61 protein-coding genes and 1 tRNA gene (1 of these 62 running past the window's edge) are annotated in these 87,996 nt (G+C 70.9%); 31 read left to right on the forward strand and 31 right to left on the reverse strand.

Translation table 11 applies throughout. The annotated features are described in order from the left end of the window. Nucleotides 1-371, reverse strand: the 5' portion of a protein-coding gene (locus NBY69_RS22450) for a GNAT family N-acetyltransferase (protein WP_250303067.1). 148 nt of this gene lie to the left of the window's left edge; only the first 371 of its 519 coding nucleotides appear in the window; it begins with the start codon at nt 369-371; its stop codon lies beyond the left edge, outside the window. Between the two features lie 125 nt (nt 372-496). On the opposite strand from NBY69_RS22450, the gene NBY69_RS22455 reads away from it, so the two are divergent. Continuing rightward, nucleotides 497-811: a hypothetical protein gene (locus NBY69_RS22455; protein WP_250303069.1), complete on the forward strand. Its 315-nt coding sequence runs from the start codon at nt 497-499 to the stop codon at nt 809-811. A gap of 36 nt (nt 812-847) precedes the next feature. Here the strand turns inward: NBY69_RS22455 and NBY69_RS22460 are convergent, their stop codons facing one another. The 3 genes from NBY69_RS22460 to NBY69_RS22470 form a co-directional block, all read right to left on the reverse strand. After that, the gene (locus tag NBY69_RS22460; protein ID WP_250303071.1) at nt 848-1,783 is read right to left on the reverse strand and encodes a DUF2510 domain-containing protein; all 936 of its coding nucleotides are present in this window, start codon (nt 1,781-1,783) and stop codon (nt 848-850) included. A 94-nt stretch (nt 1,784-1,877) separates the two neighbouring features. Beyond that, entirely contained in the window at nt 1,878-2,408 is a 531-nt protein-coding gene (locus NBY69_RS22465; RefSeq protein ID WP_250303072.1) for a PadR family transcriptional regulator, read from the reverse strand. Nucleotides 2,409-2,452: 44 nt separating this feature from the next. Next, nucleotides 2,453-4,474, reverse strand: a complete 2,022-nt coding sequence (locus NBY69_RS22470; RefSeq protein WP_250303075.1) for an FAD-dependent oxidoreductase — start codon at nt 4,472-4,474, stop codon at nt 2,453-2,455. Between the two features lie 184 nt (nt 4,475-4,658). On the opposite strand from NBY69_RS22470, the gene NBY69_RS22475 reads away from it, so the two are divergent. Next, nucleotides 4,659-5,426 carry a cobalt-precorrin-6A reductase gene (locus NBY69_RS22475; protein ID WP_250303077.1) on the forward strand — a complete coding sequence of 256 codons (768 nt, stop codon included), beginning with the start codon at nt 4,659-4,661 and terminating at the stop codon, nt 5,424-5,426. On the opposite strand, the gene cobF is transcribed toward NBY69_RS22475, so the two are convergent. After that, nucleotides 5,380-6,159, reverse strand: coding sequence for a precorrin-6A synthase (deacetylating) (cobF, locus tag NBY69_RS22480; RefSeq protein WP_250303080.1), 780 nt, complete (start codon nt 6,157-6,159; stop codon nt 5,380-5,382). The genes NBY69_RS22475 and cobF overlap by 47 nt on opposite strands. Nucleotides 6,160-6,253: 94 nt before the next feature. Then, nucleotides 6,254-6,727: a DUF309 domain-containing protein gene (locus tag NBY69_RS22485; protein ID WP_250303082.1), complete on the reverse strand. Its 474-nt coding sequence runs from the start codon at nt 6,725-6,727 to the stop codon at nt 6,254-6,256. Between the two features lie 113 nt (nt 6,728-6,840). Between NBY69_RS22485 and NBY69_RS22490 the strand changes: the two genes are divergently transcribed. After that, nucleotides 6,841-6,914: transfer RNA gene (locus NBY69_RS22490), tRNA-Pro, on the forward strand. 410 nt (nt 6,915-7,324) lie between these two features. Here NBY69_RS22490 and NBY69_RS22495 read toward each other — a convergent pair. After that, nucleotides 7,325-7,828 (reverse strand): NUDIX domain-containing protein, encoded by a 504-nt coding sequence (locus tag NBY69_RS22495; protein WP_250303084.1) that lies wholly within the window; start codon nt 7,826-7,828, stop codon nt 7,325-7,327. Nucleotides 7,829-8,274: 446 nt separating this feature from the next. Next, nucleotides 8,275-9,219: a glycosyltransferase family 4 protein gene (locus tag NBY69_RS22500; RefSeq protein WP_250303086.1), complete on the reverse strand. Its 945-nt coding sequence runs from the start codon at nt 9,217-9,219 to the stop codon at nt 8,275-8,277. A 1,731-nt stretch (nt 9,220-10,950) separates the two neighbouring features. Here NBY69_RS22500 and NBY69_RS22505 point away from each other — a divergent pair. The 7 genes from NBY69_RS22505 to NBY69_RS22535 all read left to right on the forward strand — a co-directional run bounded on the left by NBY69_RS22505 (nt 10,951) and on the right by NBY69_RS22535 (nt 17,372). Next, complete coding sequence (locus tag NBY69_RS22505; protein WP_250303087.1) at nt 10,951-11,466, forward strand: aKG-HExxH-type peptide beta-hydroxylase; 516 nt, start codon at nt 10,951-10,953, stop codon at nt 11,464-11,466. Beyond that, nucleotides 11,466-12,701, forward strand: a complete 1,236-nt coding sequence (locus NBY69_RS22510; protein ID WP_250303089.1) for a YcaO-like family protein — start codon at nt 11,466-11,468, stop codon at nt 12,699-12,701. The genes NBY69_RS22505 and NBY69_RS22510 overlap by 1 nt, the downstream gene beginning before the upstream one ends. 95 nt (nt 12,702-12,796) lie before the next feature. Next, nucleotides 12,797-13,612, forward strand: a complete 816-nt coding sequence (locus tag NBY69_RS22515) for a class I SAM-dependent methyltransferase (protein WP_250303090.1) — start codon at nt 12,797-12,799, stop codon at nt 13,610-13,612. 98 nt (nt 13,613-13,710) lie between these two features. After that, nucleotides 13,711-14,913: a cytochrome P450 gene (locus NBY69_RS22520; protein WP_250303091.1), complete on the forward strand. Its 1,203-nt coding sequence runs from the start codon at nt 13,711-13,713 to the stop codon at nt 14,911-14,913. 7 nt (nt 14,914-14,920) lie between these two features. Further along, entirely contained in the window at nt 14,921-15,202 is a 282-nt protein-coding gene (locus tag NBY69_RS22525; protein WP_250303092.1) for a ferredoxin, read from the forward strand. 199 nt (nt 15,203-15,401) lie between these two features. Further along, nucleotides 15,402-16,166 (forward strand): hypothetical protein, encoded by a 765-nt coding sequence (locus NBY69_RS22530; protein WP_250303093.1) that lies wholly within the window; start codon nt 15,402-15,404, stop codon nt 16,164-16,166. Nucleotides 16,167-16,328: 162 nt separating this feature from the next. Further along, nucleotides 16,329-17,372: an enoyl-CoA hydratase/isomerase family protein gene (locus NBY69_RS22535; RefSeq protein ID WP_250303094.1), complete on the forward strand. Its 1,044-nt coding sequence runs from the start codon at nt 16,329-16,331 to the stop codon at nt 17,370-17,372. Between the two features lie 114 nt (nt 17,373-17,486). On the opposite strand, the gene NBY69_RS22540 is transcribed toward NBY69_RS22535, so the two are convergent. After that, on the reverse strand, nt 17,487-17,753 hold the full coding sequence (locus NBY69_RS22540; protein WP_250303095.1) for a DUF6295 family protein: 267 nt from the start codon (nt 17,751-17,753) through the stop codon (nt 17,487-17,489). A 2-nt stretch (nt 17,754-17,755) separates the two neighbouring features. Then, entirely contained in the window at nt 17,756-18,499 is a 744-nt protein-coding gene (locus tag NBY69_RS22545) for a dienelactone hydrolase family protein (RefSeq protein ID WP_250303096.1), read from the reverse strand. Between the two features lie 48 nt (nt 18,500-18,547). Here NBY69_RS22545 and NBY69_RS22550 point away from each other — a divergent pair, with 48 nt between their 5' ends. Beyond that, a complete protein-coding gene (locus NBY69_RS22550; protein WP_250303097.1) occupies nt 18,548-19,030 on the forward strand; it encodes a MarR family winged helix-turn-helix transcriptional regulator in 483 nt (160 codons plus the stop codon). A 51-nt stretch (nt 19,031-19,081) separates the two neighbouring features. Here NBY69_RS22550 and NBY69_RS22555 read toward each other — a convergent pair whose 3' ends face one another. The 8 genes from NBY69_RS22555 to NBY69_RS22590 all read right to left on the reverse strand — a co-directional run bounded on the left by NBY69_RS22555 (nt 19,082) and on the right by NBY69_RS22590 (nt 29,812). Continuing rightward, entirely contained in the window at nt 19,082-20,995 is a 1,914-nt protein-coding gene (locus NBY69_RS22555) for a DUF2264 domain-containing protein (RefSeq protein ID WP_250303098.1), read from the reverse strand. A gap of 41 nt (nt 20,996-21,036) precedes the next feature. Beyond that, nucleotides 21,037-22,068, reverse strand: a complete 1,032-nt coding sequence (locus tag NBY69_RS22560) for a hydroxyacid dehydrogenase (protein ID WP_250303099.1) — start codon at nt 22,066-22,068, stop codon at nt 21,037-21,039. Between the two features lie 76 nt (nt 22,069-22,144). After that, nucleotides 22,145-23,020, reverse strand: coding sequence for a carbohydrate ABC transporter permease (locus NBY69_RS22565; RefSeq protein WP_250303100.1), 876 nt, complete (start codon nt 23,018-23,020; stop codon nt 22,145-22,147). After that, a complete protein-coding gene (locus NBY69_RS22570) occupies nt 23,017-24,021 on the reverse strand; it encodes a carbohydrate ABC transporter permease (RefSeq protein WP_250303101.1) in 1,005 nt (334 codons plus the stop codon). The genes NBY69_RS22565 and NBY69_RS22570 overlap by 4 nt, the downstream gene beginning before the upstream one ends. A gap of 117 nt (nt 24,022-24,138) precedes the next feature. Further along, nucleotides 24,139-25,485, reverse strand: a complete 1,347-nt coding sequence (locus tag NBY69_RS22575; protein WP_250303102.1) for an ABC transporter substrate-binding protein — start codon at nt 25,483-25,485, stop codon at nt 24,139-24,141. 103 nt (nt 25,486-25,588) lie between these two features. Further along, nucleotides 25,589-26,770 (reverse strand): substrate-binding domain-containing protein, encoded by a 1,182-nt coding sequence (locus NBY69_RS22580; RefSeq protein ID WP_250303103.1) that lies wholly within the window; start codon nt 26,768-26,770, stop codon nt 25,589-25,591. Nucleotides 26,771-26,986: 216 nt separating this feature from the next. Next, entirely contained in the window at nt 26,987-28,564 is a 1,578-nt protein-coding gene (locus NBY69_RS22585; protein ID WP_250303104.1) for a M81 family metallopeptidase, read from the reverse strand. Between the two features lie 102 nt (nt 28,565-28,666). After that, nucleotides 28,667-29,812 carry an ROK family transcriptional regulator gene (locus NBY69_RS22590; protein WP_250303105.1) on the reverse strand — a complete coding sequence of 382 codons (1,146 nt, stop codon included), beginning with the start codon at nt 29,810-29,812 and terminating at the stop codon, nt 28,667-28,669. Between the two features lie 298 nt (nt 29,813-30,110). Between NBY69_RS22590 and NBY69_RS22595 the strand changes: the two genes are divergently transcribed. From NBY69_RS22595 to NBY69_RS22610, 4 genes are read left to right on the forward strand one after another with little or no spacing between them, the layout of a single operon-like run. Further along, entirely contained in the window at nt 30,111-31,961 is a 1,851-nt protein-coding gene (locus NBY69_RS22595; protein WP_250303106.1) for a peptide ABC transporter substrate-binding protein, read from the forward strand. Further along, on the forward strand, nt 31,958-32,908 hold the full coding sequence (locus NBY69_RS22600; RefSeq protein WP_250303107.1) for an ABC transporter permease: 951 nt from the start codon (nt 31,958-31,960) through the stop codon (nt 32,906-32,908). The genes NBY69_RS22595 and NBY69_RS22600 overlap by 4 nt, the downstream gene beginning before the upstream one ends. Continuing rightward, nucleotides 32,905-33,804 carry an ABC transporter permease gene (locus NBY69_RS22605; protein ID WP_250303108.1) on the forward strand — a complete coding sequence of 300 codons (900 nt, stop codon included), beginning with the start codon at nt 32,905-32,907 and terminating at the stop codon, nt 33,802-33,804. The genes NBY69_RS22600 and NBY69_RS22605 overlap by 4 nt, the downstream gene beginning before the upstream one ends. Nucleotides 33,805-33,855: 51 nt before the next feature. Next, nucleotides 33,856-35,877, forward strand: coding sequence for an ABC transporter ATP-binding protein (locus NBY69_RS22610; protein ID WP_250303109.1), 2,022 nt, complete (start codon nt 33,856-33,858; stop codon nt 35,875-35,877). Between the two features lie 22 nt (nt 35,878-35,899). On the opposite strand, the gene NBY69_RS22615 is transcribed toward NBY69_RS22610, so the two are convergent. Beyond that, nucleotides 35,900-36,574 carry an endonuclease V gene (locus NBY69_RS22615; RefSeq protein ID WP_250303110.1) on the reverse strand — a complete coding sequence of 225 codons (675 nt, stop codon included), beginning with the start codon at nt 36,572-36,574 and terminating at the stop codon, nt 35,900-35,902. A 246-nt stretch (nt 36,575-36,820) separates the two neighbouring features. Between NBY69_RS22615 and NBY69_RS22620 the strand changes: the two genes are divergently transcribed. From NBY69_RS22620 to acs, 3 genes are all read left to right on the forward strand, one after another. Further along, the gene (locus NBY69_RS22620; protein ID WP_250303111.1) at nt 36,821-37,390 is read left to right on the forward strand and encodes a DoxX family protein; all 570 of its coding nucleotides are present in this window, start codon (nt 36,821-36,823) and stop codon (nt 37,388-37,390) included. Nucleotides 37,391-37,599: 209 nt separating this feature from the next. Further along, nucleotides 37,600-38,247 (forward strand): acetate uptake transporter, encoded by a 648-nt coding sequence (locus tag NBY69_RS22625; RefSeq protein WP_250303112.1) that lies wholly within the window; start codon nt 37,600-37,602, stop codon nt 38,245-38,247. A gap of 115 nt (nt 38,248-38,362) precedes the next feature. Further along, nucleotides 38,363-40,324: an acetate--CoA ligase gene (gene acs / locus NBY69_RS22630; RefSeq protein WP_250303113.1), complete on the forward strand. Its 1,962-nt coding sequence runs from the start codon at nt 38,363-38,365 to the stop codon at nt 40,322-40,324. 26 nt (nt 40,325-40,350) lie between these two features. Here acs and NBY69_RS22635 read toward each other — a convergent pair whose 3' ends face one another. The 4 genes from NBY69_RS22635 to NBY69_RS22650 are packed head-to-tail and all read right to left on the reverse strand — an operon-like array spanning nt 40,351 to nt 44,769. Beyond that, on the reverse strand, nt 40,351-41,667 hold the full coding sequence (locus NBY69_RS22635) for a Gfo/Idh/MocA family protein (RefSeq protein ID WP_250303114.1): 1,317 nt from the start codon (nt 41,665-41,667) through the stop codon (nt 40,351-40,353). Then, nucleotides 41,664-42,482, reverse strand: a complete 819-nt coding sequence (locus tag NBY69_RS22640; RefSeq protein WP_250303152.1) for a carbohydrate ABC transporter permease — start codon at nt 42,480-42,482, stop codon at nt 41,664-41,666. Before NBY69_RS22640 ends, NBY69_RS22635 begins: the two co-directional genes overlap by 4 nt. Nucleotides 42,483-42,538: 56 nt before the next feature. Next, nucleotides 42,539-43,474, reverse strand: a complete 936-nt coding sequence (locus NBY69_RS22645) for a carbohydrate ABC transporter permease (RefSeq protein ID WP_250303115.1) — start codon at nt 43,472-43,474, stop codon at nt 42,539-42,541. Beyond that, the gene (locus NBY69_RS22650) at nt 43,471-44,769 is read right to left on the reverse strand and encodes an ABC transporter substrate-binding protein (protein ID WP_250303116.1); all 1,299 of its coding nucleotides are present in this window, start codon (nt 44,767-44,769) and stop codon (nt 43,471-43,473) included. Before NBY69_RS22650 ends, NBY69_RS22645 begins: the two co-directional genes overlap by 4 nt. A gap of 129 nt (nt 44,770-44,898) precedes the next feature. Here NBY69_RS22650 and NBY69_RS22655 point away from each other — a divergent pair, with 129 nt between their 5' ends. Next, on the forward strand, nt 44,899-46,089 hold the full coding sequence (locus NBY69_RS22655; RefSeq protein ID WP_250303117.1) for an ROK family protein: 1,191 nt from the start codon (nt 44,899-44,901) through the stop codon (nt 46,087-46,089). Nucleotides 46,090-46,335: 246 nt separating this feature from the next. Beyond that, a complete protein-coding gene (locus NBY69_RS22660) occupies nt 46,336-48,585 on the forward strand; it encodes a serine/threonine-protein kinase (RefSeq protein WP_250303118.1) in 2,250 nt (749 codons plus the stop codon). 131 nt (nt 48,586-48,716) lie between these two features. Here NBY69_RS22660 and NBY69_RS22665 read toward each other — a convergent pair whose 3' ends face one another. After that, complete coding sequence (locus tag NBY69_RS22665; RefSeq protein WP_250303119.1) at nt 48,717-50,891, reverse strand: alpha-galactosidase; 2,175 nt, start codon at nt 50,889-50,891, stop codon at nt 48,717-48,719. Nucleotides 50,892-51,192: 301 nt separating this feature from the next. Then, a complete protein-coding gene (locus NBY69_RS22670; RefSeq protein ID WP_250303120.1) occupies nt 51,193-53,148 on the reverse strand; it encodes a hypothetical protein in 1,956 nt (651 codons plus the stop codon). A gap of 216 nt (nt 53,149-53,364) precedes the next feature. Between NBY69_RS22670 and NBY69_RS22675 the strand changes: the two genes are divergently transcribed. The 7 genes from NBY69_RS22675 (at nt 53,365) to NBY69_RS22705 (ending at nt 62,011) form a co-directional block, all read left to right on the forward strand. Beyond that, on the forward strand, nt 53,365-54,702 hold the full coding sequence (locus NBY69_RS22675; RefSeq protein WP_250303121.1) for an ABC transporter substrate-binding protein: 1,338 nt from the start codon (nt 53,365-53,367) through the stop codon (nt 54,700-54,702). Then, nucleotides 54,699-55,628 (forward strand): carbohydrate ABC transporter permease, encoded by a 930-nt coding sequence (locus tag NBY69_RS22680; RefSeq protein WP_250303122.1) that lies wholly within the window; start codon nt 54,699-54,701, stop codon nt 55,626-55,628. Before NBY69_RS22675 ends, NBY69_RS22680 begins: the two co-directional genes overlap by 4 nt. Further along, nucleotides 55,625-56,497, forward strand: coding sequence for a carbohydrate ABC transporter permease (locus tag NBY69_RS22685; protein ID WP_250303123.1), 873 nt, complete (start codon nt 55,625-55,627; stop codon nt 56,495-56,497). Before NBY69_RS22680 ends, NBY69_RS22685 begins: the two co-directional genes overlap by 4 nt. A gap of 2 nt (nt 56,498-56,499) precedes the next feature. After that, nucleotides 56,500-58,257, forward strand: coding sequence for a glycoside hydrolase family 36 protein (locus NBY69_RS22690; protein WP_250303124.1), 1,758 nt, complete (start codon nt 56,500-56,502; stop codon nt 58,255-58,257). A gap of 22 nt (nt 58,258-58,279) precedes the next feature. Further along, the gene (locus NBY69_RS22695; RefSeq protein WP_250303125.1) at nt 58,280-59,320 is read left to right on the forward strand and encodes a LacI family DNA-binding transcriptional regulator; all 1,041 of its coding nucleotides are present in this window, start codon (nt 58,280-58,282) and stop codon (nt 59,318-59,320) included. A gap of 931 nt (nt 59,321-60,251) precedes the next feature. Beyond that, nucleotides 60,252-61,469, forward strand: coding sequence for a type III PLP-dependent enzyme (locus tag NBY69_RS22700; protein WP_374211322.1), 1,218 nt, complete (start codon nt 60,252-60,254; stop codon nt 61,467-61,469). Then, entirely contained in the window at nt 61,466-62,011 is a 546-nt protein-coding gene (locus NBY69_RS22705) for a GNAT family N-acetyltransferase (protein ID WP_250303126.1), read from the forward strand. Before NBY69_RS22700 ends, NBY69_RS22705 begins: the two co-directional genes overlap by 4 nt. A gap of 362 nt (nt 62,012-62,373) precedes the next feature. Here NBY69_RS22705 and NBY69_RS22710 read toward each other — a convergent pair whose 3' ends face one another. Continuing rightward, nucleotides 62,374-63,714, reverse strand: a complete 1,341-nt coding sequence (locus NBY69_RS22710; protein WP_250303127.1) for a glutamine synthetase family protein — start codon at nt 63,712-63,714, stop codon at nt 62,374-62,376. A 219-nt stretch (nt 63,715-63,933) separates the two neighbouring features. Next, entirely contained in the window at nt 63,934-64,968 is a 1,035-nt protein-coding gene (locus tag NBY69_RS22715) for a 3-oxoacyl-ACP synthase III family protein (RefSeq protein WP_250303128.1), read from the reverse strand. 327 nt (nt 64,969-65,295) lie between these two features. On the opposite strand from NBY69_RS22715, the gene NBY69_RS22720 reads away from it, so the two are divergent. Next, nucleotides 65,296-65,490: a hypothetical protein gene (locus NBY69_RS22720; protein WP_250303129.1), complete on the forward strand. Its 195-nt coding sequence runs from the start codon at nt 65,296-65,298 to the stop codon at nt 65,488-65,490. 326 nt (nt 65,491-65,816) lie between these two features. Here NBY69_RS22720 and NBY69_RS22725 read toward each other — a convergent pair whose 3' ends face one another. Genes NBY69_RS22725 through NBY69_RS22740 form a run of 4 tightly spaced genes read right to left on the reverse strand, consistent with a single transcriptional unit; the run spans nt 65,817 to nt 71,038 of the window. Then, nucleotides 65,817-66,608 carry an ABC transporter ATP-binding protein gene (locus NBY69_RS22725; protein WP_250303130.1) on the reverse strand — a complete coding sequence of 264 codons (792 nt, stop codon included), beginning with the start codon at nt 66,606-66,608 and terminating at the stop codon, nt 65,817-65,819. Beyond that, entirely contained in the window at nt 66,605-68,470 is a 1,866-nt protein-coding gene (locus tag NBY69_RS22730) for a dipeptide/oligopeptide/nickel ABC transporter permease/ATP-binding protein (protein WP_250303131.1), read from the reverse strand. Before NBY69_RS22730 ends, NBY69_RS22725 begins: the two co-directional genes overlap by 4 nt. A gap of 2 nt (nt 68,471-68,472) precedes the next feature. Next, nucleotides 68,473-69,441, reverse strand: a complete 969-nt coding sequence (locus NBY69_RS22735) for an ABC transporter permease (RefSeq protein WP_250303132.1) — start codon at nt 69,439-69,441, stop codon at nt 68,473-68,475. A 13-nt stretch (nt 69,442-69,454) separates the two neighbouring features. Continuing rightward, a complete protein-coding gene (locus NBY69_RS22740) occupies nt 69,455-71,038 on the reverse strand; it encodes an ABC transporter substrate-binding protein (RefSeq protein ID WP_250303133.1) in 1,584 nt (527 codons plus the stop codon). A gap of 580 nt (nt 71,039-71,618) precedes the next feature. On the opposite strand from NBY69_RS22740, the gene NBY69_RS22745 reads away from it, so the two are divergent. From NBY69_RS22745 to NBY69_RS22755, 3 genes are all read left to right on the forward strand, one after another. Next, nucleotides 71,619-71,945, forward strand: coding sequence for a DUF5132 domain-containing protein (locus tag NBY69_RS22745; protein ID WP_250303134.1), 327 nt, complete (start codon nt 71,619-71,621; stop codon nt 71,943-71,945). Nucleotides 71,946-72,136: 191 nt separating this feature from the next. Next, entirely contained in the window at nt 72,137-74,431 is a 2,295-nt protein-coding gene (locus NBY69_RS22750; protein WP_250303135.1) for an ABC transporter ATP-binding protein/permease, read from the forward strand. Nucleotides 74,432-74,535: 104 nt separating this feature from the next. Beyond that, on the forward strand, nt 74,536-87,996 hold a 13,461-nt coding region (locus tag NBY69_RS22755; protein WP_250303136.1), incomplete at its 3' end, for a non-ribosomal peptide synthetase.

Here is an 87,996-nt window from a genome sequence, read left to right on the forward strand (position 1 = left end):
TGCGCGAGGGCGACCACCGCGTCCGTGGCCCAGCCGGCGCCCCGGGCCGACTCCGTCAGGTCGTAGCCGATCTCCACCGAACCGTCGGAGGGCGGCCCGTGGAAGCCGATGCCGCCGAGCGCCGCACCGTCCGTGGTCCGCTCGATCACGTACAGGCCCCAGCCGGGCAGGAAGGCCCCCGCCTCGGTGGCCATGGCGACCATCTTCGCGGCGATCTGGGTACCGCTGCCGGGGGAGCCGTCGAGCCAGTCCAGGCCCGCCGTGCCGCCCTCGGCGAGCACGGCGGCTGCGGCGGGTGACTGCTCACGCAGCCTCAGCCGTCCGGCGTCCAGGACCAGCAGACCGTCTTCGCGGAAGTAGTTCAGGGTCATGACGTCGGGCCACCTCGGTGCGGGAGGGTGGAGACCAGCGGCTCCAGGAACACAACGGGTTCAGTATCCCCCGGGCGGTCGAACGGAGGCCCCCGGCCGCGATTCCCACGTTACGATTCGCGCTCATGAGCACTCCTGACCAGAGCGAAGCCGTGGACACGGACCTGACCGAACCGGGGACGCCGGGCCTGACACCGCGTCAGGCCCGGCGGATACGGATAGTGGTGGCATCCGTGATGATGGCCGCCGTCGCCGTGGTGCTCGTGGAGCGGATCACGAGCCGTTCGTCCCTGCTGGTCGTCGCGGACTACGGGACGGCCCTGATCCTCTGCGGGGTGGTGATCGAACTCAGCCGCAGCGGGCGCACCAGGATCGCGAGCTGGGTCCTGGGTGTGGGGCTGGTGGCCGCGGTGGCCGCGGACTGGCTCGTACTGCCCTGACTCCGGCTCCGTGCCCCCGATCCCGCTGCCCGGGTGCTACGCGCCCTCGCCCGAGCCGCTTCCCGACGTCGAGGCCGCCTTGATGCCCTTCGTGATCTCGTCCATCACGGAGAGCTCGGGCGCCTTGGCGTTGATGTCGAACCCGGAGCGGACGACGATGAGCATGTTCTTGGCCTGGGGCGAGGGGAAGGCCAGCGACTGGACGTAGCCGTCGTCGCCCTTCTTCGTCACGACCTTCCAGCGCACCAGATAGCCCTGCTGTCCGGCGACCGTGACCGCCTGGGATTCGAGCTGCTGGTGCGAGGTGATGCCCGACGAGGAGTCGCCGTACGACTCCTTGGCGTTGGTGGAGATGTCCTTCTCCGCCGCGCCCTTGGCCGTGGTGGCCGAGAGCTTCAGGGCGACCGCAGGCGCGGAGAACACCCCGCCGCGCACGCACTCGGCAGGGGCCCCCTTGGAGTCGGTGCCGCTGGCGCAGGTGTACTTGCCGATGGTCACCCCGGCCCCGACGGTCCCCGATTGGCCGGTCCAGCCGTCGGGTACCGGGATGCTGATCCCGCTCGCCGCGTCCGTGGCGTAACCGTCCTCGGTCGGCGGCGTCTGCTGCTGGGGGTCCTGGTTGCCGCCCCCGTCACTGCTCCCGCCGCCGCTTCCGTCGCCGCCTCCGGTCCCGCCCGGTACACCGGGGCGGCCAGGTGCCTTGGACGGGGCGGTGGACGGAGCCGTCGCCACGTTCCCCGATCCGTGGCCCGAGCCGTCCGTCAGCAGGTAGATGCCGCCGCCGACCGCGGCAAGCACCACCACGCCCGCCGTGACGGCGGCGCCGATCCGGACCCTCCGGCGCCGGACCGCCGTGGGCGGCACGCGGAGCAGGTCGGTCCACTGGCTGCCGTCCCACCAGCGTTCCTGGGCAGGGCCTATTCCTGTATACCCGGGGTCTCTGTGCCAGCCGGGCGGGCTTGTCTGGGTCACAGGGGTCACCGTAGTTGGGCTGAGTGAAAATCGCATGAAACCAGGTCGTGGCCGAGCCCCCGCCGACGGTGCCCGCCGACGCCCGTCGGCGGTGTCAGCGGTCCGGGAATTCCGGCAGCGCCGCGGTCAGCCAGCCGATCCAGTACCGTTCCAGGTCGATGCCGCCCCGCAGCACCAGATGCTGAAGCCGGGCCTCGGCCGACAACGCAGGTTGCGCGAAGTCCCGCTCCTCGATCGCCAGGTACTCCGCCAACTGCCGTTCGTGCAGCCGGAGATGACGCTCCATCTCGGCGCCCAGGCCCTGCTGCCCCACCACGGCTGACGCGCGCAGCCGCAGCAACAGGGGATCGCGCACCGGCCGGGGGTCCTCGCTCCTGCCCACCCAGGCGACGAGTTCGGCGCGGCCCGCGGGCAGGACCTCGTACTCCCGTTTCCGTCCCCGGGACGGCTGCTGCGGCAGGGCCCGGATGAAGCCGGACTCCTCCAGCTTCGCCAGCTCCCGGTAGATCTGCTGGTGCGTGGCCGACCAGAAGTATCCGATCGACTTGTCGAACCTGCGGGTCAGCTCCAGCCCCGACGACGGCTTTTCGAGCAGGGCGGTGAGGATCGCGTGCGGGAGTGACATGCGGGCATCCTAAGGAGTTGTCCCGGACAGGCCCTGACCACGGCTCAGAGCCACGCGGCCAGTTCGGTGCCCTGGCGTACGGCGCGCTTCGCGTCGAGTTCGGCGGCGACGTCCGCGCCGCCGATCACGTGCACGGGATGCCCCCCGGCCCGCAGCGCCTCGTACAGCTCCCGCCGGGGCTCCTGGCCCGCGCACAGCACGACCGTGTCGACAGCGATGACCTTGCTGACGCCGTCGACCGTCACATGCAGTCCCTCGTCGTCGATCCGGTCGTAGGCCGCGCCCGCGACCGTCGTCACCCCTCGGTGCTTGAGCTCGGCGCGGTGGATCCAGCCCGTCGTCCTCCCCAGCTCCGCCCCGACCTTGGTGGGCTTGCGCTGGAGCAGATACACGGTACGGGGCGACGGGGCCCGCACCGGCTCGCGCAGACCGCCGCGTGTCCGGTGTGCGGTGTCGACGCCCCACTGCCGGAAGAAGACCTCCGGGTTCCGGCTCGCCGACTCGCCGCTGTCGGTGAGGAACTCCGCGACGTCGAAGCCGATGCCGCCCGCCCCGATGACCGCCACGCGCGGGCCGGCCTGTGCGCCGTCCCGCAGGACGTCGAGATAGCTGAGGACGCTCGGGTGGCCGAGGCCGGGGATGTCAGGGGTGCGCGGGGTGACGCCGGTGGCGAGGACGATCTCGTCGAAGCCCTCCGAGGTGAGCGTCCCTGCGGTGACCAGGGTATTCAGCCGGACGTCCACGCCGTGCAGTTCGAGCTGGACCCGGAAGTAGCGCAGGGTCTCGGCGAACTCCTCCTTGCCCGGGATCCGCCGTGCCACGTCGAGCTGGCCGCCGATCTCCGCGGCGGCGTCGTAGAGCGTCACCGTGTGGCCGCGCTCGGCCGCCGACACGGCGAAGGCGAGTCCGGCGGGACCGGCGCCGACCACGCCGATGCGCTTGCGCCGACGGGTCGGCGACAGCACGAGTTCGGTCTCGCGGCAGGCGCGCGGGTTGACCAGGCAGGAGGTGATCAGCCCACTGAAGGTGTGGTCGAGGCACGCCTGGTTGCAGCCGATGCAGGTGTTGATGGTGTCGGAACGTCCCTGCCCGGCCTTGGCCACGAACTCCGGGTCGGCCAGGAAGGGGCGGGCGAGCGAGACCATGTCCGCACAGCCGTCGGCGAGCAACTCCTCGGCCAACTCAGGGGTGTTGATCCGGTTGCTGGTCACCACGGGAATGGTCACCGCCCCCATGACCTGCTTCGTCACCCAGGTGTACGCGCCACGCGGCACCGACGTCACGATGGTCGGGATCCGGGCCTCGTGCCAGCCCACCCCGGTGTTGATGAGGGTGGCGCCCGCCGTCTCGATCCGCTGGGCGAGCGCGATCACCTCCGCCTGCGAGGAGCCGCCGGGGACGAGGTCGAGCATCGAGAGCCGGTAGACGATGATGAAATCCGGCCCGACCCGCTCCCGCACCCGGCGGACGATCTCCAGCGGGAAGCGGGTGCGGTTCTCGAACGACCCGCCCCAGCGGTCCTCGCGGTGGTTGGTCCCCGGCGCGAGGAACTCGTTGATCAGATAGCCCTCGGACCCCATGATCTCGACGCCGTCGTACCCCGCGCCGCGGGCCAGTTCCGCTGCCCGTACGAAGTCCTCGACGGTCTGCTCGACCTCGGCGTCGGTCAGGGCGTGCGGCGTGAAGGGGCTGATGGGTGCCTGGATCGCGCTCGGGGCCACCAGGCCGGGGTGGTACGCGTACCGCCCGAAGTGCAGGATCTGCATCGCGATCCGGCCGCCCGCCCGGTGTACGGCCGCGGTGACGACCGCGTGCTGGGCGGCCTCCTCCTCGGTGGTGAGTTTGGCGCCGCCGTCCAGCGGCCTGCCCTGCTCGTTGGGGGAGATCCCGCCGGTCACGATCAGCCCCGCACCGGCGCGGGCGCGGGCCGCGTAGAACTCGGCCATCCGCTCGAAGCCGCCCGGGGTCTCTTCGAGGCCGAGGTGCATCGAGCCCATCAGGACACGGTTGGGGAGCGTCGTGAATCCGAGATCGAGGGGGCTCAGCAGGTGGGGGTACGGGCTCATCCGGTGCCTCCGTGCGCAGGGGTGGTCAGCCATTTCTAGACCACCCGGAACTCTTTATGCAACAAGTTGCAGAATGGGCTGCGTCACTGCGTCGCTGCGGTCGCTGCGGTCGCTGTGTCACGTCGGGGCTCCGGGCCCGGGGCCCCGAGAGCCTGGCCCGGTTCGGCGGACGTAATCTCGGACCATGCATGTGCTCATCCTCGGCGGCACTACGGAGGCCGGACAGCTGGCCGCCGAACTGACCGCCCGTCCGGGGCTACGGGTGACGACATCCCTGGCCGGACGTGTCGCGCGGCCCAGGCTCCCCGCGGGGGAGGTCAGGATCGGCGGCTTCGGTGGCGTCGAGGCCATGACCGACTGGCTGTCCGGACAGCGTGTCGACGCGGTGGTCGATGCCACCCACCCCTTCGCCGCCGCCATCAGCGCGAACGCGGTGCGGGCGGCGCGGGCCGCCGGGGTCCCGCTCACCGTGCTGCGCCGACCGGGCTGGCAGGCCGTACCGGGCGACCGCTGGCACAGCGTCGCCACCCTCGCCGAGGCCGCGGCCCTGCTGCCCTCCCTCGGCCGGCGGGTCTTCCTCACCACCGGCCGGCTCGGCCTCGCCGCCTTCGCGGACCTCGGCCAACTCCACTTCCTCGTACGGTCGGTGGAGCCCCCCGGTCCGCCGCTGCCGGCCGACGCCGAGGTGCTCCTCGACCGGGGCCCGTACACCGTCGACGGCGAGACGGCCCTGCTGCGCGCGCACGCCATCGACGTCCTCGTCACCAAGGACAGTGGGGGACGGGCGACCGCCGCCAAGCTCACCGCTGCCCGTGCACTGGGCCTGCCGGTGGTCGTGGTGCGGCGGCCACCGGCGCCCCGGGACGTGACCGTCGCCGAGGACGTCGCGGGAGTCCTGCACGTACTCAGTCCGACTGGTCCCGGTCCCGGCGCAGCAGATAGGTGTCCATGATCCAGCCCTTGCGGTTCCGGGCCTCGGACCGCAACTCCTCGATCTGCCCCGCGACTTCGGACAGCCGTCCGGACACCAGGATCTCGTCCTCGGTACCCACGTAGGCGCCCCAGTGGATCACCGGATCCTTGTCCATGTGGTGACGGAACGACTGGTGCGCGTCGAGCATCACCACGACATCGTCCACCCCCTCCGGCCATCCCTCGGCCAGACGGCGCCCGGTGGTGATCTGCACGGGTCCGGCAACCCGGTTGAGCCCGGTGCGGTGCCGGGCCACCAGCGCCGACACGCTGCTGATCCCAGGAATCACCTCGTACGTGAAGGCGACCGAGCCCCGCTCCAGGATCTCCTCCAGGATGCCGAGCGTGGAGTCGTACAGCGCGGGGTCCCCCCACACCAGGAAAGCGCCGCACTCGTCGTCGCCCAGGTCTTCGGTGAGCATCCGCTCGTAGATGTCGGCGCGCGCCCGCCGCCAGTCGTCGACGGCCGGCGAGTAGTCCGCGCCCCCGGCCCGGCGGTCCCGTTCCGGATCGCGCGCCTCGACGAGCCGGTAGCCACGGTCGTGCCGGATGTGTTCGTGCAGGATGTCGTGGCGCAGCCGGATCAGATCCGACTTCTCCGCTCCCTTGTCGAGGAGGAAGAAGACGTCCGTCCTGTTGAGCGCCTTGACCGCTTGAATCGTCAGATGGTCGGGGTCACCCGCCCCGATGCCGATCACATAGATCTTTCTCACCCCGTCGAGTCTGCCTCATGGGCCTCGGGTCTCTTACGGGGCCGTCGACGGCGCCTGTCCGGGGCGAGGAGTACGGCACTACGGCGGCGGTCGGTCAGGCGCGGGTCAGCAGGGGCGCGCAGGCCTTGGCGTCGACCGGCCCGCGCAGCCGTCCCGCGAGCTGTTCCGCCCAGGCGGTCAGCCCGGTGATGTCGATTCCGTACGGCCCGCTCTCCCGGTAGGCAGTGAGTCCGTCCGCACCCCTGCGCAACAGGCGTGCCCCGCCTGCGGTGTTCCCGCGGGCGGCGTGCGTCAGCCCCACGGCGAGCTGCGCGAGCCCCCGCCACAGTGCTCGTTCCGTCTCGGGCCCTGCCTTCCAGGCGTCCTCGAAGACCTCGTGGGCGTGGAAGGGCATCCCGGCGTCGAGCAGCCGCTGGGCCTCCCGCACGGTCTCCGCCGGACGGCGCACCACGCCTTCCGGCTGACGCTCCACACCCGCGGCCCCATAGGGAAGAGGCCGCCCGAGTCCGTCCCGGGGCCGCGCACTGCGCGCGCGTCCCTCTGCGTCGCGATCTCTCATGTCGTTCATCCGCTGATTGTCGCCCGGCTGCCGTCCGACCAGGCGGAGTCGGACCTTCGCTCGGAGTGAGGTATGGTTCTCATGCAGGTCAGGCCAGGGGAAACCCCAGGTCAGACGGGCATCGGGACGTGGCGCAGCTTGGTAGCGCACTTGACTGGGGGTCAAGGGGTCGCAGGTTCAAATCCTGTCGTCCCGACTTGAGAGAGTCGAGGTCAGGGCCGGTTTCGGAGAAATCCGAAACCGGCCCTTGACTATTTCTGGAGATCCGTTGGGGCCCGGCGTGCCTTGACCGGTGCCAGCGGGCGAGAGCGTGCCGGCTCGGCGGGGTGCGCAGCATGCCGAGGTCCGCGATCCGCCTTCCTGGAGGAGTGCGGGATCTCCTACCTGATGGCGATCCCGAAGAACACCGATCGCATCGATGCCGCCGATGCCACCGAACACCCGGGAAGACAGCGAAGTTGACGGCACGCCTGCCGGAACGCGCCTTCACCCGCCGGGCCTGTGGAATCGGCGTCAGGGGCTTCCTCGCCTACGACTGGACCGTGATCGAAACCCCCGACGACCGTCGCCCTTGCTGCCGAATAAACCACCAGTGCCGCGCCCCCCCTAGTTTCCCCAGTCCCATGAGCCGAAGTACGCAGCGGCCCCGGTGCGACGGGCCTCCAACACCGCCTCCAGCCGGGCGAAGTCCCGTCGTGGCATGAGCGCCTGCCATTCCGCCAGCGGCAGCACACGTACCTCGTCGTGTTCGGCCGGGTCCAGGGTGAGGGTCTGGATCTGGCCGGTGGTGAGCCGGCCACCGTCGAAGACGAAGCCGATCGTGGCATAGGGCCACTCCGCTCCTGGCTGACCGAAGATCGACGCGAGGAGCTTCACGGGACCCTCGAAGCGGATCCCGGTCTCCTCCCGGCACTCCCGCAGGGCCGTCTCCCACGGGCGCTCGCCCGGATCCATCGTTCCGCCGGGCAGTTGCCACGGATGCGTACGGGAGTACACCGCCCTCAGTTGCAACGGGTGGTCGTGCTCGTCGGTGAAGAGCAGGCACGCGAACGCCGTCGCCTTCAGCACCGTTTCGGCGTATTCCTCAGGTGGCATCCACGCCGGGCTCACGCCGTGCTCCTCGAAACCTGCGGGTGGTTCTTCGCCACCCGCAGGAGAGAGGGGCTGCTCGTGGATCGGATGTGTGGTCAAGGTTCTCTGACCTTCCTGAGGACGTGTCCGAGGTGCTGGGGGGGGGCGAGGACGGGCCGGGCGGCGGGCGTGGCGCGTGTGCGTCTTCGGGGGTGCGCGAGGGATCGGGCAACAGCCCGGCCGGTGTGCCGCAGAGACACGGGATCTCCTCGTCGCCGGGCGACGTCGCCCCGGCGGCACGGGGAGCGGATCGCCCGCAGGCAGGTCGTCCCACGTCGTCCCCCTCCGACGGTCGCGGCTGTGTCGTCGGGCTCAACGACACAGCCAGGGTTTCGAACGCATGTTTTTCGGTCGCTTCGAGAGCCCGGCACTCAGCGGATCGTGACGGGCGCATCGGGGGCGGCCCCTTGTCTCGCAAGAGCTCATCAGCGCGGGGGAGTTGGCTGAAACTCTGAGGTCCTGCCGACGGTGGAACGATGGATTGTGCCGGGGAGGCCGAGTCCGGCGAGGACCCGGTCGGCCCGGTGGCGCCAGGTGTGCTGGTGGAGGACTTGACGCCGGGCTTCCTCACCGAGCGTCCGTCGCAGGGTTTCGTCGGCGAGGAGTTCGGTGACGGCGTCGGCCCAGGCGTCCGCCTCGGCGGGTGGACACAGAAGGCAGTTGACACGGTCCTGGAGGATCTCGCGCAGGACGGGCAGATCGGAAGCGACGAGGGCACGGCCGTGGGCCATGTACTCGAAGAGCTTCATCGGGGAGGCCCAACGGCCGGTCTCGCAATGGCCGTCGGCGGTGTAGATCTTCGACTGATAGGGGGCCAGAACGACGTCGAAGAGCGGGTAGTACGCGCTGACGGCGCCCGGTGGGCGGTGCCCGTGGAAGTGGGCGTTGGCGGGGCGGCGGGAGCTGCTCCAGCGTGCGAGGTCCTCGTCGGTGCCCCCGATCAGATGGAAGTCGAGGTCGGGGAGCCGGTCCGCAAGGTCCAGGACGAGGCCGATGCCGCGCCCTTCGTAGAGGTGCCCGATGTAGCCGATGCGGGGTGCGTCCGGGCGCCCCGGCAACTCCGGCGGGGCCGTTGGGCGGGCGGATGCGTCCGGTGGGTCGGAGCCTTCCGGTGCGACGAGGATCGGTGCGGTGTCCAGGTGGCCGTAGGCGCGCTCGTAGTCGCGCGCGAGTGCGTGGGTGATGACGACGATCCGCGCGAGCGAATCCCGCTGGAGCAGGCGGTGTTCGATGCGCAGGGTGTTCGGATCGTCCCGCAGGCGGTGGCTCTCGTACACGAGGGGTGCGACGTCGGCGGCGGCGGTGAGGCCGTACAGGTCGTGGCCGTAGATCAGGTCCGGGGCGGCGTCACGGGTCAGCTGGGCGCGCACCCGTTCGGCGCGTACCCGGTATCCGGCCGGGGTGTAATCAGGGCTCGGGACCGTGTGGACGGGGAAGCGGTGGCGGACGCCGTAGTAGGCGTACGCGTCGTCGACCGTGTACGTGCCGGGCGCGGTGTAGAGCGAGACCCTCGTGACCGGCTTCGGCGAATGCGTCGCACATGCGCATACGGCCTACTCCTGTGTCGCTGTCAGCGCGGGCGGCCGGTGGTGGTCGGTGGCGGACGCCCGGCGGGGCGTGCGGTCCGTCGGGTCCACGGGCGTCTCCTTGGGGTGGGGCGCTGTGAGGCGGCAGTGGCACGTGAGCAGTACGGAAGCGGGCCGGTCGCCCGGAGCGTTGCCGGGGCGAGTTGCGCGGGTGGACCGGGTCGGCTCCGCGCGGGGGGTGATCCGGGAGGGGTGATCCGGGCGCGGGCAAAGGGAGTTCTGCCCCCTGACGAGTACGCGGTTGCCCGTCATCCCCGGCAGGGTGACGGCTCATCATCGCGGGTGGTCGTGAGCTTTCCAAGAGCGGCATTTCGGCCTGTTTCACGGTTGGTTGCCCACCCGTGGCCGCGTGTGACGGAAGCGGTCGGAGCTGATCCGGCCAGGAAGCGCAGGGCGCCGGGGCAGGTGCCGGAGCTGCGGAGGTGCGGCCGAAAACAGAAGTCCGGTCCCAGAGCGGTACCCCCGCGGCCGACGGGGTCGTGGGTCCCGGTCGGGTGCTCGGCCGCGGTCGCGTGGGCCGTACGGACGGGGGCGGGTCCGCAGCCGTGGGACGGGCCGAAGCCGCCTTCCGGACAAGTCGTGGCTGGACAGTACTGGTTGCCATGTGCGGCAGAGGGTCTTCCCGCCCCCGCCCGACTGCGGCGGACAGCGCAGTCGCGCAGGAGCGCGGGGTGCGGGCGGCCGGTCGGAAACACCAGGTCGGAGCGTCCATCCGGACATCCGGGCCGGTCCGGATGCGAAGGGCCGACGCTGTCCGGGCGAGGTGAACCCCCGCTGGTTCCGCCCTTCATGACCCCGCAGTGTGATCGTCCGACCGCATCTTGTGATCACGTCGGGCCCGTGCGTACCGTGGCGCCGCCGTGACTCCCCGTCGCCAACGGTGGAGCCGGTCGCCGAAGGGAGACTGCCATGAACGAGGAGATCGAGCAGGTACGCGAAGAGGAACTGCCCGAGCTGGCACTGATGGTCGACGTGCCCAGCTGACGGCACGCCACCCCGGACGGCGGGCCGCAGCGGCCCGCCGTCCGTCCCGACCCGGCGACACGGAGGTACGCACGGTGCGAGTACAGCCCGACGCACGCCAGAGCGCCGAGGAGCGCTCCACTCTGGCGCGCACCACCCGGTCCGTCCTGGGATCCGCCGGGCTGACCGTCTCCGCCGGGGAAGCCGCGCACCCCGCGGTCGTCGAGACCGCGCACGTCGCCCAGCACGCCCTGCGGACCGGGCCACTCGATCCGGACCGCCTCGACCGCCTCACCTCGATGCTCAGCCGTGCACGGTCGGGCATCGCGGCCACGCCACCGTCCGGGCTTCCCTGGCCGGCCGAACTCGCCGCTCCCCAGCCTCATCTCGAACGCAGTGTCGCCCGCGCGCTCAAGTCCGTCCCGGACCAGGCCGGGAACAGCGACCGGCCGCACGGCTCCACTGTCGTCGCGTGGCGGGAGGCGGAGACGGCGACGATCCGCGTCGACGACCGCCCTGCTCGCCGTCACCTGGCCGGGCGCCTATGCCGAGTTGAGCGAGATCCTCCGGCAGATGGTCCTGCTGGACGGGCCGTCGATCGACGGCTTCACCGACTTCACCGTCCACGGCGCCGTGTTCATCCGGCGCGACCGGCTGCGACCGGGCCCCGGTGGACTTCCCGGAACTGTCCGGCTCGCGGAGGCGCTCGTCCACGAGGGCACCCACACCCGCTGCAACGCGGCGTCCGTGGCGGCACATCCGTTCCTGCGGCCGGTGGAGGACGGTGGCCCGCTGGTCGCGACGCCGCTGCGGCTCGACCCCCGGCCGCTCACCGGGCTCTTCCAGCAGACGGTGGTCCTGGCCCGGAGCGTGCTGCTGTACCGGCGCCTGCTCGCGGGGCCCACGGCGGACTCCGGCGCCGCCGCGGCCGTACGCGCGCGCCACGATCGCCTCGCCCGTTCCGCGGCCGATGCCGTGCGCACGATGACCGGACACCGTGACGCGCTCACCGACCACGGCAGAGCCGTCCTGGAGGACGCGGCCGGGGTGGCCGAGGTGCACGCCTGATGGCCGGGACCCCGTGGGAACCCCAGGTCTTCGCCCCCTACGCCCAGTGGCCGGAGGTCGTCTTCGCGCGCGTCGCGGCCCGCTCACCGCAGTTCGATCCCGTCTGCGCGGCCGGTGACCGGCCCGTCGTGGTGGGCAGCGCGGCCGGGCACCGCACGGAACGCGTCGTCGCGAGCGCGCGCGGCGAACTCCTCGAACGCGTGGGCAACATCCTCGCGGGCCGCGCCGCCGAGTCGGACGCCGCGGTCGTGGCGACCCACAGCGAACTGCGCCGCAGGGGGATACCCGCGGTGGACCCCGCCGAGTTCGTACCGGAAGGCGCGGACCGTACCCCGGACGAGTCACGCGGCACCCGGCGGCTCTGGGTGCTCGGGCGGTCCCTGCGCACCGGCGCCGACACGCACGTACCCGCCGGTGCCGTCTTCCTGCACCACCGGCCGCCGCCCGGCTGCGACCCCGGGCCCGGGGTCGGATCCACCGGGGTCGCCGCACATCCCGACCCCGACGCCGCCGCGCAGCACGCCGCATGGGAGGTCCTCGAACGTGACCTCATCCGCAGGAGCTGGTACGGACTCTCCCGCGCTCCCCGGGTGATCCCGGAGACCGGACTGCCCGATCCGCTGGCGGAACTCCTCGACGGAACCGGGGCGACGGCGACCGCACTCGCCCTCCCGGCACCCGCCGGTTCCCGGTGCGTGGCGGTCTGCCTCCACGCACCGGACGGGACCCGGCAGACCTTCGGGGCCCGCTGCGGTCCGGACGACGGCGAGATCGCCCCGCTGGTCGAGAAGGCCGCCTACGAAGCGCTGATGGTGCGGTGGAGCATGCACACCCCGGTGGCCGCCGACACCTGGGCGCGCTGGCAGGGTGGCGACGCCCCGGACTCCGCGGTCAAGCACGCGCTCTGGGCCTACCACCGCCAGGACAGCCTCCGGCTGTGGACCGCGGACACCCCGGTCGGTGCCGCGCGCCCCGCACCGACACCACCACCGGCACCGGGCGGGCCCGAGCGGTCGGGGAGCGGCCCGTCCTCCGTACCGCATCGCTCCGGCGCCGCCACGTTGTCCGAGCACACCGGCCGGGACCTCGTCCTCGTGGACACCACCTGCGGACCGGCACGCGCCCTGGGCTCGACGGTGGTCCGGGTCGTGGCCCCCGGCGCCCGCGCCCTGCCCACCGGCCCGGACGGCGAACGCGGCCTGCCCCGCGCCCCGGGCCCGCACCCCTTCGGCTGACCCGACGCCCGCAACGCACGCCCCCACCGCCCACGTCCACCCGGACCGTCCCGCACCGCGGCGACCGGACCGGCCGCAGGCCGAGGAGACCCGACATGTCCACGACGCACGACCACCGCGCCCCCACGGCTGCAGCGCCCGCCGATGCCCCGGAGAACGGGGGCGACCGCCACGCCTCCGCCGCGCACGGACCCGGATACGCCGACACCTTCGCCGCCGACTACGACCGGTGGTTCGGCAAACCGGGTGTCACCGGCGCCACCGTGGACACCCTCGCGGCGCTCGCCGGTGACGGGCCGCTGCTCGAACTCGGCATAGGTACCGGGCGAGTTGCTCTGCCGCTGGCGGGCCGCGGCTTCGATGTCCACGGCGTCGAGGCGTCGGACACGATGGCCGCGCGGCTGCGCTCCAAACCCGGCGGCGGCACGATCCAGGTCACGCCGGGCGATTTCAGCGAGGTCCCGGTCACCGGCACGTTCTCGCTCGTCTACGCAGTCGGCGGCACGTTCTTCGAACTCGCGGACCACGAGGCCCAGCAGCGCTGCCTCAGCGCGGTGGCCGCCCACCTCGAACCGGCCGGTGTGCTGGTCCTCGACGCGCATCTGCCCGAGGCCCTCGCCGTCGCGGCGGCTTCCGGGGTGCCCGAGGTCGTCTCGGAGACGGACGAACACCTCATCCTCTGCCACCGCAGGATCGACCCGTCCACCCGGACCTACCAGTCCCACTACCTCGTCCATGAGGCGGACCGTACCCGTCACCTGCGGGTCCACTTCCATTACGCGTCGCCGGGCGAACTGGACACCATGGCCGAGCGGGCCGGGCTCCGGCTGCGGCAGCGGCTGGGCTCCTGGGCGGGCGCGCCGTTCGCCCGCGACAGCGCCTACCACGTATCCGTCTACGAGCTCCGCTGACGCCACCCGCAGCAACATCCCCGCTCGCAGCAACCCCCGCTCGCAGCAACCCCCGTCCCTCTCGCGGTCGCCTCGCCGAACACCCTCCCGGAGCAGACGTGACAGACACCGACCCCGGCCCGCTCGTCCACACCGCGGACTTCCCCTTCCCGCACCACGACGGCCTCGGCCCCCTCGACGAGTTCGCCGCACTGCGCAGCGCCGCGCCGTGCGCCCGGATCCGGCTGCCCAGTGGCGACTCGGCCTGGCTGGTCACCCGGTACGCGGACGTGCGCACCGTGCTCGCGGATCCGCGCTTCAGCCGTACCCGTGCCACCCGGGGAGCAGGACCGCGCATCGCGCGCGTCCCCACGCTGCCGGACTCGATCCTGGCCGCGGACCCGCCGGAACACACCCGGCTGCGCAAGCTGGTCGCCCCGGCCTTCACCGGCCGCCGCGCCGAAGCCATGCGGCGCGACGTGGCCCGGTTGGTCGAGGAGCTCCTCGACCAACTCGCCGCGCACGACCGCCCGGCCGACCTGGTGCAGCTGTTCGCCCGCCCGCTGCCGCTGGCGGTCATCTGCGCCCTGCTCGGCGTACCGCGCCAGGACGGCGAGCAACTCGACGCCTGGTGCGACGCGCTGCGCAACCTCACCGCCCTCGCCGACACCGAGGTCACCGCCGTTGTCGGTGAGATGACCGGCTACCTCACCGCGCTGGTCGCGGCCAAACGCCGCCACCCCGGGGACGACGTCCTGAGCACCCTGATCGCCGCACGCGACGAGAGCGACCGGCTCAGCCAGGACGAACTGATCTCGTTCAGCCTGGTGCTGCTCGCCGGGGGGTACGGCACCACGGCCGACCGGCTCGGCGGCATGGTGCACCTGCTGCTCGACGAACCCGGACGGTACCGGCGGCTGCGACAGGAACCGGACACGATCCCCAGGGCCGTCGAGGAGCTGCTGCGTTATGCCCAGACCAACGTCCAGGCGAATCTCCGGATCGCCACCGAGCAGATCGAACTGGGCGGCGTCACGATCGCCGAGGGCGAAGCGGTGATGGCGGTCAACTCCTCGGCCAACCATGACGAGACCGTCTTCGACGATCCGGGCCTGCTCGACCTCGACCGCGACCACAACCCCCACATCGGTTTCGGGCACGGACCGCACCACTGCGTCGGGGCGCAAGTGGCCCGCGTCCAGCTCCAGGAGGCACTGGCCGGCCTGGTGCGCCGGTTCCCGGAACTGCGCGCCGCGGCGCCCCCGGAGTGGAAGACCGGTCTCAGCACCCGGGCACCCCGCACCCTGCCCGTGACCTGGTGAGGCGGCCGTGTCCCGGAACGTCGAACAGGACCCGCCCCCCGGAGAACCCCTCGGGGCGTCGTGGGCGCGCGTCGACCCCGACGCGTGCATCGGCTCCGGCGTCTGCCTCGCCACCGCCCCGCTCCACTTCGAACCTGCCGGGAACACCGGCTCACGCGCCCGGTCCGACGCACCCGCCGCCGACGGATCCGCGAGGGACGCGGCGGTCCTCTGCCCGGTGGAGGCGATCGGGTTCGTCCGGTCCCGTCCGCCGTCCACCCCGCTCCCGGCGCCACAGCCCGACCCCTGAGGGTTGTACCGGAATGCGTATCGATTGGGAGCCTCTCGGATTGCATGGCCGTCACAATCGCCCGAGCAGTGCCTTTTCATGATCGTTCGGTGCCCGCGGGTCGTAGATTTCACGGGTCGCAACAGATCCCGAGGGGCGTCGGAGGAGTGAACTCCGCCGCCCGGGGTCGTTGTTCACCGAGCCAGAGGAAAGCTGTTTCATGCGTCGCACCATCGTCCGCCGTACCGCCGTCGTCGCCTCCGGGCTCTCGCTGGCCCTGCTTGTCAGTGCCTGCGGGTCCGACAAGCCCGCCGCTGATTCCGCCGCCCCCAAGGACAAGGGGAGCGCTGCCGCCGAGCCGGCCGCGAAGGCGCTGTCCCAGGCCGAGCTGGACAAACTCGTCCTGGCCCAGAGCGACTTGAAGAACCACAAGGTGGCCGGGGCGACCAAGGCCGACCTCGCCGCCGTGAAGACGATGACCACCGACAAGGCCGAGTGCAAGCCGCTCGTCCAGGCCATGTCGCTGAGCGCCGTGGGCACACCCGCCGCGACGTCCACGCGCAAGATCGTCGCTGTGCCCAAGGCGCCGGCCAGGGACGCCTCGGCCGACGAGAAGGCCGCGGCCGGGATGAAGGCGCTCAGCGCGACGGTCACGGCCGACACGCTGGGTTCGTACGACGGCAAGGGAGCCCCGGACGCCTTCGCGTCGTTGAGTGCCGCGGGCAAGGCGTGCGCCGGTGGCTTCACCCTGGTCGTCGGCTCGGACAAGACGAAGTTCACCAAGGTGGCGCCCGCCACCTACTCCGGCGGTGACGAGGCGGTCGCCTTCGTCCTGACCGCCGACCTGGACGGCGAATCCGGCACCTCCCACCTGGTGGCGGTACGCAAGGGCAGCACGCTCGCCTCCTTCTACGCTCAGAGCCTCGGGGGCAAGGCGGAGCAGCCGAAGGACGTCATCGACACCCAGCTGGCGAAGCTCGGCTGAGCGCGCGCCCCGGCCTCCCGGTGTCCCGGCACCGGGAGGCGTACGGCATCGTGATGACCGGCAGGGGCCCTTCCGGGTCCACCGGGTCCCGGAAGGAACCGACGAGATGATGCGTAGCACTGCGGAGCGCGGACAGGCCCGAGGACTCACGGGAGCCCTCCGATGAGCGACGACTCCGTACGGGTACGCACCGAGGGCCGGATCGGTCACCTCACCCTCAACCGCCCGCAGGCGCTGAACGCGCTGACCCACCCGATGGTGCGGCGCATCGACGACGCGCTCACCGCCTGGGAACAGGACCCCGGCGTGGAGAGCGTCGTCCTCACCGGAGCCGGTGAACGCGGCCTCTGCGCGGGCGGCGACATCCGGAAGATCTACGAGGACGCGCGCGCGGGCGGCTCGGCCTCGACCGCCTTCTGGCGCGACGAGTACCGGCTCAACGCCCGTATCGCCCGCTACCCCAAGCCGTACGTCGCCCTCATGGACGGCATCGTGATGGGCGGCGGTGTCGGGGTGTCCGCCCACGGGAGCGTCCGGGTCGTCACCGAACGCTCCAGGGTCGCCATGCCCGAGACGGGCATCGGGTTCGTGCCCGACGTGGGAGGCACGTATCTGCTCGGGCGGGCACCCGGAGAGCTCGGCACCCACCTCGCCCTGACCGGTCTCCCGGTGGGCGCGGCGGACGCGCAACTCTGCGGGCTGGCGGACCATTTCGTGCGGTCGGAGCAACTGCCCGGACTCCTCGCGGACCTCGCGGAGGAACCGGTCGCGGATGTTCTGTCCCGCCGCGCCGAGCGGGCACCGGCCGGTGAGCTGGACGCCTGCCGGGAGTGGATCGACCACTGCTACGCGGCGGACACGGTCGAGGAGATCCTGGACCGGCTGCTCGACGTCGGCCTCCCCGCCGCCAAGGACGCCGCCGCGACGCTGTACAAGAGGTCGCCCACCGCGCTGAAGGTCACGCTCGCCGCCGTGCGCCGCGCCCGTGAACTCGGCACGCTGGAGGAGGTCCTGGAGCAGGAGTACCGCGTCTCGTGCGCGGCGTTCGCCGAACCGGACCTGGCCGAGGGGGTCCGGGCCCAGGTGATCGACAAGGACCGCGACCCGCAGTGGTCCCCCGCGAGCCTCGCGGAGATCACCGAGGACCGGGTGGCCCGGTTCTTCGCACCGCTCGGCGCGGGGGAACTCTCGCTGCGCACGCCGTGAGCGCGGTGGGCAACGGGCCCGGCGGCGGGCAGCCGGATTCCGGCCCGGCACAGTGGCGCCGGGGCATCGGCGTCGGGGCATCGGGTCCGGCCCGTTGCCCCGGCGCCGTCACGTTCAGGCGGTGAGCGCCGGAGGTACTGCTGCCAGGGCCTCCTGGACGGCGGCGACCAGCGTTCGCGCGGACTCCGCGGACAGCTCCAGCGCGACCCGGGCGGACGGCCCCTTCGCCGGATCGGTGAGATCGATGTTGAGCGTGTGCTCGGCCATCGCGTGCACCGGGTGGTCGAAGTACACCGTCACGTCCGAGACATGGAACCAGGAGCCGTTCGGCCCCTTGGCGCTGCCGTCGACCTCACCCTTGACCGTCGTGTAGGTGCACATGCTCAGGCCCCCAGGTGCTTGTCGAAGAAGGCGGCGATCCGCTCCCAGCCGTCGTTGGCCGCGGCCACGTTGTACGAGGGGCGGTCCGTCGAGAAGAACGCGTGACCGGCCCCCGCGTAGCTGTGGAACTCGAAGTCCTTGCCGTGGGCGGTCAGGATCTGCTCCAGTTCGGCCACCTGCTCGGGGCCGGGGAAACTGTCGTCCGCCCCGAACAGCCCGAGCAACGGCGCCCTCAGACCGGGGAGTTGGTCGACGATATTGCTGACCTTGAGGGGGAAGCCCTCCGGCGGAGTGCCGGTGACGAACGCGCCGTAGCAGTCCACCGCGGCGTCGAGATCGAGGTGGCAGGCCGCGAGCACACTCTGTCGGCCTCCCGAGCAGTGGCCGATCACGCCGGTCTTCCCGTTGGACGTGGGCAGCGCCCGCAACTGCGCCGCTGCGGCTGCGACGTCGCCGATGAGACGGGCATCCGGCACACCGCCCGCCGCGCGGCCTGCTGCTGCCGCGTCGTCCGGTGCGGCGCCGGGCGCCTCGCGGTAGAAGAGATTCGGGCAGATCGCGTCGTAACCCAGCTCGGCGAACCGGCGCACCATTTCCTTGCTGCCCCGGTCGTAGCCGGGCATGTGATGGATGACGACGACGCCACCGCGCCGCGTTTCGCCCTGCGGGCGGGCCAGGTAGGCCTCGATCTCGTCGCCGTCGTGACCGGTGAACCGAATGGTTTCCGCGGTAAGTGAGTCGTTCATGAGACAGCTATACCATAAGGCTGAACTGAACAGTTTATGCTGATGGGTATGGTGATTCCCCGTTCAGCGGCCTCCGGCGACGTGGCCTCCGGCGACGCCGTCCCCGGCGACGTGTCGCGCATGGCGGCGGATCTGCGTGCCTGCCTCGGCCCGCTGGTCCGACGCCTCAGACAGACGGGGCCGGGGCACGAACTCACCCTGTCCCAGACCTCCGTACTCGTACGGCTCGACCGCGAGGGCCCGGCGACACCCGGCACCCTCGCGGCGGGCGAGGGCATCCGTGCCCAGTCCGTCTGCACGATCGTCTCCGCACTCCAGGAGCGCGGACTGGTCGTCCGCGACCCGGACCCGGACGACGGCCGCCGGGTCGTCGTCTCGCTGACCGAAGCCGGTGCGGAGGCCCTGCACGGGGCTCGCCGCGATCAGGCGCGCCGGCTGACCCGGGCCCTCTCCGAGGAACTCACCCCTGCCGAGCGGAAGCAACTGGCCGCGGCTCTGCCCCTGTTGGAGAGGGTGGCACGCCAGGTCTGACCGGGGCCGGCCGGACGACCCTGAGGGCTGTCCGGCTTCGATCCGCGGCCCCTAACCGTGGTCGACGGTCAGCGGCTCGAACGCGATACGGGTCGAGGCCCCGTCCCCGGCCCAGGACACCTCGACGGTGCCGCTCTCCTCGTCCACCCGCACTCCGCTCACCGCGTCGGCGAGCGGCGCGGCGCCCGGTTCCGCGGTCAGCGTGGCGAGGCAGACCAGGAGTGCAGTGCCCTCCGCGACCGCGGTCAGCCGGGGCACGAGCGCCCAGCGGGTGAACGCGGTGCCCTGCGGGGCCCGCACCTCGTCCCGCGCCTGCCAGCCGTACAGCCCGTGGAGCTCGGACTGCACCTGGCCGCCGGTGCCGGTGCCGGTGTCGTCAGGTCCGGTCGCCCAGCCCGTCTGTTCCAGCCCGGTCGCGGCCGGGGCGCCGAGCACCCGGTGTACCCGCAGTTCGTACCGGCCACGGGCCACCGTGAGGCTCTCCACCCGCATCCCCGGCACCATCGGCGCACCGGAGGGGAAGACCGGCCGGTGCCAGGACGCCGCCCAGCCCCAGCCGTCGCCCTCACCGGCACCCAGCGGACGGATGGCGCGGCGGTCGCTGCGGACCCCGGACACGACCACGGCCAGGTGGTTGTCCGCGGTGTTCTCCTCGGACGTGGGGCCGGTCACCGTGGAGTAGGCGTGGCGGCTGTAGAGCGGGTCGTCCCGTACGCCCGACTCGCCCTCGTGCGGCCGGATATGGTCGCTGCCGTGGTTGTGCAGCCGGACGATTCCGTCCGCCCGTGTCGACTGCACCAGCAGTCCGGGCGCGGGCAGCGCCCGCACCCGGTCGGGCCCCTCGCTGGGTGCGTTCTCCTCGGTCGCCGTCCAGAGCGGGTGACCGTCGGGCGCCAGCAGTGACACGAACGCCTTGGATGCCCAGTAAGGGGACGCGGGGCCGGAGTAGCGCTGGAGCGTCGCGCGGTGCGGGCCGTGCCAGCCCAGGCTCAACAGCCCGTCGGAGCCGGTCGCGCCCCGGTCCAGGAAGTAGCGCAGCGCCCCGCTGACCAGCCGTCGTGAGGTACCGGGCGCCAGCGGGGTGTGCCCGGTGACCGCCCCCAGCGCGACCGCCGAGCCCGCGGCGAAGCGGTACGTCAGCGAGCGGCCGAAATAGATCGGCGCGCCGTCCCCGCCGAACAGCAGCGAGAAGCTTTCCAGGTGTTCGCGCAGCCGGGCGCCGTAGTGCGCGGACAGTTCGGAGTCGCCCGACAGGTGGCCGTCCAGCACCGGATAGAGGTGCAGGGCCCAGCCGTTGTAGTGGTCGAAGGCGCGGCCGTCGCCGTCCGTGTACCAGCCCTGCCCCTGGTACCAGCCCTCCAACAGCTCCCTCGCCCGCTGCTTCGCGCGGGCCGTCTCCGCGTCGCCGCGGCCCACGGACTCCAGGAAGGCGGCCACCGAATAGGGAAACAGGTACCAGTTGTTCGGGGCGGGGGTGTGGCGCAGTGCGCCGCGCAGCCACTCCTCCGTACGGTCCCGCACCCCGGAGTCCAGCTGGTCCCACAGCCAGGGCCGGGTCAGCCGCAGCCCGATGGCGACGGAAGCGGACTCGACCATGGGCTGCCCGAAGACCGTGTGGTCCTGGATCAGCGGCCAGGACTCGGTGTCGTCCCGGCCCGGTGTCCTGGTGCCCGCCGCGAGCCCGTCCGCGTACCGGCCGAGCCAGTCGTGCGGGTCCTTGCCCGCCGCGCCGGCGACGCGGAACGCGGCGGCGAGGAACGTACGCGCGTACCCTTCGAGGCCGTCCGACCGCACCCCGGAGACGGACGGCCGCCCCGGCAGGTCGAGGAGGGCGCGGCCGGGCGTGGCCCACTGCCATGCGGCGTGCAGCAGACCGTCCGCCGCTGCTTCCCAGTGCGCCCGGGTGTAGCCGGTGTGCGGGCTCAGCACCCGGTCGTCGGCGGGGAGCTCAAGGGGCGGCGTCATGCGCGGAGATGCCGTGCGCGGAGATGTGATGCGCGGAGATGTCATGCGAGGAAGGCCAGCCTCTCGTGTTCCACGGGGTGGGCGAAGCCGTCACCGGCCGCCCACCGGGCGACCTCGCCGACCGCGAGATCGGCCAGCCGCCGCCACTCGTTGCCCTGCGAACCCGCGAGATGCGGCGTGATCAGGGCGTTGTCGCACTCCCACAGGGGATGCCCGGACGGCAGCACCTCGGGGTCCGTGACATCGAGGATCGCCCGGATCCGGTTCTGCTGGAGCAGCGCGGTGAGCGCGTCCTGGTCCACGACCGCACCGCGCGAGGTGTTGATGAGGACGCTGTCCGGCCGCATGGCGGCGAGGAGTTCACCGCTGACGAGTCCGCGGGTGGCGGGCAGCAGGGGGGTGTGCACACTCACCACATCGCTCCGGGCGAACAGTTCGGCGAGGCCGACCGGCCGGACACCCAGCGCGTCGGCCTCGGCGTCGGACACGTACGGATCGTGCAGCAGCAGCGGCAGGTCGTAAGGCCGCAGCAGTTCGATGACGCGTCGGCCGATCATCGAGGCGGACAGAATGCCCACGGTGCGGCCGTAGTTGCCCACCTCCGTGGACGTACCGAGCCAGTTGCCGCGGACCTTGTCGGCCCGGAACGCACGGGACCGCTCCAGTACGTGCTTGCCGGACAGCAGGACCATCGCGACGGTGTACTCGGCCACCGGCAGGGCGTTCGCCGCCGCTGCCGACGACACCCGGATGCCGCGCTCCCAGCACGCCTCGGTGAGATGACCGCGGACGGTCCCCGCCGTGTGGACCACGGCGCGCAGCCGGGGCGCCGCCTTCAACACGGCCGCGTCGACGGGCGGGCAGCCCCACCCGGTGATCAGCAGCTCCACGTCCGCGAGGGTGGTGCGGGCCCGGCGGGTGGTGAAGTCGTCCAGGACGGGCAGCGGGGCGAGATCGCACAGCCCGGCGAGGGCGGCCAGGGACTCGGCGCCGAGCACGGAGGCCGCGGCGTCGGCGCTCATGGCGAGCGCGGCACGGGGAAGGGAGCGGGCGGGGGGAGGGGTGCTGGGCATCATTCTCCTGGTGCGGGCAAACGGGAATCGGAGAGAGTGAGGTTCGCCGGCAGGTCCAAGCAGCCCCGGAACAAGGCTACTTGACGGCGCCCGCGGTGAGGCCGGAGCGCCAGAAGCGTTGCAGCAGCGCGAAGGCGAGAATCAGCGGCAGCACCGCGAGCAGTGAGCCCATGATCACCACCGGGTAGTACTCGGGGGAGACGGTGGCCGAGCTGTTCCAGGTGTAGAGGCCGAGACTGACCGGGTACAGGTCCTGGTCGGAGAGCATCACCATGGGCAGGAAGAAGTTGTTCCAGATCGCGGTGAGCTGGAAGAGGAAGACGGTGACGAGGCCCGGCCCGAGCATCCGCAGCGCGACCCGGAAGTACGTGGTCAGCTCACCGGCGCCGTCGACCCGCGCCGCTTCGAGCACCTCGTCCGGCACGTAGCCCTGGCTGAAGATCCGGCCGAGGTACACACCGAACGGATTGAAGAGCACCGGGACGAAGACCGACCAGAACGTGTTGACCACACCGGTGGCCGAGGCCATCAGATAGAGCGGCAGGGCGAGCACGGTCTGCGGCACCATGACGGCGGCGAGGACGAGACCGAACAGCTTCTCCTTGTGGGCGAAGCGGTACTTGTCGAAGGCGTAGCCGCAGGCGATGCTCACCAGGGCCCCGAGCGCGGCGCCGATGACCGCGTACAGCAGGCTGTTGCCGTACCACCGCGCGTACTCCCCGCCGTCCATCGAGAACACGTTCCTGAGGTTCCGCAGGAACGAGAAGTGGTGCGGCGACAGCAGGCCGCTGCCGGACAGCGCGCTCCGGTCCTTGGCCGACGCGAGGACCAGCCACAGCACCGGCAGCACCGTGTACAGCACCGAGACGCCGACCACGAGATTGACGACGGAGCGGCCGAGCAGCCGTGGCCGCAGGGCCGCCGGGGTGCGGATGACGCCGTTCCCGCTCATCGGGTGTCCTCCTCGGGGGTGTTGGCGCGGTTGGTCCAGCGGGTGACTCCGTAGGAGAGCGCGATCGTGACGACCAGCAGGATCACCGAGGCGGCGGCGGCCAGCCCGTAGTTGTTCCTGGTGAACGCGGCGTCGTAGATGTACATGCTGGGCGAGAAACGGGAGTTGATCATCGGCGTCGCCTGGCTGATCAGCATCGGTTCGGTGAACAGCTGGAGCGCGAAGATCAGGGTGAACATCGTGACCATCACCACCGACGAACGCACCAGGGGCGTCTTGACCTGGAGTGCGGTACGGACCGGGCCCGCCCCGTCCACGCGGGCCGCCTCGACGACCTCGCGGGGTACGGCCTGCAGCGCGGCGTAGAAGACGACCACGTCGTAGCCGAGGTTGCTCCACAACGCGATGTTCACGATCGAAGGGATCACGGTGTGCAGGCCGAGGAAGTCGATGGTGATGTCCGCCTTGCCGAACAGATCGATCACCGGGCTCAGGCCGGGCGTGTAGAGGTACAGCCAGATCACGGCGGCGATGATGCCGGGCACCGCGTGCGGCAGGAACAGCCCGAGCTGGGCCCAGGACCGCAGCCGTACGACTCCGGAGTCCAGCAGCAGCGCCAGCGCCAGCGAGCCGATCACCAGCAGCGGGATGTAGAGCACGCTGTACAGGACGATCGTGCCCAGACTGCTGAGGAAGGTCGGGTCGGTGAGTACGGCGGTGTAGCTGCGCAGTCCGACGAAGACCTTGCGCTCGGGGCCGAAGCCGAGTCCGGGCTCGTCGTCGCCGAAGAAGCTCAGCCACACGGCCGTCCCGACCGGAATCAGGAATATCGTCACGAGGAGAATGAAGAAGGGTGTCATCAGCACGCCGCACGCGCCGAGTTCACGGCGGCGCGAGGACCTGCGGGCCGGGCGCTCGCGTGCGGGGCCCGACGGCGCCTGCGACGTGTGCCCGGCGGTGCCCGGGGTGGCCGGTACCGGGGTGGTGGCGGGGCTGGTCATGAGTGTCACCTGCCTCTCTGCTGCTCTCTGGTGCTGCGAGGGGACGTTGCTGCGAGGGGACTGCGCGGCAAGGGGGGACTGCGCGGCAAGGGGGACTGCGCGGCAAGGGGCCCGGGGTCAGCTGCTGTGCTCGGTGGTGGCCAGTCCCAGGGCCCTGAGGTCCGGCATGGTGCCCCGCTGGGCGGCGCGCACGGCGTCGAGCAGGGAGCCCTGACCGCCGCCGACCCGGGCGAATCCGTCCTGCATGACCTTGGCGGTCGCGGTCATCCGCGGCCCCCAGGTCCAGCCGTCGCGGACCTTGTGGGCCTCCTCGTCGAAGAGGGTGTAGATGTCCTGGCCGCTGTAGTACGAGCGGTCGAAGGCCTTGCGGTCGACGCCGACCAGCCCGGGGGCGGCCGGATACTGGCTGCTCGCGCCGCTGGAGAGCCGGGCGCGCAGGGCGTCCGGGTGGGTCACCTGCCACTCGATGAACTCCAGGGCCGCCTCCGGATGTCTGCTGCTGTGGGTGACGGCGAGGGTGGAGCCGCCATGGGTCCCGAGCGTGTGGTCGCCGTCGGACCACTGGGGCAGCGGCGCGATGGCCCACTTGCCTCTCTGGTCGGGGTGGGCCGACATCTGGGCCCCGGCATCCCAGGCGCCGCTGAGCCGGACGAGGACCTGACCGCTGTCGACCCGGGCGTCGTTCTGCTGGCCGTCCACGGTGTTCACGTGGACCAGATCCTGGTCGATGAGCCGCTGCCAGTACGCCGCGACCCGGCGGCTCGGCCGGTCGGCCAGCGAGACGTTCCAGGCACCGCCCGCGGTGTCGAACCACTGGGCACCGGCCTGACAGGCGAACGCGGCGAACTGCAGTGCGCCGTCGGTGGCGAAGGTGGTCAGCCTACGGTCGGCGTTCCTGCGGCGCACCGCCCTCGCCGCATCCTCGAACTCGGCCCAGGTGCGCGGCACATCGAATCCGTACTGCCGGAAGATGTCGCTGCGGTAGTGCATCACCATGGGCTCGAAGTCCAGCGGAACGCTGTAGACACGCTTCTCGAAGGTCGTCAGACCGAGTGCCTGGGGGAGCAGTTCGGCCCGCAGCCCGTCGCTGATGAGTCCGGTGATGTCGCGGGCCACGCCGTCGATGGCGAAGCCGGGCACCTGCGGGTACTCGATGGTGGCGACGTCCGGCGCGTTGCCCGCCCGTGCGGCGTTGCTGAGCTTGGCGTACCCGCCCTGGTTACCGGAGGGGATCTGCTGGAAGTCGACCTGAATGCGGTCGTGGGTACGGTTGAACTCGTCCACCACCTGCTGGCTGCCGCGCAGGGCGGACCAGAAGGTGAGGTGGGTGGCGCGCTTGCTGGTACTCCTGGTGCCACCTGACTGCGAGGATCCGCCACCGCTGCTACAGGCGCCGAGTGCGCCGGTCAGCGGCAGTGCGGCCATCGTGGCGAGTACGGATCGACGGCTCGGTCGACCAGGCATGGGCGCCTCCCGCGGCTCCTGATTCGAGACACGGGGAATCCTGATCGGCTGATCGCCCCGGGTCAATAGAGCGATCAGAAGGAAGATAAAGCGGTCAAACGATCTATTCTTCGGTCCGGCCCCGCACCTGCGCCGATCCGCGCACGACGAGCCTGGGCAGCAGCTCCGTCCTGCGCACCGGGCCGGGGCTTCCGGCGGGCTCGGACAGCCGGTGCAGCAGCAACTCCGCCGCCGCTCTGCCGATCTCGGCCTTCGGCGGGGCCACGGCGCTCAGCGGGGTGCTGCCCAGCGCGGCGACCACATCGTCGTACGCCACCACCGAACAGTCCTGCGGCACCCGCACCCCGCTCTCCGCCAGCTTCTCCACCAGCATCAGCGCGTCCACATCGCCGTGCAGCACCGCGCCCGTCGCGCCCCGCGCGCGCAGCAGCGCCGCGAGATCGAGCGGGGCGCCCCGGTGCGGCGCGGGCACGGCGCTGTACACGACCCCGTCCGGATCGCTCTGCTCCGCGGGGCCGGGTCCCGGCCCCGCGTCCGGCGTACTGAGCACCACCGACCAGTCGTCCACCTCGGGACTGGCCGCGGCGATCTCGGCGAACGCCGCCCGGATGGTGCGCGCGGTGGGACTGTCGTCGCGGGCCGCGAGCACCAGTCGGCGGTGGCCCAGCGACACCAGATGACCGACGGCCAGGAACACCCCGTACCAGTGGTCGGAGCAGACCGAGTCCAGCGCGTGCAGGGCGCTGCCCGCCCGGGGGCGCCGCTCCATCAGCACGGTCGGCACCGGCATGTCCGCGAGCCAGCCGTAGTCCGCCTCCTGGGACGCGGCGCTGCGCCAGTGCGGAGCGATCAGCAGCCCGCGTGCTCCGGCGGCCAGCGCCCGCTCCACCAGCGGCCGTTCGCCGCCCGGTGTCCGGGGCGCGATGTGCAGCGCGGTGCGGATGCCGGACTCCTCCAGCACGCTCCGTGCGCCGTGCAAGGTCTCGTAGAGGTACGAGTGCCGCTCCGGAACCACCAGGGCGACCGCGCCGCCGTCCACGGCCGGGTCCCCGGAGCGCGGTGCGGGCAGCCCGCCGGAAGGACCCGGCCCACCGACCTCTTCGGCGGGCCGGGCCACTCCGTGCCCGCGCCGCAGCTTCCCCGCGCGGGCCAGTTCCTCCACGTCGCGCCGGACTGTCACGACCGAGACGGCCAGCTCCGCGGCGAGTGTGCTGACCTTGACCGCGCCCCGGGACCGCACCACCGAGAGGATTCTCTGACGCCTGAGTTCGACCGGCTCCCGCATGCCTGGACCCCCTGGGGTGTCTGGTCAGCCGCCGCCCAGCTGTTCGTTTGAACGCTTGGCTGAGCGCTTGCGGTCGCAGCATAGCGATCACACCGTGATCGGTGGGTCGGCCCGCGGACCGACCCACCGACGGGGGCCGACCGGGCATGCAGAGCGGCCGGGGGCGGCGGACGATGTCCTCGTCCGCCGCCCCCGGCCGCCCGTCCGTCCGCTGTGTCAGAGCAGTACCGGAGTCAGGTCCGGGCCACCCTCGTTCTCGTACGCGTCCTCGTCGAACGGGTACAGCGGGCGCTCCACCCGGTGGTGGCCCAGGCGCAGCAGATCCTGGTCGACGCCGCCGGGGGTGAGGGCCAGCAGCCAGTCCGCCGCCATGTCGTGCAGTTCGGGCTCCAGGTAGCCGATCTTGACGACGACCAGATCGAAGGTGCGCGGGTCGATACCGAGGCCGCCCTGCGCGGGGCCGGTGAAGTCGGCGAGCGTGTGGAACGGCTTGCGCTGTCCGGTCACGACGACGGTGAGGCCGCCGACGGTGATGGCCGCGAGGTCGCAGCCGCGGTCGTAGGCGCCGCCCTCGGCGCGGTCTGCCTTGTCGGCCGCCCGCTGAAGTCCCGTGACGGTGCCGGTGATTTCGAGCGGCCCGCCCTGGCTGGTGTCGACCTTGCCGCCGACACCGACCGTGACGGTGGCGCCGATCCCGGCCTCGAAGCAGGCGCGCACCGCGGCCGGGTCGGTGATGCCGGGGTGTACGGCGGTGACCTTGCCGGAGGCGATCTGCTCGTTCTCCAGCAGCTTGCCGAGCATGTACGCGAGGTCGCCCGCGCCGCCCGCCGTCGGGTTGTCGCCCGAGTCGCTGATCAGGAACGGACGGCGGTCGGAGGCGACGGCCGTGGCGATGCACTCCTCCGCGGTACCCGTCGGGCCGACGAACTCGAAGTCGCGGCGCACCTCCCAGTACTGCTGGGCCAGCGACTCGGCCTCCGCGGCGGCGAGTGCGGCGTCGTCGCCGGTGACGACGATGGCGGCCTTGCAGCGCGGCTCGTCGGCCCAGGCGTAGCCGACCCAGATCGCGGCGTCGACGATGCCCGGCTTCGCCTCGATGCCCGCGAGCCGGCCGTAGAGGCCCTTGGCGGGTTCGAGTCGGGTGCTGGTCTTCTCACCGGGGAGCAGGACCGGCACCTGTACCCAGGCACGGTGCGGGCGGCGGGTCCCGGCGGGCAGCTGGAGCCGCTCGACGAGCTTGCGGGCCGCGCGCTCGCGGGTGTCCCAGGCGTCCTCGTGCGGGGCGAGCCGGTGCGCGGTGAGCAGTTCGATCGGCTCCGCGAAACGGCGCGAGACGTTGCCGTGCAGGTCCATCGCCGCCGACATCATCGGGCGGCCCGACGCCGGGTCCTCGGGGGTGCCGACCGCGTCCAGCGCCGCCCGTACGGCTTCGGTCAGATCACCTTCGGCATCGGTGAGACCGATGACGCTCATCGCCCCGTGCAGGTCGTAGACCATGCCGTCGAGGGGGCCCGCCGCGCGGATCCGGGAGATCAGCTCGTCCTTGAGCAGGAGGTAGGACTCCGCCTTGACCGGACCGCCGGGCAGAGCCGTGGCGTGCAGGAGGGGGACCCATTCGACGAGGGCGTCGAGATCCGAGGACGGCTGTGTCCAGCTGTAGCGGTTCAGCAGTTCCTGACCGCGGGTCTGGCGGAAGTCGTCCGTGGTGGAGCGGTGCGGGCAGAAGGTGGAGGACTCGATACCGATGCCGCCGATGGCGATGCGCAGACGGCGGGTGGGGGTGGAGGTGGTCATGAGGTGCTGCTCTCCGGTTGCGGGGTGTGGACGGTGGTGCGAGGCGCCGCGCCGATGGGGCTCGGGCGCGGCGGACCGGGTTCAGGGTCTGCGGGGCCGGGTTCAGGTTCTTTCGGCGTGCGGCCGGCTGTCGCGCAGGGCGGTCAGTCCCGCGCCCAGCAGGCCCGCGTCCCGGCCCGAGACCGTGGTGGTGATCTCCAGACCGGCCGTGGCCATCGGCAGGCAGCGTTCGTAGAGGACACCGCGGACCGCGGCCACCAGGGGCTCGGCCGCGGCCAGGGCGCCGCCGAGGACGACCGCCTGCGGGTTGAAGAAGTTGACGACGACGCCGAGCACGGTGCCGATGTGCCGGCCGGCCGCCCGTACCAGGGTCGTCGCCTGCGGGTCTCCGTCGGTGACCAGGCGCAGCAGTTCGGCGGTGCCGTCGACCGGGGTGCCGCGGCGGGCGAGTTCACGCAGTACGGCCGCGCCGCTGGCCACCGTCTCCAGGCAGCCGATGTTCCCGCAGCTGCACGGGCGTTCCTCCGCGGCGTCCACCCGGACATGGCTGATGTCGCCCGCGCAGCCGTTGGCGCCGCGGTGCGGGCGGCCCGCCGAGATCACTCCGCAGCCGATGCCGCGGCCGGCCTTGACGACCACCAGGTGATCGAGTTCCGGCCGTGCCGACTGGTGCTCGCCGACGGCCATCAGCGTCGCGTCGTTGTCGACGACGACGGGCAGTCCGAGCCGGTCGGCGAGGACGTCGCGGAGCGGGAAGTTGTGCCAGCCGGGCATCCGGGAAGGGGTGAGGACGCGGCCGGTGGCGACGTCGACCGGGCCGGGGAAGGCGATGCCGACGCTGCGTACCGTGCGTCCGGCCGCCCGCTGTTGGCCGGCGAGCGCGGCCAGCTGTTCCACCAGCCAGTCGACGGCCTGGTCCGGTCCGGCCGTGAGGTCGTGGCTGTGATCGGCGGCGTCCGACACGGTGCCGTCGACACCGACGGCGGCCAGCCTCCCGTGGTGGGAGCCGAGATCGGCGGTGAGGGCCACACCGCCCTGCTGCGGGATCCGCAGAAGCCGGGGGCGGCGTCCGCCGCGCGAGGCGCCCTCACCGGATTCGGTGAGCAGCCCGGCCGCGACCAGTTCCTGGACGCGCAGCGAGACGGTCGAGGCCGCCAGTCCCAACTCTCTTACGAGGTCGGCCCGTGAGGCGGCGGCACCGGACGTGACCATGCGCAGGATGTGCTGGTTCGTCACGCTGTCCGTCATTGCTCTCCCCGTCATCGCTGTCTCCGGTTACTTCGAAAGTTGCTTCGAGATTTCAAAGTAAGTCGGCGCTGTCTCGATGAAAGTTAGCGATCTGATGGCGACTTCCGCCAGGGGTAACGGAAAACTTTTCATCAATTCGCTATCCCAATAACGGACAAAGAGGATCAAAAGCTGCACTTGGGGCGCACTTGGTCACGTTTTCGCTCTTGACTTAGTTTCATCTGCCGTCCTAACTTTCAGACATTCTCCAGCCGATGTTCACGTCGGCTCGCAGCCGGAACTCGATGGAGGCCCACCCATGCGCCCAAGGCGCTCACCCGCGCGGCGCCGCGCACTAGCCGCAGCGGTCACCGGGACGGCGATCGTGATGGCCCTCTCGGGCTGTACGCAGGACGGCGGCCGGATAGCCATGGGACCCACCGGTGGTACCCCGGTCGAGGGCGGCACCGCCACGATGGCCCTGCCCCCGGCCGCCACCCCGAACTGGATCTTCCCCATCGGGGCTCCCGGCTACGGCGCCACGTACAACTTCGCGATCCAGTCGCTGCTCTTCATGCCCGTCTACGACGCGGTGAAGAAGGACGGCGCGCTGACCACCACCGGGCCGAACACGCTGGGCCAGAAGCCGGTCTACAGCGACGGCAACCGGACGGTCACCGTGCCGCTGCGCAAGGACATCACCTGGTCCGACGGCAAGCCGGTGACCGCACGCGACATCGAGTTCTGGTTCAACCTCGTCAAGGCCAACAAGGCCGACTGGGGCAGCTACTCCGTCGGCGCCATGCCCGACAACGTCAAGAGCTTCGAGACCGTCGACGCCCACACCGTGCGGCTGCACCTCAACCGGTCCTACAACCCCGACTGGTTCACCGCCAACCAGCTCACCCTGATGCGCGCGCTCCCGCAGGCCGCCTGGGACGCCGAGAAGGACGGCGGGCCCATCGGCGACCGGGACCGCACGACCGCGGGTGCCAAGGCGATCTTCGCCCGGCTGACCCAGCACTCCAAGAGCCTCGGCGCCTACTCCAAGGACCCGCTCTGGAAGACCGTCAACGGGCCCTGGAAGATAGACGAGTGGCAGAACACCGGCCAGGTCACCCTCGTACGGAACCCGAAGTACACCGGTTCCGACAAGGCCCATCTGGACAAGGTCGTCTTCAAGCCCTTCACCACCGCTGACTCCGAGTTCAACGTGCTGCGCTCCGGTGGCGTCGACTACGGCTACATAGCCCCGTCCGTCCTCGCCCAGAAGAAGACGTTCCAGGACCGCGGATACCGCGTCGACCCGTGGGAGGGCTGGGCGGCCACCTACATCGTCTACAACTTCAACTCCTCGCACGGCGGCCCCGCCCTGCGGCAGCTCTACATCCGCCAGGCCATGCAGCACCTCGTCGACCAGACGGCGATGAGCAAGGTCATCTGGCAGGGCAGCGCCACACCGACGCTCGGGCCCGTGCCCATCACGCCGAAGACGCAGTACCTGTCACCGGCGATGGAGAAGAACCAGTACCCGTACTCGGTGCAGGCCGCCCGTACGCTCCTCGTCGACCACGGCTGGACGATCCGCGACGGCCAGGCCCGCTGCACCCGCCCCGGCACCGGCGACAACCAGTGCGGCGCGGGCATCGCGAAGAACGCCCCGCTGAACCTCACACTGCTCTCGCAGTCCGGCTCCACCGAGTCGACGAACATGATGCAGGAGCTGAAGTCCTCGCTCAGCAAGGCCGGCATCGACCTCAAGGTGCGCCAGCAGCCGCTGAACTCGGTCCTCGGCAACTCCGTTCCCTGCAAGGCGGGTCAGCCCGGCTGCGACTGGGACATGTCCTTCTTCGGCACCGCGGGAAGCTGGTACTACCCGCTCAACCCCAGTGGTGAGCAGCTCTTCTCGACCGGCGCCTCCGCCAACTTCGGCAACTACTCGGACCCCGTGGCCGACAAGCTCATCCGCGCCGTCCAGTACTCCGCCGACCCGAACGCCATGCACGCGTACGGCGAGTACCTTGCCAAGCAGCTCCCGGTGATGTGGATGCCGAACCCCGCCTACCAGGTGTCGGTGATCCGCAACGATCTGCGCGGCGTCGACCAGAACCCCACCGTGACCCTCGCCCCGCAGGACTGGTACTACGTCAAGAAGGGGGCCGACCAGTGACCGGCTTTCTCCTCAAGCGCCTTCTCCAGGCGGTGGTCGTACTCTTCCTGGTGTCGGTCATCGTCTTCGTCCTGCTGCACCTGCTCCCCGGCGGACCGGCGCGCGCCATCCTCGGGCCCAAGGGCACACCGCAGCAGATCGAGCACTTCAACCACGTCCAGGGGTACGACCGGGCGCTGCCCATGCAGTACTGGGAGTACCTGAAGCGCCTGCTCTCCGGTGACCTGGGTGTGTCGTACAAGCTCAACCAGCCCGTCTCCGACCTGCTGATGCAGCGACTCCCCAAGACGCTGCTGCTGACGGCGCTCTCCACGGCGCTCGCGGTGATCATCGCGATCCCGCTCGGCCTGCTCCAGGCGGTGCGCCGCGGCAAGATCACCGACTACCTGCTGACGGGTGCGACCTTCCTCGCCTACGCGACGCCGGTCTTCTTCCTCGGTCTGATCCTCATCATCGTCTTCTGCCAGATGGTCCCGGTCTTCCCGGCCGAGGCACCGCAGGGCGAGTCCCTGTCGAGCATCTTCAGCGGGTTCTCCGGCATGGTGCTGCCCATCGTGACGATGGCGCTCGGCGTGATCGCGATGTTCAGCCGCTACATGCGCTCCGCCACCCTGGACAACCTCACCGAGGAGTACGTCCGTACGGCCATGGCCAAGGGGCAGTCCAGCCGGCGGATCCTCGCCAAGCACGTGATGCGCAATGCGCTGATCCCGCTCGCGACCCTTCTCGGCCTGTATCTGCCGACGCTGTTCGGCGGCGCCCTCGTCGTCGAGTCGATGTTCAACTACCCGGGTATGGGCCTGCTCTTCTGGAACGCCGCCCAGGGCTCCGACTTCCCCGTACTGCTCGGCGTGACGCTCGTCATCGGGGTCGCCACCGTGGTCGGATCGCTCCTCACCGACATCGTCTACGCCGTCCTCGACCCCCGGATCCGGAGCGTCTCATGAGCACTGCCGTCATAGCCCCCGGCCACGAGGACGCCGACCTCGCCACGCCCTCACTGGCCCGCCGTACCCTGCAGGTCTTCACCGGCAACAAGCTCGCCCTCACCGGCGTGATCGTGCTGGTCCTGCTCCTCGCGTTCTGCTACCTGGGCCCGCTGATCCACTCCACCGACCAGGTCCACACCGACCTGGCGCAGGCCAACCTGGCACCCGGCAGTTCCGGTCACCTCCTGGGCACCACCGACCTCGGCTACGACATGCTCGGCCGGCTGATGCTCGCCGGGCAGTCCTCCCTGGAGGTCGGCCTCGCCGCCGGTCTGCTCGCCACCCTCTTCGGTACCCTCTGGGGCGCCGTCTCCGGGTACTTCGGCGGCTGGGTCGACGCCGTGATGATGCGGGTCACGGACGCCGCGCTCGCCATCCCCGCGATGTTCCTGCTGGTCGTCGTCGCCGCGATCATCACGCCCAGTAAGGGCGTCCTCATCGTGATCATCGCGGCGGTGGCCTGGCTCTCCCCGGCCCGCCTGGTCCGCGGCGAGGCACTCTCGCTGCGCGACCGCGAGTACGTCCAGGCCATGCGGATGATGGGCGGCGGCGGAGCCCGCGCCGTGTTCCGGCACATCGTGCCGAACGCCATCGGCACGGTGATCGTGAACTGCACGTTCCAGATCGCCGACGCCATCCTGTACGTCAGCTACCTGGCCTTCCTCGGCCTCAGCATCCCGCCGCCCGCCGCCGACTGGGGCTCGATGCTGTCCTCGGGCATCACGTACACCCAGAACGGCTACTGGTGGCTGATCTTCCCGCCGGGCATCGCCATCGTGCTCGTCGTAGGCGCTTTCAACTTCGTGGGTGACGGCCTCCGGGACGCCTTCGAAGTACGGCTCCAGAAGAAGTAGCCACACCCCCCTGCTTTCGCTTCCTGCCTTCACTGCCCGGAGGACACTCCCATGACCGAGCCGCTGCTGCGGATCGACGATCTCCATGTCGACATAGCGTCCCGTAACCGCACCGTCCACGCGCTCGACGGCGTCAGCCTGGACCTGGCCCCCGGCGAGGCGCTCGGCGTGGTCGGCGAGTCCGGCTGCGGCAAGACCATGACCGCGCTCAGTGTTCTCGGGCTGCTCCCGCCCGGCGGCGCCGTGTCCTCCGGGCGGGTCCTCTTCGACGGCCACGACCTCGCGTCGGCCGGTGAACCCGTGCTGCGCGACGTACGGGGAAACACCATCGGCATGGTCTTCCAGGACCCGCTGACCTCGCTCAACCCCACCATGACCATCGGCGCCCAGGTCGCCGAACCCCTCCTGCTGCACCGCCCCATCAGCAAGCGCGAGGCATGGGAGCGGGCCGAGGAGATGCTCGGCCTGGTCGGTATGCCGCAGCCCTCCGAGCGGATGAAGGCCTATCCGCACCAGCTGTCCGGCGGTATGCGCCAGCGGGTCGCCATCGCCATGGCGCTCGTCTGCGAACCCAAGCTCCTCATCGCCGACGAGCCCACCACCGCACTCGACGTGACCACCCAGCACCAGATCCTGGAACTCATCGACGGGCTGCGCTCCCGCCTGGGCATGGCGATGATCCTGGTCACCCACGACCTCGGCGTCATCGCCAACCGCGTCGACCGGGTCGCCGTGATGTACGCGGGCAAGGTCGCCGAGACGTCCGGCGTACGGGACCTGTTCGCCCGCCCCCGGCACCGCTACACCCAGGCCCTCTTCGCGGCCCTGCCCGAGAAGGCCGTCGAGGGCGCCACCGAACTGCGCACCATCCCCGGTCTGCCGCCCAACCTCGCCACCGAGCAGCACGGCTGCCGGTTCGCGGCACGCTGTGCGTTCGCGACCGAGGTGTGCCGCACCGAAGAGCCGCAACTGACCGAGGGCGACCACCGGTTCGCCTGCTTCCATCCGGTGCCCGAGGACGGCGAGCGGAACGCCGGGGACGCGGCGGCCGGGAAGCGGGAGACCACTGCCGTCGTGCCCACGGGCGCCACGCTGCTGGAAGTCACCGACCTGCGCAAGGACTTCCCGCTCGCCGGCGGCCCGTTCTCCCGCAAGCACGGGACGGTCAGCGCCGTCGGCGGCGTCTCCCTGACCGTGCGCAAGGGGGAGACCTTCGGCATGGTCGGCGAGTCCGGCTGCGGCAAGACCACCATCGGCCGCATGATCGCCGGTCTTGAGGACCCCACCGCGGGATCGATCGTCTTCGAGGGCCAGGACCTGGCCACCATGGACCGGGGCCAGCGCCGCGCGCACCGCCGCCGTATCCAGCTGATGTTCCAGGACTCCGCGGCGGCCATGGACCCGCGTATGCGCATCGGCACCATCCTGCGCGAACCGCTCGTCATCCAGGGCGTCGGCGACCGCGCCGAACAGGACCGGATCGTCGGTGAACTCCTGGACGCCGTCGGGCTGCCGCGCGGCGCGGTCGACCGCTACCCGCACGAGTTCTCCGGCGGCCAGCGCCAGCGGCTCGGCCTCGCCCGTGCGCTGACGCTCTCCCCGGACCTGATCGTCGCCGACGAACCGGTCTCCGCGCTCGACGTCTCCGTCCAGGCACAGATCCTCAACCTGATGCGGGAGCTCCAGCGCGACCGCGAGCTGACGTACTTCTTCATCTCGCACGACCTGGCGGTGGTCCGCTACCTCGCCGACACGGTCGGTGTGATGTACCTCGGCAAGCTGGTCGAGTCGGGCCCGGCCGAGGAGGTGTACGCGAACCCGCTGCACCCCTACACCCGCGGTCTCCTCGACACGGTCAACGTCCCGGACCCCGAGACGGCCGGCTCCGGCCGGTCCCCGCTCGGCGGTGAGACCCCGTCCGCGGCGAACCCGCCCTCCGGCTGCCGGTTCCGTACGCGCTGCCCGATCGCCCAGGACATCTGCGCCGAGACCGAGCCCCCGGCGAGCACCCCGGACGGCGAGGGCCACCAAGTGGCCTGCCACTTCCCGCTGGTGCGCGCGCAGGCGGCCTGAGCCCGCCGACGGGAGGCGCCGGTCAGACGGCCGTCGCCTCCCGCAGCGCCCGGCGGCAGAGCGCGTCGGCGCGGCGGGTGGACTCGGGGAGCCGGAAGTCGGGGGAGAGCCGCAGGGTGTGGGCGCAGGCGTTCTCGATGCCGACCCGGTGTCCGACCGAGACGAAGACCGGTTTGACGCCCTCCCTGGTACGCAGCGCCCGGCCCACCTCCTCGCCGTCGTCGGCCAGGAGCGGCGTGAACTCCCCGCGCCGGGCGCCCGGTTGCTCGTACGAGAAGGTGAACGGGTTCTTCGCGACGCCGATCACCGGCAGACCCGTCAGCACACCGAGATGGCTGGCCAGGCCGAAGCGCCGTGGATGCGCCAGCCCGTAGCCGTCGCAGACGACCAGCCCGGGGTCCGAGGTCAGCGAATCGAGGGCGGCGAGCACGGTGGGGATCTCCCGGAACGCGAGCAGCCCCGGTACATAGGGGAACGCGACCGCCCCGACCGCGGTGGCCTCCTCGACGACCGCCAGCGTGGCGGCGTCGAGAACGACGGCCGCGGCGGCGACCACGTTCCGTTCGTCGTCGTACGCCACATCGACACCGGTGACGAGCCCGGTCCCCGGTGGGGGGCCGGGCTCGTCCCGTACGACGCGGGTGCGCAGCTCGTCCTGGACCGCGCGGGCGGCCGTCTCATCGGCGGGTGTCTCCATGGGCGTCAGCCTACGAGGGCCGCGACGGACCGTGTTCGCGCCCTTGCTCCCCGACCTCTGGTGCGGCAGCATCGGGCCGTCCGACCGACGGCCGCGTGCGCCGACGCGCTCGGGTCCGTGACGCGACGCGTGTCACCGCCTTCGCCCGGATGGACCACTCCCGGTGCGGACGGAGCGGGCCGGGGGCGAAGAGTGGAATCGCACGCCTCCGCGCCCCGACCGCCAACCGTTCACCTGGAGACCGCGATGACCTGTATCAACCGACGTGACGTGGGACTGCTCGCCCTGCGGGTCGGCACCGGCGCCGTGCTCGTGGCGCACGGGTCGCAGAAGCTGTTCGGCTGGTTCGGCGGCGGCGGCCTGTCGGGGACCGCGGCGGGCATGGAGCACATGGGATTCCTGCCGGGGCACCGCAACGCCGTCGCCGCCGGTCTGGGTGAGGCGGGCGGCGGAGCGATGCTGGCCCTGGGGCTCGCCACCCCCACCGCGGGCGCCGCGGTCGCGGGCACGATGGCGGGGGCCGTGGCCGTGCACGCGCCCGCCGGGTTCTTCGCCCAGTCGGGCGGCTACGAGTACCCCGCGTTCCTCGGCTTCACCGCAGCCGCGATCGGACTCGCGGGAGCGGGCCGCTACTCCGTCGACCACGCCACCGGCCGCCGGTTCGACCGGCCCTGGATGCTGGCGCTGGCCTTCGCGGGCAGCGCGCTCGCGAGCGCCGCGGTGGTCGGCAAGCGGCGAAGGGACCAGGCCGACGCCACGCTCCGAGCCGAAACCGAGGCCGGGACGGCCCCCGGGAACGCCGCGGAAACCGCCTGACCCGGCTGTTCCGATGCGCTTTACGGCGGGTGGCGGTTCGAGGCGCCACTCATGGGCCTCAGGCGTAGCCTGATAAATGCCGTATAAGTGCTTGATGCGCATATGCGCACAGCAGGATGCCGGACCGCCGTCGCTCGTGATCGCCCCCCGTGCGCCTCACATGTTCACCGCGGGACCTCACCGGCCGGCACCGGCTGGAGGGAGCAGTCGTGGTAGCCACCAAGGAAGAGCTCGGTTCGCAGTCTCCGCCCGGTGCGACACCGGCGGCCGGCACGCGCGTGGCCGACTCGCCGCACATCGCCGACCCGGGAGCCCTGGGCCTGGGCGCGTTCGCCATGACGACATTCGTCCTGAGCGTGTTCAACGCAGGACTGATCAACGTCTCCGTCGAGGCGGTCGTCCTCCCCATCGCTTTCTTCTACGGCGGGATCGTGCAACTGCTCGCCGGTATGTGGGAGTTCCGGCGGGGCAACACCTTCGCGGCCACCGCGTTCGCCTCGTACGGCGCCTTCTGGCTCACGTTCGCCGGGTTCATCACACGGATCGCGCCGCACCTGTCCCCGACCCACGCCTACCAGGCGCTCGGCGTGTACCTCCTGGCCTGGGCGATCTTCACCGCGTACATGATGCTTGCCGCGCTGCGCGTCAACGTGGCCGTTCTCGGTGTCTTCGTCGCCCTGACCGTCACCTTCGTCCTGCTGACGATCGGCGCGTTCGGGCAGTCGAGCTCGATGGACAAGGCAGGCGGATGGGCGGGGCTGGTCACCGCGGCGATCGCCTGGTACGCCTCATTCGCCTACGTCACCAACAACACCTGGAAGAAGACGCTGCTCCCGGTGGGTTCCCTGCGCCGATGAGGCGCCCCACCGGTCCGTGACGTTCCCGCCCTGTGCCGTACTTCCCCGGAAGTACGGCACAGGGCGGGAACGTCACGGCGAACAAGGCCCCCGGAACGATCATCGAGGAGTGCGGATGAGCGACGAGACGCTGTCCAACCTGATGCATGAGAACCGGCGCTTCCCGCCTCCCGAGGACCTGGCGGCGCAGGCGAACGTCACCGCGGCCGACGTCCGCGCGGCGCGCGCCGACCCGCTGGCCTTCTGGGAGGCCCAGGCGCACCGGCTGACCTGGGCCGAGCCGTGGACCCAGGTGCTGGACTGGAGCGACCCGCCCTTCGCCCGCTGGTTCACCGGAGGCCGGCTCAACGTCGCCCACAACTGCGTGGACCGGCACGTCGAGGCCGGGCTCGGTTCGAGGCCCGCCTTCCACTGGGAGGGAGAGCCCGGAGACCGTCGCACCCTCACCTACGCGGACCTCAAGGACGCCGTGTGCCGGGCGGCCAACGCCCTGGAGGAACTCGGCGTCCGGGCCGGGGACCGGGTCGCGATCTACATGCCGATGATCCCCGAGACCGCCGTCGCGATGCTCGCCTGCGCCCGCATCGGCGCTCCGCACACGGTGGTCTTCGGCGGCTTCTCCGCGGACGCGTTGCGGGACCGCATCCTCGACTGCGACGCGCGCGTCGTGATCACCGCCGATGGCGGGTACCGCAAGGGCGCGGCCGCGGCCCTGAAACCGGCTGTCGACGACGCCGTCTCCCGCTGCCCCGACGTCCGCAATGTCCTGGTCGTCCGCAGGACCGGACAGGACGTGGACTTCACCGAGGGACGGGACGTGTGGTGGCACGACCTGGTGGACCGGCAGTCGCCCGAGCACCGGGCGCAGCCGTTCGACGCCGAGCATCCGCTGTACATCATGTACACCTCGGGAACGACGGCCAAGCCGAAGGGCATCCTGCACACCAGCGGCGGCTATCTGACCCAAGTGGCCTGGACCCACTGGGCCGTCTTCGACATGAAGCCGGAGCAGGACGTGTTCTGGACGGCCGCGGACATCGGCTGGGTCACCGGGCACTCGTACATCGTCTACGGGCCGCTCGCCAACGGCGTCACCTCGGTGATGTACGAGGGGACCCCGGACACCCCGACCCGGGGCCGCTGGTGGGAGATCGTCGAGCGGTACGGCGTGACGGTGCTCTACTGCGCCCCCACCGCGATCCGCACGTTCATGAAGTGGGGCGAGCAGTTCCCCGCCGGGCACGACCTGTCGAGCCTGCGGCTGCTCGGCTCGGTGGGCGAACCCATCAACCCCGAGGCGTGGATGTGGTACCGCCGCACCATCGGCGGCGACCGGTGTCCGGTCGTCGACACCTGGTGGCAGACCGAGACAGGGGGGCAGATGCTCTCTCCGCTCCCCGGAGTCAGCACCTGCAAGCCCGGCTCCGCCCTGGGCCCGCTGCCGGGCGTGTCCGCGGACGTGGTCGACGACACCGGCCGGCCGGTGCCCAACGGCTCCGGCGGCTATCTGGTCCTCACCCAGCCGTGGCCCGGAATGCTCCGGACCATCTGGGGCGACGAGCAGCGCTACCGCGACACCTACTGGTCCCGGTTCCCGGGTGTCTACTTCGCGGGGGACGGCGCGAAGAAGGACGAGGACGGCGACATCTGGCTGCTCGGCCGGGTCGACGACGTCATGAACGTCTCCGGCCACCGCATCTCCACCACCGAGGTCGAATCCGCGCTGGTCTCCCACCCGGACGTGGCCGAAGCCGCGGTGGTCGGCGCCTCCGATCCGACCACCGGGCAGGGCATCGTCGCGTTCGTGATCCTGCGCAACAGGCCGGAGGGCGAAGGCGAGGCACACAGCACCGTGGAGCAGCTCCGGACCCATGTGACCCGGGAGATCGGTCCCATCGCCCGGCCCCGGCAGATCATGGTGGTCCCCGAACTGCCGAAGACACGATCGGGGAAGATCATGCGCCGCCTGCTGAAGGACGTCGCCGAGGAACGGGAGCTGGGCGACGTCACGACGCTGACGGACGACACCGTGATGGAGAGCATCAGGAAGCAGCTCCCGGCGACGACCGAGGAGTGAGCGGGGCCGGGCGGGCCGCCGGTGGGTCAGAGCGTGACGACCGTGCCGGTACGCCGGGCCCGCTCGGCCGCGAAGACCAGCCGGTGACCGGCGACCCCGGTGCGGGCGCCGGTCATCAGCGCGGCGGGATCTCCGTCCGCGAGGGCCGCGACGAAGGCGTCGATGAGTGCGCGGTCACCGCCGGCGTGGCCCTCGGTGTTGTTGGAGGCGTCCAGGGACGTGTCGATGACCGTGCGGCGTTCGGTGGTGTGGTCGTAGATCTCGATGAACCTGCCGTCGCCGACGATCTGGCCCCGGGTTCCGAAGAGCGTGGTGCGCCGGTTCTCCTGGGGGGTGAACGCGGAGAGCGTGAAGGCCACCGTGACGCCGCCCTCGTACTCGATCGACACCACCTGGTGGTCGTTCACGTCGTTGTCGCAGTTGTAGACGCAGCGGCCGTACGGGCCGGTGGCGAGCGCGTCGGTGACGGCTTCCTCGGTCATCCGCGGGGTGATGGTGGAGGTGAAGTAGTGCTTGGGGCCCGCGCCTTCGCGCAGCCCGGCCCGGTACAGGCGCGCTGCGGAGAAGGGGCAGGTGTTCTCCACGTGCGCCGGGCAGTCCAGACAGCGCTCGGCGGCGCCCTCGGGCCGGTTCGCCGCGGTGAAGTGGCTCAGCGAACCGAAGGAGGACACCCGGCGGGCGGGGGCTCCGACGAGGTCGCCCAGCCAGTCGATGTCGTGGCAGGACTTGGTCAGGAGCAGCGGCCCGGTCTCGTCCTCGCGCCGCCAGTTGCCGCGTACGAAGGAGTGCGCGAAGTGGTAGGAGCCGATGGGTTCGAGATGCTGCACGGAGACCAGGTCCCCGATGGCGCCGGCGCTCAACTCCGCCTTGAGGGCCCGGGTGTAGCGGGTGTAGCGCATGACGTGGCAGAGGCCCAGCAGCACCCCGGCCCGCTCGGCCTCGTCCGCGATGCGTACGCAGTCGTCGTCGCTGACGGCCATGGGCTTTTCGAGCAGGATGTCGTAGCCGCGCGCGATGAACGCGAGGGCGGCGTCGAGGTGTTCGTGGTCGAGGACGGCGATGATGACGGCGTCCGCCAGCCGCGGGCGGGCGGCGAGGTCCTCCCAGGTGTCGTGGACGTGGTCGGCGTCCAGCCCGTGCCGTTCGGCGAAGCGGGCGCGGCGGTGCGGGTCGGGCTCGGCCACGGCGGTGATCCGAACCCGGCCGGGGTCGGCCGCGAGGAGATCGGCGTATCCGGCGCCCCGGCCGCCCGCGCCGGCCACGGCGATGGTGAGCGGCCGGTCCAGGCGCTGGGTGCGGGTGGTGGCGGAAGTGAAGCGCAGAGCTTCGGGCATGGTGGTCATCCCTTGGTGGCTCCCCCGGTGAGGCCCTTGACGAAGTGCTTCTGGAAGGCCAGGTAGAAGCAGAGGATCGGTATGGAGGCGAGGAACATGAAGGCGAACACGGCGCCGTAGTCGGACTGGTGCTCGCCGATCGCGCGGTAGACCCCGACGGTGACGGTGGTGCCGGAGGCCGGGCCGAGAATGATCAGCGGGGAGAGGAAGTCGTTCCAGATCCACGTCCCGAGGAAGATGAGCACGCTCGCGGCGGCGGGTCGCAGCAGCGGGAAGACGACCTGCCAGAAGATGCGAAGACGGCTCGCGCCGTCCAGGGCGGCGGCTTCCTCCAGCTCGATGGGCACGGTCTTGATGAAGCCGGTGAAGACGAAGACGCCGAAGGGGACGTAGTAGCCGGCGTTGATGACGACGACGCCGGGCACGGTGCCCATCAGCCCCAGGGTGCGCAGTACTTCGGTGATCGGCGTCATGATGACGGCGGGCGGCACCATCAGGCCGCAGAGCAGCCCCACCATGACGATCTTGGACAGCGGGCCGGGTGTGCGGGCCAGGTAGTGGCCGAGCATCGCGGAGACGACCGTGAGGACGATCACCGAAATCGCCGTGATCTCGGTGCTGTTGATCAGTCCGTACCAGAAGAGGCGGTCCGGGCGGGTCAGTACGGTGGTGAGGTTGTCCAGGGAAGCGGGGATCGGCAGCGACGCGGGGGAGGCGTTGATGGCATCGCCCGGCTTGAAGACGTTGGCCAGGACCAGATACAGCGGCAGGAAGAACAGGGCGGTGACGAGGACGGCGACGAGCGGTCGCAGCCAGGTGTGCACCGACGGTCCGCCGGTGGCGGCGCGCTTCCGGTTCGCGACGTGGTCGAGTACGGCGGTCACAGGGTCACCTCCCGGCGTTGCAGCACCCGCAGGACGACGACGGAGACGACGGCGATGAGTACCAGCATGGTGAGGGACATGGCGGCCGAGTATCCGGTTCTGTTGTCGGTGAAGGCGGTGGTGATCACGGTGAAGGCGACGGTCGCGGTGGTTCCGTCGCCGGGACCGCCGTTGGTGAGGACCTGCACCTGGTCGTAGGTCTTGAAGGCCGTGATCAGCAGCATGACCGTGTTGATGGTCACCGAGGGGGCGAGCATGGGCCAGGTGATGTGCCGGAACCGCCGTACGGGGCCCGCGCCGTCGAGCTCCGCCGCCTCCATGAGCTCGGCCGGGACTCCTTGCAGCCCGGCCAGGTGGACGACGACGCAGAAGCCGAGCATCTGCCAGCACATGATGAAGGTGACCGTGCCCAGCGCGAGCGAGGGGTCGGACAGCCAGCCGGGCGGATGCTCCGCGCCGAGTGACCGCAGCACCTTGTTGATGATTCCGTCGTCAGTGAGCAGCGCCTGCCAGATGACGCTGACGACGACGGAGCTGAGGACGACCGGGGTGAAGAAGACCGTACGCAGCATGCGGTAGAGACGGCTGCCGCGGTCGAGCAGCAGGGCGACCCCCAGGCCCACGGCGTTGGGCACGACGACCACGGCGGCGGTGAGCAGGGCGGTGTTGCCCAAGGAGCGGTGGAACGACGGATCGCTCAGCAGCTGCCGGTAGTTGGACAGCCCGACGAAGTGGGTCACGGGGTGCATCGCGTTCTCGTCGGTGAGGCTGGAGACGAAACTCATGACGACGGGGACGAGCACGAACGCCAGGTAGAGGGCGATGCCCGGCAGTGCGAACAGGGAGAAGGTCCCGAGCCGCGGCAGCAGCGTTCCGCGGGGCCGGGTGCGCGCGGTCGCGCTCGCGGGCAGGGCGGTGTCCGTGGCGCTCATCCGGCGTCCTTCGCCCATTCGCCGTCCAGGCGTCGGGCGAGTGCGCCGGCGCTCGTGCGTCCGGCGATCAACTCGGCGGTGCCGGCCCACAACTTGTCCGAGAGGCCCGGCACCAGACCGGTGTCCCCGGTCTCGACGGAGAAGGCATTGACGACGGAGCCGCGCCGCGCGGCGTCCTGGTAGATCTTGACCGTGGCCTTGTACACGGGGCCCATGGTGGTCGGCGGGGTGTATCCCTTGACCGCGATGAGTGAGCCGTCGGACCTGACCGAGGCGTCCAGGTTCTGCTTGTCCAGCATGAAGGCGGCGGACCATTTCTGGGCGAGCTTCACATCGGGGGCCGAGGAACTGACGCTGATGCCACCGCCGGTGTACGCGGGGACGGTGTCGGCGCCGTTGTCGCCGGGCCAGGCGAAGACTCCCACGTCGAAGGGGGGCTTCTTGCTGTCCGCGGAGGCGGCGAACCAGGAGCCCATCGGGTACATGGCGCCCTTGCCGTCGCGGAACGCCTGCTCGGTCGACGCGTAGTCCCGGGACAGGCCGGACCGGTCGATGTATCCGCTCCCGGCCAGCTTCTCCACCTTGTTCAGTGCGGAGGTGAAGGTGGCGTCCGTGAACTTCCGCTTGCCCGCGCGGCGTTCGGCGAGCCAGTGGGGGTCCTTGGCGTAGACGTCGGTGCCGACCGCGGCGATCAGGGGGAAGCCGTCGGCCCAGGTGTCCTTGCCGCCGCCCCCGACGACGAGCGGGTTGACGCCCTTCTTCTTCAACGCGGCGCAGTCGGCCAGGAAGTCCTTGTACGTGGTGGGCGCCGCGGTGATGCCCGCCGCGCGGAAGAGCGTCTTGTTGTAGTAGACGAGGGGCGTGGGCTGGGTGTTGTAGGGCAGTTGGTAGATCTTGCCGCCGATGGGATTGGACTGCGGCGACACGTAGTCGTCGAGCGTGGCGGCGGGCCATGCGGCGAGCTTGCCCGACTGCGCGAGGCCGTCCGGGCTGACGGAGATCATGATGTCCGGCAGCTGTCCGGACGCGGCGAGCTGCTTGACGTAGGTGTTCCGGTCGGCGCTGGGGGCCACCAGCTTCTTGATCTTCACACCGGGAACGGCCTTGGAGGCCCGCGCGATGGCGGCGTCCCAGTAGGCGGCGTCGAGGTTGGGTGTCTCGAAGGTCAGGAACGTCATGGTCTTCGAGCCGTCGGACGCCTGCCCCGCACCGCCGCCCGCCGTACAGCCGGCGGTCAGGAGGGCCAGCGCGGCACACAGGACGACCGTGCGCCTGGCTGAAGTCGTTCTGGGCATAAGGGCTCCTCAAGTACACCAGGGGATAAGAAACTTGCTAATTTAATTCCGCCCGAGGAAGGTGTAGCAGCATCGTGATGACCAGGTCAATGGTCCGGTCCTCGCAGGCAGTTGAGGAAGGATCATGAAGTGGAGAGAGACAAGCCCATGACGCGGACCAGCGGCGATCCCTCGTTGTTGCGCAGAATGAACGCGGCGGCGGCGCTGCGCGAGCTGATGCAGGCGGACCGGCCCCTCACCGTGGCCGAACTCGCGCGGCGCGTCGGCATCACCCGGCCGCCCACCGAGAGCATCGTCGCCGACCTGGTGGCCGGCTCGTGGGCCCAGGAGCAACTTCCGGAACCGGAGGACGTGCGGTCGGCGGGCCGGCCGGCCCGCCGCTACCGTTTCCGGGCGGACGCCGGGCGCGTTCTCGGGATCGACATCGGCGCCCACAAGACGCTCGCTGTCGTGACCGACCTCCGCGGTACCGTCCTCGCCGAACGCCGCACGTCCCTGAGCCCGGAAGAAGGCGCGACCGGGCGCCTCGCGGCCGTCCGGCGCAACGCCGTCCGCTGCCTGAGCGCGGCCGGGAGCAGCAGACAGCGGCTGACCGCGGCGGGCATCGGCACCACCGGGGTGGTCGACGACGAGGGCCGCGTCGCACTCTCGCACGTACTGCCCGAGTGGACAGGACTCGATCTGCGGAGCGCGGTCGGACGCTGGCTCTCCTGCCCCGTCCTGGTCGAGAACGACATGCGGCTCGGCGCGCTGGGGGAGCGCTGGCGCGGCGCCGCCCGCGACGCGGACGACGTGGTGCTCCTGCACGCGGGGCGACGGCTCAGCACCGGACTGCTCCTGGACGGCAGACCCCGGAGGGGCAGCCACGGAGCCGCGGGCGAGATCGGCCACCTCGCGTACCTGAACTGGCTGCACTCCTTCGAGCGCTTCGCCCCCTACGACGACCCGGCCGCGGGTGAGGAGCGTCCGGCCGAGGCCGCGCAGCGCGTGTTCGAAGCGGCACGCGACGGCGACCGGGCCGCCGCGGAACTCGTCGATGCCTTCGCCCGCGAACTCGCCGCCGGTCTCGCGGCGATGGTCCTCGCCATCGACCCCGACATCGTGGTCATCGGAGGCGGCCTGTCCCGCACGGGTGAACTCCTCGCCGGCCCCGTCCGCGGCTACCTGTCGGACCACTGCCTCTTCCCGCCCCGCGTCGCCACCTCCGAACTCGGCGACGAGGCAGTCGCCCTGGGCGCGGTCCGCCACGCCCTGGACCACGTCGAACGATCCCTGCTGGCGGGCGACCTCCCCGCACTCCCTTCCGTCCACCCCGGCTGACGCTGACGCTGACGCCCCGTCCCGCGGCTGAGCCGTCGTCCTCACGGTGGACCGGACCTGGAAAGAGTCCAGGTCCGGTCCGGGTGCGGGGCGACAGGGGAGCAGCGCTGGGCGGAGTGGACGGGGCGGGCCCTGTTCACCACCCGCCTTGCTCTCCCGTATCACCCGGAGGTTAGTTTGTGGGGCAGGATAGGTACGCAGGACCCGCGCCGGCAGAGGAGCACGGGGGACGAGAGGTCGGGAAGAGTGTCGCTGCGCGGAGGTGATCCAGCCGAGATCGGCGGCTATCTGCTTGAGGCGCGGCTCGGCTCGGGCGGCATGGGCACGGTCTTCCTGGGCCGGATGAGTTCGGGGCGACCTGTCGCGATCAAACTGATCCACCAGCAGTTCGCGGCGGACGACGAGTTCCGCATCCGTTTCCGGCAGGAGGTGGCGGCGGCGAGGCGGGTGAGCGGCGCGTTCACCGCCGCTGTGATCGACGCCGCCCCGGAGGCCGATCAGCCGTGGATGGCGACGGCCTACATCGAGGGGCTCACGCTCGCCCAGCGCATCGCCGCCGAGGGCCCGTTGACCGGCGCGGAACTGCGGACGCTCGCCATCGGTCTGACGGAGGCGCTGCGCGACATCCACCGCGTGGGGGTCGTCCACCGTGACCTGAAACCCTCGAACGTCGTGCTCTCGCCCGAGGGCCCGCGCGTCATCGACTTCGGCATTTCGCGCGCGGTGGACCAGCAGACGCTGACGATGACAGGGCGGGTCATCGGTACGCCGCCCTTCATGTCACCGGAGCAGTTGCAGGCGCCGCGTGGTGTGGGGCCGCGCTCCGATGTCTTCTCGCTGGGGACCCTGCTGGTGTACGCGGCGACGGGGCAAGGGCCCTTCGACGCGGACAGCCCGTACATGACGGCGTATCAGGTGGTGCACGAGGAGCCGGCGCTGGACGCCGTGCCGACGGCTCTGCGCGCGGTCGTCGAGCCGTGCCTGTTGAAGGATCCCGAGGGGCGCCCCTCGGCGGACGAACTCCTCGTACTGCTGCGGGACCTGCCGGTCGACCTCGGCGGGACCGATACGGGCGGGGTCGGAGCCGGCGCGGGCCGCACCCGCGACATGATCACCCAGCATCACCTCGCGACGCGGGACACCCTGTCGCCGATCGCCCCGGACACCGCCCCGGCCGGCCCCGGTACCGGGAACACCGCCACCTCCATCGGCCGCCGTCTGCGCCGCCGGTGGCGTCCCGTGGCCGCGGCCGCGGTCGCGGTGGCAGCGATCGGCGGCGGGGTCGCCGCGGTGACGGCCGAAGGCTTCGGGGGGAACAGCGGCGCCGGCAAGGGCAACAGCGTCGCGGCGCCGAGCGGCGTACTTCCGGCCGGTTTCGAACCGTGGCACAAGACCGTGCTGGGCGGTCGCGAGGACATCCCCGACGAGCTGCGCTGCGTCGCGCGCGGCGACGCGCTGTTCTGCGGGGGCGGCGGCGTCGTGGCGGCCCGTATCAGGGCCTCGGACGGCTCGCGGGTGTGGACGGTGAAGAGTCCGGGCGTCCCCGTCCAGGGCATGCACCTCGTGGGCGCGACCGACGACACGGTGCTCGGTTACCGCTTCGCCTCCCAGGACCACCCGCAGGGCCCCGCCGAAGAAGTGGTGGCCATCGACGCGGACAACGGCCGGGAGCTGTGGTCCGTGCCGTCCGGCGCTCAGTCGCAGGCTGTCACGGGCCGGAGTCAGGACGCCGTGGTGATCGGCTCCACCGTCGTGACGGTCGACGCCTCCAACTCCCGCTTCGAGGCCCGGGACGCGCACAGCGGCAAGGTGGCCTGGACGACGCCGTTCCCCGCGGGCACGCAGTGCGCCCCGGTTCCGGTGGGCGCACAGCTCTTCGCGATGTGCGCGACGGCCACGGAGGTCGATGACCTGGCGGTGCGCCACCCCGCCCTGCACACGCTCGACCGCGCCTCGGGAGCACTGGGCGAACCCATCGCGGTCAAGGGGCCCGCCGTACCCATGGGCGTCGCCGACGACGAACTCGTACTCCTCCAGGAACACATGGAGGGAACGGCGACGGTCGGCTACGACGGGGTGGCGCGGTTCGACCCGGCTTCGCGGAAGGTCACGTACTCCCGGCTGTCACAGACCTACGCGGGGACGCCCGGCATGGCAGGCGGCATCGTCTACCTGAGCGGGCAGACCGGTCTCGTCACGGCGCTCGACCCCGCGACCGGCCGGAAGAAGTGGTCGCGGCAGACGGACGTGGAAGGCGCGTCCGGTCCGGTGTCGGGAGGCGGAGCGCTGTACTTCAGCTCGGCCACCGGCCGGGTGGTCGCCCTGTCGCCGCAGGACGGCGAACCCCTGTGGACGACGGATCCGCAGGCCGATGGTCTGACGGGCGAGCAGGGCGCAAGCCCGCGGGTGACTGTCGTGGGGCGTGCGGTGGTCGTGGCCGCGGCCAAGAACTCCCTCTTCGCCTTCGACGCGCAGAAGCCACCACGGTCGGGCTGACCCGGCGACACCGCCGCCGGCCGCCTTCCTCCCGACCGCAGGCCCGATGGACGTGTGCCGCGTCGCTCCCCGCTCCCGGTCGACGCCGCCGTGCGGCGCCGACCTTCGCGTGTGTCATGCGGGTGCCCCGTTCACCCGACCTGTTCGACGTGGATGACAACGGAGTGCTCGGGGTGCATGACCGGAACCTGAAGCCCGATGTGTGTCAGCGCGGCACCAGGTACCTCGATGCCCTCCTCGGACCACCATGCCGGGGGTGAGAAGCCGCCGGGCGGCGTACCGACGACCAACGGTCGCACGCGGTAGCGGCGCTGGGGATCAAGACCGCTGAGGCGTGCGTGAGGCGGAGCGCCGGTCGTGCACCAGGTGAGTGACACGATCTCGTACAGGGCTTGTGTCCGGTCCTTGGCCACCACCCCGTGACTCCAGATGCCGTGGGCCGGGTCCGGGCCGCGCCACACGGTCCCGGTGTGGAGCAGGTCACGGTGCTTCCGGTGGAGTGCGATCCACCGGGCGAGCACCGCGCGCTCCTCGGGCGTCGTGTCCCCGAGGTCCCACTCGACGCCGAGGTGTCCGAAGAACGCGGTGGCGCCGCGGAAGGAGAGATCGTGGTGCCGGCTCGTCGTGTGCGAGTGCGGTGAGGCGATGTGGGAGCCGAGCAGTTCCGGAGGCAGCAGCTGACCGGTCCAGCGCATGAGCCGCTGCCGCTCCAACGGGTCGCTCACGTCCGATACCCAGACCCGATCGGTCAGTTCGAGGATGCCGAGGTCGATCCGGCCGCCGCCGGCGGCACAGCTCTCGATCTCCAGGGCGGGATGGGCTGCCTTGATCTCGTGGAGCATCCGGTAGAGGGCCGAGGTCTGAGCGTGCTCGCCGGGGACTCCCGCGCGGGGTTGTACACCCGCCTCGACGTGGTCGCGGTTGTGGTCCCATTTGACGAAGGCGACGGGATACTCCGCCAGGATCGCCAGGATCTGTTCGAGCACCGCGTCGTAGCACTCGGGGATGGAGAGGTTCAGGACGTGCTGGGTGCGCTGCTCGACGGGGAGTTCCCGGCGCGCCGCCATGATCCACTCCGGGTGGGCACGGGCCAGGTCGGAGTCCGGATTGACCATCTCCGGTTCCATCCAGATGCCGAACTCCATCCCGTGCTGGTGGACGGCGTCCACCAGCGGGTGCAGTCCGTGCGGCCACACATCCGCGGACACGGTCCAGTCGCCGAGTCCCGCACGTGAGTTGCGGCGCCCGCCGAACCAGCCGTCGTCGAGGACGAACCGTTCGATGCCGATCTCGCCCGCCAGCCGGACGAGTTCGACGAGCCGCTTCTGGTCGTGCTCGAAGTAGACGGCTTCCCAGGTGTTGAGCGTGACGGGCCGGCGCGGTGAGACGTGATGCGGGCGGCTGCGCAGGTAGTCGTGGAAGCGGTGTGCCACGCGGTCGAGGCCGTCGCCGTACGCCGCGTAGATCCACGGACCCAGATACTCCTCGCCGCCTGCGAGCCGCATCTCGCCCGGCAGGAAGAGCTCGCCGCCGCCGAGGAGCCGGATGCCGGTGCTGTCGTGCTCGGCGACATGGCGGTGGTTGCCGCTCCACGCCACATGGACGCCCCAGGTCTCACCGTGTGCGAAGTCGCTGCCGCGCTCGGTGGCGTGGAGGACGTATGCGGAGTCCAGACCGGTGCGGCCCCGGCGGTTCTCCCTCGCATGGGTTCCGGTGCCGAACGGTTGGCGCTGGACCTGACGTTCCATGCCCCACCGGCCGGAGAAGTCGAGCAGCTCGACCGCGTGTGCCGGAACCGGCAGGTAGAGGGAGAGTTCCGAGAGTTCGTACTCCTCACCCTCGTTGATGACGCGTCCGCGCATCCGGACCAGACCGGATTCCAGCATCTCGACGACGAGGACGAGCCGGATGAGGCTCTCGGCGTCGAAGGCGGTGATCTCCACGGTTGTCGCGCCGGCCTCGGTGTACCCGGCCGCTTCGACGCCGTCGACTCGGACGGCGGTGACGGCGAAGCGCGGGGACCAGTTGCGTCCCTGACGGGAGCCCAGCAGCCCGGGGCGGCCCATCCAGCCGGTCCACGGCTCGGGGATCAGGGCGGCCGGCCCGGCGTCCAGCTCTCCGGGCAGGCGGCCCTGGGCCGCCCCGGCCAGGCACGTCGAACGTGCCGAGGCCGCGTCGAGCGCACCCAGATCGGCACCCCAGTGACGGACGATCGGCAGCTGCTCGGCTGGGCATTCAAGCAGAAAGGAGCATCCCGCTGAGCGCAAGTGCACTACGACGGGTGTTCCGGAGAGGCGGTCGGTCACGTTTCTCCCTTGTTGCACGGCGGTGCGCGGTTCTTCTCCGGGCGCTGCCGGAGAGTACGACCGTGGACCGCTCCAGCTTGCGGATGTGGTGGGAGACAGCGGGCCGGCTCATGAGCGGCGGCCTCGCTGCCCCGGAGAAGTCACCCGGCTCCATGGCATTCACGCGTGTTTCCCGCTGCATCGGGCGCGCCACGCGTGCGTACACTCCCGCGTGCGTCGAGCTCGGTCTCTTCCCGGGCCTGTTCCGTGGCCGGGGACCTGTCGGCCACCCCGGTGGTGGCCGACGGACGAGGCGGGTTCACTACGCGACTTCGGCGCTGACGCTCTGGTTCGGGGCCACGGAGACCCTGACATAGCTGTAGGTCTTTCCGTTCACCCTCTTGGTATGGGCAGCCCGCTTCTTGCCGTCGATCTTGATCACGGGGTGTTTGCCCGGGAACTGGGCCTCCCACGTGTAACTGTCCGAGCCGGTGTCGTTCGTCAGGGTCGACCTGCTCGCCCTGTCGTGGCGCAGGGTGAACGTGTTGCCGCCGACCTTGATGTCCTTGATCTGCAGCCAGTTCATGCCGGACGGCATGCGGGAGCGGGTGCTGAGGGACTTGGACGGGGCGTCGGGTTCGACGCCCATGAGCCCCTCGACGGTCTGACCGAGCAGCGTGTAGGAGACCTCGGGATAGTCGCCGTTGGGACCCTGCTTGCTGACGGGGTGTTGGTCGTTGCGCTTGTCGTAGACGTACCGCATCCACTTCCACGCGGTGTCGCTGTGCTCGTAGGCGAAGAAGGTGTCGGGGAGGTAGGAGATCGCCTCGATGTTGTCGGGCTTCCCCTCGCCGCTCGCCTGTTGGTCGATGTAGTCGAGGTAGGCGTCGGTGCGCGCACCCGGCTCCATGATCTGCTTCATCGGCATGAACCAGCTGTTCTCCTTGCCCCAGCCCGTGACCGGCTCCCCGTCCGTGGTGTAGGCGCGGATCATGGATTCCCCGGAACCAGTGCCGCTCCAGGTGGAGTTGAAGTACGACTTGAGCTTGTCGGCCTTCTTCCGGAACTCCTCGGCCAGGCTGCCGTCACCCTTGCTCCGGGCCAGCGCGGACATCGCCCGGAACGCCTGGTACTGGGCGCCGATGGCGTCGCCCGCTTCGGCGAGCGGTTCGTCGCCGGCTTCGTTGTAGCTGGCAGCTCCGGCGAATATGCCCTTGCCCGTGCCCTCCGCGACGCCGTTGGGCCTGCCGCCGTCGTGGAGTTCGATGAACTCCTTCGTCGCGTGGCGGTAGAAGTCCCAGAGGATGTCGTCGTCGACGTACGCGCTGTCGCCGCTCCACCGGTACGCCTCGTTCGCCTTTTCGACCAGTTCGAAGGTGGCCGGCACTTCGCGGACGAAGGACGTGGGGCTGTGATAGTCGATGGACAGCTTGGTCTTGTTGTCGAAATTGAAGGACCAGGCCGGGTAGTAGCCGTGTTCCTCGGTCGCGGACGCGGCGAACGCGCTGAGCATGGCCTTGTTCGCGTCGTGCAGGCCGAGGACCGAGGCGCCGCTGAGCTGGTGGGCCATGTCGCGTGAGTAGTAGCCGCTGCGATGGGCGTAGCCCGCCCAGTAGGAGGGGCCGTAGGTGCCCGTACCGGTTCCGGCGCTGTTGTTCTCGTCGACGTTGAGCGGCCCGTTCGTGCCGGGCTGCTGTACCCAGCTGTTGGCCTTGCGCTTCGCCCAGTTGAACATCTCGACGATCTCTGGATCGGAGGACGAGACCACGGGGTCGACAGGTGCGGAGGGCGAGACCATGAGGTCGTCGGCGTTGATCCATCCGTTGCCCGACCCGAAGGCGAGCTCCAGCTCGTCGCCGCGCTTCAGGGAGATCCGGCTGAGGGTGTAGCGGGCGTAGGTGGGCCGCTCGGGCAGGACCACCGAGGCGGCTGTGCTGCCGTTGACGCGTGCGAAGAACGTTCCGGCGGTGCCACCGGTGGCGATCCAGGCGGAGAAGTCGTACGTACCGTCACCGGGCACCTTGATCTTCTGCGAGACCTGCTTTCCGTGTCCCGCGTCGAGGTAAGCCAGCTTCGAGCCACCGTGAGGCTTGTTCGAGGCCACTCCGGCGCCGGATGTGAGGGTCCAGCCGTCGGTTCCCTCCTCGAAGCCGGGGTTCTCGATGGTGAGGGGTGCGGGAGCTGCCGTGGCGGGTTCCGCGAGGAGCAGGGGCGTCAGCGGGGCGAGGACGGCCAGCGCGGCGATGGTCGCGAGGCGTGTGGGGCGGGTGCGTCTCATGGCGGACTCACTCCAGAGCGGTGGAGGACGGATGCCTGGAAGCTAGCCCTCCAACCCACCCGCTTTCAAGCGTCGTACAGACATTGAAAGAAAACCAAGCAGAAAAATTTCATAGATGTCTTGCAAGCGTATGTGGCGCATGGCTAACTTCCCTACGTCGGCCGCTCTTCTGTCGTGAGGAGTGGGTGTTCGAGCCGCATACAGAGGTGGTCGCGCATGAACGTGAGTCGTCGCAGAGTGATGGGGCTTGGCGGGGCTCTCGCCGCGAGTGCCGGGTTGGGCGGGCTGACCGGTTGCTCGTCCGGCGCGAGGTCCGGCTCGGCCGGGAACCCCGCGAAAGGTGACATCACGGTATGGAGCTGGGCAGGGCCGGCCGCTGAGATGCGGGCGCTGGTGCCGAAGTTCAACAAGCTGTACCCGGGCATCGAGGTCACGGTCCAGGACATCGGCAATCCGGCCATCTGGGACAAGATCACTACCTCGATGGCGGCGAACGGCGCTGGGCTCGCGGACGTCCTGCACATCGGCGTCGACTACCTTCCCGCGTACACGGACCGATTCCCCGGGCAGCTCGCGGACCTCAGCCGACTCGGCGCCGGGAAGTACCGGACAGCCTTCGCCGACGGTCTGTGGGGGACGGTCTCACGGGATGGCTCGCGCGTTGACGCCCTGCCCTGGGAGGCCAATTCGGGAGGCTTCTACTACCGTGCCGACGTCTTCGAGGACGCCGGTGTGGACGCGGACGCGCTCGACACCTGGGACGACGTCGTCGAGGCGGGCTTGAAGATCAAGAAGAAGACCGGCAAGTACCTGCTCGGTATCGACAAGCCCGCCTCTCAACAGGACTCGGCGAACCTCTTCCAACTGCTGCTCCAGTTGCAGGGCACCATGTACTTCAATCTCGACGGCGACATCATGGTCAGCTCGCCCGAAGCCGTCAGAGCCATGACGCTCATCAAGAAGATGAACGATGCCGGCTTGGTGAACGACATCTCCGGTGGGTGGAACGCCCTGATCACCTCGATCAAGAGTGGCACTGCTGCGGTACTGCCCTGGCCGACCTGGTTCGGCGGTGTCATCGAGGACAGCGTTCCGGACCAGGCCGGGCTCTGGCGTGTGCGCCTTCCGCCGGCTGTTCGGCGCGGCGGCACCAACGCCGCCACCGTGAACTCCACCCACCTCGCCATCTCGGGCACCAGCCACCATCAGGCCGCGGCCTGGAAGTTCGTCGAGTTCGTCCTCACCCGTCCGCAGTCCCAGGTCCAGATCTACAAGGCCAAGGGCATCGCGCCGGCCCTGATGGGGGCGTACGAGGACCCCGTCTTCCATCAACCGTCGAAATTCTTCAGCGGTCAGCACAAGGGCGAGGTCTTCCTCAAGGCCCTCAAGGCCGACTCCCCGGCCTTCAACTACACGTCCGACTACGCGCGGGCGCTCAAGGCGGTCACCGACGCACAGACCAGGGTTCTGCTCCGAGGGGCCGACCCGGCCACCGAACTGCGCGGAGCCGCCGACCAGCTCGCCGCGCAGACCGCACGCAAGGTGGCCCGATGACCACGACCGTCACCAAGACACGTCCCGCGCCGGCACCGCAGGGAAAGGGGCCGAGGCCACGGTCGCGTCTGACCGCGCGCCGTCTCGCGCCGTACGCCTTCGTGTTTCCCGCCGCGCTTCTGTTCGCCGTGTTCAAGCTCTACCCCATCGGCTGGTCCTTCGTCCTCAGCCTCTTCAAGTCGGTCGACGGGGTCGACACCTATGTCGGCTTCGACAACTACGGGCGTCTGTTCCGCGATCCGCTCTTCTGGACCGCCCTGAAGAACACAGGAACCATCCTGTTGATCCAGGTGCCGGTGATGCTTGCCCTCTCCACCGGCCTGGCCGTCGCACTCAACTCCGCCTTCCTGCGGGCGCGTGCGATCTTCCGTCTCGGATTCTTCCTGCCGATGGTCACCGGCCTCGTCGCCTACGGGGTCATCTTCTCCGTACTTCTCAACCAGCAGTACGGGCTGGTCAATTGGCTGCTGTCGAACGTCGGCATAGGCGAGGTTCCATGGCTCACCGACCCGCTGTGGGCGCAGATCTCCCTCGGCCTGGTACTGACCTGGCACTACACCGGCTACAACGCGGTCATTCTGCTCGCGAGACTGCAGACGATCCCGGGTGAGCTCTACGATGCCGCCTCGGTCGACGGCGCGGGTGCGTGGAAGTCCTTCCGTCACGTGACGCTCCCGGGGCTGAGGCCGGCGATCCTGCTGACCACGGTGCTCTCCACCATCGGCACCCTGCAGATCTTCGACGAGCCGTTCATCCTGACCGGAGGCGGTCCGGACAACGCCACGCTCACCATCGGCGTGTACCTGTACCAGAATGCCTTCACCTACTTCGACTTCGGCTACGCCTCGGCCATCGCCTACGTGCTCGCCGTGCTCATCGGAGTGCTCGGCCTGATCCAGTTCCGGGTCCTGGGAGACAAGTCATGAAGCAACCCTCCAGTGGTGCCGTCCTGCCCTTGAGGGCCCGTGCCCGGCGCCGTTCCGCAGGCAACAGCATCCTGCTCACTTCGGGGCTCGCGATAGCCCTTGCCGCCGTGCTCATTCCCTTCTACTGGCTCGTCATCGCCAGCACCCACAGCTCCGCCGAGATCTTCGGCTCGCCGCCACCGCTGGTGCCCGGTGACCACTTGGGTGAGAACCTCTCCAGCCTCCAGGAGACGGCATCCTTCGGGCAGGTCGTGCTCAACTCTCTGCTCATCGCGGTCATCTACACCGTCTGTGCGGGCCTCGTGTGCACGCTGGCCGGTTACGCCTTCGCCAAGTACCGCTTCAAGGGCAGCAACTGGATGTTCGGTCTGCTGATGCTGGGACTGGTCATTCCCAGCCAGGTCACCCTGGTCCCGCTGTTCAAGATGATGGCGGAGTGGGAGTGGCTCAACACCTACCAGGCCGTGATCATGCCCAACCTGGCACTGCCCTTCGGGATCTTCCTGATGCGCCAGTCGATGGCCGCTCTCCCCGACGAACTCCTCGACTCGGGACGAATGGACGGCTGCGGAGAGTTCCGGCTCTTCCTGCGGGTCGTCCTGCCGCCCATGAAGCCATCCCTGGCCGCCCTGGCCATCTTCCTCTTCCTCTTCCAGTGGAACGACTTCATCTGGCCGCTGATCGTCCTCCGCGACAACGCCTCCTTCACGATCCCCGTCGCACTCTCCGCGCTGCAGGGAGTGAACGACACCGACTACGGCGCCATCCTCACCGGAACCGCCATCGCCGCCATCCCCATGGCACTCGTCTTCCTGGCCCTTCAACGCCACTTCGTCTCCGGCCTGCTCGCCGGAGCCGTCAAGGAGTGAATGTGAGCACCCTGTCCTCCGAGGCCGTCACCACAGCCGAACTGGCCCCGGCCCCCTTCGTGCCGCTGCTCGACACGGTGGAGATGGCGGTTGTCGCCGACGGCGCGGAACCCGCCTGGACCCTGTCCGAGGTCCCCGGCGGCCTGCGCATGCTGCAGATCGAAGCCCCTGACACCGCGGTCGAGGTACGGCTGTCGGTCCCTCTCGGTGACACCGCCGGATACTGGCACCCCAAGGCCAACTGGAGCCGCACCCTGGTCGCCGACTGGGAAGGACGGTCCAAGGTCAGCCTCATCGACGGGCTGGCCGCCGGGTGCCTCTACGACTACACCGGCGCCACCCTCCTCACCTTCGCCGCCGCCGATCCGGTGCCGGACGTCGCGCTGCGCTTCGGAGTGTCCGAGGAGAACGACACCCACGTGGTACACCTCCAGCTTCCGCCTTCCGCCGCACCGCACCGCTTCCTCTTCGTGCCCCGCAGCCCGTCGGTGGCATCGGCCATGAGCGTGCTGCGCGATTGGTACACGACGGAGATGCCGGCGCCCCTGCCCGTTCCGGAGGCGGCCCGGCTGCCCTTGTACTGCACCTGGTACGCCTTCAACCAGCAGATCGACGCGGCCCAGGTCGAGCGGCAGGCCGAACTCGCCGTGGACATGGGCTTCGGCACACTGATCGTGGACGACGGCTGGCAGCGTTTCGGCACCGGCCGCGGCTATGCGGGAGCGGGGGACTGGACCCCGGACACCGACACGTTCCCCGACTTCGCCGGCCATGTCGCACGTGTACGCCGCAGTGGACTGCGCTACATGATCTGGGTCGCACCCCTGCTCCTGGGCCCTCAGGCGGAGTGCCACGAGACATGGGCCCCGTTCGCCCCCGCCGACTCCGGTGTGCCCGGAGCCCATGTCCTCGATCCCCGCCACCCGGAAGTGCGTACCCACGTCGTCCGCACATGCCTGCGTCTGGTGCGTGACTACGGCCTGGACGGCCTCAAGATCGACTTCCTGAACGAGGCCATGGTCTACGCCGGCGATGGGCGCGGTGACGTCGGGCAGGCCCTGCTGCTCCTGCTCACCGAACTGCGCGACGCGCTGCTCACCGAACGCACCGACCTGCTGCTGGAGTTGCGCCAGCCCTACGTCGGCCCCGGCATGGCGGCTTTCGGCAACATGCTCAGGTCCTTCGACTGCCCGGCCGACTCCACGGCCAACCGCGTCCGCACGATCGATACCTCCCTGCTGGCTGTAGGAGGTGTCGTCCACTCCGACCCTCTGATGTGGGACACCTCCGGCCCGGTCGAGGCGGCTGCGCGGCAGCTCATCGGCGCCTTGCACGCGGTGCCGCAGGTCTCCGTCCGCCTCGACGCACTCAGCGCGGAGCAGGCTGACGCGGTCCGCTTCTGGCTGGGCCAATGGCGCCGACTGCGCCCCCAGTTGCTCGACGGGACAGTCGAACCCGGGCGTCCCGACGGCCTCTACACGCTGGTCCGGTCGGAGTCCGACGGCGTGATCGTGCTGTCCGTGCACGACGAACGTGCCGTTTCCGTGCTGCCCGCCACCCACCGGGAAACAGTCCTGGTCAACGCCACGGCCGCGAACCGTGTAGTCGTCGATGTGCAGGACACGGGAGCACAGGTGGACGTCGATGTCCGCGGTCCGGACGGACGTATCATCGAGCGGACCCAGATGTCGCTCGTACCCGGCCTGCACAGCATTCCGGTCCCGACGATGGGTCTGGCTCTGCTGACGAAGACCTCGTGACCTGTCACGGGAGAGGGAGAGAATGAAGGTCGGCATCGTTGAGATCGCGGCCCGTGCGGGAGTGAGCGAGGCGACAGTCAGCCGGGTCATCAACCGTCGCCAGGGAGTGGCGAAGAAAACCAGGGACGCGGTCGAGGCGGCCATGACGGAACTCGGCTACGAGCGCGTGGTGGAGGGACAGCTCGTCGCAGTGATCACCGAGCATGTCTCCAACCCCTTCTTCGCCGATCTCGCCGAGCGCATCGAGGCGTTCCTCGCGCCCCACGGCCTCAAGACGGTGCTCTGCCCCGCCTTTCCCGGTGGCGTCCAGGAACGGGACTTCATCGCGTCGATCATCGACAAAGGCATCGCCGCGGTGGTGTACCTCTCCTCCTCCAACACGGTGGAAGGCGCCGACACCGAGGCGTACGGGATGCTGCGCGCCAGGCGCATCCCTTACCTCGGTATCAACGGGGGGTTCGCCGACAAGGTGCCGGCCCCCGTCTACTCCACCGATGACGCCCTGGCCGCCGAGCTGGCCGTCGATCATCTGTACCGGCTCGGTCACCGTGCCATCGGCATGGCCTCCGGTCCGCTGGGCAACCACCCGGCTGACCGGAGGGTGCGGGGGTTCCTCGATGCGATGGAGCAGCGGGGGAGCAAGGATGCCGAAAGCTGGGTGATGCGGCAGTCCTACTCGGTCGAGGGCGGTCAGGCGGCAGCACAGGCGCTGCTTCAACTCGGTGCCACCGCCATCGTCGCCGCCAGTGACTACATGGCGTTGGGCGCGATCCGGGGGATTCGCCGTCAGGGGTACACGGTGCCCCACGACGTCTCCGTCGTCGGATACGACGGCTCCATGATCACCGAATTCGTCGACCCTCCGCTGACGACCGTTCGCCAGCCGGGTGAACGACTCGCTCTCGAGGTCGGCCGGAGCGTCCTGTCGCTGGTCAGCGGTCGCGACGTACCCACCGGCGAACTCCTCTTCGACCCTGAACTGGTCATCCGGAGCACGACCGGGCCGCCGCCGCACGGTACAGCGGTCGGCCGGAGTCGTGAGGAAACGCCGCGCGGGACGTGAGTCCCTTGCGGCGCCTGATCGCCGGCTCATCCCTCGACCCCGTGCCGTGACCGGCCGGCTGTGTGCGCTCGCGCGGCTTCGCTCGGCGTCGGCGTCGTCGTCACGCCGGGACGGGTGCAAGCCGTCCATGAACAGCCGCCGACCCCCTGGCGGGTCGAACAGCAACTGCACCCGGCCGTCGTGCACGGCCAAGGACCGCCGCCGATCGTGCTCGCCGCCGGGCGGCGGGGCGATGGGCTCGCTCGACCAGGACGAGCTGCACGCTGTCGGAAGTGGCCGCGATTGCGTGAGTGATGCGTGAGTGGACTGAACGGCACTTGTTGGACCGGGTGTCACGGCGTCGAGGGTCAATAGGCGTAGGTCTCGGGTTCGAATCCCGAAGGAGGCTCGGATCAGCCCCAGGACTCACTCGCCGTGACCTGGGGCTCTTCCATGCCCCTTACCCGAGCGGGTATGCGGCGGCCGAGGTCTGTGCCCTGGGTGGCCGCGGCCTCCTGCCCCCGCCGTCCATGCCCTGGCAAGTTGGTCTGGGCCGAGGTCCTGGCCCGACCCTCGGCCGCCGTCAGCGAAGCCCCCGATGGTCGAAGCCAGATCACCCGCTCCTTCTGGGGCAGGTCCTCGCCTCGCTACGGGTGCGCTCTTCGAGGATCACGGTCTGGCACTCGTCGGCCGTACAGGGTGCACAGCAGACGAAGGCGCCATAACCACACAGAGTGTGGCGAAGAGGAAACCCATGTCCGATGTCATAACCAAGCTTTGTACTGCCTCGTTCATCTCACGGGTGCCGGGAAGTCCTTGGCATCGATCATCAAGTTGGATGGGGAGTTCACACGTGAGGCCTCAGGCCACCGACATATGTCAGATCGCCGAACAGCGCCGGACGGCCGACCGTGGCAGAACCGGCCACCGCACCCTGACCGCGTCGGCCACCGTGCACGCGTCCACCGCGCCATTCTTCGGCCGGCACGACCATTCCGCCCTGCGTGACGCGCTCGCCGCCGTCGCCGAGGACGCCATCATCTACGACCTGGACGGCATCGGTCGCCAGTACGCAGCCCTGTGCGCCGAACTGCCGGGTGCTGCTATTCGGTTCGCGATGAAAGCATGCCCGGTGGACGAGGTGCTCGACCATCTCGCCCGGCTCGGTTCCGGCTTCGACGCGGCCAGCCCGCAGGAGATCGCCCAGGCGCTGCGCACCGGGGTAGCCCCCGAACTGATCCACTACGGCAACACCGTCAAGTCCGACCGCAACATCGCCGAGGCCTATCGGCTGGGCGTGCGTGACTTTGCCACTGACAGCCGGGAGGACGTCGCCGCGATCGCCGAACACGCGCCCGGCTCACGGGTGTTCTGTCGGATCGCGACCACCGGCGATGGTGCGCTGTGGGGCCTGAGCCACAAGTTCGGCTGCTCGCCCGAGGATGCCCTGCGGGTGCTCGGTGCCGCCCGGGCCGCCGGGCTGGTGCCCTCCGGCCTGTCGGTACATGTCGGCTCCCAGCAGATGACAGCCGAAGCATGGGGCGAGGCGATCGAGACGCTGGCCGCTCTGCTGGAGACACTCAACTGGCACGGCATCGTTCCGGACCGGATCAACCTCGGTGGTGGTCTGCCCGCGCTCAGCGTCCTCGACCGGCGTGGCCGGCCGCTGGAACCGCCGCTGGACAAGATGCTCACGGTGATCCGCGAAGGTGTGGAACGGCTGCGCGCCGTCAACGCCGCCCCGCTGGACTTCCTGCTGGAGCCCGGCCGCCACCTCGTCGCTGACCACGGTGCGATCCGTGCCCACGTCGCCCGGCTCACCTCCCGCCATCGGCTCGACGGCATCCGTGAGAACTGGCTCTACCTCAGCTGCGGAAAGTTCAACGGGCTCTACGAGATGGACCAGTTGCAGTACCGGCTGGAGTTTCCCACCCGCCCCGGGGGGCAGTTCGTCAACGCCGTGGTTGCCGGCCCGACCTGCGACAGCGACGACGCGTACGCGCAGGACGGCATGGTGCGGGTTCCGCGCACGATCGTCTCCGGCGACCCGGTCTGGGTCCACTCCTGCGGTGCGTACGCCGCCGCCTACACCACCCAGGGATTCAACGGCTTCGCACCGCTGCCGTACACCTGCATCGGTGGCCCGGCTCCGGACGGAGGCGGCACATGACCGGCACCCGGCTCCGGTTGCTCCGGGAGGAGGACTGGGATGAGGTGGTCGTGCTGGAGGAACGCGCCTACGCGGCGAGCGGCCTGTCCGAGGGAGAGGCAGCACTGCGCTCCCGGCACCGTGCCTCGCCCTCGACCTGTTTCGTGCTGGAGGACGCGGGCGGCTTCGGCGGCTACCTGCTCGCACTGCCGTACCCACTCTTCCGCTGCCCGGACCTGAGCCTGGCCGAGGAACGCGCGGCACAGGGGAGCAACCTGCACCTCCACGACCTGGTGATCGCCGAGCGGGCACGTGGTCGGGGCTTGGCAGGCCTGATGCAACAGCACCTGGAGGAGACGGGGCGTGCGGCCCGGTACCGGACGCTCTCTCTGGTAGCCGTGCACGGCTCACAGGTGCTGTGGACCACGCTGGGCTACCGCGCCCGGCCCGAGATCGGGTTGCCCGCGAGCTACGGTGCCGAGGCGGTCTACATGGCGAAGCCGCTGGAACACGCTGTCACCGATCCGGCTCCCGAGTCCTCATCCGGAGCCGAAGTAGGCTGATGCGGATGCTCCCCGTCCCCGATGTGTTCCGCCGCTCCCAACTGGCCATCGGGCACTGTCCTTCATGCTCGGATTCCAGTACACCACCTGGGCTCCCGGTTACTCCCCGCACAGGTGCACCGTGGGAAGCCAGGTGCGCCGAGCCATCTGTCGGGCTGACACGGGACTGAGTGCGTGGCAGACACCCGGCGCAATGCCTGCGGACTGGTTGGCCGGCTCGCTGCCAGGGGGAGTCCCCTGGCAGCGAGCCGAGCGCACGAGTTGTCGGACACCGAGCGGGCCTCGTTGTCCACCACGCGCGACGAGCGACCACCGTCGCGGTGATCAGCGCCCGCGAGCTGGAGAGCGACAATGATGCCCCGTCAGTACCTCCAACGGACAGCCTCGATGACCTCCGCATCCGTGTGCGTCGCGAACAGCTCTGCCTCCGCCCGCCGGACGCACAGCACGGCCTCGTACAGTTCGGGGCCGAGTGCCTGCCGCAGCAGTGCGGACTTCTCGTACGCGTCGGTCGTCTCCGACAGGCTCGCAGGGAGGCGCTCGGCGCTGCCGAGAGCGGCGGGGTCGCTCCGGGTCTCGGGAGGCAGGGGCAGGCCGGCGTCGAGACCGGCGAGTCCGGCGGCCAGCACGCCACCGATCTCCAGGTAGGGGTTGGCGGCGGCGTCGAAGCACTTGAACTCGGCGTTGGCCTGCCCGGCGGTGGAGCCGGCGATCAGGCGCAGCGCTGCCTCACGGTTCTCCAGGCCCCAGCATCGGTAAGCTCCAGCAAAGCGGGAGGGGACCAGACGCAGGTAGGAGGCGGCGCTGGGCGCGCCGAGAGCGAGCAGGGCGGGCAACTCGGCCAGTACGCCCGCGAGGAACTGCTCGGCGTCGGGGTGCAGTCCGTGACGGCCGGGGCCGCCGTGTCCGAGGTTCTGGCCCTGTCGCCAGAGGCTGAGGTGCAGGTGACCGCCGTTGCCGAGCGAGCCCTCGGTGAAGACGGGCGAGTACGAGACCCGCAGGCCGTGCCGGGCGGAGACGGCCCGGATGGTGTGGCGTACCAGCATCGTGGTGTCGGCCGCCTCGACCGGCCCCTCGGCGGCGACCGAGACCTCGAACTGCCCGGCGGCGTACTCGGGGTGGAGCTGCAGCACGGCCAACCCCTGCTTGGTGAGGGCGCGCAGCACATCCCGAAGGTAGTCGGAGTGCTCGATGAAGCGGGTCATCCCGAACCCGGGCCCGGCTGTTGCGGGGTCTCCGGCGGCGTCTGCCACCACCCACTCGATCTCGATCCCGGCTCGCACCGAGAGCCCGCGCCGCTCGACCGCCTCGGTGACCCGGCGGGCGAAGCCACGCTGGCAGCCGGGATGCGGGGTGCCGTCCTGGGCATAGCGGTCGGCCGGAGCCCAGGCCCAACCGGGCTGTGCGGCGAGCGGGGTGAGCCTGTCGAGGTCGGGGACGAGCCGCAGGTCGCCCATCGGGCCGGTACTCGAAGGTGCGGTGGTGAAGGAGTCGTCCACCAGGGAGACGTCGAAGCACGGTACGGCGCCGACACCGTACCCGGCGGCGTGTTCGAGTTGGGTGAGCGGGACGGACTTCACCCGGGTGAGCCCGGCGTTGTCGACCCAGCCGAACACTACCCCGTCGATTCCGTCGGCAGTGAGCTGAGCTTCGGTCGCCCGGGCCTGGGCGACCCGTTCGGCCCGGGAGTGTGTGGTGGTCATGCCGCCCATGCTGGTGCTCGCGGCAGCGGGTGCGTCAGGAATCACCGGGAGTTCACCCGTCCGTGAACGGACGGAGCAGAGACGCGACATGGGACGGGCAACGACCGCGAAACACGATGCGTTTCCTGTGCCCGGGTGTTCGCATTCCGGAGGCTCGCCTCGTCCGGGATCGACGGGGTTCGACAACCCACCTGGGTGCCTATCAGTTCTGTGGATCGGTCAGGCGTGCCGGAGGCAGAGGGTTCCCCACTGGAAGCCTGCGCCGATTCCGGACAGTACGTAGGTGTCTCCCGGGAGCAGGGAGCCCTCGGCGATGGTGGTGTGCAGTGCGGTGAACAGGCCGGCCGATCCGGTGTTGCCCAGTCGGTCGATGGTGATGGGTGCACGCTCACGGGGAACGCCCAGGGCGGCCATGGTCTCCGTGAGGATGTTCAAGTTGGCCTGGTGCAGGAAGAAGTGCCGGACCTGGTCGACCGGCACACCGGCGCGGTGGGTGGCGCTCATGATGCTCTCGGGCAGGCGTGTGGTTGCAGCGTTCCAGACGGCGCGGCCGTCCATGGACAGGTAGTGGTCTCCGGCGGCGACGGTGGCGGTGCTGGCGGGCAGCCGGGAGCCTCCCGCGGGGATCTGGACGTCGTAGGAGAGCTGGGAGCCCAGGTTGTAGGAGAGCAGGCCTGCTCCAGGGGTGTCGGCACGGGTGAGGACGACGGCTGCTGCGGCGTCCCCGAAGAAGACACCTGTGGTGCGGTCGGTGGGATCGGTGATCCTGGAAGCGCAGTCGGCCGCGAGGAGCAGGATGGTGGTGATGGAGGGGTTCTGCAGGAGGTGGGCGGCGATCAGCATGGCCTGGATGCCGGAGGCGCAGGCGGCTTGGGTGACGTCCAAGGACAGAGCGCGGTGGGCACCGAGGGCGTCTTTCACGATCAGCGCGGTCGACACGAGCGGCTGGTCCCAGGTATAGGTGGCGACGATGACCGCGTCCAGACGCGCGGGCTCGATGCCGGCTGCGTCCAGGGCCGGTTGGGCGGCGGCGACGCACATGTCGGAGGTCGCCAGACGCGGGGCCAGACGGCGGCGTTCGCGGATACCGGTGCGGCTGGTGATCCATTCGTCGCTGGTGTCCAGGGTGCGGGTGAGCTCCTGATTGGTGACGACCGTCGGCGGCAGGTGCATCCCGGTTCCGGCGATGGCGAACGGCACGGACAGGCCGGTACCGGTCTGGTGGAACAGGGTCTGGTCCAGGGTGACGGTCACTCCGCGGCGCTCCGCTCGGGCGCGTTCGGTGTTCCTCGAAGAATTTCCATTTTCCGTCCTCGATATCGGTTTGCGAATGCCCGGCACCGCCAGGTCCGTCGCATTGCAATGCCGCCGCAGCATCTCACGGGACACGGATCTGAAGTTCGCTCTTTAATCATTAAGAGTGAGGAAAGATATAACTGATTGACATCGCATTGTTGGAAAGTCCTTTCTGTGCTTCGAGTGGGTGGGGGGCGAATGCTGAGGGTGATCGGTTTTCGAATACCTGCGCGGAGGGCCGATGCGACGGGATGGACGGGACGGACGAGTCGCGGATTCCCTGCTGTGCTGGTGGCGGGGGCGGGCGGAGGGCTGGCCGGGGCGGGGTTGCTGGTCGCGAACGCGGCCAGGCGTCGGCCGGACCTGGTGGCCGGTCTCGTGCTGCTCGATCCGACGCCTCCCGAGGTTGTCGCCTTCGCGCCGCGCAGCCGGCAACTCGCGCGGATGCGTCGCGGCTTCCTGTTGTCGGCGGTGCGGTAGTTGTTCGGCGCCGATCGCGGCCCCGGGAGCCGGGCCGGGCAGGGCTGCGCCGCAGCGTCGGTCTTCGCCGAGCTGTCGCCGTCCGGGTCGGTGAGAGTCGGCTGGGAGACCGTGGTGTACGACGGGGATCTCGGGGACCTGCCGCTGGTGCTGGTGATACCCCGGGATCTCATCGGCGGTGAGGCGGTGTTGGCTGCCACCCAGGACGCTGCCGAGGGCAGAACGGATCAGCCGCTTCTACCGCCGGAGCCGGGTCCGGTACCTGTCGACGTCGACGTCGTCACGGCTGGTGCACACGCCGGAGGGAACGGGCCACGGCTTAACGGTCATGACGGCCTTTCCTCGGGCGGGGACGTGCGCAGGGACGGCACGGAGGCGAGCAGGGTTCGGGTGTAGGGGTGCCTCGGTGTGCGCAGGATCGTCTCGGTGGGGGCGGTCTCGACGATCCTGCCGTGCCGCATGACCGCCACGACGTCGGAAACGTGGCAGACCGCCGGCAGGTTGTGGCCGATGAACAGCATGGACAGCCCGAGCCGTCGCTGCAGTTCGCGGATCGTGTTGAGGACGGATGCCTGCACCGATACGTCGAGCGCCGAGGTGATCTCGTCGGCGATCAGCAGCCCGGGCTCGACGGACAGGGAGCGGGCGAGGGCGACTCGCTGGCGCTGGCCGCCGGACAGCTGCCGCGGCAGGCGATCGGCGAGCCGGGGGTCCAGGCCGACGAGGCCGAGCAGTTCGGCGGCGCGCTCGGCACCGGCGGCCCGGTCGAGCCGGCGGAAGACCGTGGCCGCTTCGACGAGCGTCTGGCGAACCGTCATCCGGGGGTCGAGCGCGGTGTCCGGGTCCTGGAGGACGACCTGGACGAGGCGGCCGAGTCGACGCCGGTCGCGGACGGTGCGGGTGCGGACCTCCTGGCCGTCGATCAGGACCCGGCCACCCTGCACGGGGACGAGGCCGACGATTGCGCCGGCCAGACTGGATTTTCCGGAGCCGGACTCCCCGACCAGACCGAGTGTGGTGCCGGACGGGATCTCCAGCGAGACACCGTCCACGGCGGCTGGGGAGTCGCGGGGGACGGGGTGGCGGACGGTGAGGTCGGTCACCTGAAGGGTGGTCACGACGCGGTCACCGTCTCCGGGGCCACTGCAACCGGTACCGGATACCAGCAGGCGACGCGGTGGTCGGCATCGAGGTCCTCCAGTGGTGGAGCCTGTTCGGTGCAGCGGTCTTGGCGGAGCGAGCAGCGGGGCTCGAACGGGCATCCCGGTTCGGGTGCGAGCGGATCGGGCGGCGCACCCTCGACGGTAGGCAGCGGTCGGCCGCGGTCGGCGGTGAGGTCCGGTACCGATGCGACCAGGGCCCGGGTGTAGGGGTGCCGGGCGCTGTCGGCGAGGCGGTCGGCGGGCAGGCTCTCGACGATGGTGCCCGCGTACATCACCAGGACCCGTTCGCAGAACTCGCCTACGAGCGCGACGTCGTGGCTGATGAACAGGATCGCGGCGGAGGTGTCCCGTCGCAGGTCGGTGAGCAGCCGGGTGATCTGCCGCTGCACGGTGACGTCGAGCGCGGTGGTCGGTTCGTCGGCGATGATCAGTCCCGGCCGTACCATCAGCCCGGAGGCGATCATCACGCGCTGGCGCTGGCCGCCGGAGAGCTGGTGAGGACGTGAGCGCAGCAGTGCCGGGGGCAGGGCGACCCGGCGCAGGGCGTCGGCAGCCTCCGCAGCGGCCTGCGCGCGGCTGGCACCGCGGTGGGCCCGGACGGCCTCGGTGAGCTGGGTGCCGATCCGCAGGGACGGGTTGAGCGCCGAGGCGGGATTCTGGAAGATCACCGACAGGCCCGTCGCGAGGTGCCGGTTCCGCTCCTTCGGCGTCAGGGCGGCGAGGTCGGCTCCGAGCAGGCGCAGAGTGCGCCGGGACACCCGGGCGCCGTACGGGAGCAGGTCGGCGATGGCGAGCGCGGTGAGCGACTTGCCCGACCCCGACTCGCCGACGAGTCCGACGACCTCGCCCGGCCGCAGCGAGAGGCACACACCACGCACTGGCCGGATCGTGCCGCCCGGGGTGGGGAGTTCGACGGAGAGGTCCTCGACCTGGAGGACCAGCCCGTCCTCGGCAGGGCCGCTCGGGGCGGGCGTCGGCGCGGGTGTGCGCGGCGCCCGGCCGCGCCGGGCGACGCTCCCGGCCAGGACCTCGCCGAGCAGCTGGAAAGCCAGGGCCGCGTAGAGAACCGCCAGGCCCGGGGCGAGCGCGGGCAGCGGCTCGGCGTAGATCCGGTCGAGCCCCTGGCTGAGCAGCTGCCCCCAGTCGTAGCCGGGCGGTTGGACGCCCAGACCGAGGAAACTCAGCCCGGAGAGCGCGACCAGGGCGGTGCCCGCCGCTGTGGTGGTGCTCAGGAGCAATGGCTCGGCGATGTTGGGCAGGACGTGCCGCCACAGCAACTGGTGGCGGCGCAGGCCGAGGACCCGGGCCGCGGCCAGGTGGTCGGTGCCCGCGACGCCTGCGGCGAGGGTCTGGGCGAGCCGGGCGAATCCGGGGACGCCCGCCGCTGCGAGGGCCAGCACCGCCCCGGCGGTGCCCGCGCCGAACACGACCGCGAGGAACATCGCGACGAGGAGCGCCGGGAAGGCGAGCAGGAGGTTGATCAGCCCGGCGGTCAGCCGACGACCGCGCCGGCCGAGGACGGCGGTGCAGGCCCCGATGAGGACTCCCGCGGTCGCACCGAGCAGGGTGGCCGCCAGTGCGAGCAACAGGGAGGGCCGGGTGGCCGTCAGGACCCGGGCGAGCAGGTCCCGGCCGAGGCTGTCGGTGCCGATCAGGTGTTCCGCAGAGGGGCCCTGGAGCACGGCCGAGGGGTCCGGGCGGTCGGCTGCCGCGCCCCAGAGCAGCGGGCCGACCAGCGCGAGCGCGACGAGCGACACCAGCATGGCCGCGGTGGCCCAGGCCATGGGCGAGCGCCGGAGGCCGGATGGAAGGCTCATGATCACATCTCCCGGATCGCCGAACGAGGGTCGAGTACGGCTAGCAGCACGTCGACCAGAAGGCCTGCGAGCAGCACCGCGGTGCCCAGCACCAGCACCATGGCCTGGACCACCGGGTAGTCCTGTGCGACCACGGACTGGGCCATGGCGGAGCCGATGCCGGGCCAGGCGAAGACCTTCTCGACCAGCACGGTGCCGGCGATCAGGGCAGGCAGCAGGCTCCCGGCGACGGTGAGTACGGCGGGGGCCATGTTCGGTGCCGCGTGCCGGAGGCAGCGGCGTGCGGAAGACAGCCGTTTGCTCCGGGCGGTGCGCAGGTAGTCCTCGTTCAGCACCTTCAGCGCCTCCACCCGGACGATGCGCAGCAGGACGGCGGTGGGGGCGAGGGAGAGCGCGAGGACGGGCAGGACAAAGGACTCGACGCCCGCCGCACCGGCCACCGGGAGCAGTTGGAGGCCGACGGCCAGCAGCGCGGTGAGTCCGGCGGCCAGGACGAAGTCCGGCACTCCGGCCAGGCCGGCGGTGACCGCGATGAACACAAGCTCGGTGCGCGGGCGGCGGCCGTCGCGGGTGCGGACCGCCGCCAGCAGGCCGACGGGCAGGGCGACGGCGAGAGTGACCAGGAAAGCGAGGCCGGCGATCTCCAGGGTGGTCGGCAACCGGGTGCGGACCAGCTCCGCGACCGGCGCCCCGGTGACCAGCGAGGTACCGAGGTCGCCGTGCAGGAGATTGCCGAGGTAGTGCCGGTACTGGGACAGGAAGGGCGCGTCGAGCCCGAGGGCGTGCCTGCGAGCGGCCACCAGGTCGGGGGCGGCGTCGACGCCGAGCGCGGCCCGGACCGGATCGCCGGGGATGAGGCGGATCATCACGAACGACGCGGTGACCACGACCCCGAGAGAGAGAAACAGCCGGAGGCTGCGGCGGCCGAGGAACACCGTCCAGGGGTGCCGCAGCAGCTGGGGTACGGACATGGTGGGCCCCAGATCACTGGTGGAGACGGATGCTGGTGGGAACGAGCTGGCCGCCGAAGGTGGTGGCGAAGGTGGTGCGGTAGCCGTACACGCTGCTCCGGCCTTCGGCGATCGGCAGCGCTTCGGCCGATCGGAAGAGCGCGGCGGCGGCCCGGTTCCAGGTGGCGCATCCGGTTGTGTCGGTCTCCCGGAGAGCCTGGGCGACCAGGGCGTCGTACTCGGGATTGGTCACCCCCGCGAAGTTGAGGCCACGGGCGGGGGTGGAGCCGGAGAAGAAGGGGATGAAGCCGACCGGCAGGGCGAAACCCGGGGTACTGCCGACCACCACGTCGAAGTCGGCGCTCTGGTACATGGCGTTGACGAGGGCGGGCAGGGTCTCGGTGACCAGGTCGACCTCGACGCCGAGCGCCGTCCACTCCCGGGCCATCAGCTCGGCTACGGAGGCCAGGGTCGGGCCGAGGTCGGGGCTGGTGATCAGGCGGAGCCGGAGCGACTGGCCGTTCTTGGTCAGCGGGCCGTCGGCGGAGCGCGTCCAGCCGGCGGCGCGCAGGGCCTCGACGGCGTTCTGCGCGGGCAGGTTGGCGTCGGCGAGGTCGGCGTGGCAGACGGCGCCCTCGGCGCCGAAGTCGGTGGCGGGGATGCCGGTGCCACCGACGGCGACGTCGGCGAGGCCCCGGCGATCGAGGGCGGAGACCAGGGCACGGCGCAGCGCCCGGTCGGCGAGTGCCCGGCCGGGGCGCTGGTTGAAGAAGGTCAGCCCGACCACGGTCGCCACGTCGGCGGTGGCCAGACCGTGGCCGGTGAGCCGGGCGCGGTCCGGCCCGCTCACGTGCGCGATGTCGATGCCCCCGGTGAGCAGCAGGTTCGCCGCCGTGGAGGTCTGGGGCACCACCGACATGACGATGCGCGCGGGGAGACCGGGTTCCGCGGTCGTCGCCCCGGCGGGCCCCCAGGAGTAGTTGTCGCGGACGGTGAACTCGTACGGTCCGCCGGGGGTGTAGCGGGTCAGCACGTAGGGGCCGGTTCCCTGGGTGGCGCGGTCCAGCGAACCGGGCCGGTCGAGGCCGGCGGGGCAGACGATCGGCAGCAGGCCGATGGTGCGGGTGAGGAAGGGGAAAGGGGCGGCGGCGGTCGCCGACACCGTGCCGGTCCCGTCGTCGGCGCTCGCGGTGAACGGAACGTTCGGAAGGACGGTCCGGGCGCCGGCGAGCTGGTTGGCCGGGTCGCCCGCGTAAGTGAGTGCCCGGGCCACTGCCGAGGCGGTGAGCGGAGTGCCGTCGGAGCAGGTGACACCCGGGCGGAGGGTGAAGGCGGCCGTGGTGGCCGTGGCCTGCCAGGAGGAGGCCAAGCCGGTGACCAGGGTGCCGTCGGGGGCGAGGTTGACCAGGGAGTCGTAGGCGTAGCGGGCCTGGGAGGCACCGAAGGCTGAGTACGGATCGAAGCTCGGCGTCTCGCTGGACTCGGCGATCCGGACGGTGCCGTGGTCTACCAGAGGGGTGGTCGTCGAGGAGGTGGCGACGCCGCCGCAGCCACCCAGCGCGACGGCCGAAGCCGTGAGAGCGGCCGCCAGAGCGACCGGCGGGGTGCGTCGGAGCATGGCCTCATGGTCCCACCGGGACTTGGTCGTGGTGGCTCAACTCACGTACATGAAAGGCATGTTCGAACGTCCCGAGCCGCCTGGTGGCATGGTCGGGAGCCGTCAGGGGTGACTGGGGCGACGATCCTGATTCACCCGTACGAGGGGGACGGGCGTGGCTCGCGACGGGCGGTCCGGACCGGGTCCGGCTGTCCGGCGGCGAGGGGCGGGGCGCCTCCGAGGCGCGGTGGGCATGGGGACGTGGCACTTATTCGAGAAGATAATCAGATACTCGTGCTAAATGGTGTTCGAATGCGCCATAACTCGGGTTACGCGGGAACGATGAAAGCACTCGGACGAGTGAACCAAAACACTCGGACGGGTGAACCCGGAGGGAGTAATTTGGCCCAGGTGGGTGTGATTCAACTACTGTGACCATGGGATCGGACGGCGCGTTCCGGTGTCCGGGAATTCGATTCGTCAGATGAGGAATCCCGGATATTCGAGATGGAATGCTTCATATCCGCCCGGCTGTGCGCTGCTCGGTGTTCGCCGTGCCCGGGTTCCCTGTCATACGTATGCGTAGAGAGGATGGAGCATCATGCCGCCTGTAGTACCGCCCTTCCTGGTCGGCCTCATTGTCGCGCCTCTGGCCAAACGCCTGCTCAAGCCACTGGTGGGTGGAGTCGTCAAAGCATCCGTCGGCATCGCGATGGAGGTGAAGAAGGCGGCTCAGGAGGCCGGGGAGAACATCCACGACCTCGCGGCCGAAGTGGCTGCCGATGTGGTGGCCGCCCAGATCGCCGCCGCGGAAACCGAAGGTCACTCCGGTGACGGTCAGCACACCACCGGAAACGGCGGCAAGGGGGAACCGAGGATCCCGAAGATCCGCGCGACCACCGGTAGTTCCTCCGGAAAGACGCCCTGACGGTCCGTAAGGACTCACGGCCGCCGCCAGGCGCGTATGCCGATAGATTTCGGCGGAATGCGTCCGGGCGGCGGCCGTTCGCAGGCCGTTCGGCCGCAGAGATTTGCTGTCCAGAATTTCCCGCTCCGTCGCCGTAATCCGTCGTGTCCGTGGCGGTTTTCCGCGACCTCCGCAAACAGGTGAACGTACACATGCCATCGCTACTGGGTGCCGCCGGATTCCGCTCCGTGGAATTGGGTGCGAGCCCACGCTCGGTCGCACCGGGCCGCCAGCGCTGGGACGTCAAGCTGGTCCTGGGACGACCGCGGACGGCCGAGATCCTCGCCGCCGCGCTGCGCCACATTCCCGGGATCACCGAGGCCCGGGCCAACCCGGTCACCGGCGGGGTGCTCGTCCGGCATGATGCGCGGTTGCGCGCCACGGACATCGGCCGGATCGTCCGCAGGGTCGTCACCCGGGTCGCGGAGGGACCGACCGGAGTGGGGTGTCCGGATCCGGTCCGCCACGCCCCCGCGCCGGCCCCGCGGGCGGACCGCGGCCTGGTCGTGCGCCCGGTGCTCGCCGTCGTCGGCGGGGTGGCGGCTGGGGTCGCACTGATCAAGGGGTCGACGCTGAGCAGGCAACTGGTGGCCGCGGGCGGGGTTGCCGCGGCGACTGCGGTCGTCCTCCGGAAGGCATGGCGCGGAACCGTCGACGCGTCCCGGGACGCGGCCGGGCCCGGTGCCGAACGCCACCCCTTGCTGGAGATCGTCGGTCCGCACCGACGCCGCCTCTACCGGGCCGCCTCCCTGTCCGTCGCCTGCCAGGCTGCGGAGATGGCACTCGGCACCTTCCTCGGATGGACCGGCCTGGTCCTCATCAAGGGCGAGGCAGCTCCGCTGGTCAGCCTCGGCCTGACCACGGCCTCCGCTCAACTGTGGGGCCTGGCCGGGCTGGTGGCCGCCGCCTGTGCCGCGGTGGCGGGTCTCTCGTACGCCTCGAACCTGCAGTGGCGCCGACTCGGCCAGGACATCGAGCACGATTGGCGGGGCCGCACGTACCGACACGTCCAGCACCTCGAACTGGGACACCTGGAGGGTGAGCGGACCAGCCGGGTGGCCGGCACGCTCACCAACGACGTCGGCCAGCTGGGCGCCTTCTTCGCCGGCCCGGCCAACGACGTGCTGCAACTCGGCACCAGCCTGGCCCTCCTGGTGCCGGCGTTCCTCCTGCTGGCACCGCAGATCGCCTGGATCGCGTTCCTGCCGATCCCGGTCATCGCCTGGCTGTCGCTGCACCACCAGGAGAAGGCCGCGGCGGACTACGCCGTCACCGGCGAGTGCCGGGCCGGGCTGGGCAGCCAGGTGATCAACTCGCTCGAAGCCGGTGCGACCGTCAAGAGCTTCTGCACCGAGGACTACGAGGCCGAACGCATCGACGAGCTGAGCGAAGCGGTCCAGGAGAGCAGCCGGCAGACCGACCGGAGCACGATCCGCCACGCCGAGATCGTCCGGTCCTGCACCACCGCATCGATGGCAGGCACCCTGCTGATCGGCGGTCGTTCGGTACTCAACGGCACCCTGCGCTTCGAGGTGTTCAGCCCGCTGATCGGGCTGCCCCAGATGCTGTTGATGCGGATGAGCCGGATCGGCGGCATCGCCGACCAGTACCAGCGCACCCTCGCCTCCTACGACCGGGTCCAGAGGCTGCGCGCCCTGCCCGTCGAGGCCGACGGCGGCGACGGGACGCTCGACCTTGCCGAGGTGCGGGGCGAGATCGTCCTCGACGGGGTCACCTTCGCCTACCCCGGCCGACCGACGGCACTGGAGGACCTCTCGCTGACCATCCCGGCCGGGCAGGTGACCGCCCTGGTGGGCGCCACCGGCTCCGGTAAGACGACGATCGCCAGACTGCTGATGCGCTTCCAGGACGCCCAGTTCGGAAGAGTGCTGATCGACGGACAGGACATCCGGGACCTGCGGCGACACAGCTTGCGCCACGCCATCGGCTTCGTCGCCCAGGACCCGTTCCTCTTCGACGGCAGCATTGCCGACAACATCCGCTACGGCAGCTTCGAAGCCTCGGACGAGGCAGTGCTCCAAGCCGCCGCCATGGCCGAGGCGGACACCTTCATCGCGACGCTTCCGGACGGCTACGACACTCTGATCGGTGAACGCGGTGCCGCGCTCTCCGGCGGCCAGCGGCAGCGGATCGCCCTGGCTCGCGCGATCCTCAAGGACTCGCCGGTCGTGGTCCTCGACGAGGCCACCTCCGCCGTGGACAACGAGACCGAGGCCGCCATCCAGCGCACACTGCGTGGCTTCGCGGCCGACCGCACGATGGTCGTCATCGCCCACCGCCTCTCCACGGTCCGCCACGCCGACCGCATCTACGTCATGGACAAGGGCGGCATCGTCGCCGAACAGGGCACCCATGACGAACTCCTCGCCCAGCACGGACTCTACGCATCTCTCTGGCAGCTCCAGGCCGGCGAACTCGCCGCCTGACCGCAGAAAAGCCGCCCCGCCCGCCGATCGCGTGACACCACCGTGGTCGGCGCGGCCCGGCACGCCCTGCGCGCATGCCCGCCCATACTTCTGGAGGTACCCCCATGTCCCGTCGCGACGGAGACGTCCTTCCCCTGACCGCGGCCCAGCGGGAGATCTGGCTCGCCGAGCAGCGCTCCCGGACGCCGATCCCGGGCTACCGCGTCGGTGAATGCCTGGAGATCCACGGGCCGGTCGACCCGGAGCTGTTCGAAGCCGCGCTGCGCCGAGTGGTCGACGAGGTCGACGCCCTGCACGTGACCTTCGTCGACGACGGTGAAGGCCCGCGTCAGATCCTCCGCGAGACCTGGGACTGGGCGCCCGTCCACCTCGACCTCGGCACGGAGCCAGATCCCCGGGCGGCGGCCATGGACTGGATGGAGCGGGACCTGGCCCGTCCGCTGGACCTCTCCCGTGATCCGCTGTTCGGCCATGCGCTGATCCGGCTGTCGCCGACGGAGTTCCTCTGGTACCTGAACTACCACCACGTGGTGCTGGACGCGATCAGCAGCTCCATGGTCCGGCAGCGGGTCGGCGAGGTGTACTCGGCACTGGCCGGGAGCGGTGCCGTTCCGCCCTCTCCGTTCGGCTCGCTACGGGACCTGGTCGACAGCGACGCCGCCTATCGCTCGTCCGCCGACTTCACCGCCGACCGCTCCTACTGGACCGAGCGCTTCGCCGATCTGCCCGCCCCGACACGGCTCACCGACACCGCCGCGACCGACCCGCACCGGGCCCTGCGCGTGGCCGGGGAGCTGGAGCTGCGGAACCCCGAGGCACTGCGAGCGGCGGCGGGCCGGGCCGGTGTCAGGTGGTCCCGGGTGGTGGTCGCGGCGACGGCGCTCTACGCCCACCGTCTGAGCGGCGCCCAGGACGTGGTGCTCGCCCTCCCCGTCACCGCCCGTCGGGGCTCCGACCGCGACCTGATGTCGGTGCCCGGCACGATGTCCAACGTCGTGCCCCTGCGGCTGACCGTGCGACCGGACATGCCGTGGGGCGATCTCGTCGCCCAGGTGGCGCGGGAGGTCGAGTCAGCCGTCGCGCACGAGCGCTACCGCAGCGAGGACCTGCTGCGCGACCTCGGCGCGCCCGGCAGCATCGGAACGGCGTTCCCGCTGATCATCAACATTATGGCCTTCAACGCCAGGCCGAGTTTCGCCGGGCACCCTGCCTCGGTTCACCACTTCGTGTCGGGGTCGACCACCGACCTGGCCGTCTGGCTCTTCGACTACCGGGACGGCAACCCCCCGCTTCTCCGGCTGCACGGCGCGCCGGAGGCGTACGGCGACGACGACCTCGCCGCGCACCAGCAGCGGCTGCTCGCCCTTCTCGACGCCGTCGCGGACTGCGACCCGGACGAAGCGGTTGGCCGGATCGACCTGCTCACCGCCGAGGAGCACCGCGAGGTGGCGGCTCTCGGCACCGGTCCGGTGGCCGAGGCCCCCACCGCGAGCCTGCCGGAACTGTTCCGGGAGCACGTCCGGGCGACTCCGGACCTCGTCGCGCTGGTGTGCGGTGACGTGTCGCTGACGTATGCGGAGTTGGACGTGCGGGCGAACCGGTTGGCGCATGCGCTGATCGCGCGGGGTGCTGGGCCGGAGAGGTTGGTGGCGGTGTCGCTGCCGAGGTCGGCCGAGCTGGTGGTGGCGATCCTTGCGGTGTTGAAGACCGGCGCGGCGTACGTTCCGGTCGACCCCGATTATCCGGCGGCCCGGGTCGCGTATCTGCTCGACGACACCCGCCCGGCCCTGGTGGTGACCGACACCCACAGCGGGAAGCGTCTGCCCGACGGCGGTACGGTCGACCGGCTGGTGCTCGACGAGCCGGAGACGGCCGCTCTGGTGGAGGGCTGCCCGGCGGTCGATCCGGGGGTGGCCGTCGATCCGGGTCACCCGGCGTACGTGATCTACACCTCGGGTTCCACCGGCAGGCCCAAGGGTGTGGTGGCAAGGCACGGCGGCCTGCTCGACCTGCTCACCGACCACCGGCTGGTGCAGTTCGCACCGCTGCTGGTGGACCGGCGGCGGCTGCGGGTGGCGCTGACCACATCGGTGTCGTTCGACGCCTCCTGGAACCAGCTGATGGCCCTCTTCGCGGGCCACGAGCTGCACGTTCTGAACCATGCGACCTGGACCGACCCGGAGGCCTTCGTCGACTACGCGGCGTGCCACGGGCTGGACTACGTCGAGGCCACCCCTTCCTACCTCCACGTCCTCGTCGCCCATGGACTGCTGGACGATCCGCAGCGCCGTCCCGCGCTGGTCGCGGCGGGCGGCGAGGCCGTCCCCGAGCAGCTGTGGGAGCGGCTGCGGGCCGCCGACGGGGCCTCCTGCCTCAACCTCTACGGACCCTCGGAGTGCACCGTCAACTCGGTGGCCGCGCCCACGGCATCGAGCCCGCGCCCGGTCATCGGCCGCCCCGTCACCAACGCCCGGCTGCATGTGCTCGATGCCGCGTTGCAGCCCGTGCCCGCGGGTGTGCCGGGTGAGTTGTACATCGCTGGTGCGGGGTTGGCGCGGGGGTATCTGAACCGGCCGGGTCTGACCGCGGGGCGGTTCGTGGCGGATCCGTTCGGTTCGGGTGGGTCGCGGATGTACCGCACGGGTGACCTGGTGCGATGGAACCCGGACGGGAATCTGGAGTTCCTCGGCCGCACCGACGACCAGGTCAAGGTCCGTGGCTTCCGGATCGAACTCGGCGAGATCGAGGCGGTCCTCGCCGAGCACCCGGGGATCGCGCAGGCGGCCGTCACGGTGCGCACCGACGAGGAACCCCTGCTGGTCGCCTACGTCGTCCCTGCCACGGGGCAGGTCGTCCATACGGACACACTGCGGGCCCGGCTGCGGAAACGGTTGCCCGAATACATGGTGCCGTCGGCGCTCGTGGTGCTGGACGCACTGCCGCTGACCCCGAACGGCAAGCTCGACCGGCGCGCCCTCCCGGCACCCGAGCGGCAGCCCACCGCATCGGGCCGAGCTCCGCGCACCGCGGTCGAGCACCTGCTCTCCGGGCTGTTCGCCGAGGTGCTGGGCCTGCCGCAGGTCGGTGTCGACGACGACTTCTTCGACCTCGGCGGACACTCCCTGCTGGCCACCCGGCTGATCGCCAGGGCGCGGTCCGTGCTGGGCGTGGAGCTGAGGCTGCGCGAACTGTTCGACGCGCCGACGGTGGCTGAGCTGGCGAGTGCGGTGGACGTCGCGGGCCGGGCGCGGCCGGCGCTGGGGCGGTGCGAACGGCCCGCGACGGTCCCGCTCTCCTTCGCGCAGCGCCGACTGTGGTTCCTGCACCGCATGGAGGGTCCGAGTGCCACCTACAACATCCCGCTCGCTCTGCGGCTGTCCGGAAGCCTGGACCAGCGCGCCCTGCAAGCCGCCCTGTCGGACGTGGTCGAGCGGCACGAGAGCCTGCGCACCGTCTTTCCGGTGGTCGACGGAGTGCCGTGCCAGCGGGTGCTCGACTTCGACGTGGCACGGCCGCGGCTACGGGTGACCGAGGTCGGTGAGCGCGACCTGCCGGACCGGCTGGCGGAGGCGGCGCGGTACGGCTTCGAGCTCTCCGAGGAATCACCGTTGCGCGCCGAACTGTTCCGGCTCGGCGCCGAGGAGCACGTACTGCTGCTGGTGGTGCACCACATCGCCGGTGACGGCTGGTCGACGGGCCCGCTCTCGCGGGATCTGGCGACCGCCTACGCGGCCCGCAGCGAGGGGGCGAAGCCGGAGTGGTCGCCGCTTCCGGTCCAGTACGCCGACTACGCCCTCTGGCAGCAGGAGCTGCTGGGTGACGGAGCCGACCCGGACAGTCTGCTCAACGGCCAACTCGCGTACTGGCGGGAGCGGCTGGCGGACCTGCCCGACCAGGTCGAGCTGCCCTTCGACCGTCCCCGGCCGACGGTGATGTCCTACCGGGGCGCCCACCTTCCGGTGCGCATCGACGCCGAGCTGCACCAGGGCCTGCGCGAACTCGCCCGCGACGGCGGAGCCAGCCTCTTCATGGTGCTCCAGGCCGGTCTGGCCGCCCTGCTTGGCAAGCTCGGCGCCGGTACCGACGTTCCGATCGGCACCCCGATCGCGGGACGCACCGACGAGGCCTTGGACGACCTGGTCGGCTTCTTCGTCAACACCCTGGTGCTGCGCACCGACCTGTCCGGCGACCCGTCGTTCACCGAACTGCTGGGCCGGGTGCGCTCCGACGCGCTGGCCGCGTACGCGCACCAGGAGGTGCCGTTCGAGCACCTCGTGGAGGCGCTGAACCCGACCCGGACGCTCGCACACCACCCGCTCTTCCAGACCATGCTCACCCTGCAGAACGCCCCGTTCGGCACCTTCGACCTGCCGCGGCTGCGAGTGGCGACCGACCTGGTACCCACCGGAACGGCCAAGTGCGACCTGACCTTCGTCCTGGCCGAACAGCCCGGCGAGGACGGGTTGTCGGGCGTGGTGGAGTACAGCACCGACCTGTTCGACGCGGCCACCGTCACCGGGATCGTCGAACGGTGGCTGCGGCTGCTGCGCTCCGTCGTCGCCCACCCCGGCCGACGGATCGGCCAGGTGGACGTGCTGTCCGCCGACGAGCTCCGTGCGTTGTTGCCGGCCGGTTCCGACCAGGGCGGGGAGCTGCCGGAGTGCGGCCTGCCCGCGCTGTTCGAGCGGCAGGTGCGGGCGAACCCGGCCGCGACCGCCCTCACGGACGGCGAGACCACTCTGACGTACGGCCGGCTGAACGCGCGTGCCAACCGGCTGGCGCACGCCCTGATCGACCGGGGGGTGGGGCCGGAGCAGTTGGTGGCGCTGGCCCTGCCGCGCTCGGCGGAGCTGGTCGTGGCGGTGCTCGCGGTGCTCAAGGCCGGCGCCGCGTACGTACCGGTGGACCCGGAGTACCCGGCCGCCCGGATCGCCTATCTGCTCCAGGACTCCCGGCCCGCGCTGCTCGTGACGACGAGCCGGGCCGACGAGCGGCTGGGGGCGGAGCACGTGGACCGGCTGCTGCTGGACACCGTCGACCTGGACGGGCTGCCGGACACGGACCCGGGGGTCGCCGTCGACCCGGGCCAGGCCGCCTATGTCATCCACACCTCCGGTTCCACCGGCAACCCCAAGGGTGTGGTGGTCCCGCACCGCAACGTGGTGCGCCTGTTCGGCACCACCAGGGATCTGTTCGGGTTCTGCGCCGATGACGTGTGGACCCTCTTCCATTCCTACGCCTTCGACTTCTCGGTGTGGGAGCTGTGGGGCCCGCTGCTGCACGGCGGCCGCCTGGTGGTCGTGGACCACGAGACCAGCCGCTCGCCCGGCCGGTTCCTGGAACTGCTCGCCCACGAGCGGGTGACGGTGCTCAACCAGACGCCCTCCGCCTTCTACCAGCTGATGCAGGCGGATGCGGAGGCTCCGGAGACCGGCCGCCGACTCGCCCTGCGCACGGTGGTGTTCGGCGGCGAGGCGCTGGAGCACGCCCGGCTGGCGAGCTGGTATCAGAGGCACGCGGAGGACGCGCCGCGGCTGGTCAACATGTACGGCATCACCGAGACCACGGTGCATGTCACGTACGCGGCCCTCGACCGGTCCGGGACCGCCGTCGGCCAGGTCGGCGCGGCCCTCCCGGACCTGCGGGCGTATGTGCTGGACGGCGGCCTGCGACCGGTGGCCCCGGGCGTGCCCGGCGAGCTGTATGTGGCGGGCGCGGGCCTGGCGCGCGGCTATTTGAACCGGCCCGGCCTGACCGCCGGGCGGTTCGTGGCGGACCCGTTCGGACCACCGGGATCGCGGATGTACCGCAGCGGCGACGTGGTGCGCCGCGCGGCGGACGGCAGCCTGCGCTACGTCGGCCGGGCCGACCAGCAGGTGAAGGTGCGCGGCTTCCGGATCGAGCTCGGCGAGATCGAGGCGGCGCTGGCCACGTACCCCGGGATCGCCCAGGTCGCCGTCCTGGCTCGGCAGGACCGGTCCGACGACACCCGACTGGCCGCGTACCTGGTGCCGGCCGCGGGCGCCGCACCACGCTCCGACGACCTGCGGGGGCACCTGCGCGAGCGGTTGCCGGCGTACATGGTGCCGTCGGCGTTCGTCATGCTGGACGCACTGCCGCTGACCGTCAACGGAAAGCTGGACCACCGGGCCCTGCCCGCCCCCGACCTCACCCCGGCGGCCACCTGCCGTGCGCCGCGCACCCCGCAGGAGCAGATCCTCTGCCGGCTGTTCGCAGAGGTCCTGGGTGTGGCGTCGGCCGGCGTCGAGGACGGATTCTTCGAGCTGGGCGGGCACTCGCTGCTCGCCACCCGCCTGGCCGCCCGGATCCGCGCGACGCTCGGCGTGGAAATGCCGCTGCGCACCCTGTTCGAGGCGCCGACCCCGGCAGGTCTGGCCGCCGCCCTGGCAGCGGCCAGGCCGGCGCAGGCCGCCCTGGCGCGGCGCGAGCGCCCCGAGGTGATCCCGCTGTCGTTCGCGCAGCGGCGGCTGTGGTTCCTGCACCAGCTGGAGGGCGCAGGCGCGAACTACCACATCTCCCTGGCGTGGCGGCTGTCCGGGGATCTGGACCGGCGGGCCCTGGAGGCCGCTGTGGCCGACGTGATGGCCCGGCACGAGAGCCTGCGCACCGTCTTCCCGGCGGTGGACGGAGTGCCGCACCAGCAGGTGCTGGACGTGGATGCAGCCCGCCCGCGGCTGCTCGTGAGCCGGACCACCGAGGCCGAGCTGTCCGCTCTGATGGCGGCGGCGAAGGACTGCCGGTTCGACCTGGCGGTCGATGTGCCGCTGCGGGCCGGGCTGTTCGAGCTGGCGCCGGACGAGCACGTCTTCCAGCTGGTGCTCCACCACATCGCGGGTGACGGCTGGTCGCTGGGCCCGCTCGTGCAGGGACTGACCGCCGCTTACACGGCGCGCCGCCGCGGCGAGGAGCCGCAGTGGGCTCCCCTGCCCGTCCAGTACGCCGACTACACCCTGTGGCAGCACGAACTGCTTGGCGACTCCACCGACCGGGACAGCCTGTTCGCCGGACAGGCGGACTACTGGACCCGGCAGCTGGCCGGTCTGCCGGAGCGGATCCAGCTGCCGACCGACCGGCCCCGCCCGGCGGTCGCCTCGCACCGGGGCGGTTCTGTGCTCGCCGGTCTCGACGCCGAGCTGCACCGCGGTCTTCGCGAGCTCGCCCGTGCGCACGGGACCAGTCTGTTCATGGTGCTCCAGGCCGGGCTGGCAGCGTTGCTGAGCAAGCTCGGCGCGGGGGACGACATTCCGGTCGGCAGCCCGGTCGCCGGCCGGACCGACCAGGCTCAGGACGAACTGGTGGGCTACTTCGTCAACACCCTGGTGTTCCGTACCGACACCTCGGGCGATCCGACGTTCGCCGAGCTGCTGGACCGGGTCCGGGACACCGCGCTGGCCGGATACGCCCACCAGGACCTGCCGTTCGAATACCTGGTCGAGGTCCTGAACCCGTCCCGGTCGCTGGCGCACCACCCTCTGTTCCAGGTCATGCTGGCGCTGCAGAACGCACCCCGGGCCGACTTCGCGCCGCCCGAGCTGCGCGTCGGCGAGATGCCGTCGGCGTCGACCACCGCCAAGCTGGACCTGATCTTCACCATGTCCGAGCGGCACGCGGAGGACGGCTCCCCGGAGGGCATCGACGGGTCCGTCGAGTACGCCTGCGACCTGTACGACCCGGCCGCCGTCGAGACGATGATCGGGCGGTGGGAGCGGCTGCTCCGCGTCGCGGTCGCCGACCCGCGCCGGCGGCTCAGCCGGCTCGACCTGCTCACCGCCGAGGAACGCGATGAGCTGACGGCACTGGCTACCGGTCCGGTGGCCGAGGCCCCCACCGCGAGCCTGCCGGAGCTGTTCCGGACTCAGGTGCGCATGCTTCCCGACGGCCTCGCGCTGGTGTGCGGTGACGTGTCGCTGACGTACGCGGAGTTGGACGTGCGGGCGAACCGGTTGGCGCATGCGCTGATCGCGCGGGGTGCTGGGCCGGAGCGGTTGGTGGCGGTGTCGCTGCCGAGGTCGGCCGAGCTGGTGGTGGCGATCCTTGCGGTGTTGAAGACCGGCGCGGCGTACGTTCCGGTCGACCCCGATTATCCGGCGGCCCGGGTCGCGTATCTGCTCGACGACGCCCGCCCGGTCCTGACGGTGACCGACACCCGCACCCTGGGGCGGCTGCCCGACGGCGTCACTGCCCGGCTGGTGCTCGACGAGCCGGAGACGGCCGCTCTGGTGGCAGGCTGCCCGGCGGTCGATCCGAGGGTGGCCGTCGATCCGGGGCACCCGGCGTACGTGATCTACACCTCGGGTTCCACCGGCAGGCCCAAGGGCGTGGTGGCGACGCACGGCGGCCTGGTCAACCTGTTCGCCAACCAGCGTCCGCTGATCTCCCGGCCGGGGGAGCGGATGCGGATCGGGCTGACCACCTCCGTGTCCTTCGACGGCTCCTGCGACCAGCTGTTCGCCGTGTTCGCGGGCCACGAGCTGCACGTCCTGGACGAGGCGACCTGGTCCGACCCGGAGGCCTACCTCGAGTACGCCGTGCGGGCCGGGCTGGACACTGTCGGCGGCACCGCGTCCTACCTCCAGGTCCTGGTCGAACACGGTCTGCTGGACGACCCGCGGTGGCGTCCTTCGGTGGTCGCGCTGGGCGGGGAGACCGTTCCGGAGCAGCTGTGGGAGCGGCTGCGGGCGGCCGACGGGGTGCTCGCCCTGAACTACTACGGGCCCTCCGAGTGCACGGTGGACTCGGTCGTCGCGCACCTGAAGTCGAGTCCGTGCCAAGTGATCGGTCGGCCGCTCGGTGGTGTCCGGCTGCATGTGCTCGATGCTGCGTTGCAGCCCGTGCCCGCGGGTGTGCCGGGTGAGTTGTACATCGCTGGTGCGGGGTTGGCGCGGGGGTATCTGAACCGGCCGGGCCTGACTGCGGGGCGGTTCGTGGCGGATCCGTTCGGTGCGGGTGGGTCGCGGATGTACCGCACGGGTGACCTGGTGCGATGGAATCCGGACGGGAATCTGGAGTTCCTCGGCCGCACCGACGACCAGGTCAAGGTCCGTGGCTTCCGGATCGAACTCGGCGAGATCGAGGCGGTCCTCGCCGAGCACCCGGGGATCGCGCGGACCGCCGTGATCGTCCGGCAGGACCGGGCGCAGGGCCCCCGTCTGGTCGCCTACCTGCAGACCGTCACCGGGGCGGAGCTTCGGCCGGAGGACCTGCGGGAGCACCTGCGCGAGCGGCTGCCGGAGTACATGGTGCCGGCCGCGTTCGTCTCCCTCGACGCTCTGCCGCTGACCCCGAACGGAAAACTGGACCGGCGCGCCCTGCCCGAGCCCGAGTCCAGCGCGACGCCGGCCGGCCGGGCACCGCACTCTCCCCACGAACATGTGCTGGCCGGGCTGTTCGCCGAGGTACTGGGCCGGTCCCAGGTCGGTGTCGACGACGACTTCTTCGATCTCGGCGGGCACTCCCTGCTCGCTACCCGGCTGGTGGCCCGGGTCCGTGCGACGCTGGGCGTGGAGCTGGCCCTGTCCGCCCTGTTCCGTACCCCGACCGTGGCCGGGCTGGCCGCCGGGCTGGGCGGCGCGGACCGGGCCCGGCTCGCCCTGGAGCGGGCGGAGAGGCCCGAGCTGGTGCCGCTGTCGTCCGCTCAGCGGAGGCTGTGGTTCCTGCGCCAGTTGGAGGGCGCCGAGTCGGTCTACAACATGCCACTCGCGTGGCGGCTCTCGGGACCGCTGGACCTGGCGGCCCTGGAGGCGGCGCTGGGCGACCTCGTCGACCGGCACGAAACCCTGCGCACGGTCTTCCCGGCTACGGACGGCGTGCCCCACCAGCGGGTACTGGCCGCAGGGGAGGCGCGCCCGAAGCTGTCGATCACCCCGGCCGACGAGTCGGCCCTGCCGGAACTGCTGACGGGGGCTGCTGCACGCGGATTCGACCTCGCTGCCGAACCGCCGCTGCGCGCCGAGGTGTTCGAGGTCTCGGCGAACGAGCACGTACTGCTCCTGGTGATGCACCACATCGCCGGTGACGGCTGGTCGCTGGGCCCGCTGGCCGCCGACCTGACCACCGCGTACGCGGCGCGCCGCAGGGGCGGGGCGCCGCAGTGGGCGTCACTGCCCGTGCAGTACGCCGACTACACCCTGTGGCAGAACCGGCTGCTCGGCGACGCGGCCGACCAGGACAGCCTGTTAGCCCGTCAGACCGACTACTGGACGCGGACGCTCGCGGACCTGCCGGAGCAGATCCGGCTCCCCGCCGACCGCCACCGTCCCGCGACCCCTTCCTGCTCCGGCGGCCACCTGGCGATCGAACTGGACGCGGAGCTCCACGCCGGGCTGGTCCGGCTGGGCCGGGAGCACGGCGCCAGCGTGTACATGGTGCTGCAGGCCGGCCTGGCATCGCTGCTGGACAAGCTCGGTGCGGGCACGGACATCCCGGTCGGCAGCCTGATCGCCGGCCGTACCGACCAGGCGCTGGACGAGCTCATCGGGTTCTTCGTCAACACCCTGGTGCTCCGCACGGACACCAGCGGCGACCCGTCCTTCGCCGAGCTGCTGGTCCGAGTCCGGGAGAGCGCGCTCGGCGCATACGCGCACCAGGACCTGCCGTTCGAGCAGGTGGTCGAGGCCCTCAACCCGTCCCGGTCACTCACCCGGCAGCCGCTGTTCCAGGTACTGCTCGCGCTGCAGAACGTGCCCCGCACCGAGTTCGAGCTGAGCGGTCTGGCCGCCGAGATCGTCCTGGTGCGGACGCCGACGGCGATGTTCGACCTCGGCTTCCACCTGCTGGAGCGCGGCGGCACCGGCGGACCGGCCGAGGGCATCATCGGGCGGGTCGAGTACAGCACCGACCTGTTCGCCCCCGACACGGTGAAGGCGCTGGTCGCCCGGTGGCTGCGGCTGCTGGCGGCGGTGGTCGCCGACCCGGAGCGTCCGCTGAGCCGAATCGACGTCCTCACCGCCGAGGAACGGCGCGAGCTGCTGGTCACCCGTAACGACACCGCCTGCCCGGCCCCCGATGCCACCCTGCCCGCGCTGTTCGAGGCGCAGGTCCGGGCGACTCCGGAGGCCCCGGCCGTGGTGTTCGAGGACACCGTGCTGACCTACCGTGAGCTGAACCGCCGGGCCAACCGCCTGGCGCACGCACTGATCACGCGCGGCGTGGGCCCCGAGCGGGTCGTCGCCCTGCGACTGCCGCGTTCTGCCGAGCTGGTGGTCGCCGTCCTCGCGGTGCTCAAGACGGGCGCGGCGTACCTGCCGATCGACCCGGACTACCCGGACGCCCGCATCGCGTACATGCTGGAGGACGCCCGCCCGGCCGTGGTGCTCGACGACCTCGCGGCCGTCACCCCGTCCGACCGGCAGCCGGAGCATGATCCGGCCGTCCCTGTGGACACCCGGCACCCCGCCTACGTCATCTACACCTCCGGTTCCACCGGCCGGCCCAAGGCCGTGATGATGCCCGCCGCCGGACTGCTGAACCTGCTGGCGTGGCACCACCGGGCCGTCGGTGGCGAACCCGGCACGCGCACTGCGCAGTTCACTGCGATCAGCTTCGACGTCTCGGTGCAGGAGGTGCTGTCCGCGCTGCTGTACGGCAAGACCCTGGTGGTGCCGACGGAGGAGCAGCGCCGCAGCGCAGAGCTGTTCGCCCACTGGCTGGACCGGCACCGGGTCGAGGAGCTGTTCGCGCCGAACCTGGTGGTCGAGGCGCTGGCCGAGGCCGCCGAGGAGGCAGGGCTGGAACTGCCGCACCTGCGGCTGGTCGCGCAGGCCGGAGAGGCGATGCGGCTGGGCGGTGCCGTGCGCCGCTTCCAGACCCGTCGGCCGGGCCGGGTGCTCCACAACCACTACGGGCCCGCCGAAACCCACGTGATCACCGCCTACGCACTTCCGGCCGGTCCCGCCGACTGCCCGCTGCCGGTGCCGATCGGCCGTCCGATCGCCAACTGCCGGGTGTACGTGCTGGATTCGATGCTGCGACCGGTGGCCCCCGGTGTGCTGGGCGAGCTGTACCTGGCCGGAGCGGGGCTCGCCCGCGGCTACCTGGACCGGCCCGGGCTGAGCGCCGGACGTTTCGTCGCCGACCCGTTCGGTCCGGCGGGCGCGCGGATGTACCGCACCGGCGACCTGGTGCGCTGGCGTGCCGACGGCGAGCTGGAATTCGCCGGCCGGGTCGACCACCAGGTCAAGGTGCGCGGGTTCCGGATCGAGCCGGGCGAGATCGAGGCCGAGTTGACCGCACACCCGGACGTCTCCCAGGTCGCGGTACTCGCCCGGGAGGACCGGATCGTCGCGTACGTCGTCCCCTCGGACTCGACCGGGGTGTCCGCGGCTGCGCTGGCGGCGTACCTGCGCGACCGGGTGCCGGAATACCTGGTTCCGTCCGCGTTCGTGCTGCTCGACGCGCTGCCGCTGACGCCGAACGGCAAGCTGGACCGGGCGGCGCTGCCCGCGCCGGAGCCGGGCACGACCGCCGGCGGCCGGGCCCCGCGCACGCCCCAGGAGCAGATCCTGTGCGAACTGTTCGCCGAGGTGCTGGGCCTCGCGCGGGTCTGGGTCGACGAGGACTTCTTCGCACTGGGCGGGCACTCCTTGCTCGCCACCCGGCTGGTCTCGCGGGTCCGGGCGACCCTCGGGGTCGAACTGGAGCTGCGCGCCCTGTTCCGGACCCCGACCCCCGCCGGACTGGCGGCCGGGCTGCACGACGCCGGGACCGCGCGGCAGGCTCTGGTGCCCCGGCCCCGCCGCGAACTGATGCCGCTGTCGTTCGCACAGCGCCGGCTCTGGTTCCTCCAGCAGTTCGGAGCGCCGAGCGCCACCTATCACATGCCGCTGGCCCTGCGGCTGTCCGGAGACCTCGACCGGGCCGCGCTGAGCGCCGCGCTCGTGGACGTGGTGACCCGGCACGAGACCCTGCGCACGGTCTTCCCGCACGCCGGCGGAATTCCGTACCAGCGGGTGCTCGACACCACCGAAGTCGCTCTCCCGCTGGCCGTGCGCACGGCCGGTGAGACGGAGGTGCCCGCCCTGTTGCGCGAGGCGGCTGTGCGCGGCTTCGACCTGACCTCGGAAGTACCCCTGCGGGCGGAGCTGTTCGCTCTCGCGCCGGACGAGCACGTGCTGCTGCTGGTCATGCACCACATCGTCGGGGACGGCTGGTCCATGGGCCCGCTGGCCCGTGACCTGGCCGCCGCCTACGCCACCCGGCAGGATGGCGGGGCACCGGCATGGCCGTCGCTGCCGGTGACGTACGGCGACTACACCCTGTGGCAGCACGAGATCCTCGGCGACGAGGACGACGCCGACAGCGTGTTCGCCCGCCAGGTCGCCTACTGGACGCAGACGCTGGCCGGTCTGCCCGAGCAGCTGCAACTGCCCACCGACCGGCCGCGCCCGGCCGCCATCTCGTACAGCGGTGACCTGCTGGAACTCCGGATCGACGCCGAACTGCACACAGCGCTCGTGGAGTTGGCACGACGATCGGGGGCAACTCTGTTCATGGTGCTGCAGGCGGCGTTGGCGGCGCTGTACACGCGGTTGGGTGCGGGTACGGAT

It is taken from the genome of Streptomyces sp. A 4/2, from assembly GCF_940670765.1.
Taxonomy (GTDB): domain Bacteria; phylum Actinomycetota; class Actinomycetes; order Streptomycetales; family Streptomycetaceae; genus Streptomyces.

Bases quoted from the DNA above. Each gene is read 5' to 3' on its own strand.
- NBY69_RS22455 (WP_250303069.1), top strand. From the start codon at position 497: ATGAGCACTCCTGACCAGAGCGAAGCCGTGGACACGGACCTGACCGAA.
- NBY69_RS22465 (WP_250303072.1), bottom strand. From the start codon at position 2,408: ATGTCACTCCCGCACGCGATCCTCACCGCCCTGCTCGAAAAGCCGTCG.
- NBY69_RS22470 (WP_250303075.1), bottom strand. From the start codon at position 4,474: ATGAGCCCGTACCCCCACCTGCTGAGCCCCCTCGATCTCGGATTCACG.
- NBY69_RS22475 (WP_250303077.1), top strand. From the start codon at position 4,659: ATGCATGTGCTCATCCTCGGCGGCACTACGGAGGCCGGACAGCTGGCC.
- NBY69_RS22485 (WP_250303082.1), bottom strand. From the start codon at position 6,727: ATGAACGACATGAGAGATCGCGACGCAGAGGGACGCGCGCGCAGTGCG.
- NBY69_RS22510 (WP_250303089.1), top strand. From the start codon at position 11,466: ATGGCCGGGACCCCGTGGGAACCCCAGGTCTTCGCCCCCTACGCCCAG.
- NBY69_RS22515 (WP_250303090.1), top strand. From the start codon at position 12,797: ATGTCCACGACGCACGACCACCGCGCCCCCACGGCTGCAGCGCCCGCC.
- NBY69_RS22530 (WP_250303093.1), top strand. From the start codon at position 15,402: ATGCGTCGCACCATCGTCCGCCGTACCGCCGTCGTCGCCTCCGGGCTC.
- NBY69_RS22535 (WP_250303094.1), top strand. From the start codon at position 16,329: ATGAGCGACGACTCCGTACGGGTACGCACCGAGGGCCGGATCGGTCAC.
- NBY69_RS22540 (WP_250303095.1), bottom strand. From the start codon at position 17,753: ATGTGCACCTACACGACGGTCAAGGGTGAGGTCGACGGCAGCGCCAAG.
- NBY69_RS22545 (WP_250303096.1), bottom strand. From the start codon at position 18,499: ATGAACGACTCACTTACCGCGGAAACCATTCGGTTCACCGGTCACGAC.
- NBY69_RS22550 (WP_250303097.1), top strand. From the start codon at position 18,548: ATGGTGATTCCCCGTTCAGCGGCCTCCGGCGACGTGGCCTCCGGCGAC.
- NBY69_RS22555 (WP_250303098.1), bottom strand. From the start codon at position 20,995: ATGACGCCGCCCCTTGAGCTCCCCGCCGACGACCGGGTGCTGAGCCCG.
- NBY69_RS22560 (WP_250303099.1), bottom strand. From the start codon at position 22,068: ATGCCCAGCACCCCTCCCCCCGCCCGCTCCCTTCCCCGTGCCGCGCTC.
- NBY69_RS22565 (WP_250303100.1), bottom strand. From the start codon at position 23,020: ATGAGCGGGAACGGCGTCATCCGCACCCCGGCGGCCCTGCGGCCACGG.
- NBY69_RS22570 (WP_250303101.1), bottom strand. From the start codon at position 24,021: ATGACCAGCCCCGCCACCACCCCGGTACCGGCCACCCCGGGCACCGCC.
- NBY69_RS22575 (WP_250303102.1), bottom strand. From the start codon at position 25,485: ATGCCTGGTCGACCGAGCCGTCGATCCGTACTCGCCACGATGGCCGCA.
- NBY69_RS22580 (WP_250303103.1), bottom strand. From the start codon at position 26,770: ATGCGGGAGCCGGTCGAACTCAGGCGTCAGAGAATCCTCTCGGTGGTG.
- NBY69_RS22585 (WP_250303104.1), bottom strand. From the start codon at position 28,564: ATGACCACCTCCACCCCCACCCGCCGTCTGCGCATCGCCATCGGCGGC.
- NBY69_RS22590 (WP_250303105.1), bottom strand. From the start codon at position 29,812: ATGACGGACAGCGTGACGAACCAGCACATCCTGCGCATGGTCACGTCC.
- NBY69_RS22595 (WP_250303106.1), top strand. From the start codon at position 30,111: ATGCGCCCAAGGCGCTCACCCGCGCGGCGCCGCGCACTAGCCGCAGCG.
- NBY69_RS22605 (WP_250303108.1), top strand. From the start codon at position 32,905: ATGAGCACTGCCGTCATAGCCCCCGGCCACGAGGACGCCGACCTCGCC.
- NBY69_RS22610 (WP_250303109.1), top strand. From the start codon at position 33,856: ATGACCGAGCCGCTGCTGCGGATCGACGATCTCCATGTCGACATAGCG.
- NBY69_RS22615 (WP_250303110.1), bottom strand. From the start codon at position 36,574: ATGGAGACACCCGCCGATGAGACGGCCGCCCGCGCGGTCCAGGACGAG.
- NBY69_RS22620 (WP_250303111.1), top strand. From the start codon at position 36,821: ATGACCTGTATCAACCGACGTGACGTGGGACTGCTCGCCCTGCGGGTC.
- acs (WP_250303113.1), top strand. From the start codon at position 38,363: ATGAGCGACGAGACGCTGTCCAACCTGATGCATGAGAACCGGCGCTTC.
- NBY69_RS22635 (WP_250303114.1), bottom strand. From the start codon at position 41,667: ATGACCACCATGCCCGAAGCTCTGCGCTTCACTTCCGCCACCACCCGC.
- NBY69_RS22645 (WP_250303115.1), bottom strand. From the start codon at position 43,474: ATGAGCGCCACGGACACCGCCCTGCCCGCGAGCGCGACCGCGCGCACC.
- NBY69_RS22650 (WP_250303116.1), bottom strand. From the start codon at position 44,769: ATGCCCAGAACGACTTCAGCCAGGCGCACGGTCGTCCTGTGTGCCGCG.
- NBY69_RS22670 (WP_250303120.1), bottom strand. From the start codon at position 53,148: ATGAGACGCACCCGCCCCACACGCCTCGCGACCATCGCCGCGCTGGCC.
- NBY69_RS22675 (WP_250303121.1), top strand. From the start codon at position 53,365: ATGAACGTGAGTCGTCGCAGAGTGATGGGGCTTGGCGGGGCTCTCGCC.
- NBY69_RS22680 (WP_250303122.1), top strand. From the start codon at position 54,699: ATGACCACGACCGTCACCAAGACACGTCCCGCGCCGGCACCGCAGGGA.
- NBY69_RS22685 (WP_250303123.1), top strand. From the start codon at position 55,625: ATGAAGCAACCCTCCAGTGGTGCCGTCCTGCCCTTGAGGGCCCGTGCC.
- NBY69_RS22695 (WP_250303125.1), top strand. From the start codon at position 58,280: ATGAAGGTCGGCATCGTTGAGATCGCGGCCCGTGCGGGAGTGAGCGAG.
- NBY69_RS22705 (WP_250303126.1), top strand. From the start codon at position 61,466: ATGACCGGCACCCGGCTCCGGTTGCTCCGGGAGGAGGACTGGGATGAG.
- NBY69_RS22710 (WP_250303127.1), bottom strand. From the start codon at position 63,714: ATGACCACCACACACTCCCGGGCCGAACGGGTCGCCCAGGCCCGGGCG.
- NBY69_RS22730 (WP_250303131.1), bottom strand. From the start codon at position 68,470: ATGAGCCTTCCATCCGGCCTCCGGCGCTCGCCCATGGCCTGGGCCACC.
- NBY69_RS22735 (WP_250303132.1), bottom strand. From the start codon at position 69,441: ATGTCCGTACCCCAGCTGCTGCGGCACCCCTGGACGGTGTTCCTCGGC.
- NBY69_RS22740 (WP_250303133.1), bottom strand. From the start codon at position 71,038: ATGCTCCGACGCACCCCGCCGGTCGCTCTGGCGGCCGCTCTCACGGCT.
- NBY69_RS22745 (WP_250303134.1), top strand. From the start codon at position 71,619: ATGCCGCCTGTAGTACCGCCCTTCCTGGTCGGCCTCATTGTCGCGCCT.
- NBY69_RS22750 (WP_250303135.1), top strand. From the start codon at position 72,137: ATGCCATCGCTACTGGGTGCCGCCGGATTCCGCTCCGTGGAATTGGGT.